Source organism: Flavobacterium sp. CHNK8, assembly GCF_019774515.1.
Lineage (GTDB): Bacteria > Bacteroidota > Bacteroidia > Flavobacteriales > Flavobacteriaceae > Flavobacterium > Flavobacterium tiangeerense.
In genome coordinates this window covers 2,941,243-3,056,585 of the sequence record NZ_CP081492.1, presented here as the reverse complement: position 1 = coordinate 3,056,585, position 115,343 = coordinate 2,941,243, and the positions used below count along the sequence as shown (strand labels likewise).

General features: G+C 33.8%; 99 protein-coding genes and 3 tRNA genes (2 of these 102 only partly in view). 66 read left to right on the top strand and 36 right to left on the bottom strand.

Features of this window, described 5'->3' with window-relative positions:
- The 3 genes from rimP to infB all read left to right on the top strand — a co-directional run.
- A protein-coding gene (rimP, locus tag K5V07_RS13285) for a ribosome assembly cofactor RimP (protein ID WP_086454356.1) crosses the window boundary here: on the top strand, positions 1 to 84 show its 3' portion. Its footprint begins 381 nt before the window's first position; 84 of the gene's 465 nt are visible here — the last part of the coding sequence; its start codon lies off the left edge, out of view; its stop codon occupies positions 82 to 84.
- A 13-nt stretch (positions 85 to 97) separates the two neighbouring features.
- Positions 98 to 1,351, top strand: a complete 1,254-nt coding sequence (gene nusA / locus K5V07_RS13280) for a transcription termination factor NusA (protein ID WP_144889586.1) — start codon at positions 98 to 100, stop codon at positions 1,349 to 1,351.
- Between the two features lie 110 nt (positions 1,352 to 1,461).
- Positions 1,462 to 4,344 (top strand): translation initiation factor IF-2, encoded by a 2,883-nt coding sequence (gene infB, locus K5V07_RS13275; protein WP_221917848.1) that lies wholly within the window; start codon positions 1,462 to 1,464, stop codon positions 4,342 to 4,344.
- Positions 4,345 to 4,597: 253 nt separating this feature from the next.
- On the opposite strand, the gene K5V07_RS13270 is transcribed toward infB, so the two are convergent.
- Complete coding sequence (locus tag K5V07_RS13270) at positions 4,598 to 4,987, bottom strand: SPOR domain-containing protein (RefSeq protein ID WP_221917847.1); 390 nt, start codon at positions 4,985 to 4,987, stop codon at positions 4,598 to 4,600.
- A gap of 215 nt (positions 4,988 to 5,202) precedes the next feature.
- Between K5V07_RS13270 and K5V07_RS13265 the strand changes: the two genes are divergently transcribed.
- From K5V07_RS13265 to queG, 10 genes are all read left to right on the top strand, one after another.
- A complete protein-coding gene (locus K5V07_RS13265) occupies positions 5,203 to 6,540 on the top strand; it encodes a c-type cytochrome (protein WP_221917846.1) in 1,338 nt (445 codons plus the stop codon).
- Positions 6,541 to 6,569: 29 nt separating this feature from the next.
- Positions 6,570 to 9,626, top strand: coding sequence for a TAT-variant-translocated molybdopterin oxidoreductase (locus tag K5V07_RS13260; RefSeq protein ID WP_221917845.1), 3,057 nt, complete (start codon positions 6,570 to 6,572; stop codon positions 9,624 to 9,626).
- Positions 9,627 to 9,663: 37 nt separating this feature from the next.
- Positions 9,664 to 11,067 (top strand): NrfD/PsrC family molybdoenzyme membrane anchor subunit, encoded by a 1,404-nt coding sequence (gene nrfD, locus K5V07_RS13255; protein WP_144889577.1) that lies wholly within the window; start codon positions 9,664 to 9,666, stop codon positions 11,065 to 11,067.
- A complete protein-coding gene (locus K5V07_RS13250) occupies positions 11,060 to 11,584 on the top strand; it encodes a DUF3341 domain-containing protein (RefSeq protein ID WP_221917844.1) in 525 nt (174 codons plus the stop codon). The genes nrfD and K5V07_RS13250 overlap by 8 nt, the downstream gene beginning before the upstream one ends.
- A gap of 8 nt (positions 11,585 to 11,592) precedes the next feature.
- Entirely contained in the window at positions 11,593 to 12,138 is a 546-nt protein-coding gene (locus tag K5V07_RS13245; protein ID WP_144889573.1) for a cytochrome c, read from the top strand.
- A 27-nt stretch (positions 12,139 to 12,165) separates the two neighbouring features.
- Positions 12,166 to 13,548 (top strand): quinol:cytochrome C oxidoreductase, encoded by a 1,383-nt coding sequence (locus K5V07_RS13240; RefSeq protein WP_221917843.1) that lies wholly within the window; start codon positions 12,166 to 12,168, stop codon positions 13,546 to 13,548.
- Between the two features lie 19 nt (positions 13,549 to 13,567).
- Positions 13,568 to 14,722, top strand: coding sequence for a cytochrome c oxidase subunit II (locus tag K5V07_RS13235; protein WP_221917842.1), 1,155 nt, complete (start codon positions 13,568 to 13,570; stop codon positions 14,720 to 14,722).
- Between the two features lie 28 nt (positions 14,723 to 14,750).
- A complete protein-coding gene (locus tag K5V07_RS13230) occupies positions 14,751 to 16,547 on the top strand; it encodes a cbb3-type cytochrome c oxidase subunit I (protein ID WP_182650639.1) in 1,797 nt (598 codons plus the stop codon).
- A 90-nt stretch (positions 16,548 to 16,637) separates the two neighbouring features.
- Positions 16,638 to 17,660, top strand: coding sequence for a Holliday junction branch migration DNA helicase RuvB (gene ruvB / locus K5V07_RS13225; protein ID WP_221917841.1), 1,023 nt, complete (start codon positions 16,638 to 16,640; stop codon positions 17,658 to 17,660).
- 20 nt (positions 17,661 to 17,680) lie between these two features.
- On the top strand, positions 17,681 to 18,601 hold the full coding sequence (gene queG / locus K5V07_RS13220) for a tRNA epoxyqueuosine(34) reductase QueG (RefSeq protein ID WP_167496924.1): 921 nt from the start codon (positions 17,681 to 17,683) through the stop codon (positions 18,599 to 18,601).
- Here the strand turns inward: queG and K5V07_RS13215 are convergent.
- Positions 18,598 to 19,632 carry a LacI family DNA-binding transcriptional regulator gene (locus tag K5V07_RS13215; protein ID WP_144889561.1) on the bottom strand — a complete coding sequence of 345 codons (1,035 nt, stop codon included), beginning with the start codon at positions 19,630 to 19,632 and terminating at the stop codon, positions 18,598 to 18,600. The genes queG and K5V07_RS13215 overlap by 4 nt on opposite strands.
- A gap of 158 nt (positions 19,633 to 19,790) precedes the next feature.
- On the opposite strand from K5V07_RS13215, the gene K5V07_RS13210 reads away from it, so the two are divergent.
- The 20 genes from K5V07_RS13210 (at position 19,791) to K5V07_RS13115 (ending at position 45,943) form a co-directional block, all read left to right on the top strand.
- The gene (locus K5V07_RS13210; protein ID WP_221917840.1) at positions 19,791 to 22,415 is read left to right on the top strand and encodes a TonB-dependent receptor domain-containing protein; all 2,625 of its coding nucleotides are present in this window, start codon (positions 19,791 to 19,793) and stop codon (positions 22,413 to 22,415) included.
- Between the two features lie 103 nt (positions 22,416 to 22,518).
- Positions 22,519 to 23,883 carry an MFS transporter gene (locus K5V07_RS13205; protein WP_255577972.1) on the top strand — a complete coding sequence of 455 codons (1,365 nt, stop codon included), beginning with the start codon at positions 22,519 to 22,521 and terminating at the stop codon, positions 23,881 to 23,883.
- Positions 23,883 to 25,058 (top strand): glycoside hydrolase 100 family protein, encoded by a 1,176-nt coding sequence (locus K5V07_RS13200; RefSeq protein ID WP_221917838.1) that lies wholly within the window; start codon positions 23,883 to 23,885, stop codon positions 25,056 to 25,058. The genes K5V07_RS13205 and K5V07_RS13200 overlap by 1 nt, the downstream gene beginning before the upstream one ends.
- Positions 25,059 to 25,062: 4 nt before the next feature.
- Positions 25,063 to 25,998 (top strand): carbohydrate kinase family protein, encoded by a 936-nt coding sequence (locus K5V07_RS13195; RefSeq protein WP_221917837.1) that lies wholly within the window; start codon positions 25,063 to 25,065, stop codon positions 25,996 to 25,998.
- Positions 25,999 to 26,084: 86 nt separating this feature from the next.
- A complete protein-coding gene (locus tag K5V07_RS13190) occupies positions 26,085 to 26,510 on the top strand; it encodes a CBS domain-containing protein (protein ID WP_144889552.1) in 426 nt (141 codons plus the stop codon).
- 154 nt (positions 26,511 to 26,664) lie between these two features.
- The gene (locus K5V07_RS13185) at positions 26,665 to 28,953 is read left to right on the top strand and encodes an NADP-dependent malic enzyme (RefSeq protein ID WP_221917836.1); all 2,289 of its coding nucleotides are present in this window, start codon (positions 26,665 to 26,667) and stop codon (positions 28,951 to 28,953) included.
- A gap of 94 nt (positions 28,954 to 29,047) precedes the next feature.
- On the top strand, positions 29,048 to 29,629 hold the full coding sequence (gene ruvA, locus K5V07_RS13180) for a Holliday junction branch migration protein RuvA (protein ID WP_182650654.1): 582 nt from the start codon (positions 29,048 to 29,050) through the stop codon (positions 29,627 to 29,629).
- Positions 29,630 to 29,654: 25 nt separating this feature from the next.
- Positions 29,655 to 36,800 (top strand): cell surface protein SprA, encoded by a 7,146-nt coding sequence (gene sprA / locus K5V07_RS13175; protein WP_221917835.1) that lies wholly within the window; start codon positions 29,655 to 29,657, stop codon positions 36,798 to 36,800.
- Positions 36,801 to 36,892: 92 nt separating this feature from the next.
- A complete protein-coding gene (gcvH, locus tag K5V07_RS13170; protein WP_221917834.1) occupies positions 36,893 to 37,273 on the top strand; it encodes a glycine cleavage system protein GcvH in 381 nt (126 codons plus the stop codon).
- Positions 37,266 to 37,661 (top strand): VanZ family protein, encoded by a 396-nt coding sequence (locus tag K5V07_RS13165; protein ID WP_370632501.1) that lies wholly within the window; start codon positions 37,266 to 37,268, stop codon positions 37,659 to 37,661. The genes gcvH and K5V07_RS13165 overlap by 8 nt, the downstream gene beginning before the upstream one ends.
- A 160-nt stretch (positions 37,662 to 37,821) precedes the next feature.
- The gene (gene deoC / locus K5V07_RS13160) at positions 37,822 to 38,565 is read left to right on the top strand and encodes a deoxyribose-phosphate aldolase (protein WP_221917832.1); all 744 of its coding nucleotides are present in this window, start codon (positions 37,822 to 37,824) and stop codon (positions 38,563 to 38,565) included.
- An 18-nt stretch (positions 38,566 to 38,583) separates the two neighbouring features.
- Positions 38,584 to 40,707: a gliding motility protein RemB gene (locus K5V07_RS13155; protein WP_221917831.1), complete on the top strand. Its 2,124-nt coding sequence runs from the start codon at positions 38,584 to 38,586 to the stop codon at positions 40,705 to 40,707.
- Between the two features lie 105 nt (positions 40,708 to 40,812).
- A complete protein-coding gene (gene cyoE / locus K5V07_RS13150; protein WP_221917830.1) occupies positions 40,813 to 41,715 on the top strand; it encodes a heme o synthase in 903 nt (300 codons plus the stop codon).
- 2 nt (positions 41,716 to 41,717) lie between these two features.
- On the top strand, positions 41,718 to 42,305 hold the full coding sequence (locus K5V07_RS13145) for a cytochrome c oxidase subunit 3 (protein WP_221917829.1): 588 nt from the start codon (positions 41,718 to 41,720) through the stop codon (positions 42,303 to 42,305).
- A 42-nt stretch (positions 42,306 to 42,347) separates the two neighbouring features.
- Positions 42,348 to 43,325 carry a cytochrome c oxidase subunit 3 gene (locus tag K5V07_RS13140; protein WP_221917828.1) on the top strand — a complete coding sequence of 326 codons (978 nt, stop codon included), beginning with the start codon at positions 42,348 to 42,350 and terminating at the stop codon, positions 43,323 to 43,325.
- 21 nt (positions 43,326 to 43,346) lie between these two features.
- Positions 43,347 to 43,697: a cytochrome C oxidase subunit IV family protein gene (locus K5V07_RS13135; protein WP_086452901.1), complete on the top strand. Its 351-nt coding sequence runs from the start codon at positions 43,347 to 43,349 to the stop codon at positions 43,695 to 43,697.
- Positions 43,698 to 43,770: 73 nt separating this feature from the next.
- Positions 43,771 to 44,412 carry a hypothetical protein gene (locus K5V07_RS13130; protein ID WP_221917827.1) on the top strand — a complete coding sequence of 214 codons (642 nt, stop codon included), beginning with the start codon at positions 43,771 to 43,773 and terminating at the stop codon, positions 44,410 to 44,412.
- Positions 44,413 to 44,417: 5 nt separating this feature from the next.
- A complete protein-coding gene (locus K5V07_RS13125; RefSeq protein ID WP_221917826.1) occupies positions 44,418 to 45,104 on the top strand; it encodes an SCO family protein in 687 nt (228 codons plus the stop codon).
- Positions 45,105 to 45,106: 2 nt separating this feature from the next.
- Positions 45,107 to 45,691 carry a DUF420 domain-containing protein gene (locus K5V07_RS13120; protein ID WP_086452904.1) on the top strand — a complete coding sequence of 195 codons (585 nt, stop codon included), beginning with the start codon at positions 45,107 to 45,109 and terminating at the stop codon, positions 45,689 to 45,691.
- 39 nt (positions 45,692 to 45,730) lie between these two features.
- A complete protein-coding gene (locus tag K5V07_RS13115) occupies positions 45,731 to 45,943 on the top strand; it encodes a hypothetical protein (RefSeq protein ID WP_255577971.1) in 213 nt (70 codons plus the stop codon).
- 22 nt (positions 45,944 to 45,965) lie between these two features.
- Here the strand turns inward: K5V07_RS13115 and K5V07_RS13110 are convergent, their stop codons facing one another.
- A complete protein-coding gene (locus K5V07_RS13110; protein WP_221917825.1) occupies positions 45,966 to 47,366 on the bottom strand; it encodes a DUF4403 family protein in 1,401 nt (466 codons plus the stop codon).
- 188 nt (positions 47,367 to 47,554) lie between these two features.
- Here K5V07_RS13110 and K5V07_RS13105 point away from each other — a divergent pair, with 188 nt between their 5' ends.
- The 3 genes from K5V07_RS13105 (at position 47,555) to tsaB (ending at position 51,053) form a co-directional block, all read left to right on the top strand.
- Entirely contained in the window at positions 47,555 to 48,988 is a 1,434-nt protein-coding gene (locus K5V07_RS13105; protein WP_086452907.1) for a TolC family protein, read from the top strand.
- Between the two features lie 5 nt (positions 48,989 to 48,993).
- Positions 48,994 to 50,301: an efflux RND transporter periplasmic adaptor subunit gene (locus K5V07_RS13100; RefSeq protein ID WP_221917824.1), complete on the top strand. Its 1,308-nt coding sequence runs from the start codon at positions 48,994 to 48,996 to the stop codon at positions 50,299 to 50,301.
- An 80-nt stretch (positions 50,302 to 50,381) separates the two neighbouring features.
- Positions 50,382 to 51,053 carry a tRNA (adenosine(37)-N6)-threonylcarbamoyltransferase complex dimerization subunit type 1 TsaB gene (gene tsaB, locus K5V07_RS13095; RefSeq protein ID WP_221917823.1) on the top strand — a complete coding sequence of 224 codons (672 nt, stop codon included), beginning with the start codon at positions 50,382 to 50,384 and terminating at the stop codon, positions 51,051 to 51,053.
- Between the two features lie 10 nt (positions 51,054 to 51,063).
- On the opposite strand, the gene K5V07_RS13090 is transcribed toward tsaB, so the two are convergent.
- The 3 genes from K5V07_RS13090 to K5V07_RS13080 all read right to left on the bottom strand — a co-directional run bounded on the left by K5V07_RS13090 (position 51,064) and on the right by K5V07_RS13080 (position 53,725).
- Entirely contained in the window at positions 51,064 to 51,906 is an 843-nt protein-coding gene (locus K5V07_RS13090; protein WP_221917822.1) for a mechanosensitive ion channel family protein, read from the bottom strand.
- An 81-nt stretch (positions 51,907 to 51,987) separates the two neighbouring features.
- The gene (locus K5V07_RS13085; RefSeq protein WP_221917821.1) at positions 51,988 to 52,506 is read right to left on the bottom strand and encodes an apolipoprotein A1/A4/E family protein; all 519 of its coding nucleotides are present in this window, start codon (positions 52,504 to 52,506) and stop codon (positions 51,988 to 51,990) included.
- Positions 52,507 to 52,825: 319 nt separating this feature from the next.
- Complete coding sequence (locus K5V07_RS13080; protein ID WP_221917820.1) at positions 52,826 to 53,725, bottom strand: NifU family protein; 900 nt, start codon at positions 53,723 to 53,725, stop codon at positions 52,826 to 52,828.
- A 163-nt stretch (positions 53,726 to 53,888) separates the two neighbouring features.
- Between K5V07_RS13080 and K5V07_RS13075 the strand changes: the two genes are divergently transcribed.
- Both K5V07_RS13075 and K5V07_RS13070 read left to right on the top strand, forming a co-directional pair.
- Complete coding sequence (locus tag K5V07_RS13075) at positions 53,889 to 54,884, top strand: type IX secretion system membrane protein PorP/SprF (protein WP_221917819.1); 996 nt, start codon at positions 53,889 to 53,891, stop codon at positions 54,882 to 54,884.
- A gap of 7 nt (positions 54,885 to 54,891) precedes the next feature.
- On the top strand, positions 54,892 to 55,407 hold the full coding sequence (locus K5V07_RS13070; RefSeq protein WP_221917818.1) for a gamma carbonic anhydrase family protein: 516 nt from the start codon (positions 54,892 to 54,894) through the stop codon (positions 55,405 to 55,407).
- 6 nt (positions 55,408 to 55,413) lie between these two features.
- On the opposite strand, the gene murI is transcribed toward K5V07_RS13070, so the two are convergent.
- From murI to K5V07_RS13030, 8 genes are all read right to left on the bottom strand, one after another.
- On the bottom strand, positions 55,414 to 56,193 hold the full coding sequence (gene murI / locus K5V07_RS13065; RefSeq protein WP_221917817.1) for a glutamate racemase: 780 nt from the start codon (positions 56,191 to 56,193) through the stop codon (positions 55,414 to 55,416).
- A 109-nt stretch (positions 56,194 to 56,302) separates the two neighbouring features.
- Positions 56,303 to 56,803, bottom strand: a complete 501-nt coding sequence (locus tag K5V07_RS13060) for an OmpH family outer membrane protein (RefSeq protein ID WP_144889506.1) — start codon at positions 56,801 to 56,803, stop codon at positions 56,303 to 56,305.
- A 21-nt stretch (positions 56,804 to 56,824) separates the two neighbouring features.
- Complete coding sequence (locus K5V07_RS13055) at positions 56,825 to 57,820, bottom strand: OmpH family outer membrane protein (protein WP_221917816.1); 996 nt, start codon at positions 57,818 to 57,820, stop codon at positions 56,825 to 56,827.
- Between the two features lie 32 nt (positions 57,821 to 57,852).
- Positions 57,853 to 60,582 carry an outer membrane protein assembly factor BamA gene (gene bamA / locus K5V07_RS13050; protein WP_221917815.1) on the bottom strand — a complete coding sequence of 910 codons (2,730 nt, stop codon included), beginning with the start codon at positions 60,580 to 60,582 and terminating at the stop codon, positions 57,853 to 57,855.
- Complete coding sequence (locus K5V07_RS13045) at positions 60,515 to 61,255, bottom strand: isoprenyl transferase (protein ID WP_144889500.1); 741 nt, start codon at positions 61,253 to 61,255, stop codon at positions 60,515 to 60,517. Before K5V07_RS13045 ends, bamA begins: the two co-directional genes overlap by 68 nt.
- Positions 61,256 to 61,257: 2 nt before the next feature.
- Complete coding sequence (locus K5V07_RS13040) at positions 61,258 to 61,932, bottom strand: DUF6089 family protein (RefSeq protein WP_221917814.1); 675 nt, start codon at positions 61,930 to 61,932, stop codon at positions 61,258 to 61,260.
- A 170-nt stretch (positions 61,933 to 62,102) separates the two neighbouring features.
- Positions 62,103 to 62,987: an NAD kinase gene (locus tag K5V07_RS13035; protein WP_182650702.1), complete on the bottom strand. Its 885-nt coding sequence runs from the start codon at positions 62,985 to 62,987 to the stop codon at positions 62,103 to 62,105.
- A 63-nt stretch (positions 62,988 to 63,050) separates the two neighbouring features.
- Positions 63,051 to 63,710 carry a CBS domain-containing protein gene (locus K5V07_RS13030; protein ID WP_221917813.1) on the bottom strand — a complete coding sequence of 220 codons (660 nt, stop codon included), beginning with the start codon at positions 63,708 to 63,710 and terminating at the stop codon, positions 63,051 to 63,053.
- A gap of 112 nt (positions 63,711 to 63,822) precedes the next feature.
- On the opposite strand from K5V07_RS13030, the gene K5V07_RS13025 reads away from it, so the two are divergent.
- The 14 genes from K5V07_RS13025 to serB all read left to right on the top strand — a co-directional run bounded on the left by K5V07_RS13025 (position 63,823) and on the right by serB (position 74,997).
- A complete protein-coding gene (locus K5V07_RS13025; RefSeq protein ID WP_221917812.1) occupies positions 63,823 to 64,536 on the top strand; it encodes a pyridoxine 5'-phosphate synthase in 714 nt (237 codons plus the stop codon).
- Positions 64,537 to 64,570: 34 nt separating this feature from the next.
- Complete coding sequence (locus tag K5V07_RS13020) at positions 64,571 to 65,329, top strand: alpha/beta fold hydrolase (RefSeq protein WP_221917811.1); 759 nt, start codon at positions 64,571 to 64,573, stop codon at positions 65,327 to 65,329.
- A 57-nt stretch (positions 65,330 to 65,386) separates the two neighbouring features.
- Positions 65,387 to 65,731, top strand: a complete 345-nt coding sequence (locus K5V07_RS13015; RefSeq protein WP_144889487.1) for a phage holin family protein — start codon at positions 65,387 to 65,389, stop codon at positions 65,729 to 65,731.
- A gap of 86 nt (positions 65,732 to 65,817) precedes the next feature.
- Positions 65,818 to 66,189, top strand: coding sequence for a hypothetical protein (locus tag K5V07_RS13010; RefSeq protein ID WP_221917810.1), 372 nt, complete (start codon positions 65,818 to 65,820; stop codon positions 66,187 to 66,189).
- Between the two features lie 145 nt (positions 66,190 to 66,334).
- Complete coding sequence (locus tag K5V07_RS13005) at positions 66,335 to 66,688, top strand: heavy-metal-associated domain-containing protein (RefSeq protein ID WP_221917809.1); 354 nt, start codon at positions 66,335 to 66,337, stop codon at positions 66,686 to 66,688.
- A gap of 80 nt (positions 66,689 to 66,768) precedes the next feature.
- Positions 66,769 to 67,239, top strand: coding sequence for a TlpA disulfide reductase family protein (locus tag K5V07_RS13000; protein WP_221917808.1), 471 nt, complete (start codon positions 66,769 to 66,771; stop codon positions 67,237 to 67,239).
- A gap of 4 nt (positions 67,240 to 67,243) precedes the next feature.
- The gene (locus K5V07_RS12995; protein WP_221917807.1) at positions 67,244 to 67,750 is read left to right on the top strand and encodes a heavy-metal-associated domain-containing protein; all 507 of its coding nucleotides are present in this window, start codon (positions 67,244 to 67,246) and stop codon (positions 67,748 to 67,750) included.
- Positions 67,750 to 68,556 carry a hypothetical protein gene (locus K5V07_RS12990; RefSeq protein WP_221917806.1) on the top strand — a complete coding sequence of 269 codons (807 nt, stop codon included), beginning with the start codon at positions 67,750 to 67,752 and terminating at the stop codon, positions 68,554 to 68,556. Before K5V07_RS12995 ends, K5V07_RS12990 begins: the two co-directional genes overlap by 1 nt.
- Before the next feature lie 278 nt (positions 68,557 to 68,834).
- Positions 68,835 to 68,906, top strand: a tRNA-Glu gene (locus K5V07_RS12985).
- A 319-nt stretch (positions 68,907 to 69,225) separates the two neighbouring features.
- The gene (locus tag K5V07_RS12980; RefSeq protein ID WP_221917805.1) at positions 69,226 to 70,551 is read left to right on the top strand and encodes a trigger factor; all 1,326 of its coding nucleotides are present in this window, start codon (positions 69,226 to 69,228) and stop codon (positions 70,549 to 70,551) included.
- A gap of 412 nt (positions 70,552 to 70,963) precedes the next feature.
- A complete protein-coding gene (gene clpP, locus K5V07_RS12975; protein ID WP_026707631.1) occupies positions 70,964 to 71,638 on the top strand; it encodes an ATP-dependent Clp endopeptidase proteolytic subunit ClpP in 675 nt (224 codons plus the stop codon).
- Positions 71,639 to 71,724: 86 nt separating this feature from the next.
- The gene (clpX, locus tag K5V07_RS12970) at positions 71,725 to 72,957 is read left to right on the top strand and encodes an ATP-dependent Clp protease ATP-binding subunit ClpX (RefSeq protein WP_221917804.1); all 1,233 of its coding nucleotides are present in this window, start codon (positions 71,725 to 71,727) and stop codon (positions 72,955 to 72,957) included.
- 152 nt (positions 72,958 to 73,109) lie between these two features.
- The gene (locus tag K5V07_RS12965; RefSeq protein ID WP_221917803.1) at positions 73,110 to 73,520 is read left to right on the top strand and encodes an SRPBCC family protein; all 411 of its coding nucleotides are present in this window, start codon (positions 73,110 to 73,112) and stop codon (positions 73,518 to 73,520) included.
- Positions 73,521 to 73,761: 241 nt separating this feature from the next.
- Positions 73,762 to 74,997, top strand: a complete 1,236-nt coding sequence (serB, locus tag K5V07_RS12960) for a phosphoserine phosphatase SerB (RefSeq protein WP_144889462.1) — start codon at positions 73,762 to 73,764, stop codon at positions 74,995 to 74,997.
- A 459-nt stretch (positions 74,998 to 75,456) separates the two neighbouring features.
- Here the strand turns inward: serB and K5V07_RS12955 are convergent, their stop codons facing one another.
- Together K5V07_RS12955 and K5V07_RS12950 are read right to left on the bottom strand one after the other, a co-directional pair.
- Positions 75,457 to 76,128 (bottom strand): response regulator transcription factor, encoded by a 672-nt coding sequence (locus K5V07_RS12955; RefSeq protein ID WP_221917802.1) that lies wholly within the window; start codon positions 76,126 to 76,128, stop codon positions 75,457 to 75,459.
- A 213-nt stretch (positions 76,129 to 76,341) separates the two neighbouring features.
- Complete coding sequence (locus K5V07_RS12950; protein WP_221917801.1) at positions 76,342 to 77,853, bottom strand: GH3 auxin-responsive promoter family protein; 1,512 nt, start codon at positions 77,851 to 77,853, stop codon at positions 76,342 to 76,344.
- A 95-nt stretch (positions 77,854 to 77,948) separates the two neighbouring features.
- Between K5V07_RS12950 and K5V07_RS12945 the strand changes: the two genes are divergently transcribed.
- Complete coding sequence (locus K5V07_RS12945; RefSeq protein WP_221917800.1) at positions 77,949 to 78,743, top strand: DUF2797 domain-containing protein; 795 nt, start codon at positions 77,949 to 77,951, stop codon at positions 78,741 to 78,743.
- 232 nt (positions 78,744 to 78,975) lie between these two features.
- On the opposite strand, the gene K5V07_RS12940 is transcribed toward K5V07_RS12945, so the two are convergent.
- Together K5V07_RS12940 and sppA are read right to left on the bottom strand one after the other, a co-directional pair.
- Positions 78,976 to 81,597 carry an AsmA-like C-terminal region-containing protein gene (locus K5V07_RS12940; RefSeq protein ID WP_221917799.1) on the bottom strand — a complete coding sequence of 874 codons (2,622 nt, stop codon included), beginning with the start codon at positions 81,595 to 81,597 and terminating at the stop codon, positions 78,976 to 78,978.
- Between the two features lie 188 nt (positions 81,598 to 81,785).
- The gene (gene sppA, locus K5V07_RS12935) at positions 81,786 to 83,546 is read right to left on the bottom strand and encodes a signal peptide peptidase SppA (protein WP_221917798.1); all 1,761 of its coding nucleotides are present in this window, start codon (positions 83,544 to 83,546) and stop codon (positions 81,786 to 81,788) included.
- A gap of 134 nt (positions 83,547 to 83,680) precedes the next feature.
- On the opposite strand from sppA, the gene folK reads away from it, so the two are divergent.
- Positions 83,681 to 84,817, top strand: a complete 1,137-nt coding sequence (gene folK / locus K5V07_RS12930) for a 2-amino-4-hydroxy-6-hydroxymethyldihydropteridine diphosphokinase (protein WP_221917797.1) — start codon at positions 83,681 to 83,683, stop codon at positions 84,815 to 84,817.
- A gap of 148 nt (positions 84,818 to 84,965) precedes the next feature.
- Here folK and K5V07_RS12925 read toward each other — a convergent pair whose 3' ends face one another.
- From K5V07_RS12925 to K5V07_RS12890, 8 genes are all read right to left on the bottom strand, one after another.
- A complete protein-coding gene (locus tag K5V07_RS12925; RefSeq protein ID WP_221917796.1) occupies positions 84,966 to 86,291 on the bottom strand; it encodes an HlyD family efflux transporter periplasmic adaptor subunit in 1,326 nt (441 codons plus the stop codon).
- Positions 86,284 to 88,470, bottom strand: coding sequence for a peptidase domain-containing ABC transporter (locus K5V07_RS12920; protein ID WP_221917795.1), 2,187 nt, complete (start codon positions 88,468 to 88,470; stop codon positions 86,284 to 86,286). Before K5V07_RS12920 ends, K5V07_RS12925 begins: the two co-directional genes overlap by 8 nt.
- A 205-nt stretch (positions 88,471 to 88,675) precedes the next feature.
- On the bottom strand, positions 88,676 to 89,068 hold the full coding sequence (locus K5V07_RS12915; protein WP_221917794.1) for a hypothetical protein: 393 nt from the start codon (positions 89,066 to 89,068) through the stop codon (positions 88,676 to 88,678).
- Between the two features lie 47 nt (positions 89,069 to 89,115).
- A complete protein-coding gene (locus tag K5V07_RS12910; protein ID WP_221917793.1) occupies positions 89,116 to 89,712 on the bottom strand; it encodes a hypothetical protein in 597 nt (198 codons plus the stop codon).
- A 34-nt stretch (positions 89,713 to 89,746) separates the two neighbouring features.
- On the bottom strand, positions 89,747 to 90,385 hold the full coding sequence (locus K5V07_RS12905) for a hypothetical protein (protein WP_221917792.1): 639 nt from the start codon (positions 90,383 to 90,385) through the stop codon (positions 89,747 to 89,749).
- Between the two features lie 204 nt (positions 90,386 to 90,589).
- Positions 90,590 to 91,207, bottom strand: a complete 618-nt coding sequence (locus K5V07_RS12900) for a hypothetical protein (RefSeq protein WP_221917791.1) — start codon at positions 91,205 to 91,207, stop codon at positions 90,590 to 90,592.
- Between the two features lie 234 nt (positions 91,208 to 91,441).
- Positions 91,442 to 92,062 (bottom strand): hypothetical protein, encoded by a 621-nt coding sequence (locus K5V07_RS12895; protein WP_221917790.1) that lies wholly within the window; start codon positions 92,060 to 92,062, stop codon positions 91,442 to 91,444.
- A 20-nt stretch (positions 92,063 to 92,082) separates the two neighbouring features.
- On the bottom strand, positions 92,083 to 92,868 hold the full coding sequence (locus tag K5V07_RS12890) for a hypothetical protein (protein ID WP_221917789.1): 786 nt from the start codon (positions 92,866 to 92,868) through the stop codon (positions 92,083 to 92,085).
- Positions 92,869 to 93,011: 143 nt separating this feature from the next.
- Between K5V07_RS12890 and K5V07_RS12885 the strand changes: the two genes are divergently transcribed.
- Entirely contained in the window at positions 93,012 to 93,365 is a 354-nt protein-coding gene (locus K5V07_RS12885; protein WP_221917788.1) for a helix-turn-helix domain-containing protein, read from the top strand.
- A gap of 552 nt (positions 93,366 to 93,917) precedes the next feature.
- Here K5V07_RS12885 and K5V07_RS12880 read toward each other — a convergent pair.
- On the bottom strand, positions 93,918 to 94,448 hold the full coding sequence (locus K5V07_RS12880; RefSeq protein ID WP_221917787.1) for an RNA methyltransferase: 531 nt from the start codon (positions 94,446 to 94,448) through the stop codon (positions 93,918 to 93,920).
- Positions 94,449 to 94,518: 70 nt separating this feature from the next.
- Positions 94,519 to 94,968, bottom strand: a complete 450-nt coding sequence (locus K5V07_RS12875; RefSeq protein ID WP_221917786.1) for a DUF1573 domain-containing protein — start codon at positions 94,966 to 94,968, stop codon at positions 94,519 to 94,521.
- 160 nt (positions 94,969 to 95,128) lie between these two features.
- Here K5V07_RS12875 and mutS point away from each other — a divergent pair, with 160 nt between their 5' ends.
- The 4 genes from mutS to K5V07_RS12855 all read left to right on the top strand — a co-directional run bounded on the left by mutS (position 95,129) and on the right by K5V07_RS12855 (position 98,542).
- Positions 95,129 to 97,765, top strand: coding sequence for a DNA mismatch repair protein MutS (mutS, locus tag K5V07_RS12870; protein WP_221917785.1), 2,637 nt, complete (start codon positions 95,129 to 95,131; stop codon positions 97,763 to 97,765).
- A 142-nt stretch (positions 97,766 to 97,907) separates the two neighbouring features.
- Positions 97,908 to 97,980: transfer RNA gene (locus tag K5V07_RS12865), tRNA-Gly, on the top strand.
- A 15-nt stretch (positions 97,981 to 97,995) separates the two neighbouring features.
- Positions 97,996 to 98,081 (top strand) — tRNA-Leu (locus tag K5V07_RS12860).
- 110 nt (positions 98,082 to 98,191) lie between these two features.
- Positions 98,192 to 98,542: a DUF1508 domain-containing protein gene (locus K5V07_RS12855; RefSeq protein ID WP_221917784.1), complete on the top strand. Its 351-nt coding sequence runs from the start codon at positions 98,192 to 98,194 to the stop codon at positions 98,540 to 98,542.
- 131 nt (positions 98,543 to 98,673) lie between these two features.
- Here the strand turns inward: K5V07_RS12855 and K5V07_RS12850 are convergent, their stop codons facing one another.
- The 3 genes from K5V07_RS12850 to K5V07_RS12840 all read right to left on the bottom strand — a co-directional run bounded on the left by K5V07_RS12850 (position 98,674) and on the right by K5V07_RS12840 (position 102,083).
- Entirely contained in the window at positions 98,674 to 98,898 is a 225-nt protein-coding gene (locus K5V07_RS12850) for a hypothetical protein (protein ID WP_086455137.1), read from the bottom strand.
- Positions 98,899 to 99,093: 195 nt separating this feature from the next.
- A complete protein-coding gene (locus tag K5V07_RS12845) occupies positions 99,094 to 101,268 on the bottom strand; it encodes a S46 family peptidase (protein WP_221917783.1) in 2,175 nt (724 codons plus the stop codon).
- 368 nt (positions 101,269 to 101,636) lie between these two features.
- A complete protein-coding gene (locus tag K5V07_RS12840) occupies positions 101,637 to 102,083 on the bottom strand; it encodes a GNAT family N-acetyltransferase (protein ID WP_144889437.1) in 447 nt (148 codons plus the stop codon).
- A 343-nt stretch (positions 102,084 to 102,426) separates the two neighbouring features.
- On the opposite strand from K5V07_RS12840, the gene K5V07_RS12835 reads away from it, so the two are divergent.
- From K5V07_RS12835 to K5V07_RS12820, 4 genes are all read left to right on the top strand, one after another.
- Positions 102,427 to 102,921, top strand: coding sequence for a hypothetical protein (locus tag K5V07_RS12835; protein ID WP_221917782.1), 495 nt, complete (start codon positions 102,427 to 102,429; stop codon positions 102,919 to 102,921).
- A 431-nt stretch (positions 102,922 to 103,352) separates the two neighbouring features.
- A complete protein-coding gene (locus K5V07_RS12830) occupies positions 103,353 to 105,353 on the top strand; it encodes a S9 family peptidase (protein ID WP_221917781.1) in 2,001 nt (666 codons plus the stop codon).
- A 165-nt stretch (positions 105,354 to 105,518) separates the two neighbouring features.
- Entirely contained in the window at positions 105,519 to 106,613 is a 1,095-nt protein-coding gene (locus K5V07_RS12825) for a sensor histidine kinase (protein ID WP_221917780.1), read from the top strand.
- 6 nt (positions 106,614 to 106,619) lie between these two features.
- Positions 106,620 to 107,342, top strand: a complete 723-nt coding sequence (locus K5V07_RS12820; RefSeq protein ID WP_086453683.1) for a LytTR family DNA-binding domain-containing protein — start codon at positions 106,620 to 106,622, stop codon at positions 107,340 to 107,342.
- A 54-nt stretch (positions 107,343 to 107,396) separates the two neighbouring features.
- Here K5V07_RS12820 and K5V07_RS12815 read toward each other — a convergent pair whose 3' ends face one another.
- Entirely contained in the window at positions 107,397 to 108,623 is a 1,227-nt protein-coding gene (locus tag K5V07_RS12815) for a 3-deoxy-D-manno-octulosonic acid transferase (protein ID WP_221917779.1), read from the bottom strand.
- Positions 108,624 to 108,846: 223 nt separating this feature from the next.
- On the opposite strand from K5V07_RS12815, the gene K5V07_RS12810 reads away from it, so the two are divergent.
- Positions 108,847 to 109,977 carry a DegT/DnrJ/EryC1/StrS aminotransferase family protein gene (locus tag K5V07_RS12810; RefSeq protein WP_221917778.1) on the top strand — a complete coding sequence of 377 codons (1,131 nt, stop codon included), beginning with the start codon at positions 108,847 to 108,849 and terminating at the stop codon, positions 109,975 to 109,977.
- Positions 109,978 to 110,059: 82 nt separating this feature from the next.
- On the top strand, positions 110,060 to 111,070 hold the full coding sequence (gene galE, locus K5V07_RS12805; protein WP_221917777.1) for a UDP-glucose 4-epimerase GalE: 1,011 nt from the start codon (positions 110,060 to 110,062) through the stop codon (positions 111,068 to 111,070).
- A gap of 45 nt (positions 111,071 to 111,115) precedes the next feature.
- On the opposite strand, the gene K5V07_RS12800 is transcribed toward galE, so the two are convergent.
- The 4 genes from K5V07_RS12800 to fabD form a co-directional block, all read right to left on the bottom strand.
- Positions 111,116 to 111,982, bottom strand: a complete 867-nt coding sequence (locus K5V07_RS12800) for an IS3 family transposase (protein WP_221917776.1) — start codon at positions 111,980 to 111,982, stop codon at positions 111,116 to 111,118.
- Positions 111,982 to 112,416, bottom strand: a complete 435-nt coding sequence (locus K5V07_RS12795; RefSeq protein WP_221917775.1) for a helix-turn-helix domain-containing protein — start codon at positions 112,414 to 112,416, stop codon at positions 111,982 to 111,984. Before K5V07_RS12795 ends, K5V07_RS12800 begins: the two co-directional genes overlap by 1 nt.
- Positions 112,417 to 112,505: 89 nt before the next feature.
- Complete coding sequence (locus K5V07_RS12790; RefSeq protein ID WP_221917774.1) at positions 112,506 to 112,757, bottom strand: hypothetical protein; 252 nt, start codon at positions 112,755 to 112,757, stop codon at positions 112,506 to 112,508.
- A 94-nt stretch (positions 112,758 to 112,851) separates the two neighbouring features.
- The gene (fabD, locus tag K5V07_RS12785) at positions 112,852 to 113,724 is read right to left on the bottom strand and encodes an ACP S-malonyltransferase (protein ID WP_221917773.1); all 873 of its coding nucleotides are present in this window, start codon (positions 113,722 to 113,724) and stop codon (positions 112,852 to 112,854) included.
- A 165-nt stretch (positions 113,725 to 113,889) separates the two neighbouring features.
- Between fabD and K5V07_RS12780 the strand changes: the two genes are divergently transcribed.
- On the top strand, positions 113,890 to 115,343 hold the 5' portion of the coding sequence (locus K5V07_RS12780; RefSeq protein ID WP_221917772.1) for a hypothetical protein. It continues 178 nt past the right edge of the window; only the first 1,454 of its 1,632 coding nucleotides appear in the window; its start codon is at positions 113,890 to 113,892; the stop codon falls past the right edge of the window.

Sequence of the window (115,343 nt, the reverse complement as noted above, 5' to 3'; positions counted from 1 at the left end):
GGTAAGGGGAAAGAGACAATTCAAAAGGAATTACAACTTCCTTATGGAGATATTAAAGAAGCAATTGTTACAGTAACATTTTAATTAAAGAATTCGCATGGAAAATTTAGCATTAATCGATTCATTTTCAGAGTTTAAAGATGATAAACTCATTGATCGTGTAACGCTTATGGCAATTTTAGAAGATGTATTTAGAAATGCATTGAAGAAAAAGTACGGTTCAGATGATAATTTTGACATCATCATAAATCCTGATAAGGGTGATATGGAGATATGGCAAAGAAGAGTAATCGTTGCGGATGAAGATTTAGACTTTGATCACCTTGAAATAACTTTAACAGAAGCTAGAAAAATTGAACCAGATTTTGAAATTGGTGAAGAAGTATCTGAAGAGGTAAAACTTATTGATTTGGGGCGTAGAGCTATTCTTGCTTTACGTCAAAACTTGATTTCAAAAATACATGAGCACGACAATACGAATCTTTACAAGCAATTCAAGGATTTAATTGGAGATATTTATACTGCCGAAGTACATCATGTGCGCCCTAGAGTTGTTATTTTAGTAGATGATGAGGGGAATGAGATTGTATTACCTAAAGAAAAGCAAATTCCATCTGACTTTTTCCGTAAAGGTGATAACGTTAGAGGTATTATAGAAAGTGTTGAATTGAAAGGGAATAAACCGCAAATAATTATGTCTAGAACTTCTGAGAAGTTTTTAGAGAAATTATTTGAACAAGAAATTCCTGAAGTTTTTGACGGTTTAATAATGGTTAAAAAAGTGGTAAGAATACCTGGTGAAAAAGCAAAAGTAGCCGTAGATTCTTATGACGATAGAATTGATCCTGTAGGTGCTTGTGTTGGAATGAAAGGTTCTAGAATTCATGGTATTGTTCGTGAATTAGGAAATGAGAATATTGATGTTATCAATTATACTAGTAATATTCAGTTATTAATAACACGTGCTTTAAGTCCAGCAAAAGTTTCTTCAATTAAAATCAATGAGGAAACTAAAAGAGCTGAAGTTTTCTTGAAATTAGAGGAAGTTTCTAAGGCTATTGGTCGTGGAGGACACAATATTAAATTAGCTGGATTATTGACAGGATATGAATTAGACGTGATTCGTGAGGGTGATGTAGCTGGTGCTACTGCTGATGAGGATGACGTTGAGTTAACTGAATTTTCAGATGAAATTGAGGATTGGGTTATTGAGGAATTTGCTAAAATTGGTTTGGATACTGCAAAAAGTATCTTGAGCCAAGATGTAGATGACTTAGTTAGAAGAACAGATCTAGAAGAGGAAACAATCTTAGATGTAATGAGAATATTAAAAGAGGAATTTGACAGTTAGTCAACGGGTCTTCAACTATAAACATGCCATTTTACAATAAATCTAGTTCGGTAGGTATCGAATAGGAGTAAAGTGAGGAATAACAAAAAAGGTAAATATAAAAAGGTTTTATGTCTGAAGAGAGAATTATTAGAATAAACAAAGTTTTAAGGGAATTGAATATTTCTTTGGAAAGAGCTGTGGATTATCTAAAAGATAAGGGAATTGCAATCGATGCAAATCCAAACGCAAAAATTTCTGACGATATATACAATGTTTTGTGCGGTCAATTTGCTGGTGACAAAGGGAATAAAGAAGCTTCTAAAGAAGTGGGAGAAGAGAAAAGAAAAGAGAAGGAAGCATTACGTTTAGAGCGAGAAAAAGAAATCGAGGATAAACGTAAACTTGATGAAGAACGAGCAAAACAACAGGAAGTTATCAAAGCAAGAGCGGTGATATCTGGACCTGTTCAAGTAGGTAAGATTGATTTAAATCCAAAAAAAGCTGCAATTGTCCCTCCTGTAAAAGAAGTGCCAAAAGTAGAGTCTGCACCTAAAAGTGTAGAGGTTCCTGCTGTAAAGATTACGCCAGCAGAAAATAAAATTGTTCCGAAACCTTTGGATACTAAAATTACTTCAGATGTGAAAGAATCAAAACCTGTAATTGCTCCAAAAGAAGTAGTGAAGGAACCTGTAGCTGAAACACCTGAAGCTCCTAAGGTTGTTGAAAAAGTTGAACCGGTAAAATCTGAAGAGGTTGCTGCTGACGAAACTATTACCACTCAATACCAAAAATTATCTGGTACTACTCTAACAGGGCAGATTATTGATTTATCACAATTCAATAAACCTAAAAAGAAAAAAGAAGAACCAAAGATTACACCTAATAAGCCAGGTGCTCCAGGTTCTGCGGCAGCTAATGCCAATAAGAATAAACGTAAAAGGATAGCTCCTAAGCCAGGTGCGCCAAGGCCTCCTGCTGTTCCAGGTGCTCCAAATCCTAATAAAATTACGCCTAACACTGGTGGTGGTGGATTTAATGCAAATAGAAGTGCAAGACCTGGTTTCGTAAAAGGAAACAGACCTGCAATTGTTGCAAAAGTTGAGCCAACAGAAGAAGAAGTTAAAAATCAAATTAGAGAGACTTTAGAGAAACTACAAGGTAAAGGTGGTAAATCTAAAGCTGCTAAATACAGAAGAGATAAAAGAGATACGCACCGTCAGAAATCTGATGATGAGCAAAGAGCTTTAGACGAAGGAAGTAAAACTATTAAGGTTACTGAATTTGTTACTGTAGGTGAAATTGCAATCATGATGGATGTGCCAATTACTAAAGTTATTGGTACGTGTATGTCACTTGGAATCATGGTTACCATGAACCAACGTCTTGATGCAGAAACGTTGACTATTGTTGCTGATGAGTTTGGTTATGAAGTTGAATTTATCACTGTTGATATCGAAGAAGCAATTCAGGTTGTTGAAGATAGAGAAGAAGATTTAGTTTTTAGAGCGCCAATTGTAACGGTAATGGGTCACGTCGATCACGGTAAGACATCGTTACTGGATTACATTCGTAAAGAAAACGTAATTGCAGGTGAATCTGGAGGAATTACACAACATATTGGTGCCTACGGAGTAACTTTGGATAACGGACAAAAAATAGCATTCTTAGATACACCGGGTCACGAAGCGTTTACTGCGATGCGTGCGCGTGGAGCTCAAGTTACCGATATTGCTATTATTGTGATTGCTGCTGATGATGACATCATGCCACAAACTAAAGAAGCAATTAGCCATGCTCAAGCAGCAGGTGTTCCTATCATATTTGCTATCAATAAAATTGATAAGCCAAATGCTAATCCTGAAAAAGTAAAAGAAAGATTAGCCGGTATGAATTTACTTGTTGAAGATTGGGGTGGAAAAATTCAATCACATGATATTTCTGCTAAAGTAGGAACAGGTGTAAAAGAATTGTTAGAAAAAGTATTGCTTGAAGCTGAACTTTTAGATCTAAAATCAAACCCAAACAAAGCGGCACAAGGAACTGTTGTTGAGGCATTCTTGGACAAAGGAAAAGGATATGTTTCTACGATTTTAGTTCAAAATGGAACTTTGAAAATTGGAGATTATATGTTGGCTGGTAAGCATCATGGTAAAATTAAAGCTATGCATGACGAAAGAGGGAACATTGTAACTGTTGCGGGTCCTTCGACTCCGGTTTCAGTTCTTGGTCTTGATGGAGCAGCAACAGCGGGTGATAAGTTCAATATTTTTGAAGACGAAAAAGAAGCGAAACAAATTGCTTCAAAACGTTCTCAATTGATGCGTGAGCAGTCAGTACGTACTCAGCGTCATATTACATTAGACGAAATTGGACGTAGAATAGCATTGGGTCAATTTAAAGAATTGAACATTATCCTTAAGGGAGATGTTGATGGATCTGTTGAAGCATTGTCTGATTCGTTCTCTAAATTATCTACTGAAGAAATACAAATTAATATTATCCATAAAGGTGTTGGAGCAATTACAGAAACTGATGTAATGTTGGCTTCTGCTTCAGATGCAATTATTATTGGATTTAATGTTCGTCCAGCTGGAAATGCAAGACAATTAGCAGACAAAGAAGAAATAGATATCCGTTATTACTCTATTATCTATGCAGCTATCGATGACTTGAAAGATGCAATGGAAGGAATGTTAGCTCCTGAAATGAAAGAAGAAATCCTTGGTACAGCTGAGATTAGAGAGATTTTCAAAATTTCTAAAGTTGGTTCTATTGCCGGAAGTATGGTTATGGATGGTAAAATTGTTAAGAATGCCAAGATGCGTGTTATTCGTGATGGTGTAGTTGTATTCACTGGAGAGTTATTAGCTCTTAAACGTTTTAAAGATGACGTTAGAGACGTAGCCAAAGGATACGATTGTGGTATTCAAATTAAAGGATATAATGACATTGAAGAACGTGATGTTATTGAATCTTACCATGAAGTTGCTGTTAAAAAGAAATTGAAATAATTTTTTGTATTATAGTTTTAAAATCCCGATTCGTCGGGATTTTTTTATTTTAGTACTTTTTGTAAAATGGTATTTTGTAATTGAAGAGGTTTAAATTTATTAATGATATTCAGTAATACCTATCATTTTATGCGTTTTGTAATTTTTCAATCCTATGCTCTTTTAATTAAATTTTTTTACTTCTTTGTGTATAAAAAAAAGCCATTCAAAAAGAACGGCTTTAGTGGATGTGTTTAAGAGTTTTATACAATCTTTATTTGTTGGGACGAATCAAATTGAGATTTGGATACTTTTTTTTGATAGCTACTATATGTCTTTCAGCTTCTATTCTAGATTTGAAATTCCCTATCCAAACTTTATAATTTGGCGCAAAGAATACGATGGTTCCCTCAATGTCATTAAACTCTTGTCTAAATTCATTTAATGTCGATTTTGCTTTCTCACTATCGCCACTGTAAATTTGAATTTTAAAACGGTCATTTACAGTGTTTGATTGATTTGTTTTTCTTTTTTCTGTAAGCAATTGCTCAAATTTTGAGTCTTGTTTTATGGAAATATTTTGCTGTTGTGCAGTTGATTTCGAATGAAAAAATGCTGTTGAAATAATGGCGATAAGTGAAGCTTTCAGGCTTAAAATTCTCATAATGTGTATGTTTTTATGCAAAATTAATATTTAGTGTTTAATACCAAATCAAATACGTTATTTAGAATAAATATAAATTGAAATTAAGACTATTTTAGGGTTTTGAGAATAGTTCTTATATCGTATTTTTGTCCAATATTTTAAACAAAGGAGCAGTCCTTCTAAGTCTATTAGTAAAGACTGTGCCAATTTTTAGTAGATAATCATTATACTATATGAAAAAGGTGGGTAACCATAATTCGATCACAAGAAAATTATTTTTAGGCGTAGCCTTATCGTTAATTTTCTCTTTCACTTCATTTGCTCAAGAAGCTGCCGCTGTTGCTGCTCCTGATGCGGCCGCGGCTCCTGCTGCTGCTTCTGGTGGAGATGCTGCTAAAGGTAAAGAATTGTTTAATGCAAATTGTGCTGCATGTCACAAGTTAGATGCTAAAGCTACAGGGCCTGCACTTAGAGGTATTGCTGGTAAGTACGAAATGGCATGGCTTTATAAGTGGGTAAAAAACAGTTCAGACTTGATTAAATCAGGTGATGCTCAAGCCGTTAAGGTTTTTGAAGAAAACAACAAGTCAGTAATGTCTTCTTTTCCTCAATTATCAAATGCTGATATTGATAACATTATAGCTTACACTTCTGAGCCAAAAGCGGATAAAGTTGTTCCGCCAACGGATGGTACTACTGCAGTTCCTGGTGGTCCAGTTGCTGATAGCGGTATTTCAAACAATCTTATATTAGTTGCTCTTGCACTAGTATTAGTAGTGTTGGTAGTAATGTTAGTTTTAGTAAACAAAGTTCTGTCTAAAGTTGCAAAAGCAAACGGGATAGTAGTTGAGCCAAAAGCTAAAACAACTCCAATTTGGCAAGCGTTTGCTAAAAATCAATTTTTGATTTTGGTAACTGTTATTTTCTTACTTCTTACAAGTGCTTATTATGTGTATGGTTTCTTTATGCAGGTAGGTGTTGATCAAGGGTATGAGCCAATACAGCCAATACATTACTCACACAGAATTCATGCTGGGGATAATGAAATAAACTGTAAATACTGTCACTCAGCTGCACGTGTAAGTAAAAACGGAGGTATTCCATCACTTAATATATGTATGAACTGCCATAAAAACATTGCTGAAGTTGCTGAGACAACTGCCACTCCAGAGTACAGTAAGGCTTTTTATGATGAGCAAATTCAAAAGTTATACACGGCTGTTGGTTGGGATCAAGCAACTCAAACATATACAGGGAAAACGCAGCCAGTAAAATGGGTTCGTATTCACAATCTTCCAGATTTTGTTTACTTTAATCACTCACAACACGTAACTGTTGCTGGAATTGAATGTCAAACATGTCACGGTCCAGTTCAAGAATATGAAATTCAAAAACAGTTTGCTCCGTTAACAATGGGATGGTGTATTGATTGTCATAGAAAAACTGAGGTTAAAATGGAGGGTAATGAATATTACACTAAAATCCATGATGAGCTTTCTAAAAAATATGGTGTAGATAAGTTGACTGCTGCACAAATGGGTGGTTTAGAGTGTGGTAAATGCCACTATTAATCAAATTATTAAGATTTTAATATTTATATATGTCATCAAACAAAAAATACTGGAAAAGTGTTGAGGAACTAGACCAAAATAGTTCTATTGTTGAGGCGCTAAGAAATAACGAATTTGTTGAAGAAATTCCTAATGATGAATTTTTAGGAAATAGTGATGCATTATCATCTTCTTCAACATCACGTCGTGATTTCTTAAAGTACGTTGGTTTTAGTACTGCTGCTGCTACTTTGGCAGCATGTGAGGGTCCTGTTAATAAATCAATACCATACGTTCTTCAACCTGAGCAAATTATTCCTGGAGTTGCGGATTATTACGCTACTTCAGTTTTTGACGGATTTGATTTTGCAAATCTTTTGGTGAAAACCAGAGAAGGACGTCCTATTAAGATTGATAATAATACTATTGCTGGAGCTAAATTTACAGCAAATGCAAGGATTCATGCATCTATCTTATCGTTGTATGATAGTATGCGTCTTAAAGAGCCAAAGATTGAGGGGAAAGATTCAACTTGGTCTGCTGTTGATGCTAAGATTAAATCAAGTATTGCAGATGCAAAAGCTAAAGGAGGACAGGTTGTTCTTTTAACAAATACATTAGCTAGTCCATCTACTGAAAGATTGATTTCTGAATTTGTATCAAAAAATCCTAATTCTAAACATATAGTTTATGATGCTGTATCAGAGTCTGAAGCTCTTGATGCTTTTGAATTGGTTTATGGTGAAAGAGCATTAGTAGATTATGATTTTTCTAAAGCTTCTTTGATTGTTTCTGTAGGAGCTGATTTCCTTGGAGACTGGCAAGGAGGAAGTTTTGATACTGGTTATGCTAAAGGTAGAATACCAAAAGCTGGAAAAATGTCACGTCATTTCCAATTAGAGTCTAATATGACTTTATCTGGAGCTGCTGCTGACAAGCGTTTGCCAATGTCTGTTTCAGCCCAAAAGCAAGCTTTAGTTCACATATACAATATTGTAACAGGTTCTTCTGTTTCGGTTAAACTTGAAGATAAATTTAAATCAGAAGTTACCAAAGCTGCACAACAGTTAAGAGCAGCTGGAAGTAAAGGTGTTTTAGTTTCTGGAATTCAAGATAAAAATGCTCAATTACTAGTTTTGGCGATTAATCAAGCTCTTGCTAGTGAGTCATTTGTTACTGCAGGTTTAAGACAAATTAGAAAAGGTTCAGCATCTAATGTATCTCAATTAATAGCTGATATGAAAGCTGGGAAAGTTCATACTCTTATCATGAGTGGTGTGAATCCTGTATATACTTTAGCAGATAGCGTAAGTTTTCAAGAAGGTTTAAAGAAAGTTAAAACATCAGTTGCATTTTCATTGAAAGAAGATGAAACGGCTTTGTTGTCTACAGTAGCTGCTGCTGTTCCTCATTATTTAGAATCTTGGAATGACTTAAGTCTGGTTAAAGGAACTTATTCTTTGACTCAGCCAACTATTCGTCCGCTTTTCAATACAAAACAATTTCAAGATGTTTTGTTATCATTAAACGGAACTGCAGGTTCTTTTTATGATTATATTAAAAATACTAGTTCTTCAATTATTTCAGGATCATCTTGGAATAAAGTATTACATGATGGTGTTTTTGTTTCTACTGTTCCAACTGTAGGTACGGGAAGTGCTGATTATTCTGCTGCTGCAAATGCGTTAGCTGCTACTAAGGCGTCTCAAGGTCTTGAGTTAGTATTGTATACCAAAACAGGTTTAGGTGATGGTCAGCAGGCAAATAACCCATGGTTACAAGAGTTTCCAGATCCTATTACAAGAGTGTCTTGGGATAATTATGTAACTGTATCTAATGCTGATGCAATTAAATATGAATTGTCTAATGAGATTGTTGCTAACGGAGGTTTAAACGGAAGTTATGCTACAATTACGACTGCAGATGGTTTAAAACTTGAAAATGTACCTGTAATTGTACAACCTGGTCAAGCTGTTGGAACTGTAGGTTTAGCTTTAGGTTATGGTCGCAAAGCTGCTTTGAAAGAAGAAATGATGGTAGGTTTAAACGCTTACTCTTTATATAAAGGTTTCAATAATGTTCAATCTATTACATTAGCTAAAGCTGATGGAGAACATGAGTTTGCTTGTGTTCAAGGTCAAAAGACATTAATGGGTAGAGGTGATATTATTAAAGAAACTTCTCTTGAAATATTCAATACAAAAGATGCTCACATATGGAATGAACAACCGATGGTTTCTTTAGATCATAAAGAAGTTGAGGCAACTAAAGTAGATTTATGGGATTCATTTGATCGTTCAACAGGTCATCATTTTAATCTTTCAATTGATTTAAATGCTTGTACTGGTTGTGGAGCTTGTGTTATCGCTTGTCATGCTGAAAATAATGTTCCTGTTGTAGGTAAATCTGAGGTTAGAAGAAGTCGTGATATGCACTGGTTGCGTATTGACAGATACTATTCATCAGAAAGTACTTTTGAGGGAGATAATGAGAGAAAAGAAAATATTGCTGGTTTAACAAGTTCTTTGTCTACATTTAATGAAATGGAAAAAGCAGGAGATAATCCTCAAGTTTCTTTCCAGCCAGTTATGTGTCAGCACTGTAACCATGCGCCTTGTGAAACTGTTTGTCCAGTTGCTGCAACTTCACACTCTCGTCAAGGTCAAAACCACATGGCTTACAACAGATGTGTTGGTACACGTTATTGCGCTAACAACTGTCCTTATAAAGTACGTCGTTTTAACTGGTTCTTGTATAACAAAAACAGTGAATTTGATTATCATATGAATGATGATTTAGGACGTATGGTTTTAAACCCTGATGTTAATGTTCGTTCAAGAGGTGTTATGGAGAAATGTTCTATGTGTATTCAAATGACACAAGCAACTATACTTAAAGCCAAAAGAGAAGGAAGAACAATTGTTGATGGCGAATTCCAAACTGCATGTTCAAATGCATGTTCTACAGGAGCTATGATTTTTGGAGATGTAAATGATAAAGATGCTGAAGTTGCAAAACTTGCTGCTGATGATAGAATGTATCATTTATTAGAACATGTTGGAACTAAACCTAATGTGATTTATCATGTTAAAGTTAGAAATACTTAGTACAAAAAAAATTAATTAAGAATCAATATAAAGGATTATGTCGTCTCACTACGAAGCAACCATTAGAAAACCCTTAGTTATAGGTGATAAAACTTATCATGATGTAACTGTAGACGTAGCCGCACCTGTTGAAGGTAAGGCAAATAAACATTGGTGGATTGTATTTTCAATTGCATTAATAGCCTTCCTTTGGGGACTTGGGTGTATCGTATACACTGTATCTACAGGTATTGGTACATGGGGTTTAAACAAGACAGTAGGTTGGGCTTGGGATATTACTAACTTCGTTTGGTGGGTTGGTATTGGTCACGCTGGTACACTTATTTCAGCTGTACTTTTACTTTTCCGTCAAAGATGGAGAATGGCAATTAACCGTTCTGCTGAAGCAATGACTATTTTTTCGGTTATTCAGGCAGGTTTATTTCCAATCATTCACATGGGTCGTCCTTGGTTGGCTTACTGGGTTTTACCAATACCAAATCAATTTGGATCATTATGGGTAAATTTTAATTCACCATTACTTTGGGATGTATTTGCAATCTCTACTTATTTATCTGTATCATTAGTTTTCTGGTGGACAGGTTTATTACCAGATTTTGCAATGCTTAGAGATCGTGCTGTAACTCCTTTTAATAAAAGAGTTTATTCAATTTTGAGTTTCGGTTGGAGTGGTAGAGCAAAAGATTGGCAACGTTTTGAGGAAGTTTCTCTTGTTCTTGCTGGTTTAGCTACTCCTCTAGTATTGTCAGTACACACTATTGTATCGATGGACTTTGCTACCTCGGTTATTCCAGGTTGGCATACCACTATATTTCCTCCATATTTCGTTGCTGGGGCTGTATTTTCAGGTTTCGCTATGGTTAACACGTTGTTGATCATTATGAGAAAAGTTTCAAATTTAGAAGCATACATTACAGTACAGCACATCGAGTTAATGAATATAGTAATCATGATTACGGGTTCTATCGTGGGTGTTGCTTATATAACTGAGCTTTTTGTAGCATGGTATTCAGGAGTAGAGTACGAACAATATGCTTTCTTAAACAGAGCTACTGGACCTTACTGGTGGGCCTATTGGGCAATGATGACTTGTAATGTGTTTTCACCTCAGTTTATGTGGTTCAAAAAATTACGTACAAGTATTATGTTTTCATTCATAATATCAATTGTTGTAAATATTGGAATGTGGTTTGAAAGATTTGTAATTATTGTTACCTCTTTACATAGAGATTATTTACCATCTTCATGGACTATGTTTTCACCTACCTTTGTTGATATTGGTATATTCATTGGTACAATTGGTTTTTTCTTTGTGTTGTTCCTTCTTTATTCAAGAACTTTCCCGGTTATTGCACAAGCTGAAGTTAAAACAATTTTAAAAGCAACTGGAGATAATTACAAACGCGCAAGAGAAGCAAATAAAGATTCACATCATGAGTAATAAAGTAATATACGCCATTTATAATGACGATGATATTTTGATGGACGCAGTAAAGAAGACTAGAGCAGCTCATCATCATATTGAAGAAGTTTTTTGTCCATTTCCTGTTCACGGTTTGGATAAAGCTATGGGGATAGCCCCTACAAGATTAGCTATTTGTGCTTTCTTGTATGGATGTGTTGGAATTTCGGTAGCAACTGCTATGATGAATTATATTATGATTCAAGATTGGCCTCAAGATATTGGAGGTAAGCCTAGCTTCAGTTACATTGAAAACATGCCTGCATTTGTGCCAATTATGTTTGAGCTTACTGTATTTTTTGCAGCGCACTTGATGGTTATTACTTTTTATATGAGAAGTAAATTATGGCCTTTTAAAGAAGCTGAGAATCCAGATGTAAGAACTACAGATGACCATTTTTTAATGGAAGTTGCTGTAAATGATAATGAAGAAGAATTAGTTTCTTTCTTTCAAAATACAGGTGCGGTTGAAGTTAAAGTAATAGATAAGCATTAATTATAGTTATGAAAAGCATATATAAAATAGCACTATTATTTGGTATCGTAATTTTAGTTTCATCTTGCCATGATAATAAGGCACCGAACTATCAGTATTTTCCAAATATGTATGAGTCTTTAGGTTATGAGACCTATTCAGAGTCTGATGCGTTTAAAAATGGTCAAGAAGCACAATTACCTGCAAAAGGTTCATTGAATAGAGGTTTTGTACCTTATGAGTATGAAAATACTACAGCTGGTTATGAATTGGCTAAAGCAAATTTGAAATCTCCTCTTGATTCTTTAGGTAGAGATCTTGAGAAAGGTAAAGCACTATTTGAAATTTATTGTATTAGTTGCCATGGTGCATCTGGTAACGGTAAGGGTAAATTAGTTGAGCGTGAAAAATTCCTAGGTGTACCTAGTTATAAAGACAGAGTTATTACTGAGGGTAGTATATTTCATGTTATAACTTATGGTTTGAATTCAATGGGTTCACATGCAAATCAGTTGAGTCCCCAAGAGCGTTGGTTAGTTACTGACTATGTTCTGAAATTAAAAAGTGAATTATAATTGTTGAACAAACTGATCGTAATAGATATGTATACATTTTCAAGTAAATTAAAAACTATTTCTTTTGTCTTAATGGCCATTGGTTTATTAGGTATAGGTTATGGTTTTTACACTGCACCAAAAGATATTAAAGAAGTTGAAGAAATTCTTGCTGCTGATAGTCATGGTACACACGCTGTTCAAAAAGAACATGGAAGTTCAAGTGAATCAAATTCTCATGAAGCGCATGGTTCAACAGAGGAAAATCATGCTGAAGCGAAGTCTTCTTCACCAAAACATGAAGTTTCATCTGATGATGAACACACTGAACATTTAAATCATGTATTGCATCAATTGCAAAATAAACCATGGTCTGCTTTGTATGTTGCCTGTATATTTTTTATGCTTGTGTCATTAGGTGTTTTAGTTTTTTATGCAATCCAACAAGTGGCACAAGCGGGTTGGTCTCCTGTTCTCTTCAGAGTTATGCAAGGTATTACATCTTATTTACCTGTGGGAGCTGCTATTTTCTTTGTTTTGCTAATCTTATGTGGTTTACATTTTAATCATATGTTTATATGGTTAGACCCTGAAGTCGTTGCTACGGACAAATTAATTGCTAATAAAACAAGTTTTTTAAATTTCCCTTTTTGGATTGTTAGAGCAGCTATCTTTTTGACAGGTTGGTGTCTATATCAATTTTATTCTAGAAAAAATTGTCTTGCACAAGATGAGGCTTCAGATGATTTGTTGTACAAGAAAAACTTTAAGCTTTCAGCAATGTTTCTTGTTTTCTTCATTGTTTCTGAATCTATTATGTCTTGGGACTGGATTATGTCAATAGATCCACACTGGTTTAGTACTTTGTTTGGTTGGTATGTTTTTGCAAGTTTCTTTGTTAGTGGTGTTACTACAATAGCTTTAGTGACTTTATATTTAAAGTCAAGAGGTTATTTAGAATTTGTTAATAATAGCCATATACACGATTTAGCTAAATTTATGTTCGGTCTAAGTGTTTTTTGGACATACTTGTGGTTCTCACAGTTTATGTTAATCTGGTATGCTAACATTCCTGAGGAGGTAACTTATTTTATAACTAGAATTCAATTATACAATTTGCCATTCTTTGGAGCGGTAGTTATGAATTTCTTGTTCCCATTGTTAATACTTATCAATACAGATTTCAAGAGAATTTCTTGGGTAATTGTTATGGCTGGTGTTATTATATTAATGGGTCATTATTTAGATTTTTTCAATATGATTATGCCAGGTACGGTTGGTGACAGTTGGTTTATAGGTGTATCTGAAATAGCTTCAATCCTTTTCTTCCTTGGTTTGTTTATTTATGTAGTGTTCACTGCTTTATCTAAATCCCCTCTGCTAGCAAAAAGAAATCCGTTTATTGAGGAAAGTAAACATTTTCATTATTAATTTTTAAAGAAAAAAACAGATGACAAGTTTGTTAGTAATTATAGTTTTAGTTTTATTAGCTATTGCTTTATGGCAATTGACTAAAATCTTCGACCTAACGCAAGTTGGATCTAATTCAGATAATTCAGAAATCGCAACTGATAAAGATAACAATATTCAAGGTTATTTAATGTTTGGTTTCTTGGCTTTTATCTATATTTTCACCATTTACGGTTTAATAAAATGGGGTCCTTTAGTACTGCATACTCCTGCTTCAGCACATGGTGGTCAAGTTGATAATTTAATGAACATTACTTGGATACTTATATTTATTGTTCAAGCTATTACACAGGTTTTAGTTCATTATTTTGCTTTTAAATATAGAGGTAAAGAAGGTCAAAAAGCTTTGTTTTTTGCTGATAATAATAAGTTAGAGGCTGTATGGAGTATCATTCCTGCCGTAGTTCTTGCTGGTTTAATTTTGTATGGATTGTATGCGTGGACAAATATAATGTTTGTTGATGAGGACGAAGATACAGTTGTTATTGAGCTTTATGCACAGCAATTTAACTGGAAAGCAAGATATTCAGGTGAAGATAACGTTCTTGGGAAAGCTAATGTTCGATATATAGAGGGTGTAAATGCTGTAGGAATTGACTTAGCAGATCCTTATTCACAAGATGATATCGTAGTTACTGAATTGCATATTCCTAAGGGGAAAAAGATTCTTTTTAAAATGAGATCTCAAGATGTATTACACTCTGCTTACATGCCACATTTTAGAGCTCAAATGAATTGCGTTCCTGGTATGGTTACACAATTTGCTTTTGAGCCTATTTATACGACTGCAGAGTACAGAGAATTACCTTTTATGGTAGAAAAAGTTGCTAATATTAATGCTTTGAGAGCTAAGAAAAGTGAGGCATTAGTTGCCAAAGGTGAACCAGCGCTTGATCCATACACTTTTGATTATCTTCTATTATGTAATAAAATTTGTGGTGCATCACATTACAATATGCAAATGAAGATTATTGTTGATACTCCAGAGGATTATCAAGCGTGGTTAAAAGGTAAAGCAACAGTAGTAAATGAAGTTAAAGCTTCATTAGCTGCTCCAGCTGCAACTGGTGATGCAAAATCAATTGACAGTAGTAGTGCAAAAAAAGATGATGTTGCTGTAATGGCAGCTAAATAATTATTAAGAAAATTTAAAGTATAAATATATGTCAGCAGAAGGTCACGATCACGCTATAGATCACGAACACGAACACCACCACAAAGACACTTTTATTACTAAATATATTTTTAGTATAGATCACAAAATGATTGCCAAGCAGTACTTGATAACAGGTATTATTATGGGTATCATTGGTGTTGGTATGTCGATGTTATTTAGAATGCAACTAGCATGGCCAGAAGAATCTTTTAAAATATTTAATATTTTATTAGGTGATAAATTTGCTCCTAATGGAGTTATGGCAAATGATATTTACCTAGCTCTTGTTACCATACACGGAACCATAATGGTTTTCTTTGTATTAACCGCCGCGCTAAGTGGAACTTTTAGTAACCTTCTTATACCACTTCAAATTGGTGCAAGAGATATGGCATCTGGTTTCATGAACATGGTTTCTTACTGGCTGTTTTTTGTTTCTAGTATTGTAATGATTTCTTCTTTGTTTGTTGAAGCTGGTCCAGCATCATCTGGATGGACAATTTATCCGCCATTAAGTGCTTTACCACAAGCTATTCCTGGTTCTGGTATGGGTATGACACTTTGGTTAGTTTCTATGGCATTGTTTATTGCTTCGTCTTTGATGGGGTCTTTAAATTATGTTGTTACGGTTATTAACTTAAGAACTAAAGGTATGACTATGACAAGGTTGCCTTTGACTATCTGGGCATTCTTTGTTACCGCTATTATTGGTATTGTTTCCTTTCCAGTACTTTTGTCAGCTGCTTTGTTGTTAATTTTTGATAGAAGTTTCGGTACTTCTTTCTTCTTATCTGATATATACATTGCTGGTGAAGTATTGCATTACCAAGGAGGTTCTCCAGTTTTATTTGAGCACTTGTTTTGGTTTTTAGGACATCCTGAAGTTTATATCGTTTTATTACCTGCTTTAGGTATTACATCTGAAGTTATTGCAACAAATTCACGTAAACCAATTTTTGGTTACAGAGCGATGATTATGTCAATTCTTGCAATTGCTTTCTTATCGACAATAGTTTGGGGTCACCACATGTTTATCTCAGGGATGAATCCTTTCCTAGGTTCTGTGTTTACTTTTACAACTCTTTTGATTGCAATTCCATCTGCTGTTAAGGCATTTAATTATATTACTACCTTGTGGAAAGGTAACTTACAGCTTAATCCTGCTATGTTATTTTCAATAGGGTTGGTGTCAACTTTTATTACTGGTGGTTTAACTGGTATTATTTTAGGAGATAGTACGCTAGATATTAACGTTCACGATACTTACTTTGTAGTAGCTCACTTTCACTTAGTAATGGGTATTAGTGCTCTTTACGGAATGTTTGCTGGTATTTATCATTGGTTTCCAAGAATGTTTGGAAGAATGTTGAATAAGAACTTAGGTTATATTCACTTCTGGGTTACTGCTATTTGTGCTTATGGTGTATTTTTCCCTATGCATTTTATCGGTTTAGCTGGTTTACCAAGACGTTATTATACTAATACTAACTTCCCTTTATTTGATGACTTACAAAACGTGAATGTTTTAATTACAACGTTTGCTCTTATAGGTGGTGCTTTTCAATTGATTTTCTTATACAATTTCTTCAGTAGTATATTTTACGGTAAAAAATCTGTAATGAATCCATGGAAATCTAATACATTAGAATGGACTGCTCCAGTTGAACATATCCACGGTAACTGGCCAGGTGAGATTCCTGAAGTTCACCGTTGGCCATATGACTACAGTAATCCTAATCATGAAGAGGATTTCGTACCACAAAATGTACCAATGAAACCTGGAGAACAGGTTCTTCATCACTAAAATTTAAGCCTCTACTCTGTAGGGGCTTTTTTTTGTTCATTTTATTTGGTGAAGTGTATTCTCAATGGTCCTCTTTATTATCTTTGTATTATGAATGAGAATCTAGATCCTACTGCAAATAATTATAATCTTGAAGATTTCGATATAGAAAGAAAGCTTCGTCCTCTATCTTTTGATGATTTTGCTGGACAAGATCAAGTTTTAGAAAATCTAAAGGTTTTTGTTCAGGCAGCCAACCAAAGAAATGAAGCTCTTGATCACACTCTTTTTCACGGTCCTCCGGGACTTGGAAAAACGACTCTTGCCAATATACTTGCTAATGAACTACAAGTTGGTATAAAAATAACTTCTGGACCTGTACTTGATAAGCCAGGAGACCTTGCTGGTTTGCTTACAAATCTAGAGGAACGTGATGTACTTTTTATCGACGAAATTCACAGGCTTTCTCCAATTGTTGAAGAGTATTTATACTCTGCAATGGAAGATTTTAAAATTGATATTATGATTGAATCTGGGCCCAATGCGCGCACGGTACAGATCAATTTGAATCCTTTTACCCTTATTGGTGCAACTACCCGTTCTGGGCTGCTTACGGCACCTATGAGGGCTAGATTTGGAATATCCTCTCGTTTGCAATATTACACTACAGAATTGCTTACTACTATTGTTGAAAGAAGTGCTGCAATTTTTAAAATGCCAATTTCTATGGAAGCGGCTATTGAAATTGCAGGTAGGAGTAGAGGTACACCCCGTATAGCCAATGCTTTGCTTAGACGTGTACGTGATTTTGCTCAGATAAAAGGAAATGGTTCAATTGATATTGAAATCGCGCGTTATGCTTTACAAGCATTGAATGTAGATGCTTTTGGACTAGATGAAATGGATAATAAAATTTTGAATACCATTATTGATAAATTTAAAGGAGGTCCTGTTGGTTTGAGTACTCTGGCAACTGCAGTTTCAGAGAGTAGTGAAACTATAGAGGAGGTTTATGAACCTTTTTTAATTCAAGAAGGTTTCATTATGAGGACTCCAAGAGGTAGAGAGGTTACTGATAAAGCGTATAGACATTTGGGTAAAATTAAAACGAATATTCAGGGTGGTTTATTTTAGAATTCTTCAAAATTACAATTATTCAAACTAGATCGAATTATACAAATTTTATTAAGGACGAGGCTTCTAGGCTTGGTTTCATGTCCTGCGGTATTTCTAAAGCTGAGTTTCTAGAGACAGAAGCTCCACGTCTAGAAAAATGGCTAAATTTAAACCATCATGGAAAGATGGCTTACATGGAAAATAATTTTGATAAAAGATTAGATCCTACTCTTCTTGTTGAAGATTCAAAAAGTGTTGTCTCATTATTACTTAACTATTATCCGAGTGAATTTCAAAACCAAGAGAGTTTTAAAATTTCGAAATATGCCTATGGTATTGATTACCATGACGTCATAAAAGGAAAATTGAGAGAGCTTATTCATTCGATTCAAACTAATATTGGTGCCGTTTCTGGACGTGCTTTTGTAGATTCAGCTCCTGTTTTAGATAAGGCTTGGGCAGCTAAAAGTGGCTTAGGTTGGATAGGAAAAAACAGTAACCTATTGACTAAAAAAGTAGGTTCCTTTTATTTCATTGCCGAGTTAATAATAGATTTAGAATTAGAGTATGATTCGCCCACTACAGATCATTGTGGTGCCTGCACTGCATGTATTGATAGTTGTCCCACTAATGCTATTGTAGCTCCTTATGTAGTTGATGGAAGTAAATGTATATCCTATTTTACAATTGAATTAAAAGAGAATATCCCGACGGAGTTTAAAGGAATGTTTAATGACTGGGCTTTTGGTTGTGATGTGTGTCAAGACGTTTGTCCTTGGAATAAATTTTCAAAGCCACATAGTGAACCTCTTTTTAATCCAAATCCAGATGTATTGGCGATGTCTAAAAAAGATTGGATAGAAATTACAGAAGAAACATTTAAAGTTGTTTTCAAAAATTCTCCTATTAAACGTACAAAGTTTGAAGGAATAAAAAGAAATATTGATTTTTTATATTAGATATTATTTTTTTTAAAAGTAGACTCTCTTGCAATAACTTTTGTTTCGAGTTCAATAGTTCTAGGCGAAAAAGGAATTTCTTTTTTGTGGCAATTCATTTCTTCTAATAATAATTTAAAAGATGTTACTCCCATTTCATGGCTAGGTTGATCAACAGTACTAAGTTTAGGAGTTAGTACCTGAGACATAAACCAATTACTAAACCCAATTACGGCAACTTGTTCTGGAATTTTTATTCCTATATCATTAAAATAAGAAAGTACTCCTACAGCTACAAGATCTGTAATGGCAAATATTCCATCAACATCAGGATGGTCAGCCATAATTTGTTTTGCGAAATCTATTCCTTCTTGAAAAGTTACTTTTTCACAAGTATACACTAAAGAAGGATCAAAGGGGATGTTGTTTATTTCTAATGCTTTTTTATAACCAATAAAACGGTCAATGGCATTTTGAGGATTTAAAGGCCCTCTTATATGTGCAATTTTTCGGTATCCGTTGTCTATTAAATGTTGAACCGCATTTCTGGCTGCAATTTGATCATTAATAACAACCTTTGAACTGTGAATCAACTTTGCAATTTTATCAAATTGTACAAATGGTATCTTACGTGCTATAATTTCCATAAGATGGCTGTCATCGTTTGATTCATTTGAGAGTGAAATAATTATTCCATCAACTCTTTTATTGATAAGCAAAGCAACTTGTTTTTTTTCTAATTCTAAAGATTCATTTGACTGCAGAATGATGACTAGATAGCCATTTTTTTCAGCCTCAGCAACAATCCCGTTTATTACATTTGAAAAAAAATGATGAACAATTTCCGGAATTATTAAACCAATGGTTTTTGATTCTTTTGTTCTTAGATTGACAGCAAAAGAATTTGGACTGTAGTTGAGTTCTTTTGCTAATGAAATAACTGCTTCTTTTGTCTTTAAACTAACGTCTGGATAGTCTTTTAATGCTTTAGAAACAGTTGTGATGGATATGCCCAATTTTTCTGCAATTTCTTTAAGAGTAGCTTCTTTCATTAAACAAATATGGTGAAATATTTGTTTATATCAAATCGAAAACGTTTTCGGTAATTCGAAAACGTTTTCGTTTGTGTGATTCGTTATTTTGTTTCTTTATAATTATACATTTGATAATTAAACCAACTAAAATTTATTAACTAATTTATTTTAAAACCATGAAAAAGTCTATTTCATTCATCAGGCAAATAGGGGTTATTGTAGCATTGCTACTATTTAATCTTTCTTTTGCACAAAATTCGACCGTTACAGGAGTTGTTTCGGATGTTAATGGAGCACCAATACCAGGTGTTAATATTTTAATTAAAGATTCCTCAAAGTCAGTTGTTACAGATATCGATGGAAAATATAATTTTTCAAATCTTAAAAATGGAACTTTTGATTTTATTGCTTCATACATTGGATATAAAAATGTTATGTTTAAAATAGAAGTAAATGGTAATGTGATTAAGAATATAACTTTAACCGAAGATAATAATGTGCTTGATGATGTTATTATTACAGGTGTAGTTAATCCTAGAACAAAAATTAAATCTAGTGTTTCTATTACTTCGATAAATACAAAAGAAATAGAGCAGTCTGCACCAAGATCTACTGCTGAGATTTTTAGAACAATTCCAGGAATACGTTCAGAGTCATCCGGAGGAGAAGGAAATTCTAATATATCAGTTCGTGGTGTGCCAATATCATCTGGAGGTTCTAAATATTTGCAAATTCAAGAAGATGGCCTTCCGGTATTATTATTTGGAGATATTGCTTTTGCAACGGCTGATATCTTTACAAGATTTGATGGTAATGTAGCCAGAATTGAGGCTATTCGTGGAGGTTCAGCTTCAACATTATCTTCCAATTCTCCTGGAGGAATTATCAATTTCATTAGTAAAACTGGGAAAACTGAAGGAGGAACTATGAGTACTACTTTTGGACTAGATTATGAAAATTTCAGAACAGATATTGATTACGGGGCTAAAATAGGTGATGGATTGTATTTTCATGTAGGTGGTTTTTATAGAACAGGTGAAGGCGTTAGAAAAACGGGTTTTAATAGCAATAATGGTGGCCAAGTAAAATTCAATATTACAAAAGAGTTTGAAAAAGGATCAGTAACGGTTTATGCTAAATTTTTAAATGATAGAGCAGTAGCATATATGCCAATGCCTGTTCAGGTTACTGGAACAAATGCTAATCCAAAGTGGACGAGCGTAGATGGCTATGATGCTACAAGAGGTGCCATGCAATCTATTTATTTAAATCATAATGTAGGACTTGGGACAGAAGGAAATGTAAGAAGAGAAAAAGTTGCTAATGGAATGCACCCTATTTCAAAATCCATAGGTGCAAATGCTACTTTTGATTTAGATAATAATTGGAAAGTTTCGGACAATTTACGTTACTCTGCTAACAGTGGTGGCTTTATATCTCCTTTTCCTGCTGAATTAGGAACGGCCGCAGCTATTGCAAATTCTTTTGGTGCAGGTTCTACGCTAAGTTATGCAAATGATGGGACAGCTTTTAATACTCCAAATGGATTAGTTGCTAGAGTTCATATGTTTGACACACAGTTGAACGACATGAGTAATTTTATGAATGATTTGAGATTGACAAAGAAAATAGATAACTTAGGTGTCACTTTTGGATTTTTCAAATCGATGCAAAATGTTTCAATGTCTTGGTTATGGAACTCTTACTTACAAGAAGTATCAGACAATAATCCGCGTTTAATTAATGTAAAGGATGTTAACGGAAATCTATTATCTGAAAACGGACTCTATGCTTATGGAACTCCTGCTTGGGGTAATTTAGCTAGAAATTACGATACACAGTATAACGTATCTGCACCTTACGTAAATGTTTCATTTGATTTATCTAAAAACTTATCTTTTGAAGGTGGGGTACGATATGATAACGGAAAAGTTACTGGTTCTTTTACAGGCGGGACAGCAACAAGTTACGATATCAATAATGACGGAATATTATCAGCACCGGAGAACAATGTCTTTGCTGTGAATACTGCAAATGATACTCCAGTTAATTATACTTACGACTATTTTTCATACACGTTAGGAGGGAACTATTTGTTAAATGCGAAACAATCAATATTTGCTAGAGTTAGTAGAGGTGCATCTGCAAAGGCTGATAGAATTTTATTTAATGGCTTGGATTATTTAGATGGAGATAAAATCAACGCTTTGGATTTTTTAATGCAATCAGAAATTGGATACAAACAAAAATTTAATAAAGGATATGTTTATGCAACAGCTTTTAGTTCTAAAACTGATGAGCAAGCAGGTTATGAGGCTGGTGCAAATGTGATTAGACAAAATAATTACAAATCTTTAGGTTTAGAGCTTGAGTCAGCATATGATTTATCAGATAATTTAAACCTTAGAGGTTCAATGACGTATACTAAAGCGGAAATAACATCAGGTGCAGATAAAGGAAATGAGCCAAGAAGACAGCCTAAATTGATGTATGGTGTAATGCCAACGTTTAAATTTATGGATAAGAAAAATACTTTAGGTCTAAGTTTTATTGGTCAGACTAAAGCTTTTGCTCAAGATTCGAATCAACTTGTAATGAATGGTTTTGTAATTGTAAATGGTTTTGTAGAAGTTGGTTTGACAAAAGGTTTATCAGTGAATCTATCGGGTAATAACATTTTCAACTCATTAGCAATTACAGAGGCAGAAGAAGGAAGTATAACTGAGAATACAGTAAACTATTTAAGAGCCAGGTCATTGACTGGAAGATCAATTTCTATGGCTTTGTCATATAGATTTTAATGAAATGTTTCATGATTAATTAGTGATTAGACAATTCCTATATTTTTCAATGTAGGAGTTGTTTTTTTTAATTTAAAACAAGAATAGGAGCATGTTTAAAAAGGTGAAACTTAATTTTTGGCAAATATGGAACATGAATTTTGGGTTCTTTGGAATTCAATTCAGTTTCGGGTTGCAACAAAGTAACATGAGTGCAATTTATAAATATCTAGGAGCTGATGAAGGTAGCTTACCGATGTTATGGCTTGCTGGTCCTATTACCGGTTTGATAATTCAGCCTATTGTTGGAGCGATTAGTGACGGCACTTGGTCACCAAAATTTGGTCGCCGAAAACCATTTTTCCTTATTGGAGCTTTAATCTCAAGTTTTGCATTGCTGGTAATGCCTTTTTCTAATTCTATTTTTATGGCAGCAAGTTTGCTGTGGATTTTAGATGCTGCAAATAATTTGGCCATGGAGCCATATCGTGCCTTTGTAGCCGACAAATTAGATCAAAAACAACAATCATTAGGTTTTTTGATGCAAAGTTTCTTTACGGGATTAGGCATAACATTGGCTAATTTTACCCCTGCTATTTTAGTGGCATTAGGGATTTTAGCAATTACGGATAAATTATCAAATGGAATTCCAACCTATACTTATTGGGCTTTTTTCATTGGAGCATTTGCTTCTATTGTTTCGGTTTTGATTTCAGTTTTTACAACAAAAGAATATCCACCCACTGAAGATGAGTTAGCAGTAATTAATGAAAAGAAGAATCAAAATATTTTCAAAACGGTTTTTGTTGACATTGTAATGGCTTTCCAAACAATGCCCTTAACAATGAAACAATTAATACCGGTTAAATTCTTTACTTGGTACGCCATGTTTTGTTACTGGCAATACATCACATCCACACTTTCAATTTCTATTTTTAAGACTACAGACCAAGCATCACAAGGGTTTTCTCAAGCTCAATTGTTGACTGGCAGTTTAAATGGAACTTATAATATCATTTGTTTTATGGTTGCTTTTTTATTGGTTCCATTAGCACTTAAAATCGGGGCAAAAGGAGTTCATTTTTTCGCTTTATTATTGGGCGGAATAGGTTTATTGAGTATTCCATTTTTAAACAATGTAGATGTTCTATTTGTAATGCACAATCCGTTTGGAGAAAACGTAGCCGTAACAACCATCTTTTTATACTCATTTGGTTTAGGGATTTCTTGGGCTTCTATGATGGCTATGCCTTATCAGCTTTTGGCTGGTTCTATTCCAAAAGATAAAACGGGCATCTATATGGGGATTTTTAACATGTTTATTGTTATACCAATGGCGATTCAAGTCTTGACCATGCAATACTTTGTGTATGATTTATTAGGAAGGAATCCATTAAATGTGATTAAACTAGCAGGTGTTTTTTTAATTTTAGGAGCAATTTTCACTCTTTTTATAACTGTTAAAAACCGAAAAGAAGCTATAGTATAATGGAAAATATAGATTATAAAAAAGCAATTGAACTATTACATAATGCTTCGTCTAAAGAAGGATTTTTAGCAAGTGCTCAAAACATTTCAAATTACAAAAGAGTTTGGGCTAGAGATGGAGTTATTTGTGGTTTAGCAGCATTAGCCTCTGCCGATGAAAAATTGATTGAGACTTTTGCTAATACATTAGAAACGTTAGCAAAAAATCAGCATCATAACGGTACAATTCCTTCAAATGTAATGATAGATGGAGATGTTGTAGAAGTGAGTTATGGAGGTTTAGCAGGTAGAGTTGATGCAGTGACATGGTTTGTTATTGGTGTTTGTCAATTCGCTTTTTATAAAAAGGACCACGCATTCATTCAAAAATATGAGAGTAATATTCAAAAGTGTTTACAGCTTTTAGAAGCTTGGGAGTTTAATAATAAACATTTGCTTTACGTCCCTCTTTCTGGTAATTGGGCTGATGAATACATAACAGATGGGTATGTGCTGTATGATCAATTATTGAGAGTATGGGCTCTAAGAAGTTATAATTATTTTTGCAAAAGTGATTTGATATCAAGTAAAATTGAACAAATAACGCAACAGTTAGTAATTAATTTTTGTCCAAACTCAGTTGGAGAGAAATACCATGAAAGGGCATACAAGGAAGCTAATATTCAAAATTTCATGCCTTGTTCGTTTTCGCCAGCAGGTTATAAGATGCAGTTTGATGCTTTTGCAAATTCCTTAGTACTACTCTTAAAGATTGGAACACCTGCACTTCAAGAAGATGTAGTGTCTTATTCATTAGGCTTGAAAAATAAAATGCCATTGAAGTTGCTACCTGCTTTCTGGCCACCAATAAAAGAGAATGATGCGGACTGGAACTTGCTGAAAAATAATTATAAATACGAATTTAGGAACTTTCCAAACGAATTTCATAATGGGGGAAGTTGGTCTATGGTTAATGGTTTTTATGGACTCGCCTTGATATCTTCAGCAAAAAAAGAAGAAGCTATTGAAATACTTCAAGCTATAAATGCTATTAATAAAATTGATAATTATAGTTTTTACGAAAATTTCAATAGTAAAACCCAATTGGCTAATGGGGTTTTGTATTGCACATGGAGCGCAGCTGCAACCGTAATGTTGCATCAAAGTATTTACAGTGATTTTAAATATTTAGTTTAAAAAAATGAAAAAATCTATTGATATAATTTGTATTGGAGAAGTTGTTATTGATTTTATAGGTCATCAAATTGACACTTCAATAAATAGAACTAAAGATTTTCATCGATTTTTAGGTGGATCCCCTACAAATGTTGCTGTTAATGCAACAAGATTAGGTTTGAAATCAGCTTTAGTAGCCACTTGTGGTCAAGATGGATTAGGAGAGTATATCGTTCGTAAATTGAAGGCTAATAATGTCATTACTTCCTACGTTAAAAAAATTGATGATAAGCCAACTTCGGTAATATTTGTATCTAAATCTACGGGAACCCCTGATTTTATTCCTTTTAGAGAAGCTGATTCTCAAATTGACCCGAGCCAGATTACAGATGATTTACTTGAAAGTGCTAAAATTTTTCATACAACTTGTTTCGCATTAAGTAAAGAACCTGCTCGTACCACCATTCTTGAAAGTGCTAAAAGAGCGAAGCAATTGGGGCTAAAGACAAGTATCGATATTAATTTTTCGGAACGAATTTGGAAGGATAGAGAGGAAGCTAAATCGGTGTTGAAAGAGTATTTAGCTACGGATCCATTAGTAAAACTAAGTGAAGACGACTGCTACAGGTTGTTTTCAGAAGCAAAAACCGAAGATTTTATTTTTGAATATTTTCATAACCTAGGTGCTTCAACAATTTGCTTGACAAAAGGAAAAGAAGGAGTGGTTTTATCAGACAAAGAGTTTGGACTTTTTCATCAAGAATCAATTCCAGTTATAGAGATAAAAGATGCCACGGGTGCTGGTGATGCATTTTGGACAGGCTTTTTATATGCGCAACTTTTGAATAAAAATTTTAATGATACTATTACGATAGCTCAAAAACTTGCAGTTCTGAAATTGCAAAATGTCGGTAGACTTCCTACTAATGTTGATATTGGTTCATTTATAGAATTAGATTAGCTAATTGCGCAAAGATATTCTTATTGCAATTTATATCCTTTTATGTTTATTTTTTATAACTTTATCATTCACTAAATGAATTGATTATGACAGTAAACCAAATTTTAAGCACAAAGGGGAAAGAGGTATTCTCTATACTATCAACCCATACAGTCTACGAAGCTCTGACCATTATGAGTGAAAAAAACATTGGAGCCATCCTCATTATTGAAGATACAGAACTAAAAGGAGTTTTATCAGAGCGGGATTATGCAAGGAAAATTGTTTTAAAAGCTAAATCCTCAAAGAAAACATTGGTTCATGAAATTATGGAGACGAATGTGGTGACCGTAAAACCAACAGATAATTTGGATTTTTGTATGGAATTAATGAGTACAAAAAGAGTGCGTCACCTGCCCGTTTTAGAGAATGATATTGTAATAGGAATTATATCCATAAGTGATGTTGTAAAAGCAATAATAGAGTTGCAAAAAGATACCATACAGCATTTAAACACTTATATTACACAGTAAATTAATATTTTATAATAAAGAAATAGCTGCATTTATATGCGGCTATTTTTGTTTCTAAGTTAATAAATTAGCCCAAAATTGGAAAAGAATAGTATAAAAGCTGACTTTTTAAACCAAGTCTTCTATCTTTGTGATCTAGAATAAAAGCAAAAAAATGGATAAAAATAACAAAAGAAGAGAAGCATTATTATACCACGCAAAGCCTACTCCAGGGAAAATTCAAGTTGTTCCAACTAAAAAATATGCTACACAAAGAGATTTGTCATTAGCGTATTCTCCAGGAGTTGCTGAGCCATGTTTAGAAATTGCAAAAGATATCAATAACGTTTACAAATATACTGCCAAAGGAAATCTAGTAGCCGTAATTACAAACGGTACCGCTGTTTTGGGTCTAGGGGATATAGGTCCCGAAGCCTCAAAACCAGTAATGGAAGGAAAAGGTTTGTTGTTTAAAATTTTTGCAGATATTGATGTTTTTGACATTGAAATAGGAACTAAAGATATAGAAGAGTTTATCCAAACGGTTAAGAATATTGCTCCTACTTTTGGAGGGATCAATCTTGAGGATATCAAAGCACCAGAGTCTTTTGAAATAGAAAGACGTTTGGTAGAGGAGTTAAATATTCCTGTAATGCATGATGATCAACACGGTACGGCTATCATCTCATCAGCTGCATTGTTGAACGCGCTTGAACTTGCTGACAAGAAAGCCGAAGAGGTTAAAATGGTGGTTTCAGGAGCAGGATCGGCGGCACTTGCTTGTGCTGATTTATATGTTTTATTGGGTGTAAAAGTTGAGAATATTTTCATGTTCAACAGCAAAGGTTTGTTAACAAGTGACAACCCAAGTTTGTCTGAACTGCAATTAAAATATGCAAAAAATATCCCTTCAATGTCTCTTGCCGAGGCTTTAGTAGATGCTGATATTTTTCTAGGATTGTCTACAGGAGGATTAATGTCTCCAGAGATGCTTCTTACAATGGCTGATAATCCTATCGTTTTTGCTATGGCAAATCCGGATCCAGAAATTGATTATAATGTAGCTATTGCAACACGTAAAGATGTTATTATGGCAACAGGAAGATCAGATTTTCCTAACCAAGTTAATAACGTTTTAGGTTTTCCTTACATTTTTAGAGGTGCTTTAGATGTACGTGCTACCAAAATTAATGAGGCTATGAAAATGGCTGCTGTCAAAGCACTTGCTTTATTGACTAAGGAGTCTGTTCCGGAACAAGTGAATGTGGCTTATGGAGCTACAAAACTTAATTTTGGTAGAGATTACATCATTCCAAAACCTTTTGATCCAAGATTGATATCTATTGTTGCACCGGCTGTAGCCAAAGCAGCTATGGAGTCTGGCGTAGCATTAAACCCAATTACAGATTGGAAAAAATACGAAGAAGAATTGAATGATCGTTTGGGTAACGATAACAAAATGGTTCGTTTGATTACCAATAGAGCCAAGATGGATCCGAAACGAATCGTTTTTGCCGAAGCAGATCATCTTGATGTTTTAAAAGCAGCTCAAATAGTACACGAAGAAGGTATTGGTTTCCCAATTTTACTAGGAAACAAAGAAATTATATTGGAACTCAAAGAAGAAATAGGCTTTGATGCTGATGTGCCTATTATTGATCCAAAAATTAAAGAAGAAGAGGCGAGAAGAAATAAATTTGCTTCAACATACTGGTCTTCAAGACAACGTCGTGGGATTTCACTTTTTGATGCACAAAAGCTCATGCGTGAAAGAAATTATTTTGCTGCCATGATGGTCAATGAAAATGAAGCCGATGCACTGGTAACAGGACATTCTAGAAGTTATCCATCAGTAGTGAAACCCATGTTACAACTGATTGATAAAGCAGCTGGAGCTTCAATAATTGCTACAACAAATATGATGATGACGGCTCGTGGGCCAATGTTTTTATCAGATACAGCAATAAACATCAACCCATCAGCGGATGATTTAGCTAAAATAGCAATCATGACTGCTAAAACAGCTAAAATGTTTGGAGTAGAGCCCGTAATAGCTATGGTGTCGTTTTCTAATTTTGGATCTTCATCAAGTGAAAACGCCTCAAAAGTGCGCGAAGCAGTAGCTTTCTTGCATAAAAATTATCCGGATATGATCATTGACGGAGAAATTCAAGCCGACTTTGCTTTAAACCCTGAAATGTTAAAAGAGAAGTTTCCATTTTCTAAACTAGCTGGAAAAAAAGTAAATACTTTGGTTTTCCCAAATCTAGAATCAGCAAATATTACGTATAAACTATTGAAAGAACTTAACAAAGTAGATTCCATAGGGCCTATCATGTTAGGAATGGGTAAGCCAGTACACATCTTTCAATTAGGCGCAAGTGTTGAGGAAATGGTAAATATGGCAGCAATTGCAGTGATTGATGCACAAGAAAAAGCTATCAAGAAAGCCAAACAAGTTTAATTTAATGCATTGTAAACAAATTGTATCGTAATTTTTTATCAGAAATTTATGCGTGTACAAATTTTGTTATATTTGGAACTATTTTATATACATCATGATAGCACACTTACAAGGGAAACTCGTAGAAAAATCGCCAACACATATTGTTATTGATTGTGGGGGCGTAGGCTACCATATAAATATTTCCTTACATACATATTCATTATTACCCAATACCGATTTTATAAAAGTATATACGCATCTTCAAATTAAAGAAGATGCGCATACACTTTTTGGGTTTATTGAAAAATCTGAAAGAGAAATTTTCAGACTCTTATTGTCTGTTTCAGGTATTGGCGCAAGCATTGCTAGAACAATGTTGTCCTCACTTGATCCCAAACAAATTACAAATGCAATAGGATCTGCAGATGTAGTAACTATTCAATCCATCAAGGGGATTGGTAGTAAAACAGCGCAGAGGGTGATACTTGACCTCAAAGAAAAAGTATTGAAACTTTATGATTTAGATGAAGTTTCTATGTCTCAAAGCAATACAAATAGAGATGAAGCGTTATCAGCATTGGAAGTATTAGGTTTTGTACGAAAAAGTTCAGAAAAGATTATTGAAAAAATTGTCAAAGAAAATCCAGATGCAACCGTTGAAACTATTATCAAACAAGCTTTAAAAAACCTCTAAAAGGGATTTAAGAAACAGGAGTTATATGCATAAAAATTGTATTTTTTGGCTTGTTCTATTGTGTGGTTACATATTGCATGCTCAAGTTAAAACGGGAACTCAAGATACGGTAAGTAAGGGTTTCTCTGTGGGGAAATTACAACTTAAAAATCCACCAAGTATACTCTCGTCATATACGTATGATCCCGCTATTGATAGGTATGTGTACACAAGTTCCTTTGATGGACTATCTATAAATTACCCCATAATATTGACTCCAAAAGAATACGAAAAATTAGTTTTGAAAGAGTCTATGCGCAACTATTTCAAGACAAAAGTAGATGCAATTGACGGTAAAAAAGAGGGGAGTGAACTAGCAAAAAAAGATTTATTACCGAGATATGTAATTAAATCAGGTTTGTTTGAATCTATTTTTGGTAGTAATACAATTGATGTAAAGCCTACAGGATCTATTGAAATGGATTTAGGTTTGCGTTTTACAAAACAAGATAATCCTTCATTTTCTCCTAGAAACAGGTCTAATCTTTCCTTTGATTTTGACCAAAGAATCAGCATGAGTTTGATGGGGAAAGTAGGAACAAGACTTAATGTAAATGCTAATTATGATACTCAATCTACATTTGCATTTCAAAACTTAATAAAACTAGATTACGCACCCACTGAGGACGATATCATTCAAAAAATTGAAGTCGGAAATGTGAGCATGCCACTAAATAGTTCTCTTATTCGTGGTGCTCAAAGTTTATTTGGTTTCAAAACACAATTGCAATTTGGTAAAACAACTTTCACAGGGGTATTCTCAGAACAAAAATCACAAACAAAAAGCGTAGTAGCACAAGGCGGAGGAACCATTGAAAACTTTGAAATGTTTGCTTTGGATTACGACAGTGACCGTCACTTTTTCTTATCGCAATATTTTAGAGACAGGTATGATAAATCTCTAGCAAACTATCCTTTTATTGATAGTAGAGTTCAAATCTCTAGAATCGAAATTTGGGTTACCAATAGACAAAATAGGGTAACTACAACCAATAATAATTTAAGGAATATTATTGCACTTCAAGATCTTGGTGAAGCTCAGATCACAGGTATTCCAGATAATGAAGTTGTTGTGCTAGACCCATCTACAGGAATCTTTAATGCTCCAGCTAACACTCCCTCAAATAATGCTAATAACGATTATGATCCAGCTCAAATTGCTGCTGGGACAGGATTATTAAATGCTAATATTAGAGAAATTGCAACTTCTAATTCGGGTTTTAATACTACCGTAAGTGAAGGTCAAGATTATTCTAAACTGGAAAATGCTCGAAAATTAAACCCAAATGAGTATACTTTTAACCCACAACTAGGATTTATTTCTTTGCAACAACGTTTGGCAAATGATGAGGTTTTAGCAGTGGCTTATCAATACACCATTGGGGACCAAGTGTATCAAGTAGGGGAGTTTGGTAATGACGGTGTTGATGCTACTGTGGTTACAGGTAACACGCCCGCTACACAAGCCATCATTTCTCAAAGTTTGATTTTGAAAATGCTGAAAAGCAATTTGACCAATGTTAAAAATCCCATTTGGAACTTGATGATGAAAAACATCTATCAAATTCAAGGAGGATATCAATTGAAACAAGAGGATTTTAGATTTAATATTTTGTACACAGATCCTTCTCCGCTAAATTATATTACGGAAGTTTCAGGAACTCCATTCCCGGCAAATCCTGATCCCGATTCAAAAGTGGCAGAAACGCCTTTATTAAAAGTTTTTAATTTAGATAAATTAAATTTCAACAATGATCCTCAAGCAGGAGGAGATGGTTTTTTTGACTTTATTCCTAGTTTGACTATTGATGCGCAAAACGGTCGTATCATGTTTACCACTAAGGAGCCTTTTGGGGAATTATTATTTTCTAAATTGTCTAATACTGCTATTGAAGATTACAGGAATCCATCTACTTATAATGACAACCAGCGTAAATATGTGTTTCAAAGTATGTACCGCAATACACAAGCAGGCGCATTACAAGACAGTGATAAAAATAAGTTTTTGTTGAGAGGAAAGTACAAGTCTAGCGGAAGTGATGGAATTCCTATTGGAGCTTTCAATGTTCCACAGGGATCAGTAGTAGTTACAGCCGCAGGTAGACGCTTGGTTGAAGGGGTAGATTACAGTGTTAATTATCAATTTGGGCGTGTGCAAATTCTAGATCCATCGCTTCAAGCTTCAAATACACCTATAGAAGTGTCTTTAGAAAACAATTCTGTTTTTGGTCAACAAACCAGACGTTTCATAGGCTTAAACGTTGAGCATAAAATATCAGATAATTTTGTTGTAGGGGGAACATTTTTAAAGATGACCGAGAGACCTTTTACACAGAAATCAAGTTTTGGTCAAGAGTCTGTAAATAATACTGTTTTTGGATTGAATACAAATTACTCTACTCAGGTTCCTTTCTTGACACGTCTTGTTAACAAATTACCAAATTTAGATACTGATGTACCCTCTAATTTATCCATAAGAGGTGAAGTTGCATTTTTAAGACCGGATACTCCAAAAGCGGATCAATTTCAAGGTGAATCAACTATTTATGTAGATGACTTTGAAGGGTCTCAATCAACAATTGACATGCGTTCTCCAATGGCTTGGAGTTTGTCATCAACACCAGAAAGAACAGCAGCAAGTACTTATAATTTTAATGGTAGCGCAACTGATTTAAGCTATGGGTTCAAACGGGCAAAACTGGCTTGGTATGCTATTGACCCTATATTTTATACCCAAAAACCACCCGGAGTTTCTGATGCTGATTTGTCATTCAATAAAACAAGAAGGGTTTTTAGTAGGGAATTGTATCCCTTAACTGATATTGCACAAGGGCAAACACAGGTAATAAGCACACTGGATTTAACCTATTTCCCATCGGAGCGAGGACCGTACAATAACAATAGCGCTGTGGGAGCTAATCCTACTGAAAATTTTGGCGGAATTATGCGTTCTTTGAATTCAACAAATTTTGAGCAAGGAAATGTTGAGTACATTCAGTTTTGGGTTTTAGATCCGTATGTGGGGAATGGTCCAGCCCCACAATCAAATACAGGAAAGATCTATTTTAACCTAGGTGAAATTTCCGAAGACATTTTAAAAGATGGAAGGAAACAATATGAAAATGGTCTTGGGCCGGATCAAATTGTAGTGAATCCAAGACCAATTTGGGGAGATGTTCCTGCCTCACAATCCTTGATCTATGCATTTGATACGAATGTAAATAACAGGCAAAATCAGGATATTGGTCTTGATGGTTTGTCAAATTCTAATGAAGGGTCTGTTTATACTAATTTTGCATCAGAGCTTGATCCAGCAGCCGATGATTATGCTTTTTATTTGAATGCCAATGGTTCAATAATAGACCGATATAAAAATTATAATGGTGTAGAGAATAATTCTCCAGTAGATATTAATACAGCAAATAGAGGTTCTAGTACTGTACCTGATGTTGAAGATATCAATAGAGATAATACCATGAATACTATCAATGCCTACTATGAGTACAGTGTTGAAATGCGTCCAGGGATGGATATTGGACAAAATTATATTACTGATATTCGCAACACACAAGTTACCTTACCAAATGGTTCAACTACTGAGGCTAGATGGTTGCAGTTTAAAATACCGGTTTCTCAGCCTGAAAATGTTATAGGTTCCATCTCTGATTTTAGATCTATTCGATTTATGAGAATGTTTATGACAGGTTTTAATGATGAGGTTACAGTACGTTTTGGTGCACTTGACCTTGTGCGCGGAGAATGGAGACGTTACACTAATGCACTTGATTTTAATGATACTAATCCTGATGATGACGGTACTAATCTGGATGTTCTTGCTGTTAATATTCAAGAAAACAACGAGCGATGCCCCGTAAATTATGTAACACCACCAGCGGTTCAAAGGGAACAATTATTCAATAACAACACGGTAATCAATCAAAACGAGCAATCACTTGCTTTACGTGCTTCGGGAGACGGGTTAGAGGCACAAGATTCTAGAGCAGTTTTTAAAAATGTAAGTATAGACATGAGACAATTTAATAAATTGAAAATGTTTTTACATGCTGAATCACTACCTAATGAGATTGCACTAAGCGACAATCAAATGGTAGGTTTTATCCGTTTTGGAAACGATTTTAATCAAAATTTTTATCAAATAGAGATTCCATTAAAAGTCACATTACCCTCTGGTGGTAACACTTCAGATTGTGGTCCTTTGAGTCCAGAACTAGTTTGGCCATCCGAAAACGAAATAGACTTACCTCTTGAATTATTGACTAGAATGAAAATTTTAGCCATGAAAGTAAATCCAAATACACTTCCGCTAGACGGGATTTATTATCCGGATACTGATGCGTCACTTCCTGATGGAGATAAATCAATTACGCTTAAGTTAGGGATTAAAGGAAATCCTAACTTTGGTTTGATACGAACACTTATGGTAGGTATAAAAAACAATGATCCTCTAAATGATATAAAAGGTGAGGTTTGGTTTAATGAATTACGTTTGGCTGATATGGATAACAAAGGCGGAATGGCTGCCGTTTTAAATATTGACACTAATCTAGCTGATTTTGCTACCGTTTCTGCATCGGGTAGAAAAACCACTATAGGTTTTGGTTCCCTTGAACAAGGACCAAATGAGAGAAGTAGAGAAGATACGCAACAATACAATATTGTAACCAATGTAAATCTAGGTAAACTATTGCCTCAGAAATGGGGTGTGAATTTACCATTCAACTATTCTGTAGGGGAAGAAACTATCACTCCAGAATATGATCCGTTCAACCAAGACATTAAGTTGAAACAATTGTTAGAGAACACCACAAATCAAAAAGAGAAAGATAATATTGCAAACAGAGCAATTGATTATACAAAAAGAACAAGCATCAATTTTATTGGAGTAAAAAAAGAACGTCAACCAGAGCAAAAACAAAGAGTGTACGACCCTGAGAATTTCACTTTTTCTCAGTCTTTTAATCAAGTAGAACGTCATGATTTTGAGATAGAGGATTATGTAGATCAACATGCTAATTCTGCGGTAGATTATGCCTACACTTTTAAACCAAAACCTGTTGAACCCTTTAAAAAATCAAAGTTTTTAAAGAAAAGTAATTATTGGAAAATGTTGAGCGATTTTAATTTTAATTATTTGCCGTCTTCTATTTCTTTTAATACTAACATTAACAGGCAATACAACCGTCAACAATTTCGTCAAGTTGAGGTAGAAGGCATTGGACTTGATCCTTTGTATAGAAGAAATTTTGCATTCAATTATCAATATGGTTTTAATTACAACCTTACAAAATCATTAAAGCTAAATTATACAGCTTCTTCCAGTAATATTGTGAAGAGTTATCTTAATGAGGATAATGAACCTATTGACAGTTTTACAATATGGGACAGTTATTGGGATATGGGTGACCCTAACCAGCACATGCAACAATTGGTTGTAAATTATGAATTGCCTATTAACAAGATTCCGTTGTTTAGTTTTATAAAAGCAACCTATTCTTATACGGGTGATTACAGCTGGCAGCGTACTTCCAATGCTTTATCACAAATTTCAATAGGAGGACAAGATTATAATTTAGGAAATACAATTCAAAATGCAAGTTCAAGTAATTTGAATGCAAGTTTGACCATGGAAACGCTTTATAAATATTTAGGTATTTCAAAAACCATTACGAAAGCTGCTCCTAAGCCAAAAACAGGTCCGCCAAAACCGGGTGAGAAAATAGTAAATACAAATGTTGCTGCAGCCCCAGCAAAAAAAGGTCCTTTTGTAGATGGATTATTAGGAGTACTTACTAGTGTCAAAAATATACAGGTAAACTACACGCACAATAGTGGTACTGTTTTACCAGGTTATACTCCGGGTTTAGGTTTTCTAGGTTCTTCTAGACCTTCACTAGGGTTTATCTTTGGAAGCCAAGATGATATTCGTTTTGAAGCAGCAAAAAAGGGATGGTTGACAAACTACCCAGACTTTAACCAAAATTATACGCAAGTAGACAATAAAATTTTGAAGGCTACGGCCAATGTGGATTTGTTTCCTGATATGAAAATAGATTTAACCTTTGATAGAGCATTGTCTCAAAATGATTCAGAGCAATATGATGTCACTAACGGGATGTATAATGCTAGATCACCATTTAGCACAGGAATTTTTTCAATCTCTACCGTATTAATTAAAACTTCCTTTTCAACAAGCGATCAAAATTCGGCAGAAGCATTTGATGATTTTAGAGAAAACAGACTTGTGATTGCAAATAGATTAGCTACTGCGAGAGGAATAAATATCAATAATCCTGCAAATCTTGACGATGAAGGTTTTCCTAAAGGTTTTGGAAAAAACAATCAAGCGGTTTTGCTACCCGCTTTTCTTGCTGCTTATTCTGGGAATGATGCAGGTGGTGCTTCATTGGGTATTTTTAGGAGTTTTCCGTTGCCAAATTGGTCTGTAAAATACAACGGATTAATGCGTTATGCTCCGTTCAAGAAGAACTTTAAACGTTTTTCATTATTACACAATTATAGGGCTTCCTATACTATTAATGCGTTTCGTTCTAATTTTGAATATGATAAAGATCCAAACGGTATTGATGCTAGTGGCAATTTTTTTAATAAAACCATTATGTCTAACATCAATTTAGTGGAACAATTCAATCCTTTGGTTCGAATGGATTTTGAGCTTAAAAGTTCGCTAAAAGTACTTACTGAAATTAAGAAAGATAGAGCACTATCAATGAGTTTTGATAACAATTTATTGACAGAGGTTAAGGGACTTGAATATGTTGTTGGGCTTGGATACAGGTTTAAAGATGTAATTTTTTCATCAAGATTGGCTGATAATCCAACGGGAGTAATAAAAAGTGATATCAATCTCTCTGCAGATGTTACGTATAGAAATAATGAAACGATAGTGCGTTATTTGGATTACAATAACAATCAGTTGGCAGGTGGACAAAACATTTGGACCGTAAAAGTTAAGGCTGACTATGCATTTAGTAAAAACTTGACGGCCATTTTTTATTACGATCACTCTTTCTCTAAGGCTGTTATATCAACTGCTTTTCCACTTACCAATATCCGATCTGGATTTACATTGCGTTATAATTTTGGAAATTAATTTTTAAATTCTAATCGGTAATTGAAAAGAAGATTGTTACATTTGTCATTAAATAGAAAAAAAATAAAAACTAATAAATAATTACAATTTAAATGAACATACCTGCAAATTTAAAGTATACAAAAGACCACGAGTGGGTTATTATAGAAGGCGATATCGCAACAATAGGAATCACTGATTTTGCTCAAAAAGAATTAGGTGATATTGTTTATGTAGAAGTTGAAACTTTAGATCAAACACTTGATAAAGATGAAGTTTTTGGTACTGTAGAGGCAGTTAAAACAGTTTCGGATTTGTTTCTTCCTCTTGCTGGCGAAATCATCGCTTTTAATGATGACTTAGAGAGCAATCCTGAAAGTGTAAACTCAGATCCTTATGGAGCTGGATGGATGATCAAAGTAAAAGTGGCGAATGTTGCTGATTTTGACTCTTTACTATCAGAAGAAGCGTATAAAGAATTAATTGGTGCTTAAAAAAATATATCCATGGGCGCTAGTACTCTGGATAGGAACTATAACTTTTTTTTGTTTGGCAACCTTTAAAAGTGTGCCCTTAGGAAGCGTTTCTAATTTAGATAAAATCGTACATGCATTTTTTTATTTGGTATTTACAATTCTGTTTTACCTTTCTGTTAAAAATAGCTTCTCAAATACGAGTAGTTTTAAAGCAATGGCATTATCGTTTTTTTGTGCGGTTTTGTACGGCATATTAATAGAAATTATCCAAGATAAATTTACAGCTACACGCCATGCTGATATTTATGACGTTTTAGCAAATACTACTGGAGCTACTATTGCGGTACTACTAATTTACTTTTCAAATAAAATACTATCATCAGAATCAAAAAAAATCTCACACTAGTGGGATTTTTTTTTGAAGTGAAGTCATTCGATTTTTTTTAAAATAGAGTTCTGGAGCATTTATAGCACCCCTTTCAAATTGTAACTTTTAAGTGTCCTTAGTGTGGAGATAAAATGTATTTTTGTAAACAAGTTTAGTAAAATCAATAATCAAGACGACTATGGATATTAAGCAATATTTAGATGCAACCTATTTAAAAACTGCGGAACAAGCTGGCCTTACTCCAGAAGAAAATACAGTTGTTGTTAAAAAAAATGTTCAGGAAGCAATAGAGGAGGGTTTTAAACTAGTGATGATAAGGCCAGATATGGTTTCACTAGCAAAAAAAATGATTATTGATGCTAATGCGGTTTTGCAAGTAGGAACTGTTATTGATTTTCCTAATGGCGAATCCTCAGTTGAAGATAAATTAGAAGAAGCCCAAATAGCCATTCAAAATGGAGCTGATGATTTGGATTTTGTGTGCAATTATAAAGCGTTTAAAAATGGTGAAATAGATCTTGTCAAGCAAGAAATATTTGAATGTACACAACTTAGTTTAGATCATAATAAAGTGGTTAAGTGGATAATTGAAGTGGCAGCTTTAACAGATAAAGAGATTATTCAGATTTCTAGTTTGATTAAAAATGTAGTGGTGACTGCTTTTAGTCAAGAACAATTTTCACGTGTTTTTGTAAAATCATCTACAGGTTTTTATGAGACTGAGATAGGTGTGCCAAATGGTGCAACTTTACACACCATAAAAATAATGTTAGATAACGCTTCACCTTTGCCTGTAAAAGCTGCTGGTGGCGTGCGTACTCATGAAGAGGCGGTAACAATGATAAATCTTGGTGTGAAAAGAATAGGGACTTCAGGAGCTAAAATAATTTCCGACGGTCAAAAGGCCACGAAAGGATACTAAATTGTACAAATATTAAGGATGAACAAAGTATTAATAACACTGCTATTTTTATTTTCTATTGTAAGTGCAACTGCACAAGACAACTCTAATAATGGAAACCGTCCAGTCAATACATCTGAACGTTTTCCTGTGTTTGCGGAGTGTAATTCTAAACAATTCAAGGAACTAGAAAATTGTTTTTACAACCAAGTTCAAACCTATATTACTTCTAATTTTAATGTGCCTCAAGAATTAGTTTCTTCTAATTTCAAAGGGAATATAAAAGTGCTTTTTGAAGTAGACTCAAACGGAATCTTTAAAGTGATTCATGTAGATGCAAATGATGAGAATCTTATTTTAGAAACCAAGCGTGTTTTTAGTAAAATACCTAAAATTCAGCCTGCAACATATAATGGGAATGCCACTTATTCTAGATTTACCTACACAATTGCGATTCCTTTGGTAAACAATGTTGTGACTGACAATGTTTCTTTGGCGAAAGCCAAATCCAGCATTACAAAAGATAAAACTTTGACAGAACTTGATAGCATCGTATATAAAAAATTCGATAATCCGGAGTTAGAAAGTCAATTGAATATTCCATTTTCACATGGTTATTATGCACAATTTGATGCAGCACTAAATCAAATGGGGAGTAATAATCATACAGCTTCAAAGCCATTTACATATGCCGAAGTATCTAAATATTACAATCTCAAAGCAGTGCAAGCATCTCTAATGAAGAAAACTTCAAGCTGGTGGTCTCGAAAATTATGGAATGAGAACATGGTTGTCATTCAAGGAGAAGGATATTGGTTTACACTTAATCCTGTTGTAGATTTACAGTTAGGAAAGGCTAGTAAAAGTTCTGATTCATACACCTTTGTAAATACTAGAGGTCTTAATTTTAGAGGAGCTCTAGGAAAAAATCTTCATTTTACAACAACTGTTTTTGAAAGTCAAGGGCGTTTTGCTCCTTATTATAATGCTTATGCGGCTTCTATAAAGCCGGCAGGTGGTAATCCCGCCATAATTCCTGGAATAGGAATTGCTAAGGATTTTAAAACAACAGGTTTTGATTTTCCTTCGGCAGATGCTAATTTGACTTTTACCCCAAGCAAACATATTGATATGCAATTGGGCTATGGCCGAAATTTCATTGGAGATGGATATAGATCGTTACTAGAAAGTGATGGCGCCAGTCCATACCCATATTTTAAATTGAATACAAATTTCTGGAAGATCAAGTATACCAATACCTACATGTGGCTTAAAGACGTACGTCCTGAGGTGACTCTTGAACGTACCTATGCAACTAAGTTTATGGCAAATCATTATTTGAGTTGGAACGTGTCAAACAAGTTGAATTTAGGTTTCTTTGAATCGGTGGTATGGACAAATACAAATGATAGAGGGTTTGATGTAAATTTTGTTAATCCATTAATTTTTTACAGATCAGTCGAGTTTACGTCTTCGGCAAGAAGTGGGAATGCAGTTTTGGGTCTAACTTTTAAATACAAATGGAACAACCAAATCAATTTTTATGGGCAGTTTATCCTAGATGAATTTTCATTGAATGACGTAAAAGAGCGAAATAACAGTTGGAAAAACAAGTATGGTTATCAGTTAGGAGCAAAGTATTACAATGCTTTCGATGTAGAAAACTTAGTGGTACAATTGGAATACAATCATGTGAGGCCATATGTCTATTCTCATAGTATGCCAATTACAAACTATGCACACAATAATCAAAGTTTAGGGCATCAATGGGGAGCAAATTTTAGCGAGTTAATCCTTTTGGCCCGTTATCGTAAAGAACGATATTACGCTGACGCAAAATTTACAATGGGAACCAGAGGTTTTGATTTTGACACTGCCACAAATGAATTTAATTATGGAGGCAATATCTATAAAGATTACGACGAGAAAAGGCCTTTTGATTCAGATGTAAAAGTAGGTCAAGGTAATAAAACAGCAGTTTTTATTGCAGATCTTCAAGCTGGTTACATAGTTAATCCTTTGACAAACTTAAAGATATTTGCAAGTTATATCTACAGATCATTTGATCCAACAGCAGCTTCTACAGTTGCACAAAATCAAAATACAAGTTGGTTTAGTTTAGGTGTTAGAACCGATATTTTTAATTGGTATTTTGACTATTAATAGAAGGTCATTTATTTTTATACTTTTTTGTGAATTGTTTTTTGTCAAATCCCTTTTGATAGCCTACTTTTGCATAAGTTTTTAGAAATAAAATAAATAGTAGCATTGAGCGCATCACAAAGTACACTTTCATTAAAATCAGTTTACATAGACTTCAGGGAAATCACAAAAGCACGATTAGCGGTTAGTGTCGTTTTTTCGTCTGTTGCGGGTTTTATGTTGGGTATTTATGATTTTCAGTCTTTAGATTGGATGGTTTTGTTAAAACTGGCAATTGGCGGATATTGTATGGTAGGTGCTTCAAATGCTTTCAATCAAATAATAGAGAAAGATCTTGATGCTTTAATGGATCGTACCAAAGGTAGGCCTGTTCCAGATGGAAGAATGACTCAAACTACCGCGCTTTTAATTGCAATTTTGTTAACTATCATAGGTCTTGTGCTTTTATATACTATAAATGGAAAGTCGGCCATGTTTGGTGCAATTTCCATATTTTTATACACAAGTGTTTATACACCATTAAAAACCATGACTTCATTGTCTGTTTTTGTAGGTGCTTTTCCAGGAGCAATTCCTTTTATGTTGGGTTGGGTTGCTGCAACTGGTGAATTTGGTATCGAAGCAGGAACCTTGTTTTTAATTCAGTTTTTTTGGCAATTTCCTCATTTTTGGGCTATTGGTTGGTTCTTGTATGAAGATTATGAAAAAGCAGGTTTTTTTATGTTACCAACGGGAAAAAAAGATAAAGGAACAGCGTTACAAGTGATTTTATATACCGTTTGGCTCATATTAGCTTCATTGTTGCCAGCTTTTGGATATACGGGTAGGTTGTATATAACGCCTATTGCAGCAGGAATTGTTCTCGTATTAGGATTATGGATGTTGTTTTATGGTGTTAAGCTTTATCAATTAAGAACTGCAAAAGCAGCTAGAACACTTATGCTTGTAAGTGTTACCTACATTACATTATTACAATTAGTATACATATTTGATAAATTTTTAAGATAGTTATGGAAATGACAATGACGGCCGAAGAGCAAAAATCCAGAACAAATAGATCCTATAAATTGATCCTTTTGTTCGCAATGGCAAGTATGACCATGATGTTTGCGGGACTCACAAGTGCTTTTGTAGTGAGTAAATCAAGAGCAGATTGGTTGAAAGATTTTCAATTACCACCAGCGTTTTATTATAGTACTGCTGCCATTATAGGTTGTAGTGTAACATTTCATTTGGCAAAAAAAGCAATACAAAAGAACAATACTAGCACCACAACAATGTATTTATTAGCTACATTGGGACTTGGTATTTTATTTGTAATTTTACAATTTGTAGGTTTTGGACAAATAGTAGAAAGTGGTTATTATTTTACTGGTAGCGGGAGTTCAATTACAACTACATTTCTATATGTAGTAACGGTTGTGCACCTTATTCACCTTGCTGGAGGTGTGATTTCGCTTTTAATTATAATTTATAATCATTTTAAACAAAAATACAATTCATCTCAAACCCTTGGTATAGAACTTGGTGCAATGTACTGGCACTTTCTGGACTTATTGTGGGTTTATTTGTTTTTGTTTTTATATTTCTTTAAATAAGAAAAAAACGTAAATTTGGGAACTTTTTAACGAATAACTTTTATGGAAGCGACAGTTACTACTGCAAATAGTGAAGAAAAAACTTGGGGAGGCGGCAATGAGCCAATGGGAGCAAGTTACGGCAAATTAATGATGTGGTTTTTTATCGTGTCAGATGCTTTAACGTTCTCTGGATTTCTGGCGGCGTATGGTTTTTCTAGATTTAAATTTATTGAAACATGGCCATTGGCTGATGAAGTGTTTACTCACTTTCCGTTTTTACACGGAGTTCCGGCGCCAATGTATTATGTGGCATTAATGACTTTTATTTTGATTTTTTCGTCGGTAACTATGGTTTTAGCCGTAGATGCTGGTCATCAAATGAAAAAAGATAAAGTTGTTTTGTACATGTTCTTGACCATCATTGGAGGTCTTATCTTTGTTGGTTCTCAAGCTTGGGAATGGAAAAACTTTATCAAAGGAGAGTACGGAGCAATTGAAACAAAAGGAGGTAGTTTACTTCAGTTTGTTGATAAAGACGGAAAACGTGTTGCACTTGCTGATTTTGCAGTGACTTTACCTGAAGAGCGTGAACAGCTTAAAAGAAACAAAGCTAAATGGTTCATGGAAGAAGGAGAATTGCCATCTTACTCTGTTGCCGAGGTGCAAGCTGGTTTCAAAGCTCACCCAGATTTATTGATTAGAACTGAGGTTATTAATGCAAACAAACAAAAAACTATTCTTTCTAGAAAAGATTCTGAATCTAGGTTATCTCAAGCACATTATGTTGTAGAGGGTGCTAACTTAATTAGAAATGAATACGGAAGTAAACTTTTTGCTGATTTCTTTTTCTTTATTACTGGTTTTCACGGATTTCACGTGTTCTCTGGAGTAGTTATCAATATTATTATCTTTTTTAATGTACTTTTAGGTACTTATGATAAGAGAAAAAGTTATGAAATGGTAGAAAAAGTAGGTCTATATTGGCACTTTGTTGATTTAGTTTGGGTATTTGTATTTACAGTTTTCTATCTAGTTTAATTTCTAAAAAAAATTATTATCATGTCACACGAACACGCATCAAACGTAGGTAGAATCTGGAAAGTATTCGGAATATTATCTGCTGTAACTATAGTAGAAGTTGTTTTAGGTATTTTTAAGCCAGAAGCACTTCATATGAATAATCTAATGGGTATGAACCTGCTTAACTGGATATTTTATTTGCTTACAATTTACAAAGCATATTATATCGTTTGGGCTTTCATGCACATGGAAGGCGAAAAAAGCTCATTGAGAAATGCAGTAGTTTTTCCACTTATTTTTCTGGTATTATACATTCTTTTTATCTTTTTGACCGAAGGGGATTATATTTATGAGGTTTTTAAAAACTCCACTATTAAATGGAATTTTTAACAAGATATTAATTCAATTAAAGGGTACGCATTGCGTACCTTTTTTTATTTTTGTACTATATATTTAAAATGTGATGAAAAAAAATATTGTCCTGTTTGTACTTTTTATTTTGCCTATAGTTGCTTATTTGTTTTTTGCTTCTGGAGTTAATGGGTATACTAAATTACCTATTATTACTCCTAATACTGCTGATTTTGGTCCTTGGAAAACTTTAGACAGCAAACCTATAACATTAAATGGTAAAGTCACCATTTTAGGTTTTTCAGGTTCTGAGTTATTAAAAAATAGAGGTAACCTTTTTAATTTAAATCAAAAAATTTACCAGCGTTATCATGAATTTAAAGATGTTCAGTTTGTAATGATATGCCCTTCTGGAACAGAAACGGATGCTAAAAAAGTAGTTGATGCTTTAGGTGCTTTTACAGATGTTGCTCAATGGAGATTTGTCTTTGCTTCGCCAGAAGATATTACGGCGTACTATTCTCAATTAAAATTAAAAGATCAATTAGATGATAAATTAGGTACGCCAAAGGTTTATATCGTTGATAAAAAAAGAAATTTACGAGGACGAAAGTTAGTCAAAGATGAGATGGAAGGTTATAATACTTTTCATCCAGCTGAACTAAGTAATGAAATGCTCGATGATTTTAAAGTTATCTTGTATGAATACAGAGCTGCTCTTAAAAAGAATAACAATGCAACAAGAAAAATTTAATTGTTATGTTTAAAAACAAATCATACATCGGAATTTCATTTGTTATTTTAGTATTTGGTATTTATGCCATTCCTAAAATTGTAGAGCGTATTAAGAACGATAAAGTCGTACAAGGCGACCGCCTTGATTTTGTAAATCCAGAAGTTATAGAGGAAGGAAAGCTTTTGAAAATAGGTGCTGCACCTAAGTTTGAATTAACAAATCAAGATAATGTTAAAATCACTAATGAGACATACAAAGGTAAGGTATATGTCCTAGAGTTTTTTTTTACAACTTGCCCTACCATTTGTCCTAAAATGAATGAAAGTATGTTGCTTATTGAGAAAAAATTCTTTGGTAATCCTAATTTTGGTATTGCTTCAATAACTATTGATCCTTTGACGGATACTCCTACAGTATTAAAAGCACATTATGATTTGTTAGGAATTAGATCTAAAAATTGGAATTTTTTGACTGGTGAGAAAGATTATATTTTTAAGTTGGCTAATAAAGGTTTTAACTTGTATGCTGGCGAGAATAAAAAAGTGGCTGGAGGATTTGAACATTCGGGTTTATTTGCATTGATTGATAAAAACGGAAACATTCGTTGTCGTAATGATGAATTTGGTAATCCTATTTTATATTATGATGGACTCGATAAAAAAGGAGTTAGAAACCTACAACAAGATATTAATATTTTATTAGAAGAATAGATATGAAAAACAATTCCTTAGAACAAAAATTCAATAAATACATCATTGCCGTATCTATAGTTATACCTGTTGTGGTAGCTATTTTATTTAAAATTAAACTAAAAGATTTTGGAATTGATGTAGCACCTTTATCTTTTTTACCGCCTATTTATGCAACTACAAATGGTATTACAGCGGTTTTACTTGTAGCTGCTGTTGTAGCTATTAAAAATGGGAATAGAAAATGGCATCAGTATTTTATGACTACAGCAATTGCTTTATCGCTTGCTTTTTTAGTGATGTATGTTGCTTACCACATGACCAGCGACTCTACTGTTTTTGGTGATATTAACCATAATGGCATATTAGAGGATTCAGAAAAAGGGAGTGTAGGATCTTTACGTATTGTGTACTTATTGATTTTGGTAACGCATATCATTTTATCTATTGCTATTATTCCTATGGTTTTGATTACTTATGTACGAGCAATAGGTCAAGATTTTGTGGCCCACAAGAAGATTTCGAAAATTACTTTTCCTATATGGTTATATGTTGCGGTTACAGGAGTGGTAGTTTATTTGATGATTTCGCCGTATTACGTTTCTTAATTTATAAGTAGAAAGATGAAATTACATAACAATAGTTATATGAAATTTTTGGGTTTTTTACTGGTATTTTTCATGACTGCCAGTATGAGTGCGCAGTGTGCCATGTGTAGAGCTGCGCTTACTAGTGGTGATAACACTACTCAAGCTGCAGCGGTAAATGACGGTATAGTTTACCTAATGGTTATTCCTTATTTACTGGTTGCCATCATTGGTTTTTTGATTTATAAAATGAAGAAAAATAAAGCTTCATAGTTTATAATGTATCTATCAATGTTTATTTCAAACCATTGATAGATACATTAATTTTACCTTTTACTTTTATAAATGCTATTATGGCTTGATTTGTTAGTTGGATTTTTTGAAACTCAATGTTCTCCATTTTTCCATTTACAAATACGCCTTGCATAGGAGAGTAATTCTTTAAATACGTTTGCATACTTTTTTGACCTTCGTCAAGGTTTGGTTGAATAGAATACCTGCAACTTTGTTTTATTTTTTTTAGGATCAATGATTGAGCCAGCCAGTTTGCGGTTCGCATTAATTTGTTTTTTGTGTCCAAGGCATAGTCAAGATCTTCAAAATAAACTTCTTTGGTTTTGTCATTATATTGTGGTAAGCCAGATAGGTACAACGTGCCATTCACACTGCCCAAAACATCTAATGCAATAATCATTTTTCCTTTTTTGTGCCAAATTTCCACGTTTTGAACTTGAATTTTTTTGGACCCCGATCCAAATTCTTGCCCTTTAAAATTTTTAGTCATTATTTTAGACGCTTCTTGATAGGAGGAGATGGCAATAATATTGGCATTAATATCATTAGGTATTTTAGTAACTGGTTTTAATGATATCTTAGAGGCATTAAACTTTGATTCGGGTTGTTTTCCTATAAAAGTTTCCATATTGCATTTCATGCCCATTTCAATAAGGAATGCGTCATTTTTTAAGCTTGCTGTAGTGGTGTAAATCTCTTGAGGAACGATGCGTAACCAACTTTCGTATGTATCATTCATTAAAAACGGAGTAGTTATTTTTTCTAATGCGCTTAAAACGTTTGGTTTAAAATCCATTGATTTGCTTATGGATTCATCTATTTTACGTTCTATTTTTGATTTAAATAACTTAATTCCGGGATTGATTAAGTAGGTTACTGGTACGTTTTTACCAAAGACAACCATGGTTGGGCTTTCGTTCCAGTCAAGGGATTTTAATTCGGTTTTAGTATTAAGAATCCAGTTTGTCAGTGTGACTTCGCTTGAAAGTGTGACAATGCCGTTTAAATTAAATTCTCTGGTGTCATATAATTCAACCCCCATTTTTTTGGTGCCAATCCTATATTTAATGATTGCTTTTAAAGGCAAAACAGTTTTTATTTTCCCCCCTGCTTCTGATGTGATTGTTATTGGGGCTTGTTTCCAAACTTTCATTTCAATATCATCATCCTCAATGGCACTGTCTTCATAAATAAGACCAGTCAACACTTGATTAGTTTGATTCTCGATATCTTTTAATTTTACCGATATAGGTAGATTGATAAAGGATGGAAGATTTTCATAAACCAATGGCACAGCATCATCTGGTTCTGGTTTTAAAGCGTTTATTTTATTTGTTGTGGCGCAGGATTCACACAAAATTACAGCTACAAAAACGAAAATGATTCGAGAGAATGCGTACATTTAATTAATTTTAGAAAACAAAATTAGTAAAACAATTCTTTTTTCATGATTTTTTGTAACAAATGGTACAATCGAAAGTCTTATTGTTTAATTATTGAATTTCAGATTGTAAAATTTATGATTTTGAAGACCATAATTAAGCTAAGTTAAATGTGTGTGACTTTAAGTTATACAATTATTTAAAATATATGAAAAAAAAGAGTTTCTTTAGTTTATTCATTGTTCTTGTAGGATTGTCTGTAAATGGACAAACTAAAAAATGGACCTTGCAAGAATGTGTGAACTACGCCATTCAAAACAACATCTCTATTAAGCAATCTGCTCTTGATACTAAAACGGCATTGATTGATAAAAGAGGTGCTATTGGTAATTTTTTACCTTCATTGAATGCCAGTACTTCCCACTCTTGGAACATTGGTTTAAACCAGGATATTACAACTGGTTTATTACAAAATCAAACTACTCAATTTACTTCGGCTGGGGCAAATGTAGGAATTGACATTTACAAGGGTTTGCAAAATCAAAATACCTTACGTAGGTCTAATTTATCGCTAGTTGCAGCCAAGTATCAGTTGCTAAAAATGCAAGAAGATGTTGCCTTAAACGTAGCGAATGCCTTTTTACAAGTACTTTTTAATAAAGAAAACTTAAAAGTACAAAAGCAACAGCTTGACATTAATGAAAAACAGTATGTACGTTCAGAAGAGTTAGTAAATGCAGGCTCTATACCAAGAGGTGATTTATTAGATATTAAAGCTACTATAGCAACTAATAATCAAAATATAATTGCTGCCGAGAATGCTTTGCTAATTTCTAAATTGAGTTTATCACAATTGTTACAGCTTAAGGAGTTTGAAAATTTTGATGTAGCAGACGATACTGATGTAAAGGATGAAAACAATATCATGATGCAAAATCCTAATGCCATTTATAACAAAGCATTAGAAGGAAGAACAGAATTGAAAATTGCTAAAACTAATTTAGAAATTGCTGAAAAAGATGTTGCTATTGCAAGAGGTGCTTATCAACCTACTATTCAAGGTTTTTATAGTTTTAATTCTAGGGTAGCCTATAGTGATAGAGTAGTAGGAGTAACACAAAACACTGCCAATCCTACCTCACAAATAGGTTTTGTAGAGGGTACAAATCAAAATGTTTTGGCTCCAAATTTTTCACGAGTTTTAGGGAAACCGGCTCCATTTTTCGATCAGTTTAATGATAATAAAGGACACTCTTTTGGAGTGCAACTCTCAATACCAATATTTAATGGATTCTCAGTTAGAAACAATGTAGAGCGTTCAAGAGTAAATCTAGAGCGATCAAAAATTGCAGTAGAACAGCAAGACTTAGATTTACAAAGAAATGTTTACACGGCATTTGCTGATGCTAAAGGAGCTTTAAAATCATACGAATCGGCTGTAATTGCTGTTGAGGCAAGACAAAATGCTGTTGATTTTGCAAAGGAGCGTTTTAATGTGGGGCTAATGAACTCATTCGATTACAATCAAGCCCAAACATTGCTTACTAATGCGCAATCTGAAGTATTGAGAACCAAATACGATTATATCTTTAAAATTAAAATATTAGAATTCTATTTTGGAATTCCTCTTATCAAAAACTAATTATTATGTCAAAAAAAACAGTTTATATCCTAATAGGTGGTGCAGTAGTAATTATTGCGGGTTTAATTGCTCTTTCTAAATCTGGGGTTATAGGTAAAAAAGATGTAGGTACGGAGGTAGAAACCGCACAAGTAATTCCATCTACAATAATTGAAACGGTATCTGCTACCGGAAAAATACAGCCTGAAATTGAAGTTAAAATATCCTCTGAAGTTTCGGGAGAAATCATAGCCTTAAATGTAAAAGAAGGCCAAGTAGTGAAAAAAGGGGACTTATTAGTAAAAATAAATCCAGATTTATACACGTCTGGTTACAACAGATCAGTATCTAACTTATCCGGAACTAAAGCAAGTTTGAGTCAAGCAGATGCTTCTTTTAAAGAATCAAAAGCAAACTACGATAGAAACAAAACATTGTTTGACAAAGGAATCATTTCAAAGTCGGATTGGGACAAGGCTATTGCTTCGTTTGAAGTTGCAAAAGCTTCAAAACAATCAGCTTATTACAACGTTCAAAGCGCCTCTGCAACAGTAAATGAAGCCAAAGATAATCTAGGACGTACAACTATTTATGCGCCTGCTGACGGAACTATTTCTATGTTGAATGTAGAATTAGGAGAGCGTGTTTTAGGTACACAACAAATGACAGGAACCGAAATTTTGAGAGTGGCCAACTTGAATAATATGGAGGTTGAAGTAGATGTTAATGAGAATGACATTGTAAAAATTAAAGTTGGAGATGAAGCTAATGTTGAAGTAGATGCATATCTAAAAAAACAATTCAAAGGTGTTGTTACAAGTATCTCAAATTCTGCTAGCTCTGCATTAACTGCTGATCAAGTAACTAATTTTAAAGTTAAAGTAAGAATATTGAAAGAATCTTACGAAGATTTATTAGAAGGGAAGCCAAATACGTACTCTCCTTTTAGACCAGGTATGACGGCTACCGTAGATATTATTACTGAAACTAGAAGCAATGTACTTGCGGTTCCTATTAGTGCAGTTGTAGTAAAATCAGATACTGCTGCCGTAAAGGAAATAAAAGTTGAAGATACAAGTGAGGATCAAAAAGATGCTGCCCCAAAAAGCGACAAGAAATTTGAGTGTGTTTTTGTTAAAGTAGGAGATAAAGCAAAAATTAGAATCATAAAAACTGGAATTCAAGATGATACTAATATTGAAATTCTGACTGGCTTGAAAAAAGGAGACGTAATTATTACAGGACCTTATGCCACAGTTACAAAAGAACTAAACTCAGGAGATAAAGTGGCAATTGCTACTGATAAAGATAAAAAGGACAAGGATAAGAAGTAATCATTATCCTTACCATTTTGAAATCACAATCATAAAATCTAATTTTGTGATTGTGATTTTTAATTTAAACAAAAACCAAATTGAGTTATATACTAAACATTGAAACCGCTACTAAGAATTGCTCTGTTTCATTAGCTAAAGATGGAGTAACAATCCTTTGTAAAGAAATTGCAGAAGAAGGATATTCACATGCAGAGCGACTACATGTTTTTATAGAAGAAATTTTTAAAGAGTCAGGTTATAATCTAAAAGATTTATCTGCCGTTGCTGTTAGCCAAGGCCCAGGTTCTTATACGGGTTTGCGTATAGGCGTATCAGCTGCAAAAGGATTGTGTTTTGCATTAGATATTCCACTAATAGCTATAGATACGCTAGAAACTCTTGCATCACAAGTCAAAATTAATGAGGGTTTAATTATTCCGATGATTGATGCCCGAAGAATGGAAGTATACAGTGCAATTTTTGATTCAAAACTTGAAAAAAAGCGGGAAGTTCAAGCTCAAATAATAGATGAGAATTCATTTAATGAGCTTCAAGATGATTTGTATTTTGTGGGAGACTGTACTGTAAAATGCAAAAACGTACTTAATAAAAGCAATCATTTTTTTCTAGAGACTTTAGTTTTTCCTTCGGCTAATGAAATGAGTTTTCTTAGTTTTGAAAAATTCAAAATAAACGACATTGTTGATGTCGCTTATTTTGAACCCTATTATTTGAAAGACTTTATGGTAACTACTCCTAAAAAAAAGTAAATTTTGCTTACTAGTTTTTGGTTGCAGTGTTTGATGTATACGATGACTCTTTAACAAAAGGTTGCATAGTAATTCCGGCAATATCAAAGGCTTCTTTGCATCCTTGAAGCGTTTCTGCACATACATTGCCAAAATCTTCATTTGTTGCCCATGGTCTAACAGCAAGTTGAATTGCATTGTCTGTTAGTATTTTGACAGCAACTTCGGCTTCTGGTGTTTTTAAAACCTTAGGGTTGTTTTCCAAAACTTTAGTTATGATGTCTTTCGCAATTTTAATATTGGTGTCGTAGGATATTGCAATAGTCAAGTCAGCTCTTCTAATTTTTTCCATAGAATAGTTAATGATATTCCCATTTGATAAGGCACCGTTAGGAACAAAAATAGTTTGATTGTTACCTGTAATTAATTTGGTTACAAAAATTTGTATTTCACTTACAGTTCCTGTTACACCTTGTGCTTCTATTGTGTCGTTTACACGGAAGGGCTTGAATAGAATAATTAACATTCCGCCAGCAAAATTTGAAAGAGATCCTTGTAATGACAACCCCACCGCAAGTCCCATGGCTCCTAAAATTGCAACAAAAGAGGATGTTTCAATCCCTAATTTAGAGATAAAGGAGACAAACAAAATTACTCGTAAAACCCAAAGTAAAATATCAGCTAAAAACCGAGTTAGGGTAGGGTCTAGGTCTCTCTTGACCATTAAGGTCCTAATAAATCGATTGATTAATCGGATGATGTACAATCCAGCGATTAGGATGATAAATGCCGAAATTAATTTTGGAGAATAATCAATTAATACTTGCGCAAAAGTGTTAGCGTAGCTAGTGATTTGATTTGGGTCTAGATTCATAATTGTAAAATAAAAAACCTTCTCAATAGGAGAAGGTTGGATTTGTGGGTCAAAAATACAATTATTTTATTTTTTATTAAATTAATCTGCGTCTTCTTCGATTTTATTTACAACTTCTTTTATTTCTGTTGTAGCAATTTCTTTTCCGTCGTCAGCTAAAGCTACAGTTTTCTCAGCAGTATTTTCAATTGCCTTTTTTGCATCTTCGGTGCCGTCAGCAATTGCATCGCTAGTGTGATTCAATTTTTCTTTTACAGTATCCGTAAGGTTTTCTAAAGTTTCTTCGGCTTTATCAGCAAATTCAGCTACTTTTTCTTTTGCTTGTCCAGCAAACTCTTCTGCCTTATCCATAATAGGCGCTGCGTGTACTTTAACTTTATCAATGGTTTCTTCGGCAAAGTTTTCTGCTTTTTCAAGGTAAGGAGCTGCAGCTTCTTTGGCTTGCTCCAGTTTATCTTCAATAAAATCTTCGGCTTTGTCTAGATAAGGTGCGGCATTTGCTTTTGCTTGTTCTAGTGTTGCTTCGGCTTTATTGGCCAATTCAGTCGTTGTTTCTTTGGCAGAGCCAAATAAATTTTTAAAAAAAGAGGTTAGTCCCATGGTATTTTTTATTTGATTAGTCCTACAATGTTAGTGATTTTTTTTCAATTATAGTTTAACCTATTATTAATAATTTATTGAAAATCAGTTGTGAAATGTATGTTATTTGTCAAAAGTATTGATTTTACTCGTTTTGTGGGATGTTGATTTTGGGAATAACCAGCCCTTTATATTTTAATTGGAATGTAAATTTGAAGCGTGCTATTACTTTCTATTCTATACTAAACACAAAAAAGCGCTTCGATAGAAACGCTTTTTAAAATAAATAAAGTATATAATACTTTAGGATTTAATCAATGCCAAACAAAAGTAAAAGCACTTATGCATTAACGGCTTCTACTTTGATACTTTCATCGTTTAGCATACTTTTTAACATGTTTTCGATACCGCTTTTTAAAGTAAAAGTTGATGATGGACAACCACTACAAGCTCCTTGTAAAATAACTTTTACCAGTTTTTCCTCCTCATTGTAGGAGTCAAAAGCTATATTACCTCCATCAGCCTGAACAGCAGGTTTTACATATTCTTCTAGAATATTAATAATTTGTTGAGACGTGGTGTCTAAATTATCAAACTCTTGCGCCTTGATAGTTTCGGTTTCAGTAGTGCTTGCAATGTAGCTTTCATCTAGTACAATACCCCCGTTTTCAATATATTGTTTGATAAAACTTCTCAATTCTAATGTGATTTCTTGCCATTCATTGATATCATATTTTGTAATTGAAATATAATTTTCATCAATAAAAATCTCTTTTACGTAAGGAAATTTAAATAATTCCTTTGCTAAAGGTGAAGCACTAGTTTGATCTATATTTTTAAATTCTACAGCATTTTTGGTCAACATTTTACTAACTACAAATTTTAATGCAGCTGGATTTGGAGTAGTTTCTCCATAAACATTAACAGGTTGCTTTTTTGTAGTAGTTTCACTTTTAGTTACAATTACGCCTCCGTCTATTATAAATTGTTCAATCTGCTCTGCAACTGCGTCCTTGACATCATCCCATTCTACAATGCTAAATCTTTCGATTGCAATAAAGTTACCAGATATATACACGGTTTTTACAAAGGGTAAATAAAATAATTTTTGAGCCAATGGCGATTCTTTTGCTTCGTCGATATTCTTAAACTCAAAATTTTCATTTTGTGTAATAAAATCTTCAAATTCAAATTTTAATATAGTTGGATTTTGCGTTTCTTTTATGGTGATTTTGCTCATGATTTTTGAAATTTTTACAAATTTACTAAAGTTATTTTCTATGAATACCTATATTTGATTTTTTAAAGAAGAAATTAACTTTTGTTATCAAGTTTATGGTTTCAAGATTTGATTTTACGCAATTATAGCCAGTGAATTCATTTGGTGAATTAAATTATTTTCGATGTATCAAAAACTTACTGTTTTACTTGTTTTTTTCTTTTGCCAATATTCTTTTGCTCAAGAGGGAATTCCCGTTTATTCCGATTATCTATCTGATAATTATTACCTTCTACATCCTTCTATGGCAGGAGCTGCAAATTGTTCCAAAATAAGACTTACTGCCCGTAAACAATGGTTTGATCAAGAAGATGCTCCAGCTTTACAAACACTCAGTTTTAATGGTAGAATAAGTGATAATGCTGGTGCTGGTATTATTGTTTTTAATGATAAAAATGGATTTCATTCTCAAAAGGGTGTGAAACTTACTTATGCTTATCATTTGATGTTTTCAAGAGATGAAGTAGATCTTAATCAACTTTCATTTGGATTGAGTGCGGGTTTTATTCAAAGTCAACTAGACCAAACTTCTTTTTTAGAGCCAGGACAAAGTGATCCTTCTGTTGATGGCTCTGTAATCATTAAAGAGGCTTATTTTAATACTGACATTGGTTTGTCATATAATTTTCTCGATTTTTATGCACACGCGACTGTTAAAAATGCTTTAGAAACCAGAAGAACTGTTTACAGTGAGTATGAAAGTGATAATCTTAGAAAATATTTAATCAGTGCAGGATATAATTTTGGTAATCCAAAAGCGTTGCTTTGGGAGCCCTCTGTTTTGTTTCAAATGGTAGAAACAACAAAAGAAAAATCAATGGACTTTAATTTGAAAGTTTATAAAAACATTGATTTTGGACGTGTGTGGGGTGGTCTTTCGTACAGACGTAGTTTAGAGGGTGCACAGTTTAATAATAACGGTGTTATTGGTACCCAAAAATTACAATATATTACCCCAATTGTAGGGGTGAATGTTAATAAGTTTATGTTTGCTTATACCTATTCTCAACTTTCGGGAGCTGTGCAATTTGATAACGGTGGTTATCATCAAATTACCTTAGGGATTGATTTATTTTGTAAGCCAGCTAAATATTCATGTAATTGTCCAGCCATAAACTAATTTTTTTATGATCATAAAATCGGTTCTAGGAAAAACTCCTGCCATACCTGAAGATTGCTACATTGCAGAAAATGCAACCATTATAGGCGATGTAAAATTTGGAAAAAATTGTAGTGTTTGGTTTAATGCTGTAATTAGGGGTGATGTGAATTTTATTACTATAGGAGATAAGGTAAATATTCAAGATGGTGCCGTTATTCATTGTACCTATAAAAAGCACCCCACAATTATAGGGAATAATGTTTCTATAGGGCATAATGCTATTGTTCACGGTTGTACCTTACACGACAACGTTTTAATAGGTATGGGAGCAATAGTTATGGATAATTGTATTGTAGAAAGTAACTCTATTGTAGCTGCAGGTGCTGTAATTACTCAAAACACAGTTGTGACTTCAGGTTCAATTTGGGCTGGAGTACCCGCAAAGAAAGTTAAGGATATTGATCAGTCTGATTTTGCTGGCGAAATTGAACGTATCTCTAATAATTATGTGATGTATTCGAGCTGGTTCAAAGAAGAGTAACTTACTTTAAAAGTCTTTGCTAATGGCGATAAATTCGTTGCCAATAATTTCTTGAAGCACTTTTGGATCTGTGTTCGTATAAAATATATTTTCAGACTCCGAACTATTTGTGAAACCTACTTTTTCTCTTAGTATATTTTGTGTTTGTTTGGCTACAGCCTGGCCTGAATCAATAATTTGAATGTGATCAGGGAGTATTTTCTTTATTTGCGGAATCAAATAGGGGTAATGGCTGCAACCTAGTACAAGATAATCAATGTTTTCACGAATCATTGGTGTAAGATAAGATTCTAGTAAAAGAGTCATTTCTGGGGAGTTTATCTGCCCGTTTTCTATCAATTGAACCAAACCGTGTCCTACTTGTTCAATTATTTTTGTATCCTGATATTTTTCAGTTGTTTTATTAAAGAGTTCGCTATTGAGTGTACCTTGTGTAGCTAAAATGCCAATTACTTGTGTTTTTGAATGCGTAACAGCAGGTTTTATAGCTGGTTCTATACCAATGAACGGAATACTATATTTGGCTCTTAATTCTTGAATGGCATTTGTGGTAGCTGTATTGCAGGCAACTACTATTAATTTACAACCCATATCTAATAAAAAATCAGTGTTTTTCATGCTCAAGGCAATAATCTCTGATTTTGATTTTTGACCGTAGGGAGCATTTTTGCTATCGGCAAGATATATTGTTTTTTCATTTGGAAGCAATGCATGTATAGCACTCCATATAGAGGTGCCACCTATTCCTGAGTCAAAAATTCCTATCGGCTGATTGTTGTAGTCCATAGTAACAAAGTTATGTGCTTAAATTTAATATTGCAATACTGTATTGAAACAAAAAACTGCTCAAACTTTAATAGTAGGAGCAGTTTTTATAATTTAAAGCTTGATTTTTTTAGAAACCTAAATCTTTTTTAACATCAGCTGTCAAGTTTGGTCCGTCAGCAAGTAATAAAGAAGATCCATCAACGATATATTGAAAACCTTTTGCTTTACCAATTTTTTGGATTGAAGCTCTTACTTTTTCCATAAGTGGTTTCATGATATCTGATTCTTTTTGTTGCAATTCTTTTTGAGCATTGTCTCTGTAATCAACAATTCTTTTTTGCATGTCTTGTACTTCTTTTGAACGTTCACCGTTTATAGCTTCAGTTACTGTAGCAGCTTCTGCTTCGTACTTTTTTAATTTCCCTTGGTATTCCTCTACCATTTTTTTGTATTCAGCATCGTATGTACCACTCAATTTATCTAATTGTTTTTGACCATCTAATACTGCTGGCATTTTTGTCATAATTTCACTTACATCAACATGAGCTGTCTTTGCTTGTGCATTAACGGTTTGGTTTGCTCCTAACATTAATAGTGCAGCAATTAATAGAGTTTTGATTTGTTTCATCGGTTTTAAAATATTAAGTAATTAATTGTTATTTGTGTTCTTCTTTTGTAAATCTTCTTTTGCTTTTCTTTGAGCTTCGCGATCTTCAAGGATTTTTTTCTTTTTATCCTCTAAAGCTTTCTTGCGCTCTTCAAAAATTTTCTTTTTCTCTTCGGCTGAATTTAATTTTACTTCTTCCGTTTTTTGGGTCGTTTTACTTGCTTCATTTGTTGCGGTTTTAGTTGCGTCATCTGAAGTTGGTTTTGCTAAAACCGTGCCATTTTTTTTAGCCAATCTTTCCTCTTGAATTCTTTTTTTGTTGTCCTCGAACTCTTTCTTCTTTTGCTCTTGCAATGCTTTGCGCTCCTCAAAAGCTTTGTCTCGAGCCGTCTTTTTCTCCTCTAGAACTTTTTGTCTCTCTTGAACAAGTTCGTTATTTGCATCGGCATCTTCTTTACTTTCCCTTGCCTCAGCATCTTTAAGCTGTTTTTTTGTGAGTTGCTCTCTTTTTTCAGCACGTGTAAGAACTCTTAAAACTTGATCGCTAATATCGAATTTTTTTGCGGCAAAAAGCATGGTTAGGTCCGAAGATTTATCAAAAATAAAATCATACTTCAATCGGTCTGCAATATCTTGGACTGCTGTGAAAACTTGATCTTGAATTGGTTTTATCAGTGTTTCTTTTTGAGCTATTAAATCTCCGTTGGGACCAAATCTCTTTTGCTGATACTCTAAATTTTCATTTTCAAGAAACCGAATTTCTGTTTCTCTTTCTTCAATCAGCTCTTTTGTTAATAAAGTTTTTTCTGCTTTCAGCGCTTCCTTTAGAGAATTAATTTCATTTCTTTTGGTATCAATCTCAATTTTCCATTTTTGAGTTCTTTGTTCCAATTGATTTTTTGCCTCAATATAATCGGGTACATTTTGTAAAATATACTCCATATCTATGTACCCAAGTTTTGTTCCTTTGACTTGTGCATTCAATCCGTGGATAACAAATGCAAATACTACAAAAACGACTATAAATTGTTTTTTCATAATGGTACTATTTTAAGTTGCAAAAATGATGCTTAGAACTGTTGGCCTATAATGAAATGCGTTTCCCATCCATTTGCTTTGGCTTGTCCTGGAAGTGCATCAAATCCATGACCAAAATCAATTCCTAATAATCCAAATGCTGGCATGAAAACACGCAATCCAACACCCGCTGATCTGTTTAAAGAAAATGGGTTATAAGCTTTAAAATCTTTGTATGCTGAACCCGCCTCTAAAAATCCAAGTGCATATATAGATGCTGATTGTTTTAATGTTATAGGGTAACGTAGTTCCATAGAAAACTTGTTAAATACTGTTCCACCTATTTGTTCTCCTCTTTCATTTGTAGGTGTAAGAGAGTTGTTAGGATAACCGCGCAATTGAATGTTTTCACGTCCATCCATTGCAAAGTTTGCTAATCCGTCTCCACCTAAATAATATCTTTCAAACGGAACTGCTCCACGTTCTTGATTGTAGCTTCCTAAAAATCCAAACTCTGTTAATAAACGCAATACTAATTTACCATAAATTTTGGTATACGTATCAGCTTTGAATTTTACTTTATAGTATTCTAACCAGTTGAATCTTTTTTGGTCAACTTTACTTGCATCGGCTGCAGCCAAATTAAAATCAGTTACTTTATTACCATTAGTATCAACATAATCTCCAATGTTTACTATGTTTCCATTAGCATCGGGTACATTTTGTCTGTCTACTGTATTCTTTAATTTGTATTCTTCTTGATTGCCAAGGTTAGCATAATCTACTCCATTAAACAAAGAATAAGGAGGTGTCAATTTTGCCGAAAGGCTGACCTCTGATCCGTATGTTGGGAAAATAGGGTTTACACCTTTACTGTTTCTTGTAAGTCCTATTGTATATGATAAGTTTCTTGAAGTTCCGTTACCAAAGGTAAACAAACCAGTGTTGTAGTTGTTTAACGAATAGTGCTGGTAACTTACAGATTGGGATAATACAAAGAAATCATCTGGCACAGTAAGTCTTTTTGCAAGACCTACAGACAAGGTTAGGATATCAAAACTTCTTGTTTTGTCTGCTCTTTGTGTAATAAAATTGTTCAAAAATTGTTTACTGTATGATAGTGATGAACTAAAAGATACTGGTTTTTTACCTCCGAACCAAGGCTCTGAAAATGATACACTATACGTTTGAAAAAAAGTACTAGCTTGCAAACGCAATGAAACTTTTTGTCCGTCTCCCATAGGTAATGGCTTGTATGCTTCTTTTTTAAACATATTTCGAGCAGAAAAATTATTAAATGATAGTCCAAGTGTACCTATGAAACCACCACCACCATAACCACCTTGAAGTTCAATTTGGCTAGATCCTTTCTCTACAAGATTGTATTCAATATCTACCGTTCCAGCTCCTGAGTCTACATTTTTAAATTTCGGATCAATTGCTTCAGGATCAAAAAATCCTAATTGTCCAATTTCACGAACCGTACGTACTAATTCGTCTTTACTGTATTTTTCCCCTGGCTTAGTTCTTAATTCACGGTAAATTACTCTATCATTAGTTTTGTCATTTCCTACTACCGTAATTTTGTTAAAATAAGCGATAGGTCCTTCGGTAATTCTAATCTCAAAATCAATGGTATCGTTTGCCGTTTTAACTTCAACAGCATTTACATTCGAAAATAAATAACCATTATTTTGATATAAGTTTGTTAAGTCTTCAGCATCTGGTTTAGATTTGTCAGCAATTCTTTTTTCAAGTAAAACGCCGTTGTATGTATCTCCTTTTTTAACTCCTAAAACTCTAGCTAAACCTTGATCAGTATAGACCGTATTTCCAAGAAATTTTATGTTTCCAAAGTAATATTTATTTCCTTCTTCAACATTAATTTTTATGTTTAAGAGGTTTTTGTCTTTATTGTACACTATAGAATCAGATACTATTCTAGCATCTCTAAAACCTTTTTCTTTGTAAGAAGCTATTACTTTTTCAAGATCTGTTTTGTATTTGTCTTTAATGTATTTAGATGGTTTTAAAAGACGAGTCAATTTCTTTTGTTTTGTATCTTTCATTGCATTTCGTAGTTTTTTGTCACTTATTTTAGTGTTTCCTACAAAATCAATACTTTCTATTTTTACCTTGTCACCTTTATCAATGTTTACAAGCATATTCACTTGATTGATAGTAGTGGTGTCTTTTATGGTGTTGATGTTAACTTTAGTGTTGTAAAAACCATCTTTCTTATATTTATTTTCAATATAATTTTTAGTGGTTGTTATTAAATTCTCATTAACAACTTTCCCTTTAGTAAGAGAGTTGTCTTTGATCAGTTCTTCCACTTTAGCTTTTTTAACACCTACAATTTTTACTTCACCTAGTTTTGGTAATTCAACAATGTTTAAATCTAGATAAATACTATCGTTTTGAATTTTATTTATATAAAAAGAGATTTCATCAAATAAGCCAAGCTTGCCTAGTTTTTTTATAGCAGTACTTACTTCTTCTCCAGGAATTGTAATTTCTTGACCTTTTTGTAGTCCTGTAAAAGTAACTACAGTCTGACTGTTAAAACTAATATCGCCTACAACGGTAACATCAGCTAATATGTATTTTTTTCCTTGATCAAAAGGAACTCTTTCCTGCGCTTTTACTTGTGTAAAACACCCGAAAATTAATACGCTAAGGGCTAATTGTATGCTTTTTTTTAACACTAAAAAATTATTTAATTTGTTCACTTGTTTTTCCAAATCTGCGTTCTCTTTTTTGATAACTAATGATAGCCTCATATAAATCTTGTTCTTTAAAGTCTGGCCACAATATATCAGTAAAATATAATTCTGCATAGGCTATTTGCCACAACAAAAAATTACTTATCCTATGTTCTCCACTTGTTCGTATTAATAAATCTACCTCTGGTAAATTTTGCGTGTAAAGATGCTCATTAATAATGGAATCGTCAATATTGTCTATTGAAATTATATTATTTTTAACTTTACTACAGATGTTTTTTACGGCCGAAACGAGTTCTTCTCTTGAACCATAGCTTAGCGCCAAAGTCAAAGTCATTTGAGTATTGTTTTTGGTCTTTTCAATAACGTCAAGTAATTCTTTTTGAGCTGTTTTAGGGAGTTTTTCTAAGTTGCCTATTGCGTTAAGCTTAATGTTGTTTTTTTGCAGTGTGTTCAACTCTTTCTTTAGGGAATTTATAAGAACCTTCATTAAGGTTTCTACTTCAAGCTTAGGTCTATTCCAGTTTTCGGTAGAGAATGCGTATAATGTTAGGCACTCAATGCCTAATTTTGCTGTAGCTTCAATAATAACTTTTACTGATTTAGTACCGCTTTCGTGACCAAAAGCGCGTAAAAATCCTTGTTGTTTTGCCCAGCGTCCGTTACCATCCATTATGATGGCTAGGTGTTTGGGTAATCTAGTGGTGTCTATATTCTCTAATAAATTCATTTTTATTCTGTGCAATAACACGGTTTTTGTCCAAAAGTGTATGTAAGACTTACTCCTGTAAAAACATACCAATCGTTATTATTTATATTCCCAAAATTTTGATTAAAACTACCGTCTATATTATCGGTAAAGGTGTATCGGGCACCTGTTTCTAATGCTAATATTAGTCTGCGTGTAATATTAGACTTAATTCCAATTATCATTGGTATTGCAACAGACTTTTTTCTTTCTGTTCTTCCATTTACAGTTAAGCTGGTCTTGCTGTTGTTTAAGTTATAATCAGCAAAGATATAATTAATACCTGATGCCACATACGGAGTAATTTTAGTAGATGATTCATGAAGATTAAAGTCAAAAAAATTGAATTCCAGACCTAATGATACTTCTTGAATATTTGTTTTAAAATCATAACCTCTATTAGTTCTACTTCCTTCTTTAGAATCTTGGTCTCTAGCAGTAAGATGAGATTGATTGTATGAAAACCTGTAGGAATGCCTCGGGCTTTTATTCCATTTGTATAAAAAACCAAAAGCAGTTTCATTTGGTGCAATATAAGTTGTTGTTCCTACATCACCTATGTAATTGCTACCGCCCATAAAAACACCAACCTCATGTATTTGAGATTGTACTTCAGTAAAGGGAATAATAGATAATAATAAATAAAAGATCTTCTTCATTAACTCAAAAATTGCGTGCAAATATAATAATTATCAATTCGATACAATGCCCAATCTGTTAAATGTGTATTTTTTTAATAATTCACATAGTAACGTTCTTTAAACAAGGCGTTTGTTTCTTTTAAACGTAAAAAACTGATAAAATCGTATAGCCTTTTAAGTAAAATGATTTAATTGCGCTTGTCTTGACCCCAAAGTAATTTGTTACGAAGTGTTTTTAGGAAAGTTTCTTCGGGTATTTCAACCATATTAATTTGAAATGGTGTTTTATTTAAGGTTAATATCGATTCATTTTTTATTGAGGTAACTCTTGAATCTAATGAAACCAAATAATTTTCTTCTCTTCCAGATACTTTTAGTCTGATTTCTGTTTCGTCTGGAACTACAAGTGGTCGTGCCGTGAGGTTGTGTGGTGCAATTGGTGTAATGACAAGACTTTTTACATCAGGAGTTAATATTGGTCCACCACAACTTAATGAATATCCAGTTGATCCTGTTGGGGTTGATATAATGAGGCCGTCTGCCCAATATGAATTTAAAAACTCTCCATTTAGATATGTGTCAATAGTGATCATAGAAGTAGTATCTTTTCTGCTCACTGTTATTTCATTCATTGCAAAATTAATTTCTTCAATAGCCTCATTTGAGGGTGTGCAGGTTAAACTCAGGAGAGTTCTTTTTGAAATGGTATATTTTTTATCAATTACAAATTGCATAAATGCTGCAATATTTTCCTTTTGTACTGTGGCTAAAAAGCCTAGTCTGCCTGCATTTATACCTAATATTGGAATACCTGAGTCTCTCACTAACGTAGCAGCTCTTAATATAGTGCCATCTCCACCTATGCTTATCAACATATCAAAACTACTGTCTAATTCAGTGTGTTTACTAAAGGTATTGTATGTCTTTTCTACAATTTTCTTGTCGTTTAATATTTTCAAAAATTGAACTTCAATAACCATTTCAACCTTTTTTTTATTGAAAAAATCAAAGATATCATTGATAATTGGTTCTGTGCTGTTTTGATAATATTGACCGTAGATAGCAACTTTCATATTTTTTGGATAATCGTTTTATGGAATAATTGGTATAACACTTTTTGAATGTGAAATTTTGCTCTAGATATTTAGGTATTTGTCTAAATAATCAGAGCGTTCTTTTAAATTGTTGATGTAATTGTCTTCTTGGTGCTCTGTCAGGATAATGTAATTGTATCTTCTGAATGTTTGAATAATTTCATTCATGGCTCCAAGAGTTATTTTTAAAGTTACCACTACATTGTCAACCTCAACCTCAGAAACGAATAATCCTAGAAGTTTACCGTTATTACTCTCTACAATTTGCGCTATCTGACTCATGGAGTATTCTAGCACGGGTTTTTTTACTACAATGATTCCTCCTGGTTCTTTTAAAAATGGGGTGTCGTGAAAATAACGCATAACATCCTCCATTTCATAATACCCAACATAAGTATTGTTTTCATCTAGAACAGGAACTAAATTCGTTTTGTTTCTAGCAAAAACTTCAAGTACGTCGAGCCACACCATATTAGTTCTTGTAAAAAAACCTTCAAGGGTGAAGCGATAATCGGCTACTTTTTTAGTGCTATCAAATGTTTCTATATCCTCTGATGGAATGCTACCTATATATACACCCTCATCTACAACAGGAAAGTGAGAGTAGTGGAGCTCACTAAAAAAATCCTGAACCGTAGCTATAGATTCTTGTTTGTCAATAGCCTTAAAATCGTTGGTTATAAACTCTGTAATTTCTGTCATAAATCAATCCGCAATATTTCTTGCAAAATAATCAAAAATTAGCAAAATCTCCTAAGTTTTACTTTGTATTTTTGTAATCATAAATATAACTATCAAAATAAAAGCGATATAAATGACAAAGTTAAGTGTAAATATTAATAAAATAGCTACGTTACGTAATGCTCGTGGTGGCAATGTTCCTAATCTTTTACAGGTAGCCATAGATCTACAAAATTTTGGTGCACAAGGAATAACAATCCATCCTAGACCTGACGAACGCCATATTAGGTATCAAGATGCACGTGACTTAAAAGCAGTTGTTCATACAGAGTATAATATAGAAGGAAATCCACAGCACAACTTTATCGATTTGGTATTAGAGTGCAAGCCTACGCAAGTAACCTTGGTTCCAGATGCCATAGGAGCTATTACTTCCTCTGCGGGTTGGGATACGATTGCAAACCAATCCTATTTAACAGAAGTAATTAAGGAGTTTCAGCGTCACGGCATTCGAACATCTATTTTTGTAGATCCCATTGCCGCCATGATTGAAGGAGCTCAAAAAACAGGAACCGAAAGAATAGAATTATACACAGAGGAATTTGCACACCAATACAGTTTAGGGAACAAAAAAGGAATTGACCCTTACATTAAAGCGGCTGAAATTGCTAATCAACTGGGATTAGGGATTAACGCGGGTCATGATTTAAGTTTAGATAATATTCAGTTTTTTAAAGAGAATATTCCGGGTTTACTGGAAGTTTCCATTGGTCACGCCTTAATTTCGGAATCTCTTTATTTAGGATTTGATAATGTGGTGAACATGTATTTAAGAAAGTTGAAGTAAATAAGAGTCAATTAAGTTTAAAAAATAATAGCATATGCTTTTTTCAAAAATAGAAGGTTCAGGGCAACCGCTTTTAATTCTGCATGGATTCTTGGGCATGTCAGACAATTGGAAATCATTGGCAACGCAATTTGCAGCTCATTTTCAAGTTCACACGCTAGATCTTCGCAATCACGGTAGAAGCTTACATTCTAGTGAATTTAGTTATGCAATCATGGCACAAGATGTTTTTGAATATTGTCAAGCGCATGAGTTGTCCTCTATTTTTATTATTGGGCACAGTATGGGTGGCAAAGTAGCTATGACACTGGCTACAACACAACCGCAATTGATTAGTAAGCTAATCGTTGCAGACATAGGTCCAAAACTGTATCCTCAGCATCATCAACTTATTTTAGCGGGCTTAAACGCTGTTGATTTTTCTAAGAAACCAACTCGTAATGATGCCGAGACGATTCTTGAAAAATTCATTCCGGATTTTGGTACAAGACAGTTCTTGTTGAAAAACTTGTATTGGAAAGAGCCTGGTCAATTGGCTTTTAGATTTAATTTGGAAGCATTTAATCAAAATTTAGACCAAATAGGCCAGCCGTTGCCAGAAAACGCAATATTTACGCAGCCTACTTTGTTTATAAGAGGAGGTGATTCCAATTATATTTTGGACACTGATTTTAGTACCATAGAACATCATTTTCCTATGGCAACGATTGAAACAATACCTAAAGTAGGGCACTGGCTGCATGCCGAAAACCCTGCAATGTTTTATGACAAAGTAATTTCTTTCTTGGAATAATGTCAAAAATCTGTAAAAAATTATTACTTTTAATTTAATTTCAAAACCATTTATCCCATGAATTTACTTCTAAAAATTATCATCACATCAGTAATAGTTTTAATTCTTGCAAACTTTTTACCTGGCGTTTACGTAAATGGATTTACAACAGCTTTGATTGTAGCGGTGGTTTTAGGATTGTTAAATATTTTTATCAAACCTATTCTTGTTCTTCTAACATTACCGGTTACAGTGCTTACATTAGGATTGTTCTTGTTGATTATTAATGCGCTTATGATTGTATTGTGTTCACAAATTGTGGACGGGTTTAAGGTAGAGACCTTTCTTACGGCAATAATTTTTAGTGTGTTATTATCAGTTTCTCAGTCAATAATGAATGGATTGTTAGGGATTAGCAAGTAAAAATTAAAATTTAACACTCATTTAGCAATAATATGCTCTATTGTAATTGGTTAATAAAATATCTTTGTATTCGATAATAAATAAAAATGTCAAAAAACCTATACATATTACTTTTAGTTGTTTTTGGATTCTTTTTGAGTCCAACAACAACTATGGCTTGTAATAAAAAAGGGGAGATGGCGTGCTGTGCTAAAAAAAGCATAGTCAAAAAAGAAAAAACAGATTGTTGTTCTAAAAAACAATCCTCTAAAAAAGAATCTCACGAAGGTTGTAATGGCGCTTGTAAAAGCATTACATGCGGAGGTTCTTTCGTTTATCTAGGAATGACAAATAGTATTCAATTGGAATTTAATAATCCGTTATTTGATTTTTCAACAAAAAAGCAGGACTTTTATTATTCTAAGATCTTCATATCCTCAGGATATAAATCCATCTGGCTTCCGCCAAAAATAGCATAATTGTATTGGTGACAGCCAAAAATCTGTCTTGTCAAAAAAAAATTAGCTTAAAAAAATCAAAAATTTGTCGTGTCATTTATTCAACAATACATTTTATGTAGTGATGGTGTATTTGTCGGCATTATATCTCAAAAAATAAATCAAGATGAAAACAATTCATAAAATTATAGTAGCCTTAGTAATAATGTTATCAGTAACAGTAAGTGCACAAAGCAATAATAAAGTAACCAAAACAGTAAAAATTTACGGAAACTGTGGTATGTGTAAAAAAAATATAGAAACGGCTGGTGGTCAAAAAAACGTAGCAAAGGTGCAGTGGGATACTGAGACTAAAATGGCAACATTAGTGTTCAATCCTGCCAAAACAAACCAAGAAGAAATCTTAAAAAGAATTGCTGCAGCTGGTTATGATAGTGATAATCACAAAGCTCCAGATGCAGCTTATGATGGTCTTCACGGATGTTGTCAGTACGATCGAGTTGCTAAAAAGCAAGAATAAAACATAATAATTCAAACAAGTACCTACTTGTTAAGCCATGTTTTGCTCAATAAGTAGGTCTGTTTTAAACCGTAAACAAGATGAAAAAAATAGTAATAATACTCAGTATAGTTTTTAATTTGGCTTTAGCCAATGCTCAAATTAAAACCGGCGATGCGTTGCCAAATGTTCAGTTAAACAACGATAAGGACGTTGCAGTAACTCTTGAATCATTTAAGGGTAAGGTAGTTTTAGTTGATTTTTGGGCGTCTTGGTGTGGACCATGTAGACAAGCCAATAAAAAATTAGTACCTTTTTATAATGCTCATAAAAATGAAAATTTTGAAATAGTAGGGATTTCATTGGATACCAATAAGGCAAAATGGATTGCTGCTATTGAAAAAGATAAATTGGCCTATCCGCAATTGATAGATGCAAATGGTTTTGACGCAAAAACAGCATTGCTTTTTGGAGTAGAGGGATTGCCAAGTTCATATTTGTTTGATGCTTCTGGAAAGTTAGTAGCGACAAACCCTACTGAAGAGGTAATTTTAACGTATTTAAAAAAATAATAAGATGGCAAAAAATCATATTAAAACAATCATGTCTATTGGCTTCGTTTTGTTATTTGGATTAACAGGATTTGCGCAAATGCAAAAAGCCGAAATTAAAGCGACAGGTTTAACCTGCTCAATGTGTTCGAATGCTATAAATAAGCAATTAAAAGCGATGAATGGAGTAGTGAATGTAAGTACGGATTTAAATACCAATTCGTTTTTTGTAGCCTTTGAAAACAACAATGCCATTACGCCAAAAATGTTGAAAGATGCAGTTGAAAAAGCAGGGTTTTTTATAGGTTCGCTAGAGGTGGTACTCTCGCCAGATGATCTCAAAAAGAAAGAGTCGAATTATGTTATTCTTGATGAGAATTGGAAAAGTAGTACAGAAGACACGAAGATAAAAGTCTATGATAAAGGGTATTTAACGCATAAGGAATTTAAAAAAATGCAAAAAACATTTTCAAAATTCCCTACTTATGCACTTGATAATGAAGAAGATTATCATATTAAAAGAGTTTTATAATGAAGTTATTTAGTGCGGTATTACTACTGTTTGTAACGAGTATTAATGCTCAAGAACTTTTTGTTGTCACGGATCCTGCAAGTAATGTACCTGCTGGATCTTTGGGAATTCGTTTGGGGCAATCTATTTTTAAAAAACAAATGGAGTCAGGATACAACTACCACATGATGCCCGAGGCTACCTTAGGAATTAATAAAAATGTGATGGTTCGTACAACGCTTTTTGTGAGCAGTAGAGAAAATCAATTAAACACAGAAGGAGCCAGTATTTATGCTAAGTACAGGTTTCTTTCAACTGATGATGTGCAAAGTCATTTTAGGATGGCAGTTTACGGACGCTATAGTTTTAATAAGGCTGATATTCATCAAGAGCAAATTGAAATTCAAGGACAAAACACAGGTTTTGAAACCGGATTGGTAGCCACGCAGCTCATCAAAAAAGTAGCCATTAGTTCAAGTTTAAGTTTTGAAAAAGTGTACGATAACAAACCCAATTTTAACTTTCCAGAGAATTTAAGTGACAATGCTACTAATTACACATTTTCTATTGGTAAATTGATGTACCCTAAGAAATACACTAATTTTAAGCAGACCAACATTAATACAATGATTGAGTTTTTAGGACAAACATTGAATAAAAATGGAAAATCTTTTTTAGATATAGTGCCGTCTGTTCAATTTATAGTAAACAGTCAAGCAAGGATTGACCTTGCTTACAGATATGAATTGTATAGTTCTATGATGAGAACAGCTCCTAATGGTGTTTACCTTAATTTAGAGTATAATTTTTTTAATATTTTAAAGTAAAATAAAGAAGCACAATTCAGTTGATTCTTTAGTGAACTGGATTGTGCTTTTACTTGAATACTGTTTTTTTAATGTGTCTTTTTAAAGAAAGGATCAAGTCTAAGAGGTGTTATTGGTTTCAAACCCTATTTTTTAAATAAATTGCTTAAATTTTTAGTGATTATAAATCAAACAGTTGCGAGTTTTGTTCCATGTAATTCTTATTTTTTTATAAAAAGCAGCAATTTTTTTTTGGATTTTAAAAAATAGTTTCTATTTTTGCACCCGAAATAAAAGCAGGCCCGTTCGTCTATCGGTTAGGACGCATGGTTTTCATCCATGTAAGAGCGGTTCGATTCCGCTACGGGCTACAAACTTTCAATTTTGATGTATTAGGTCAATAATTCACGCACAAACTAAAAGCCTCGATTTTATCGAGGCTTTTTTTGTTTAAGAAAATCTATACGTTTCCTGACTTGGGTAGAGTCTGAAATCTATAGATGGATTCCTTAAGCTTGTAGCAAAAAGGCAAAGAACAATCACTTCAAGAATTTATATTTAGGAAATGGTCTTTTTATAAGATTTTGAAAGAAGAAATTGGGTAAAAAGGGTCTCGATAAAAAGCTTGGTTGGCTTATAAAAATTTTATAATTTTGCATTCCGAATTTATAATGTAAATTAAAGAAGAAGATGGATATTAAAAGAGTAGCAATAGACGCTGTAAATGAAACAATTGTAATGACAGTTGTTCATATGGATTATAAAGGTCAAGTAGCAAAAAGAATAAACGAAAAAATGCCTTTGGCAACTGTTAAAGGTTTTAGAAAAGGTGCTGTGCCAAAAGACCTTGTTGAAAAACAATACGGTAAAGCTATTAAACAAGAAGAAGTTCAGAAAGTTGTAGATTTAGCACTTGAGCGTTTCGTTCAGTCTGAGAGATTGAATCTTCTTGGAACTCCACTTCCTAAAGTGAATGAAAACTTTGATTGGAGTGCTGAAGAATTGACTTTCGAATATGAAATCGGTTTGGTTCCTAATTTCGAATTGGATTTAGAAGCTAAAAATGACATTGTAAAATATGTGGTTACTGCTGATGATAAATTAATCGACGGTCAAGTAGAAAGAATCCAAAAACAATTTGGAACTGCAATTCCTCAAGAAGTTGTTGCTGCTGATTCAGATGTTACGGGAACATTCTCTAACGAAGAAAAAGGAATTAATAATGCCACTACTATTGCTGCTGATCTTTTTAAAGACAAAGCGACTTTTGATTTATTCATTGGTAAAAAAGTAGGTGATGTGGTAACTGTAAATACTAAAGGTTTATTTGAAGACGATCACCAGTTAATGGATGTCATGAAAGTGGCTCACGACGATGTTCACGGTTTAGACGTTGATGTAAACTTCACTATCGAAGCTATCAACACTGCTGAATTAGCTGAATTGAACCAAGAATTGTTTGATAAATTGTTTGGTGCTGGAACAATCTCTTCACTTGAAGAATTGAAAGGAAAAATCAAAGAGGATGCTGAAAGTCAATTTGCTGCTCAAGCAGATCAAAAATTATTGGGTGATGTAACTGAGTTCTTAATCGAAAACACAAAATTTGATTTACCAGCTGAGTTCTTGAAAAAATGGTTACAAACGGTAGGTGAGAAAAAATTAACTCCAGAAGAAGCTGAGGTTGAGTATGCACGTTCTGAAAAAGGATTGCGTTTTCAATTGATCGAAGGTAGAGCTATGGCGCAATCTGACATCAAAATCACTTTTGAAGACTTAAAAACATTCACTACGAAAAATATCCGTCAGCAAATGGCACAATTCGGACAAACAAATCCTACTGAGGAAGAAGTTCAAGGAATTGTAGCACGCGTTTTGTCTAACCAAGACGAAGTAAAAAGACTTTCGGATCAAGTAGTTGCTGAAAAATTATTAGAAGTGTTCAAAGAAAAAGCAAATCCTACTACTAAAGAAGTGACTTACGAAGAATTTATTGCTGCATCTTACGGAGAATAAATTCTAGTCGTAAAGTCAAATGTCATAAAGTCAAAAGTTGAAAAAACGAAAAACAATTTCGTTAGTTGTTTCAAATTTTAAGATTTTATTACAAATGCAAAACAATAAAAATTACCTATATTTGAGCGTCAGAAATTTATTTTTTTGACGCTCTTTTGTTATTTTAGCAAGTAGGAGCTAATCCAGCTTTTCGTTGCAAGTTTTTTTATCTGTTTAGATTTTATACAATTATTGCAAGTGCTTCCTTTGGTCGCTTTGCCCTAATTATAAAATCAAAAAACAGCTTTCAAAAAGCTTTCCACTACTATCTGGGCTAAAAAGCAAGACATATTGACACGATCTGTAAAGCGGAACGACCTTTGCAATACCGATTATAGAACTAGAGATAAAGTACAACTTAGAACACATACACATGAACTACGGTAAAGAATTTAAAAAGTTTGCTACAAAGCACCAAGGAGTAAATGCCATGTATTACGATAAAATCGTTGCGGCAATGAATCCTACCAATATGACTCCATATATCATTGAAGAACGCCAGTTAAACATTTCGCAACTTGACGTTTTCTCTAGATTAATGATGGATAGAATTATCTTTCTAGGAACAGGAATCGATGATCAAATTGCAAACATAGTACAAGCGCAATTGTTATTTTTAGAAAGTGCAGATGCTTCTAAGGATATTCAAATTTACTTGAACTCTCCAGGAGGAAGTGTATATGCAGGTTTAGGGATTTATGACACCATGCAATACATCAAGCCTGACGTTGCTACAATTTGTACCGGTATGGCTGCCTCAATGGGAGCAGTGTTGTTATGCGCTGGTGCTGAAGGAAAACGTTCGGCATTGCCACATTCAAGAGTAATGATTCACCAACCATCAGGAGGAGCACAAGGTGTAGCTACTGATATGGAAATCAACTTGAGAGAGATGTTGAAATTAAAAGACGAATTATACAACATCATTTCACACCACTCTGGACAAACTTTTGATAAAGTGCATGCAGATAGTGAGCGTGATTACTGGATGAAAGCAGACGAAGCTAAGGAATACGGAATGATTGATGAAGTATTGAGAAGAGGATAAAAATTTGTCGAAAGTCAAAAGTACTAAAGTCGAATGCATTATGCAGACTTTGAGACTTTTGACTTTATGACATTAGACTAAAAAGAATGGCGAAAGAAAAATTAGAATGTTCGTTTTGTGGAAGGAAAAAGCCAGAAACTAATTTATTAATAGCAGGTATTGATGCGCACATTTGTGATAAATGTATCGAGCAAGCGCACGGAATTGTTCTTGAAGAATTAAAAACAACTGGTAGTTCTAAACTAGTAGGAGATTTAGTTTTGCAAAAACCAAAAGATATTAGAGCTTTCCTAGATCAATACGTTATTGGGCAGGACCAGACTAAAAAGGTGATGTCTGTAGCAGTTTACAATCATTACAAACGTTTGATGCAACAGCAACAAGACGATGAGGTAGAGATTGAAAAAAGTAACATCATCATGGTAGGTCAAACTGGAACAGGAAAAACATTAGTAGCTAAAACCATTGCGAAAATGCTTGACGTTCCTTTGGCTATTGTAGATGCTACGGTATTGACAGAGGCAGGTTATGTAGGTGAAGATGTAGAGAGTATTTTAACACGTTTGTTACAAGCTGCTGATTATGATGTAGCCAAAGCAGAACGCGGAATTGTATTTATTGATGAGATTGATAAAATTGCTCGTAAAAGTGATAATCCATCTATTACGCGTGATGTGTCTGGTGAAGGAGTACAACAAGCCTTACTTAAATTACTTGAAGGAACCGTTGTGAATGTCCCACCAAAAGGAGGACGCAAGCACCCCGACCAAAAATTTGTGGAGGTAAATACCCAAAATATCTTGTTTATTGCCGGTGGTGCTTTTGATGGAATTGAAAGAATTATTTCGAAACGATTGAACCGTCAAGCCGTGGGGTATTCAACGTCAAAAAATGTAGACAATATTGACAAAGACAATTTGTTGCAATACATTATCCCAAAGGATATCAAAGATTTTGGATTGATTCCAGAGATTATTGGTCGTTTACCAGTATTGACACACATGGATCCTTTGGATAGAGCGACATTACGTTCTATTTTGACAGAGCCTAAAAATGCCTTAATCAAGCAGTATCAGAAACTATTCTTAATGGATGAGGTGGAGTTCTCTATCACTGATGCAGCATTAGACTTTATTGTAGACAAAGCTTTAGAATACAAGTTAGGTGCTCGTGGATTACGTTCTTTATGTGAAGCTATCTTAACAGATGCGATGTACGAATTACCAAGTTCAGAAGACAAGACCTTAGTGATTGATGAAGAATACGCGCAAGAAACTTTGAATAGAAATCTATTGAAACGATTGGAGATAGCATCTTAATATTGCGATTTTCTCAAAGAAAACACTAACCTGTTCATTGATTTTGAACAGGTTTTTTTTATGGAAATTTTAAAAAGATATTGGCATATAAAAAAGAAAATCTACTTTTAAATATTTTGTAATTTTATATTTAAATTAAAAAGAACTTTAAAATGATAACAGTAAAAAGCACCATAAATGCTTCAATTGAGAAAGTGTGGAAGATATGGACTACTCCGGAGCATATTATGAAATGGAATAACGCCTCAGATGATTGGCATACTCCTTTTGCTGAAAACGACTTAAAAGTGGGAGGGAAATTCAAATATTCGATGGCTTCAAAAGATGGTACAATGCAATTTGAATTTGAAGGAGTTTATACTAAAGTTGTGAACCATTCTTTAATAGAGTACCTACTAGCTGATGGGAGAAAAGTGATAATTGTTTTTGAGAAGGAAGCAGATAACATAAAAATAATAGAAAGTTTTGACCCAGAAACAGAGAATACAGAAGAATTACAAAAAAATGGATGGCAGGCAATTTTAGATAATTTTAAAAAACATGTCGAAAATTCAACTCTATAAAAGTTTTAAAAATAGCAACGTTGAAGTTTAGTGCTATAAGATAAATAGTAAGTAGGATTTAATCAAATCCGAGAATCTCTTAGATTGCAGTTTTCTTAAAATTGTAAACCTGTTTATTGATATAAACAGGTTTTTTTATGCAGTTTTTACAGTATTTGTTATTGTTTCAAAAAATCACGTCTATTTATTTAATATCAACTTTAGAATATCGATTTTTGTTAGTACAATTTAATTATGTCACATGAAAGTAGAGGACAAAGAGGTTATATTATTGAAAGTTTCAGGACAAGATAAGCCTGGAGTAACTGCTGGTTTAACATCAATTTTAGCCAATTACAATGCTATTATTTTAGATATTGGTCAAGCTGATATTCATGATACGCTATCCTTGGGTATTTTATTTGAAATTCAGGCTGGATCAACATCAGGACCAGTTTTAAAAGATTTGTTATTCAAAGCCTATGAATTGGGGGTTAAAGTCAAATTTATTCCTATATCTATTGCCGAATATGAGATTTGGGTCAAAGGGCAACGAAAACAACGGTATACAATCAATATTTTAGGGGAAACATTAACAGCGGTCCAGATTGCTGCTGTGACCCAGATTTTATCCAATCAAAACTTGAATATTGATGCCATTAAGAGATTGACAGGACGTGTTTCCATTATTGAAAAAGAAGAATTCCCTCGTGCTTGCATTCAGCTTTCGGTAACGGGAACAATCGTTGATAAGTCTTTTATAACCGCCAGTTTTATGGAAATTTCGAGAACTTTAGATGTAGATATTTCGTTTCAAGAGGACAATATGTATCGCAGAAATAGGCGTCTAGTGTGTTTTGATATGGACTCGACCTTAATTCAAACTGAAGTTATTGATGAGCTTGCAGAACTTGCAGGAGTAGGCGAGCAAGTTAAAGCAATTACAGAGGCTGCAATGAATGGAGAAATTGATTTTAGCGAAAGCTTTAAGCAACGAATGGCTTTGTTAGAGGGTTTGAGTGAAGAAGTACTGCAAACTGTGGCTGAGAATTTGCCTATCACAAAAGGCGCGCATCGCTTGATGAAGGCCTTAAAATATTACGGATACAAAACAGCTATTTTGTCTGGAGGTTTTACCTTTTTTGGGAACTATTTGCAAAAAGAATTGGGAATTGATTATGTACATGCAAACGAACTAGAAATAAAAAACGGTAAATTAACAGGCAATTACATAGGTGAGATTGTTGACGGTAAAAAGAAAGCCGAATACTTACAAGCCATTGCTGATAAAGAGGGTATTCATATCAATCAAACCATTGCGGTAGGTGATGGTGCGAATGATTTACCAATGCTAAATCTTGCTGGACTTGGAATTGCTTTTCACGCGAAACCCACTGTTAAGGAAAAGGCAGAAAGTGCTATTTCTAGTTTGGGTCTGGATGGTGTTTTATACCTGTTAGGATACCATGACAGGCATATTGATATGATGGAGCATTAATCTTCTAGAAAATCTCAAAAAAAAAAAGCACTCGTTATTCACGAGTGCTTAACTCAAAAAAAATCTATGATGTATTTTGTGATGGCTATAAATCAAAAAATAGTATCAATAGATTTGTGAAACAGCTAACTGACAACAGTTTTCTTATTTCAAGTTGAGATGGATAAATCATCTCAACAAATTGTTTGATAGCACTAGAATGCTGATTTTTTAGTTTATAATTTCTTAAAAAAAATAACTATATACTTCTAAAATTAATCTTAAAAGAAGTAGTAGGTCCTTCGTCAGATTAGTATGATTAGCGTAAAATCAATCTAGTGCTTTCAATTTTTAACAAACGCTTAATAGAACAGAAAATTGGGGGCACTCTGTTTTTTTTAAACTTCTACGTTACAAATTTAATACAAGGGTTTGGATTAATTTTACGGTTTTTATGTTAAAATTTTACGGTTTTTTGGATTAGAGGATGCCAACTTTTCTTGCCTCTTCAATGATATTTTTATCGGTACCTTTGTCAATTAAAAGCTGGGTTTTGATGTTTGACTTCCTTTTTTCAATGGTACTTAAGGATAGTTCTAGAAGCTCTGTCATGTCTTTGGTCCTTATACCACGGGATAGTAAGGTTATAATTTCACAATCTATAACATCAAATTTCAATTTTTTAATGATGGATTGATTTAAAACGTCATTGATAGTTGAGCTGTAGAATTTTTGTCCAAGCATAATATATTGATATGCTGTCATCAAAGACTGTGCATTGATATCATTTTTTAATATAAAACCTTCAGGATTTATTTTTTGAATTGCGTTATGAAGCAGTATAGGTTCACTATGCATGGTTAATAAAATGATTTTACATTCTGGAAAATACTCCCTAATAATATTCCCTAAATCAATACCGTTTTGAATGTTTTTATCCTCGTAAGGAGGTAAACTAATGTCTAAAAAAGCTACGTCTAATGTTTCTTGTAATTCATACCTCTCCATTATTTTAATGTAAGCGTCCTGACAAGAATATGCTGTAGTAAAATGTTTTGGAATAGTAGGGTTTTCAAGTCGGGATAATATATTGATATAGGCATCAATAGTAATAGGATGATCGTCTACAAGAAGGAGGTTATGTGTTTTCATTTCAGGGAATAGCATTTTAAAACGCTAATATAGAATAATGTATTTTGCGTTCAAATAGATATTTCAAATACTTTTACATTCTTAATGGATTATAGCTTGTAGGAATCTGTTGCTTTAAAATAAATGCATTATTGTTGCTTTTTATTTTTTAATTCGGCTTCACTTTAGGTTTAAAGTAAGTTTTTATTTATGTGGATCACGTATATTTATTCCTCACTTTAACTCCTTCAATTGCTCCAAGTAATCCCTTTGGTTGGATAATCTTGGTATTTTGTGTTGCCCGCCTAGTTTGTCTCGGTCTTTTAACCAGTCGTAAAATAAATTTTTACGAGCTACATTGATCACCAATGGGTTTAAGGTCATGTTGTTGTAGCGTTTGGCTTCGTAGTCAGAGTTGAGAGCTTGTATGGATTCATCTAATACTTTCTGGAATTCCGCTACATCTGTAGGGTTGTCTTTAAACTCAATCATCCATTCGTGAGCGCCTTTTTCTTTGCCCTCCATGAAAATGGGTGCTACGGTATAGTCAACCACTTCGGTTTGGGTGATTTTGCAGGCTTTGGCAATAGCCTGATCCGTATTTTCAACCATTAATTCTTCGCCAAAAACATTGATATGATGTTTGGTTCTGCCTGTAACTCTTATTCTATAGGGGTTTAAGGAAGTAAAACGCACCGTGTCACCTATCATGTAGCGCCACAAACCAGAGTTGGTAGTAATGACAATAGCATAGTTTTTAAACAATACTACATCTGCCAGTCGAACTACTTTTTGATTTGGCGTGCCAAAGGTATCCATCGGAATGAACTCATAAAAAATCCCGTAGTCCAACATTAACAACAAATCACTGGAATAATTCAAGTCTTGAATTGCAAAAAAACCTTCGGAGGCATTGTATATTTCGTAGTATTTAAAATCCTTTTTAGGAAGTATTTTTTGGTACTGCTCTCGGTACGGTTCAAAATTAACACCGCCATGAAAATAGACTTCTAAGTTGGGCCAAAGCTCTAGTAAATTGCCTTTGCCAGTTTCCTCTAGCATTTTATTCATTAATACCAGCATCCAGGAAGGAACACCTGCAAAACTAGTTACATTTTCGTTTTTTGTTTCGTTGATAATGGCTGCAATCTTGGTTTCCCATTCGCTCATCAAGGAGGTTTTGCTGCTTGGTGTACTGCTAAACTCCGCCCAAATAGGCATGTTCTCTATTAAAATTGCCGACAAGTCACCAAAAAACGTATTCTTGTCTTCGTAAATTTGGGAACTGCCACCTAAACGCAAACTTTTGCCCACAAACAGTTCTGAGTCTTCATTGTTATTTAAATACAAGCATAACAAATCTTTGCTGCCTTTGTAATGACAATCTTCTAATGCTTCGTTACTTACTGGGATAAATTTACTCTTAGCGTTCGTGGTACCGCTTGATTTAGCAAACCACTTGATGGGTGTTTCCCAAAAAACGTTTTGTTCTCCCTGGCGAGTTCGTTCAATAAGGGGTTGCAATTCTTCGTAGCTAGATATAGGAACTCGTTCTGCAAAGGTGGCGTAGGTTTGTATAGATGCAAACTCATATTCCTTGCCAACAACTGTATTCTTTGAGGATTGTATCAAGTGCATAAGCAATTCTTCCTGAACTTCATTAGGGTATTTCAAGAAAAGTTCGATTTGATGAATCCTTTGTTTAAGAACCCAAGAAGCAAACGAATTGATTATGGTTAGCGGCATTTTTAAATTATGAATTATGAATTACGAATGATAACTTTACCAAAAATAACAAAATTTGTTTAACAACTTGTGTTAAACCCGAAACTTTAAAGCGCATGACTTACGAAGGTGTACTTGCAAAAATGCAAACCGAATTGGGTAATCCCATTCAATATTACTTGGTTTTTGAAGATAGTTTTTTGAACGTGAATCAGTTACTAAATAAAGAGCTAGAGATCAATTTTGTAGGCTATCAATGTTTAAATTGTGGCAAAAAGAAAAAAATATTCCGTCAAGGTTTTTGCTACGATTGTTTTTATTCTAGCCCAGCCGTGGGCGATTGGATTATGAAACCCGAGTTAAGTACAGCGCATCTTGGGATTCAAGACCGGGATTTAGCCTATGAACAAAAAGTGCAATTGCAACCGCATATTGTTTACCTAGCCTTATCTAGCGAAGTAAAAGTAGGAGTGACTCGTAAAACACAAGTCCCAACCCGATGGATTGATCAAGGTGCTAACCAAGCCATTTCAATTGTTGAAGTGCCTAATAGATATCTAGCTGGAATTACCGAAGTAGCGCTCAAGAACCATTATGCTGATAAAACAAATTGGCGAAAAATGTTAACCAATAATATAGAGCAAATTGACTTAGTTGCAGAACGTTTAAAAGTTGAGAATTTAATTCCACAAGAGGTTCAGGAATATTTTCATGCTCAAAAAAATGATTTGTATGAAATGCATTACCCCGTTCTGGACTATCCTGCTAAAGTAAACAGTTTAAGCTTGGACAAAACGCCACAATTTAAAGGCAAACTTACCGGGATAAAAGGGCAATATTTGCTTTTTGAAAACGGAACCGTCTTTAACATCCGTGGTTCAGAGGGGTATGTAGTATCTCTTGCAGTATAAAAAGTTCTAGGGCGTATCCTTTTTTTAAAATTGAAAAAATTTTAAAAAAAGGTCAGGCTGTTCGCTATATCTTTTATTCCGCTGCGCTGCATAAAAGGATGCCGCTTCCATCCTTTACGCACGCAAACCCGTTGCAGCAGCACGCCTACACTAGGAACTATACTAAAATTACAAACAAAAAAAAGAGGAATTTCACTTAGTGAATTCCTCTTTCCTATTTTATAAAACGTTCTTAATTTACTTTAGTAGTATCTACAACTTTCTTTTTCTTTTTAAACAGTCCGTTGAGCAAATCGGCTGCTTTTGCTTTAACTTCTTCTTTTGTAGCAGGTGTAGTTGGCTTAGCTGTTTTTGTAGTATCACCTGGCTTTTTATTTTTGTTAATATAATCTGTAATTGCCGAGGTTCCTTTTTTAACCAATCGGTCTTTTTGTTGGTTTACCAGTTGCGTTGTAAGCTTAGTGACTGCCGTCTTTACATCAGTTGTAATTCTCGGATTTGTAAAATTACCAACTAAAGATGCATTTATAGGTAAATTCTCAAGTTTGGCAGCATCAGCAGGTGTTAGTTTGGCTAGTAACGCATTGGCCTCCGAGCCTAAATATTTTGCGGGTACATCAAATTTTAAAGTATAATTCATGCTTTGGTCAAAGCCATGAGTTCCACCCACAGTAGCTTTGATGTCTTTGTATTTAATATCAAATGGCTTTACATTTACCTTACCATCCTTGAAGGTTATGGCTGCTTTAATGTCATTTAAATTAATTTTGTTGACATCAATAAATTTGATGTTAGACCCAATTGCTTTCAACAAAGTAGAATTATTTGCATTTACAGTAGATGACAACAATTGACCCAATAAATCGCCGGTAAGTGTTTTTAAATCGGGTGTAAATTCAGTTGCATCTAGATTTCCGTTCAGTTTAATGCTAGAGTTTAGCTTCCCGTTGATGATGCCTGCAATAGGCGCAATTTTTTTCAGCATGTCTAGTTGCGTAAACGATTGAGCAATATCAACTTGATTTAATTTCAAATCCATGTTGAAAACTGGAGTCTTTCCTTTAGTAGAAACAGCTCCGTTTACGCCAATTGTTCCTCCAAAAATAGATGTTTTTACGTTTTGTAAACTTACCTTTTGGTCTCTTACGGTCAATTTTCCAGATACGTCTCTTAGTGTAAGGTTGTCATATAAAACCGTAGTAGCTTTTGCGGTAAGCGTACAGTTTAAGAACGCAGGAATCTTCATGGCATCAGCTTTTTTAGCTGTACCAGCTTCGGTTTTTGCAGGTTCGCCGGTCGTCATAAAATCATCAACAGCTAATTGTTTAGAGGTCATGTTAAAATTTCCTTTTAGTTCTTGATTTCTAAAGATAAAACCATAAAAATTCTCTAAAATTCCACTTACACTAATATCGCTTTTTCCTGTTGTAGCATTCAATTGTTTTAAATTCACTTGGCTAGGATTGAACTGAACCACTGCCGTGCTTATGTTCATTGTTTTTCCGTTTTCGTCAGCGTATTTAAAACCAGATAAACTCATGTTACCGGCATTCTTTATTTTTTCATAGTCGCTTTTCTCTACAGATTGCATGTCAAATTTAGTAGTGACATCAGCTTTTAAAATACCTGATAAAGGTTTGTCAAGTTTGATAGGATAGGCCTTAGAGAGATTCGCTAAATTAATAGTTCCTTTTAATGCGGCATCAACTAGTGCGTTTTGCGTCACGTTTCTAATATTGGCTTTGGCATTAAATACATCTTGGTCAATTTGAAATGAGAGTTGGTCTATGTTTACATAGGTGTCATTAAGAATCCCCGTTTCGTTGATAATTTTGGTATCTATTACAATTTTATCAACTGATTTAGGCAAGTTCGGATATTGAAACGAAGCATTGTTTGAGGCAATGGCAATGTTAAACTTTGGTACAGTAGCATCTGTGTATAATCCTTTTGCAAAACCAACTATGGTGAAATCTCCCGTAGTTTTTACATTGTCTAAACTAGCGGCGTAGGCTTCAGGAATAATCCCCAAGAAGTTTTTGAATGAGGAGGTAGGTGTTTTAAACGTTAAGTCATATTGTTGTCCGTTTGGCATTATTTGTATAAAACCATCAAATTCTAACGGCAATTGGTTGATTAAGGCTTTGTTTTCCTTAAACGTATATTTGCTTTGCGCCAAATCAATACCTAAAACGGCATCTAGTGTTAAGGCAACCTTATTCATGTAGTTGACCTTGTCTAGGTTGAGTGAAACTTTGGCTGTAGTTTTAGTGTCTAAGTCTAATTTTTTTGCGGCAAAATCTCCGGTTCCTTCATGGTTAAGACTATCAATAACCATTTTAATTTTTGAACTTTCATCAAAATAGCGAAATTGAAAGTTCTCAATTTTATAATCTTTGATTTTTAAAAGCAATGGACTACTTGGACCTTCTTCTTTTGCTTTTTGATCTTTAAGAGCAATATCAAAGTTGCCAATTCCATTTTTATTGAAAATGATATTAATTAAACCATTTTTAGAGTAAATACCATCAATTGCAATGGCTTCTTTTTTATCCTTAAAAAGTTCTTTGATAGACATTTTCAAGTCTACTTCTCCCAGCGAAACAAGAGTGTCACCTTCAAACGGAGCTTTATTGATTATGACAAATTTTTCTAAGGTTACATTTGCATTTGGAAAATTTTTAAAAAGACTTAAATCTGCTTCTGCAAAGGTTACTTTGGCATCTACATTGGCGTTTATAGCCTCAGATATTTTTGCTTTTATCTGGTCTTTGAATAAAAACGGTGCTGCAAATAGCGTTACTACCAAAAGTAATACTAGGATTCCGATGATTTTTAAAATTTTCTTTACCATAATGTTTTAGTTTTTAATGGGGTAAGACCAAGGAGAATTTTGGTCAACTCCATACAAAAATAATAGTTTCTTGGGGAAATTGTATGTAATGTTTTCATAAAACCCAAAAATCTTTATTATTTGAAAACAAAAAAATCCGCTAGAGTATCATACTCAAGCGGATTTTGTAAGCTTTTGATTTTTATTAATTACCTAATGTTGATTTCATAAGGCAATATAGCTTGTATACCTTTGCGGTTTTGAAGCTTTTTTATCTCCTGTATCACACGGTAATTTTCTTCTCCAATTTCTTCTTTGATAAATGTTGCCTTTGAACTAGCAAATGGGAATCCAGCAAATAATTCTTCAAAGTTTTTTTCGTATTCAGGATAATTTTGAGTGCTGTATGACTCTATTTTAGCCAGCTTAGCAGCATTTGCAATAGCATCATTTAGACCACCTATTTTATCTACAAGTCCTATTTTTAGTGCTTCAGATCCTGTCCAAACTCTTCCTTGGGCAATGGCGTCTACTTGAGCAAATGTCATTTTACGACCTGTTGCTACATGTGTTACAAATGTTTTGTAGATATGCTCTACCCCTTCAAGAGTAACGGCTTTAAAGTTTTCGTCTAATGGTACAAATGGACTATAATCAGCTGCATTAGTATGCGTTTTAACTTGCTCGGTATAAATACCCATCTTTGTTGCCAGTGGCGTAAAATTTGGTAAAACTCCAAAAACTCCTATAGATCCCGTAATTGTGTTTTCTTCAGCAAAAATGGTATTGGCGTTACAAGCAATGTAATATCCTCCAGATGCTGCATAATTCCCCATGGACACTACAATAGGTTTTACTTTTTTGGTCAATTCAATTTCTCTCCAAATCAAGTCAGACGTTAATGCACTTCCACCTGGACTGTCTATTCGTAAAACAATTGCTTTTACGTCTTTATTATTTCTGGCTTCTTCCAATGAGCGACGCATAGATCCTTCACCTATTACTGTTACATCTCCTTCACCACCCATAATTTCTCCTTGAGCATAAATAATTGCAATTTCATTTGAGCTATCTTTTGATAGGGAGGTTGTGGCTACTTTTTGTGCATAATCTACAACAGAGATGGTGTTGTAATCTTTGTCTTTATCTACTTTTAAAATTTTCTTAATGGCGTCATGATATATATCTTCGTAGGCAATAATATCTACCAGTTTTTGTGCTTTTGCCATTTCTGGTGTTCTAGCTTGCAGGCCATTGGCAATTTCATTTAGTTTTGCCACTGGGATATTTCTGCTTTTTGAAATGTCATTTACAACAGAATTCCAAACAGAGGTTAACAAAGCTGTAGTTTGCTCTCTATTGGCGTCACTCATCTTGTTTTCAAGAAAAGGTTCTACGGCACTCTTGTATTTTCCGTGGCGGATTACTTCCATTTTTAATCCTGATTTTTCTTGGAAATCTTTGAAAAACATAATTTCGGATGAAAGACCTTTAAAGTCCATTTCTCCAACAGGATTGATGTAAATAGGACTCGCAACAGAGTTGATGTAGTACTCTTTTTGAGAATACGAATTGGCGTAAGCCATAACAAATTTCCCTGATTTTTTAAAACTTTCTAGTGCATCGCGCAAGGCTTTGCTTTGTGCCATACCTAATCCAGAATTGCTATTCAGAATAGATATTCCCTTTATATCGTCATCATTTTTTGCTTCTTCAATAGCATTTAATATGTCAATCAAGCCTATGGTTTTATTTTCTGAGAAAACGGTAACCCAAGGGTCTTTGTATTTCCCTGCATAATCATTTTGTATATTTCCTAGATCCAACTCGATAACTGAATTATTTTCAACTACAACTCCTTCAGATTCACCACCAAAAATGGCTCCAATCAGAACAATACCAAAGAAAAACAACATGAAAAACACAAAAATACCAATGATGGTAGCTAATACATTTCCTAAAAATTTCATACTTATATTTTTTTAATAAGTCTCTGAAACCATCGAATTGTTACACAAATGGGAGATTTTTTTATGTTTATTATTTTATGCATAGCTCAATTTGATATAATTCTAAAATTCTTTTAGTTAATTTGCACCCCATTATGAAATCACAACATCAAGTCATATTATCCATAGGAAGTAATCAAGGAAATCGAAAGGAGAACATCCTGCAATGCCTGCACTTAATACATCAAGAGGTTGGTACAATTATCAAAACCTCTAAGTTATATGAATCATCCGCTTGGGGTTTTGAGAGTGAAGCCTTTTATAATTGTGCTGTACTAATTCATACGTATCAAGCGGCGCATAAAGTTTTAAATCAGGTTTTAAAAATTGAAAAACGTTTGGGACGTGTTCCAAATCTATCATACGAATACCAATCTAGAGTAATTGATATTGATATTGTTGCTTTTGATGACGATGTTATTGCTACTGAAAAATTACAGGTGCCACATCCTTTAATGCAAAACAGGAATTTTGTTTTGGTTCCCGTTTTGGATCTGAATCTAGATTGGAAACACCCTGTTTTACATAAAAATGTTTCGGAGTTGTTGGCGTGTACTCCAGACACAAGCGCTTGTGTATACGTACAAGATCTTGATGAACCGTTGCGTAACATTCCGCTAGAGCGCTATAATTATGTAGCTTTTGAAGGGAATATAGGCGCAGGAAAAACAACCTTAGCATCAAAAATAGCGGAAGATTTTAATGCTAAAACAGTTTTAGAGCGATTTGCTGATAATCCTTTTTTACCCAAATTTTATAAAGATCAAAACCGTTATGCTTTTCCGCTGGAAATGTCTTTCCTTGCTGATAGGTATCAACAATTATCTGATGACTTGGCGCAATTTGATTTGTTTAAAGATTTTTTAGTAGCGGATTATCATATTTTTAAATCGTTGATTTTTGCTAAGATTACACTCGCTGAAGATGAATACCGCTTGTATCGCAACTTGTTTGATATCATTTACAAAGAAATGCCTAAGCCCGATTTATACGTTTATTTATATCAAAATTCAGAGCGCCTGCTGCAAAACATCAAGAAAAGAGGACGCAGTTATGAGCAAAAAATCCCAGCCGATTATCTAGATAAAATAAATAGTGGTTATTTAGAATACATTAAATCTCAAACAGATCTCAATGTTTTGATCATTGATGTGTCTGATAGAGATTTTGTTAAAAATCAAGAAGACTACTTGTTTATCTTGAACGAAATTCAAAAGAAGATCAAAAACTAAAGTGCAAACGACCTCGTTATAGTGCAATTACAATTGGTCAATCCATAATTCTTTATATATTGATTTGCAATACAAAACTACATCTGGATAAAATTACCGCAACTGCAACAACTAAAAGCCCAAGACATAACGTTGCATAATTCTCATATTATTTTATCTTATATTTCAAATTGTCAAAAAAGCGTTCTATCAATCGGCGGTCTTCGGTAATGATTTCTGCTGTACCATTTGCCTCGGCATGAAAGTTCAAAACTGTGCCGTAGTTAGTTTTCAATCCATCAGTTAAATGCACTTGTACCAAATATGCGTTTACTTTATTTTCCTTGTTCGATAAAGTTTGTTCATTAGTAGCCAGTGATATACGGCTGACTTTTCCTTTAACTGAACCATATTCATTATAAGGATAATTATCTAGTTTTATGATTACGTTTTGCCCTACTTTCAATTTGCCTGAGCCTTGTTCGGGTAAATTTACTTGCCCGATAATTTCATTCTTGTCAGGAATAATTTTGAATATTTCTTGTCCTGATTGAATAAAATCGTCATTTTTTAAGAAACTTAAAAAATCGATTCTCCCTGAAATTGGGGCAATAAAAACGTAGGTGTGTTCCCATTTTTTGATGGCATCTAATAAGTCATAATAACTATTGTATAATTTGATAATCAGCTCGGTTTCTTTGTTGGATTTTTCGATGGCTAATAATTCCAACTTATTTTCGGCATCCTGTATTTGATAATCGGTGTTTGTAATTTGCTTGTCAATGGCTTTAAAATCAAGTATCGTATTGGCTTTGGCAATTACGGATTTATCAAAATCAGCTGAAGCCGTCACTTTTTTGCTAAACAAAACAGAATCTCGTTTAAATAATTCCATCGAGTGATTGTATTTGATTTGCTGGTTTTCAAAATCATTTTGCAAAGCGGCAAGAGTTGTCTTTTGCATTTTTAGCAACTTTTGGGTAATTTTTTTTTGAGCCACAAAAGGTTGCTGTTCTTTATAATCCAAAAACTGATACAAGGCACTCAAAAACCCGAAATACGGATTGTTGACATCGCCTAAAGACAAGTTTTCTGGAAAGAAATGACGATGAGCAGCCGAGTTCAAGTTGTAAATTGCAACTTGGTGTAATAAACGGTCCAGTGTTTGAACATCTTTAAGTCTAGCAGAGTTCTTGATATACCCTAAATATGTTCCAGCTTGTACAGTGGCTCCTCCTTCTTTTTGCAATAAAACAAGGTTTCCTGTAGTTGCCGAAACTATTTTTACGGGAGCTTGCCTTGTGTTTAGTGTAATTTGACCATGCAGCACCTCAGGATATTTGATCAACCAACCAAAAATAAGCAATAGCAAAACCAATCCTATGGCGATACCACTCACGGCGATACCGAAACGAACAGGCATTTTTTCTATCAAATGCGCAACTTCTTCTGTTCTGTTTTCGTGTAGGCTTTTGTGAAATTCTTGTTTATCCATTGATACTGTCTCCCATTTGTGTTTTTACTAATTGATAATAATGTCCATTTTCTCTTGTCATCAATGAGTCATGATTTCCTATTTCAGTAATAGACCCATTTTTGAGCACAATAATCTGATCGGCTTTTCTAATAGTGCTTAATCTGTGGGCAACAACAATTACAGTTTTGTTTTTAAAAATGTCCTCCAAAGCGGTTACTATTTTCTGCTCATTTATAGAATCAAGAGAGTTTGTAGCTTCGTCAAAAAACAAATAATCAGGATTTTTATACAATGCTCTAGCAATAAGTATTCTTTGTTTTTGTCCACCACTTAAACCTCTGCCACTTTCTCCCATCATGGTTTGATAGCCTTTTGGCATAGCTTCAATTTCGCTTGCAATGTTGGCTACGGTAACGGCTTTTTTTAAGCGTTCATAATCCACATTTTCATCGTCAAGCACAATGTTGTTTTGAATCGTATCGCTAAAAATTTTACCGTCCTGCATTACGGCACCGCAGCTTTCTCTCCATTGTTTTAGGCTGATGTTCTGTATGTTTAAATTCCCCATGGTCAATTCCCCAAAAGAGGGTTTGTACAATCTAAGGATCAATTTAAGTAAAGTGGTTTTTCCGCTGCCGCTATCCCCCACAATGGCAGTTACTTTTCCTTGTGGAATAATCATCGAAATATTCTTCAAAATATAGTCACCATTGCGGTTGTATTGAAAAGATACATTTCTCAAAAGTAAGCTTTTGTCTTCGGGTAGTTGTATGCTGTTATTGATCTCGTTTTCTTCCTCTTCTTCTAATTCGTGAATTTCATTTAGGCGCAAGAAGCTAATTTTGGCATATTGAGCTGATTGGATAAACGAGATGAACTGCATAATCGGGCCGTTGAGCATCCCGATGATGAACTGTGTCGAAATCATTACCCCAAAGGTAATCTCACCCCGAATAACCGCCTTGGCACAATAAAATGTAATGAACAAATTAGTTAATTGGTTGATGAATTGTGCTCCTAAGTTTTGAGCATTAGTAATGCGTAAAATCTTTTGGTCTATTTTGAACATACGCACCTGAAGGGCTTCCCATTTCCAGCGTTTTTGTTTTTCGTAATTGTTGATTTTTATGTCTTGGATACTCCCAATGGTTTCTATCCAATAGCTTTGATTTTGGCTATGAACGTCAAAATATTCCCAATCTAATTTTTTTCTAAATTGAAGAAAAAACACCACCCAAAGCATAAAAAGTGTACTACCCACCAAATAGATCAAGCATAAAACTGGGCTGTAAATCAATAGGATAATGCCAAAAATGAAGAAGGAAAGAATAGAAAAAACAAAATTGAGCGAATTGTTCATGATAAAATCACGAATACGTTCATGATCTTGCGCGCGTTGAAGAATATCGCCCACCAATTTGTTTTCAAAAAAAGTAATAGGCAACTTCATCAATTTTATGAGGTAGTCCGAGATTAACGAAATATTAACCCTTGAGGTGACGTGGAGCAAAATCCAGTCTCTAACCATGTTGCTCAACAAAATGCTAATGATAATCACTATATTGGCAATCAAGACCAAATCGATAAAATCGACATCGCTGGTTTGAATCCCCACATCGATAACTGATTTTGATACAAAAGGCAAAAATGCCTGTAAGACTGTAACGATGAGCATCACAAAAAACAAGTTCAAAAAACTCTTTTTGTAAGGCGTAAAATAGTCTAAAAAATTCTCTAGCGTTTTGCGGCGTTCCAGTTTATCTTGAACCGAGCGTTGCTTGAAATCAGCCATGGGTTCTATAGCTAAAACAGCTCCCACTTTTTCATTGGTCAACCAGCCATTCTGGAAATCAGCTACAGAATATTTTATACGAGCCTTGGCAGGATCAGAAACCCAAACGTATTGAGAATTGATTTTGTAAACCACTACAAAGTGGCTGTTTTTCCAATGTACAATACAAGGCAAAGGGATACTTTGTAAAGTGTCAAAATCAATTTTAACACACTTTGTTCTCAAACCGATTTTTTCGCATGCATCACTAATGTCCAAAAAACTAACGCCTTCGCGGCTAATACCGCAGAGATCCCGCAAATAGGGCAAGCTATAGAACCTGCCATAATATTTTGCTATGATTTTGACACAAGTAGGACCGCAATCCTTAGCATCGAGCTGAAACTCGTGTGGAAAGTTGAGCATAGAATTTGGGTTTGATTTTTTTGGATGATAAGCCCGCTAGGGTTTAGCTGGCATTAATGTTAATGATTTTTGAGATATTTAAATGACTGATTTAAAATTCACAATACCTCAGATTTTTTTATCCCCTGTTTTACCGCATCATCTTGACCAGATTGATAAAAATAACAAAAAATAAAATTATACATATTCAACTTTTAATTCGGGTTTAAACACCATAAATTTTTTGTCTTATCGCTACAGCTACAATCGCTAAAATAAATGGTACAACGATATATAAAATAATTCTATTTGTATCTCCGCGTTGAATGTCTTCATCTCTTTCTTCAAAATGTTTCATTAAAATCAACATTCTTTTACTGCTATAAAAAAAAAAGAGAGTAGATATCATCAATCCAGGAAATAGAAACTTATTGTCTTGTCTTATGGCTGTAAAAAAAGCAAAGATCTTTTTATTAGTCATGATCATTATTACTTCATCTAACAAAAAAAAATGCATCATAATTGTAAAAAACAACATTCCACTTCCAAATATTCTTCCTCCGATATCGGTACCATTTTTTTGATAAAAATAACAAAAAATAAAATTATAGATATTCATTTTAATTTGGGTTTAAATGTTAGTATAGTCCTCCTCATAGGTAGATTTTATTTAAATCTTAAAGCATGAAATGGGGCTTGCATATTTTTAGTAATATCCTCTTTTGTATTGGACAAATAAAAAAAATACGCATCTGCTACATCATCCTTGTGAATGGTAATTAATAAGCAATATTTATAGTCTGTTCCAAATTCTTTTCCAACTTCAACCATTGTTAATGCTCCCCAATCAGCATTGAATTCTTTCTTCACTGATTCAGGTTCAAACTCGCCAATTTTTGGAAATTTGCCACCCGAAACATTAAAAACGACTGCTTGAAAAGTTGCAGTATGTAATTTATTGGGGTGAATATTTATATCGCCTGGTTTTTTATTCTTTTCTCGCTCGTTATGATTTTTGATCCTCTCGTCCAATGGTCTAATGGCATAGCGAATTTCAAAGTCTTTGGCATTGTTTATAATGGCATATTCATAATTCATTTGTGGGTTCTCAATTACCGGTGTTTCGGAATATTGATCTGGTTGATCAAAAGTCATTTTCGTAATGTTGAGTAAGTCGGTAAATTGTTTCGGTAAATTGTCCGAGGAAAAAGAAGTTAAAACAACAAAACAAAAGCCCGTTATTAAATATTTAATTTTATTCATTGTCATATATTTTTTTTATTGAAAAAAACAGCATTTAAGACTTAAACCTCAATATACCCCATGATTTTTCTATTTCTTCTTTGACCTGATTTTCTTGATTTTCCTTATAAAAAAACAACAATTCAACTCTAGCAATGTTATCTTTATAGACTTCAATTTTCTTACATCTAGGGTATATTCCTAAATACTTTCCATCAACTTTTATGTTGTAAATAATCCCTCGATCCGCATTCATTTTTTTTAAATAGAGTGCTTCTATATCCATCATTTTTGACAAAGTAGTGTCGATTTGTGCAGCAACTGCTTTTGGTGAAAAATTATTCATTTCGCCCTTGGCTATTAAATACTTAGTGATTTTATTAATAGGTTTTGGGTATGCAATCATGGTAATTGTAATCATAGTTTCATTTTCTTCATTAATCAAAGAAAAGTTAGAATCTCCCTGGTCAAAATCTGCATGTATAGAAAAATAACCTGAGGGGGATTTAATTCTAAAATAATTTTCCGGTTTACTAAATGTTAATTGGCATTTATTTAATTCGTATTCGATGCTTTCATCAGCAAAAGATTGTGAATACACGGTGTTAAAGCACAAAAAAAAGTTGAAGCAAAGACCCAGTATATAAATATTTTTTAAAATGATATTATTTTTAATCCCCATAGTTTTATTCATTATTCTTAATCAAGACATTGCTCACTTACTCCATAATACTGTTTCATTCGAGAATTTTGTATTGGTTGAGATACATTTTTTTGAGGATCGTAAATGTTGTTGTAATTTCCATTGATATCTTGAACGGTTGCTGAATGTAAGTCTTCAGGCGCTATACCTGTTAAATCGACTCTTTATGATTTGTAAAACTTGGTTTAGTAATCCTTACTTAAACCTCAACATACCCCATGATTTTTCTATTTCTTCTTTGACCTGATTTTCTTGATTTTCCTTATAAAAAAACAACAATTCAACTCTAGCAATGTTATCTTTATAGACTTCAATTTTCTTACATCTAGGGTATATTCCTAAATACTTTCCATCAACTTTTATGTTGTAAATAATCCCTCGATCCGCATTCATTTTTTTTAAATGAAGCGCTTCTACATCCATCATTTTTGACAAAGTAGTGTCGATTTGTGCAGCAACTGCTTTTGGTGAAAAATTATTCATTTCGCCCTTGGCTATTAAATACTTAGTGATTTTATTAATAGGTTTTGGGTATGCAATCATGGTAATTGAAGTCATGGTCTCACTTTCTTTATTAATCAAAGAAAAATTAGCGCCACCTTGATTGAAATCTGGATGTATAGAAAAATAACCTGAGGGTGCTTCAATTCTAAAATAATTTTCTGGTTTACTAAATGTTAATTGGCATTTATTCAATTCAAATTCGATGCTCTGATCGGCAAAGGATTGTGAATAAACTGTGTTAAAGCACAAAAAAAAGTTCAAGCAAAGACCCAGTATATAAATATTTTTTAAAATGATATTATTTTTCATCCCCATGGTTTTATTCATTATTCTTAATCAAGACATTGCTCACTTACTCCATAATACTGTTTCATTCGAGAATTTTCTATTTGTGGAGAATTATTTTGAGGATTATAGTTTTGAGGATCGTAAATGTTGTTGTAATTTCCATTAATACCTTGAACGGTTACTGAATGTAAGCCTTCAGGCGCTATACCTGTTAAATCGACTCTTTATGATTTGTAAAACTTGGTTTAGTAATCCTTACTTAAACCTCAACATCCCCCATGTCTTTTCTATTTCATCTCTGACCTGATTTTCTTGATTTTCCTTATAAAAAAACAACAATTCAACTCTAGCGGTATTGTCTTTGTAGACTTCTATTTTCTTACATCTGGGGTATATTCCTAAATACTTTCCATCAACTTTTATGTTGTAAATAATCCCTCGATCCGCATTCATTTTTTTTAAATGAAGCGCTTCTATATCCATCATTTTTGACAAAGTAGTGTCGATTTGTGCAGCAACTGCTTTCTCTGAAAAATGATTCATATCTACATTAGCTATTAAATATTTATTGATTTTATTTGTAGGTTTTGGGTAGTCAATCATGCTAATTGCAATCCTAATTTGGTTTTCTTTATTTATCAAAGTAATGAAAAAAGCTCCTTGGTGAAAATCTGGGTGGATAGACGAACAATCACCGACTGATTTAATTGAGTAATAATTTTTAGGTTCAAAGTAGCTTAACATGCATTTATTCAAGTACAATTCGGCATCTTCATCAACATTCGATTGAGCATGTGTATAATTAAAGCAGAAAAAGCAGCTCAAAAACATCCCTAGTAGATAAATATTTTTTCGAAAGATATCATTCTTCATCATTGTAGTTTTATTAATTATTCTTATTCAAGGCACTGCCCACTTACTCCATAGTACTGTTCCATGCAAGAATTTTGTATTGGTTGAGATACATTATTCTGAGGATCGTAAATGTTATAATAATTTCCATTACTATCTTGAACCGTTACTGCATGTAAGCCACCAGATGGTGTTCTATAAACCCCCATTAATTGGTTATCACCTGTAGGATTTCCACATAGATTAATCCAGTCAGCTATATTATTTGGTACGGTTTCATTTAAATTATTAGTACCAAAAAATCTACCCATAAAGTCCACCATGTTTTCAGGAAGAACACCATTTGCCGCAGGTGTACTGTTGTCAGCAGTACCATACAACTTATTATAAGCATCTTCATAAAATTTGCTATCACGAGACGGAGTACCGTACATTGCACTCATGAATCCCATAGTTTGAAAAACACAGTCTGATTTTGGTTGTTGAGAAGAAGACATTAATGTAAAGAATTGTTTTATCGCTTCTGGATCACTAGTTGCCATACCATTTGAAGTAGCTTGCCAAGCACTACTAGAAGAATTAGAATTTGCTTGAGCACCAAATTGAGTCCATGCAAAACCATGTCCCAAACCTACAAAATGATTTGCAAATGGGTTACTATAATTGCCCGTACCTCCACCTTCATAAACTACAGGTAAAGGCCCTAAGCCTGAATAAAAAGAACTATTGTTGTTATAAATGGTAAGCTCACCTGCACCACCCATAAACTCTTTCATTTCGTTACGATCGATAGCATTTGGAATGTCGTTGAATGTAATTTTTGTCTTCATAATATATATGTAGTATTTTAATGCTTATAGTCTTACAAATAAAAAGAAAATACTTTAACCTGTTTACTATAATGCGGCATAAATTATTATATTGCATTATATTTTATCAAGCAATTAAAACTAAATTTGTTCAAAACTAAATAATGGAAATAGGAAAAAAATTAAGAACCTTACGTGCAGAGAGAGGAATCACGCAGGAAAAAATAGCCGACTTACTAACTATTCCACAAGCATCATACTCAAATTTAGAAAATAACAAGGGAAAAATTGACCTCAAAATCATACAAAAAGTCGCCGAAATTTATGAAATGGAGGTAATAGACCTTTTAAAAGAAGAAGGATTTTCATTTCATCAAAAAAACAAAAAAGGAGATAACAATGGTTTGGTTATCAATCAACTTTCGGATAAACTTATAGAACAATACGAAATTAGGTTAAAGGAAAAGGATGAAATAATAGCTGATTTGAAACAATTGATAAAGGAGTTGAAAGATTAGTGGGGTGATTTTTTCTTTTTAAGATATTTAACTTATAATTTCTTTGGATATTATATAAAACAGATTGCCATTATTAAAACGTAATATAAAATTTTAAAAGTACTACCCTTAACTATGTAGGTAATCACACAAGCAAAAAAACAACCCTACAAGGTATGCTAGGTCTTAAAATAAAAGAAAATAATTGTAAAAATTAAATCTATTATTTAGTTCTTTTAGAGATAGTAAAAGGCATGTGATAAATTAAGACCTCTATTTTATCTAACTTATATGAACGTAAATGCCTTAAATGGTTCTAAATAAGGGTTGTTTGTTATTGAATAACACTATTCAAAATAGTAAAACTCAAACAATTCAGTGCATCCCCCTTTTTATTTTAAAGAATTGTTGAACGGGTACACCCAAATCGTAATTAAGAAAAGATAAAAAAAGAAAAGTAGTAGCGGGGGATATTTCAGTTATTAAAAATAGACTTAATTACAAATAGTTGCTAATTATAAAAAAAATCCAGTGCTACAGTTTACAGCATTTGAGAAATCTAACTATAAAAAATCAATACTGGAACTGTTTAAATAAATCCCAAACTACAATTCCAGCACTTACAGATATGTTTAAGGAATGTTTTGTTCCTAACTGAGGAATTTCAATACAACCAGTACATAATGCCACAGCTTCTTGTGAAACGCCATGAACTTCGTTACCAAAGACTAAAGCGTATTTTTTATCTTTTTCAACTTTAAAATTTTGAAGAAAAACAGCATGCTCTACTTGTTCAATAGCTAGAGTAATCACATTTTCAATGTTTAATTTCTCTATAACTTCTAAGACACTATCATAATGTTCCCACGCAACAGTGTCTGTAGCGCCAAGTGCTGTTTTATGAATTTCTTTGTTAGGAGGAGTGGCTGTAATGCCGCACAAATAAATTTTTTCAATTAAAAAAGCATCTGCGGTACGAAACACAGATCCTATATTGTGCAAACTTCTAATATCATCTAACACCAATATCAGGGGTGTTTTTGTAGATTTTTTAAAGGTTTCAATTGATTTACGTTCGAGTTCACTGTTTTCTAACTTTCTCATGGTGTGGAATTATTCAAAAAAAAAGCTTCCAATTTTAAAGGAAGCTTAAGAGTATTTGTTGTAAAAAGAATTAACTTTTTGATGTTTCAGCTGCTAAAACGTTTCCTTTGATAGTAAGTGTTTTAGTAGGAACAACTGCGTTTGATGTTAACGTAATTGTTTTTGTAAACGGCTGTCCTCCTCTTGAAGTGTCATATTTCACTCCAATAACTCCTTTTGCTCCAGGAGCAATAGGCTCTTTAGGGTAAGTAGGAACCGTACAACCACATGATCCTTGAGCATTTGTAATGATCAATGGTTTGTTTCCGTTATTTGTAAATACAAATTCTCTTCTTCCATCAGAGTTGTGAGCAACAGTACCATAATCAATGGTTTCACTTGCAAAAAGCATTCCTGCTCCATTTACTTTCGTAGTAGCAATTTTAGCTTTTACAGCTTTCAATTTTTTTGTAGTTTCTTGTGCGTTCATACCTGTTATCCCAAAGGTAACTAGCATAGCTAAAGCAATTATTTTTTTCATGTCAGTATAATGTTTAATTGTAAGTACAAATTTAAATAAAAAATTATATGTTACATCTAAAAATTATATTAAAATGAATACTTTAGTTTGAATTGCGTTCAATTTTGTTTAAAAATCTATAAATTCGCCTAAATTTTAATTACCAAATACCTCAAGAAAAGTGGCGTCAAAAGATAAAATAGTCAAGGAAACACCATTGATGAAACAATACAACGAGATAAAAAGAAAGTACCCTGATGCTTGCTTGCTATTTCGTGTGGGTGATTTTTATGAAACCTTTGGCGAAGATGCGGTTCGAGCCTCAAAAATTCTTGGAATTGTTTTGACCAAGCGTGGCGCAGGATCCGAAGGAGAAACTGCCTTGGCAGGTTTCCCGCATCATTCCTTGAATACCTATTTGCCTAAGCTTGTCAAAGCAGGTTTGCGTGTAGCAATTTGCGATCAGCTCGAAGATCCTAAAATGACCAAAACCATTGTAAAACGTGGTGTTACGGAACTCGTCACGCCTGGAGTTTCAATGAACGATGAGGTTTTGCAATCTAAAACAAACAATTTTCTTGCGGCAATTTATTTTGCCAATAAAATCATAGGGATCTCTTTTCTGGATGTTTCAACAGGAGAGTTTTTAACCGCTCAAGGCAACGCCGAATATATAGATAAGTTGCTTCAAAATTTTAGTCCAAGTGAAGTTTTGATTCCAAAAAATAAAAAAGGGGAATTTAAAGAAGCTTTTGGCGAAGACTTTCATAATTTTTATCTGGAAGATTGGGTTTTCAAGGAAGATTATGCCTTTGAAACGCTTACAAAACATTTTCAAACCGTTTCTTTAAAAGGTTTTGGTATTGAAGATTTGAACGAAGGTATCATTGCATCTGGAGCCATATTGTATTATTTGTCCGAAACGCAACACAATAAGGTGCAACACATAACTTCCATACAGCGTATTGCTGAGGATGCTTATGTATGGATGGATCGTTTTACGATTCGCAACTTAGAGCTGTATCATAGTTACAATCCAAATGCGGTGACCTTGCTTGATGTGATTGATAATACGCTTTCGCCAATGGGTGGAAGGCTACTAAAAAGATGGCTAGCTTTACCTCTAAAAGACAGTCATAAAATAAAAGGCAGGCATCAAGTGGTTTCTTATCTAAAAGAGAATCAGAGTGTTTTGAAGAACATTCAAAACCAAATCAAACAAATATCCGACTTAGAACGGTTAATTTCTAAAATTGCTGCTGGTAAAGTTTCGCCACGAGAAGTGATTTACTTGAAAGAATCTCTAGATGCCATAATTCCCATAAAAACACTTGCTTTACAAAGTCAGCAAGAAGCAGTAAAAGTAATAGGGGATAGCTTACATAGTTGCGATTTGCTTCGCGAAAAAATTAAATCCGTTTTAAATCAAGATGCTCCTGTGGCTATTGCTAAAGGAAATGCTATTGCGCCAGGAGTTCATGCTGAGCTAGACGAGTTGAGAGCCATTTCAACTTCTGGCAAAGAATTTCTAGAGGGTATTGAAAAACGCGAATCACAGGCAACGGGGATTTCATCGTTGAAAATCTCATTCAATAACGTTTTTGGCTACTATATTGAAGTGCGTAATATGCACAAAGACAAAGTGCCTGTGGAATGGATCAGGAAACAAACATTAGTCAATGCAGAACGGTATATTACGGAAGAACTAAAAGAGTACGAAACAAAAATCTTAGGCGCCGAAGAAAAAATTCATAAAATAGAAGTCGAATTATTTGAACAATTGGTCAGCTGGATTGCAACTTACATCAAACCAGTTCAAATGAATGCTAATTTAATTGCACAACTTGATTGCTTGTGCTCATTTACTCAGTTAGCTGTTGAGAATAAGTATGTTTGTCCTGAACTTGATGATAGTTTTGAATTGGATATCAAAAACGGAAGACATCCAGTGATAGAAAAACAATTGCCTGTAGGTACGCCTTATATTGCAAATGATGTTTTTTTGGATAGAGAGACACAGCAATTAATAATGATCACAGGGCCTAACATGTCTGGTAAATCAGCAATATTAAGACAAACCGCCTTAATTGTACTTTTGGCGCAAATGGGAAGTTTTGTCCCTGCCGAAAGTTTACGAATGGGAATTGTAGATAAAATTTTTACAAGAGTAGGGGCAAGTGATAACATCTCTATGGGTGAGTCTACTTTTATGGTTGAAATGAATGAAACGGCATCTATCTTGAATAATATTTCAGATCGAAGTTTAGTTCTATTAGATGAAATTGGTCGAGGAACCAGCACCTATGACGGAATTTCGATTGCTTGGGCCATAGCCGAATTTTTACACGAACACCCATCTCAGCCCAAAACTTTATTTGCTACGCATTACCATGAATTGAATGAAATGAGTGAGTCATTAACACGCATACAAAATTACAATGTGGCTGTCAAAGAATTAAAAGACAATGTTCTTTTTATTCGAAAATTAGTAAAAGGAGGAAGTGCACACAGTTTTGGGATTCATGTAGCCAAAATGGCTGGAATGCCTCAAATAGTGATTTTAAAAGCCCAAAAACTACTCAAGAAATTAGAGCGTAACCATTCTAGTGATGCCTTAAATGGTACTAAAACCTCAAAGCAGGGATCAATACTAAAAGGAGAACCGGAGGAGCCAATGCAAATGAGTTTCTTTAACCTTGACGATCCTTTACTTGAAGAAATAAAAGAAGAGATCATTAGTCTTGATATTAATACCATAACGCCTATGGAGGCGTTAATGAAACTCAATGAAATTAAAAGAATGTTGACTCGGAAATAATTTAATTTTTTAGTAGCACATTATCAGATTGTTATCTTTTTTGTTTGATTTTTTTGTAAAAAAGACTTGTTTAATCCAATAAATGTCTTAAATTTGCATCCGCAATACAGAACAAGTGTTGTGGTTCTTTTAAATGCAAAATGCGAAAATAGCTCAGTTGGTAGAGCGCGACCTTGCCAAGGTCGAGGTCGCGGGTTCGAGCCCCGTTTTTCGCTCAAACACCTCTTAATGCTCGGATGGTGAAATTGGTAGACACGCTGGACTTAAAATCCAGTGAACAGCAATGTTCGTGCGGGTTCAAGTCCCGCTCTGAGTACAAAGCTCCTTCGTTTGAAGGGGCTTTTTTTATGACCTTTTTTTATTGCTGATTATCTGTGGTTTTAGTTGTTAGTGGGTTAATTGTTTTTTATCTTTTTAATAATATGTATGGGTGCTTTTGTAATTAGTAAGCGGTATAATGAGGAGTATAAATTTGTTTTTACTTCTAGAAAAGGGAAGGTAGTTTTTACAAGTTTGAGTTATGAGTTGAAGTTTGAATGTGAGGAAGCCATTGAGCAATTTAAACTTAAAAGTGATACTGCTGATTTTTTAAAGTTCAAATCTACGTCTGGTAAATTTTATTTTAAGCTCATGCTTGAGGGGAGTCATTTTGCAACAAGTAGAAAGTATACCACGTCCTTGCGTCTTCAGAAAGGTATTGATGAAATTGTACGCTACGCATCGGTATCTGAGACGTTAGATTTTACGTCGAATGATTTGATATTTTTAGAAGATTAAACTAAATATTGTAAACTAAAAAAGAGCGCTTGGAATCAAATCAAGCGCTCTTTTTAATTATGACTGTACTCCAATAAAAAAGCCATCTCGCAAGGCGGATGGCTCTTAAAATTTTTAGAATTGAGTTCTAATTATTTTTTTGCAGCTTCAGTAGCAACTTCAGCAGCTTCAGTAGCAGTAGCAGCAGCAGAATCAACAACAGTTGCAGCAGAATCAACTACAGCAGCAGCAGAATCAACAACAGCAGCAGCAGAATCAACTACAGCAGCAGCATCCTCAGCAGGAGCATCAGCTTTTTTACAAGAAACAACAGTTAATACAGCAACAGCAGCTAAACTTAAAAATACTTTTTTCATCTTAATTTAATATAAAGGTTAATTATTAATTCGTGGCAAAGATATAAATTTTTTAATATGTAAAATATTTTTTTATTTTTTTTTTGAAAAATAATATACTTTTTACCAACACTGTATTTGATTACAATTTTTGTGCCAATTTTAATAAAACAAACGGTGTTTTTCTTGTTATTAATTTTTGAGCAAAATTTGACTTTATTTTGTGTTTAACTTTTTTGTTGTCAATTTTTTACTTTTTTTTGGGTGTACCAGTTTCAACTCATTGATTAGATTTTTCGCCCCAGCGTATTTATCCATAATGAAGAGCACATAGCGGATGTCTACCATGATGTTTCTACAGATACTTGGGTCGTAATAGATATCACTCATTGTACCTTCCCAAACACGGTCAAAGTTCAAACCTATCAAGTTACCACTAGCGTCTAGAGCAGGGCTTCCTGAGTTGCCTCCAGTAGTATGGTTTGTACCTATGAAACATACTGGTATTTTTCCGTTTTCAGCATACTCACCATAGTCTTTCTTTTGATACAAATCGATCAGTTTTTTTGGAACATCAAACTCGTAGTCACCAGGAATGTATTTTTCCATTACACCATCTAAATACGTTATTGGGGTGTACAGTGTAGCATCTTTGGGTTCGTAGCCTTTTACTTTTCCATAAGTAACACGTAAGGTACTGTTTGCATCTGGGAAAATTCTACTATCGGTATTAAGTTCTAATTGCGCCTTCATATACATGCGTTGCAATGCCGTAATCGTTTGGTTGATTTCGTCATACTTAGGAGCTACAAGTGTGTTGTAGCTATCTGCAAGTTCTTTTGCTAAAAGATATCCAGGATCTTTATTTAAATTCGCTAAAACGGTTGGCGCGTCTCCAGTTAATACTTCTTTTAAGCCGTTGAAGCTAGTTAATCTTGAATCGGTGTATATTGATGTAGCTAGACTTTTGGCGTCAATATTTTCTACACTTTTCGGTAAAAATTGTTTTGGGGATTTTGTAGCGTACAATGCTATCAATTGTTCAAAAACTTTTTCGTCAACGGTAGCATTGAAGTTTTTATAAAAATCAGTCAAGCCTATAACTAAATTGTTTTTTCGATCTGTAAAGGCTTGTTCACCTTTTGATTTGTATACTTGTTCTAATTGATACAATCTGAAGGCGGTACTCAATAGTTCAGTATTGCGTTGTACGGTTTCCATAAAGTAATCTCTAGCTAGAGCGTAAGGAGCAATTGCTTTATAGTTTTTATCAAAATCAGCTAAAAGTGTACCGTATTCTTTTTCTTTACCTGCTTTAGTAACTTTTTGCTGAAAAGCTTTTTCGGCCTCTCTTTTTACTGCTACAGCATTCGATTTTTGAAGTCCTTGGGTTTCGCCAATCCATTTTTTCCAATAGTTAGCAATACTAGCATATTTAGAGGCATACTGAATCTTGATAGCATTGTCTTTACGCATGAATCCGTCGGCTACTTTTAAGGCTTTATCGCGAATTTCAATCTTTGCAGGATTAAGTTCGTTGACAATTTGTTCGATGGCTATAGATGGTAGGTATTCGTTTGTTTTTCCCGGATAACCAAAAACAAGTGTAAAATCATCTTCGGCTACACCGTCAAGAGAAATAGGTAAGAAGTGTTTTGGAGTATAAGGCACATTGTCTTTGGAGTATTTTGCGGGACGATTATTTTTATCGGCATAAATTCGGAACAATGAAAAATCCCCTGTATGACGTGGCCAAACCCAATTGTCTGTGTCAGACCCAAATTTCCCTATTGATGTAGGCGGAGCTCCAACCAAACGAACATCAGAAAAAGTCTCTGTTACAAAAAGTAAGTATTGATTGCCTTCATAAAAAGTACGAATTTTGTTTTCTTGCCAAGATTCTTTCGGGAAAGAGGCACTCAATTGAGTAATGTTTTCTTGAATTTTTTTCTGTTTGTCGGCTTCGTTTGCAAGTGTCGCTGTACCGTCAAGTATTTGCGTAGTTACGTCTTCAATTTTTACCATAAAAGTAACAGTCAAATTTTCGTTTGGTAATTCGTCTTCCATTTTATAGGCCCAAAATCCATCAGCTAAATAATCTTTTTCAACTGATGAGTGCGATTGAATTTGAGAATAACCGCAGTGGTGATTGGTAAGTAATAAGCCTTTTGGGGAAATCACTTCAGAAGTACAGCCACCATTAAAATGCGGCACTGCGTCTTTCATACTAGACTGATTTACATCATAAATGTCTTTGATTGACATTTTCATGCCAAGATTCTTCATTTCGGTTTCATTCATTCCTTTCAATAAAGAGGGAATCCACATGCCGCCTTGTTGTGCTTGTGTTTGAATGACAAATAGTAATAAGAATAATTTTAAAAATTTCATTAGTATATAATTTAGTTTGAAAAAAGTGTGATACAAATTGATTATTAATAGGAACGATAATGTAATTAAAAAGTGTTTTAGTGGCGTTTTCCTTTCCACGTGCCACCATATCTGTAAGTGGGCAATGATTTTGATTTTTCGCAGCAAGATTGACAAACGAAAATCCAATTTTTTCCTGCTTTAATTTGAACCCGAAACATAGTATCGGCTGCTATAGAGCAAATTTCACATATTTTGGTTCTCATTTTATTAGCTCAATAGATTCGCTTCATTTTTAAAAGTAAAACTAACTTTGAAAAGGTTTCTAAAAACGAATCGGCTTAGTAAAACTTTTAAAAAGTCCGTGTTTGATTATTTTATTAGCAATTTCAATCGGTTTTAAGACGCATTAATTTTCGATTATGCATTTCGAAACCGCTGGCAAGATACAATTTTTGTGCTTTTGTATTGTGTGGTTCTACCTCAAGATAGATCAGTTTTAACGATAATTTAGGGCTTTCGGCTTTTATAAAATCTATGGCTTTGCTGCCAATGCCTTTGCCTCGAGCTGTTTCTGTGACGAATAATTCATCTAAAAAAGCAATTTTTCCTTTGTATTCAAAACTAAACACAAAGGTTAGAATAAGGTAACCTACCACTTGCTCTTGGCTATAGATCAACCAAGCTTTTCCTAACTCTGGATTGTCTATAAATTGATCTAGTAATTCTTTTGTCTTTTCTGTAGCAATAGGATAACCGTCAATGGCGTAAAAATCAACCATCAAAGCACTCACAGTATCTACATCTTGTTTATCTATTGGTTTAAAGTGAATCATATTGTTCTATTTAGTAGCGTAAATGTAGTTAATATCGAATTTGGTCTTGCCATAACCGTTCGTCATTTCGTTACAACCGTTCGTCATTTTTCGGCAAAACAACAGCAGAAGCCGTTCTATATTTGTCTAATCAAAACAAATAAAAACAATTTAAAACAAATAAAAATGAGAACAGAAATTTTAAAAAAAGGGTTAGTTGTAGTAAAAGCAGTATTAGGTTTTATAGTAGGCTTTGCACTGTATTATCTAGTTAAAATGTTAATCGGCTAAACTCAAATTGGCGTAGGCAATTCTATCATCAATCAATCAATCAATCAATCAATCAATCAATCAATCAACATCTATGGGACAATACAAGGCAAACTCAATAAATTCTCAAAATTTCAATTTAACATTTGACAATCAGAAAATTGGGGAACTAATTTATGAAAAATGGTATTCTTTCAACGCTGAAATTTTAATGTCTGACGGTGCAAAATATCAACTTGAACCAAAAGGTTTTTGGGACTCTAAAATTGAGTTAAAAGACGGCACAAAAGCTTTATTAGAATTTAAAATGGGTTGGAAAGGAATAATTATCAAAACCTTTTTTGATAACAAAGAAGATACTTTTTTACTAAAACTTAACGGACTTTTGAGTAGTAAGTTTGTTTTAATTGACACAGACAAAAGAGAGTTAATGGCTGCTGAAACTGATTTTAAATGGAATAAACTTAACTATGACTATAATATTGAAACAACCCAAAACTTCGACAAGTTTGACAATAAGGAATTATTAATACTTACAATATTGCACTGCATAAATTACTATATGACAATTTTTGTATCAGCAGGATAAAATGACAAAAGAAGCACAAAAAATGCCCGAACCGCTAACAGCCGTTTGGCGTGATTGGGGTTTTGGGCTGAATTTAAGGATAGATTTGTGTTTGGAAAATTTGTGTTTAACCGAAAAATCCCGCATCTATAATCCCCAACCTCGCCAAGCGCCAGAACCTTAAAATGTTAATTGCCTAAACCAAATTGGCGTAAGCAATTCTATCATCAATCAATCAATCAATCAATCAATCAATCAATCAATCAGGAATAAAAAAGTATGAAAACAGAAATTTCAAAAAAAGGGTTAATTATAATAAAAGCAGTTTTTGGTTTTATAATAGTTGTTTTGCTGGTTTATTTAATGAAATTAATAATAGTCTAGAAAATAGATCATCAATCAAAATCAATCAAAATCAATCAAAATCAATCAAAATCAAATCAATTGAAATCATGAAAAAAAACATCATAGCACTTGCGCTAGCAATAATGGGATTATCAAATGTCAATGCACAAACAGCTCAACCAGAAACAAAGAAACCTGGCGATATTTCATTGCCTTCGTCTAAAGGAGCGCTAGAAAAATTAGCCTCTTTTGACGATGGAAATTACAAATATTCCGTTGAAGATTTCTACACAAAACCAAAAGCAAGAACGTTTAGATTATCACCTGACGGATTACGCATGTCTTATTTTCAAAAAATGGATAACGGCAAAACCAATGTGTACGTAAAGGAGATTAAAACAGGCAAAGTTTCGCTAACAATAGAGGAAAAAGAAGAACTCATCAAAACGTATTTTTGGTTGAATAATGAGCGATTAATTTATGCAATGGATAAAGGAGGAAATGAAAACATACATGTTTATTCTGCCGGTATTGACGGTTCTGCTCCAATTGATTTGACGCCTTTTGACGGTGTACAGGCAGAAATTAATACGGTACTAAAAAATCAAAGAGATTTTATTATCGTTTCTATGAATAAGGAAAACAAGCAACTTAAGGAACCTTATAAAATCAATACCAAAACGGGAGCTATAGAAAGATTATATGCCAATACGGATCTTAAAAACCCAATACTGGTCTATAATTTTGATCAAGATGGTAATCTAATAGGCTTTGTAAGAGTGGCTAATGGAATAAGTATGCAGTATTACTATAAGCCTTCAGGTGCTAACGATTTTAAATTGTTAAAAGAATTTGAATCTACAGAAACCTTCACATTTGTTTCTTTAAATTACCAAACGCCCAATCCAGATGATGCTTATGTAATATCAAATTTAGAATCTGATAAAACACAAATTGTTTTGTATGATTTGAAGCAGAATAAGATGATTAAAGAAATTTATTCTAACCCGACCTTTGATTCTAATATTCTAGGGCTTTCTGAAAAAAGAAATTTTGAAGTGGACTACGTTGGTTTTAACGGAGAAAAAAACACCATCATCCCAATAAGTAAAACTTTTAAAAAGATATACGACAACATACAAAAGGAATTTAAGGATGCGCAATTTACAATTGTTTCCCAAAGTGATGATGAAGAAAAAATGTTGATCATTGTTTCTAGTGATAAATTTTACGGGAAATATTATCAGTACGATTCAAAGTTAAATAAATTAACTTATATGTTCGATTTGATGCCAAAACTAGAACAAAAAGATATGGCTGTAATGAAGCCGATTTCTTTTAAAAGTCGTGACGGAATTTTAATTTACGGGTATATCACCTTGCCTAAAGAGGCTTTAGAAGGAAAAAAGGTACCTTTAATTGTTAATCCGCACGGTGGCCCACAAACGTTAAGAGACAGTTGGGGATTTAGTCCAGAAGGACAATTATTTGCGAGTCGTGGCTATGCTACTTTACATGTAAACTTCCGAATTTCAGGAGGATACGGAAAAGAATTTTTGAAAGCAGGATATGGTCAAATTGGACGTAAAGTGATGGATGATCTTGAAGATGGGGTGCAATATGTATTGACACAGGGATGGATAAATAAAGATAAAATTGCTATTTATGGTGCAAGTCACGGAGGATATGCTACTTTGATGGGATTAGTAAAAACACCTGATTTATATGCGTGTGGAGTGGATTATGTGGGAATTTCAAACATTGAAACTTTTTTTAGTTCTTTTCCTGAATATTGGAAACCTTATACAGAAGCGACAAAGAAAATTTGGTATGATTTAGACAATCCTGCACAGGCTAAAATTGCCAAAGAGGTATCGCCTTTTTATCAAGTCGATAAAATCAAAAAGCCTTTGTTTGTAGTTCAAGGTGCAAATGATCCAAGGGTTAACATTGGAGAATCAGATCAAATTGTGACTGCTTTACGCAAAAAAGGATTTGAAGTTCCTTATATGGTCAAGTACAATGAAGGTCATGGTTTTCTTAGAGAAGAAAATCAAATTGAGCTTTATAAATCAATGCTTGGCTTTTTTGCACAACACTTGAAGTAGTAAAAATTAATTTGAAAAAGTTTACTTTTGGCGGAGTAGTTGTACTTCGCCAAAAGTTTTAAAAGGAATATTTTAATTTAAAACCCAAAATGATGGTAAAACTAATTTTGATTACAGTAATAAAGATTGCTGAGTACTTCACAGCACTAATTTCATAATAAAGCAATGAAAACGAATTCAATAGAAAAAATATCAAAAAGAAAATATACGTTTTGGATCATTCAAATTGTGATCTGGACCATTATATTTGGATTTATATTTCTGCCTTCAATACTAAATCCCAAAAGCAATGTATTAGGATACGAAACATGGCAACTCCTTTTAGATTATTTTTCTCATACGGTTGCAATACTTTCGATAACCTATGCAGTTCGTTACTTTTTTAAAAAGTACATTGATTTTGAAAGTTTTTCTAAGAAAGATTTTTTTAAGTTATTGCTTGTTTTTTTAGTATCAAGCATTCTGTTTTTTGTGTTCGTTAATGGATATAATTACTTGATGGCCACTTTTGTTTACGACAAAGCCGAGATTATCGATCATCCTAGCCAAAATCTAAAAGCTGGTGCGCTTGTTATGTTGACAGTTGCATTTTTGTTTTTTATATGGATGATTGCTTACACCGTAATTAAAACAATTTTCTTACTAAAAGACAATAAAATGAATCGGTTAGAATTAGAGTCTACCCTCAAAGAGTCACAGATTAATGCTTTAAAAGGACAAATTAACCCGCATTTTATGTTTAACAGTCTAAACAATATTCGCGGTTTGATTCTGGAAAACCCAATGAAATCAAGGGAAATGATCACACGATTGTCTGAAATGCTGCGATATTCTTTGACAAAAAGCGAGGTGAATACCATTGCACTTGAGGAAGAAATTGAAATGGTTGAAAATTTTATCGCCATTTCAAAAATTCAACTCGAAGATCGATTGCAATTTATTTCAGAAATTGAAGAGGAGACTTTAAAATTGCCAATTCCGCCCATGATCATTCAAATGTTGATTGAAAATGCTATAAAACATGGAATTTCGCAACTAAAAAACGGTGGCATTTTACTATTGAATATCAAAAAAGAAAATACCGATTTACATATTCAAGTTAAGAATACAGGTAATTTATCGCAACAAACAGGAACTACACAATTAGGTCTTAAAAACATTCAAAGAAGACTGCAATTGATTTATGGCGACAGCGCTACTTTCTCACTAAATGAAGTTGAAAATGAAGTCATTGCTAAAATAACATTACCTATTTCTTAGTAACCGATGAAAAAAATAAAAGCTGTCATAGTCGAAGATTCTCGTTTGGCCCGCAATGAGCTAAAAGAATTAATTAAAAATCACCCTGAAATTCAAATAATTGGTGAAGCCGAAAACGTAGATTTGGGTTTTGAACTGATCAACAACACGCAGCCTGACTTGCTTTTTCTGGACATCAACATGCCTGAAAAAGATGGTTTTGCCTTGCTTGAAATGCTCGATAATGTACCTATTACGGTTTTTACAACCGCCTTTGATGAGTATGCCATCAAGTCTTTTGAATACAATGCGCTCGATTATTTGTTAAAACCAATCAATCCAAAAAGGTTTGCACAAGCAATAGAAAAAGTAAATACCAATTTGATTGAAAGAGCCGAAAAAAATGAGAAGAAACTAGCTTTAGACAATCAGATTTTTATCAGAGATGGCGAAAAATGCTGGTTGGTTAAAATCTCAGATATTTACTTATTTGAAGTTGATGGCAATTACACCAAAGTATTTTTTCAAAATGAAAAAGCTACGATCAATAAATCATTAAACCAAATTGAGGAAAAACTTCCCGAGAAATATTTTTTTAGAGCCAATAGGAACCAAATTGTAAATGTGCAATACATTGGTAAAATTGAAACATGGTTTAGCGGAAATCTTTTGGCAGAACTTCCAAAAGATATCAAAGTGGAAATTTCCCGAAGACAAGCCAGTAATTTTAAAGACAAGCTCAGTTTGTAGTCGCAACAAGTTCAGGTGAATTAAAAAACGATTTTTTTTGGTTTTAATTCGGTTTTAAATTCGACTCACAATCATTTGCGTTGCGCCTTTGTTCATTTGTACAAAAGTGCTGCTCATATGTCCTTTTTCGTGGCGGATGTCCTCATTTCGAATCAAATTTTCAAAAGCCTCATTCAGTTCTTGTTGGTTGTTTATGGCAGTACACGCTTCCATGTTAACCAATGCGATTGCTTCTGCAAAATGCGAATAATTGGAGCCAATAACAATTGGAACACCAAAAGTAGCTGGTTCTAAAACATTGTGCACGCCAGGATTTCCAAAGCCTCCACCCACATAAGCAATATCGGCATAATCGTAGATTTTGGTCAAAATCCCAATGGTGTCAATGATAAAAACGTCATAATCCGCTAGGTTTTTATTTTCTTTTTCAGAGAATAAAACAGTTTTTCGGCTGATGCTGTTTTTGAGTTTTTGAATTTGATAGTCTTTAATATTGTGTGGAGCAATAATAAATTTCACATTCAAAGCAGTCGAGTTAAGGAAGTTTACAATGAAATCTTCATCTTTTGGCCATGAACTTCCCACAACAATTGTAACCGAGTTATCCTTAAATTGAGCAATAAAATCCAGAGTATTATCTTTTTCTAAAATGGTAGCCACACGATCAAAACGAGTGTCACCAGATACGATAACATTGCTTTTACCTAATTGTTGCAAGAGTTTTTTAGAACTTTCATTTTGAACAAAAAAGTAAGTAAAAGCATCGAGCGCTTTTCTATAAAAACCTCCGTACCATTTAAAAAAGGCTTGATTTTCTCTTAAAATTCCAGAAATCAAATACGTTTTTATGTCGCGTTTTTTGAGTTCATTTAAGTAATTCGGCCAATATTCGTACTTGATAAAAAATACCATTTCAGGATGAACTAGTTCAAGAAATTGTTGTGCATTATCCTTCGTGTCCATTGGTAAATAAACCGTAACATCAGCTACAGCATTGTTTTTTCGGACTTCGTAACCTGATGGGGAAAAAAAAGTAAGTACTATTTTATGACCAGGAAACTGTTGCTTGATTTTTTCAATCACGGGCAAGCCTTGCTCATATTCGCCTAGTGATGCTGCATGAAACCAAATGGTTTTGTCGTTTAGTTTTATTTGCTGTTCAAGTTGCGTAGAAACACCTTTTCTGCCGTCTACAAAAAGTTTCATTTTTGGACTAAAAAGTGCCACAATCTTCAAAAGAAAACTCGCAAATAAAACTAATAAATTGTAGATAAAAAGCATGGTTAAAAATTTTGGGCTAAAATACGTTTTCTTTAAATGAATTTCTAACGCATCATTTTTTTTAATTTTAAAGTTAGCGCAGTTTATTTTATTGTATTCCCTGTTTTTTAAGAAACGTTGTATTGGTATCAAGACATAAATAGCTATTTTTGTTCTTCGTTTTAAGAAAGGAACAAGAATGCAATGGCAAGCTTATCTTTCGAACATTAAACTGAAAATCGAAATGAAAAAAATCCAAATGGTTGACTTGAAAAGTCAATATGAAAAAATAAAAGATGTTGTAGATGCTTCTATTCAAGAAGTTTTAGACACTAATACGTATATCAACGGACCTAAAGTACACGAATTTCAAAAATCACTAGAGGAATATTTAGATGTAAAGCACGTAATTCCTTGTGCCAATGGTACTGATGCCTTGCAAATTGCAATGATGGGATTGGATTTAAAGCCTGGTGATGAGGTTATTACTGCCGATTTTACTTTTGCAGCTACTGTTGAGGTAATCGCTTTGTTGCAACTAACTCCCGTATTAGTAGATGTAGACATGTACAACATGAACATCTCTATTGATGGGATTCGTAAAGCCATAACTCCAAAAACAAAAGCGATTGTACCGGTTCATTTATTTGGACGTGCAGCCAATATGGAAGCGATTATGGCTATTGCCAAAGAACATAATTTGTATGTGATAGAGGATAATGCGCAAGCGATTGGCGCTAATTGCAAATTCTCTGACGGTACAAAAAAGAAAGCAGGAACTATTGGTCACGTAGGAGCGACATCATTTTTTCCTTCTAAAAATTTAGGATGTTATGGTGATGGTGGAGCTATTTTTACCAATGATGATGCTTTGGCTCACAAACTACGCGGAATAGTAAATCATGGTATGTACGAGCGATACCACCACGATGTTGTGGGCGTAAACTCAAGACTAGACAGCATACAAGCAGCAGTTTTGAATGCTAAATTGCCTTTATTAGATCAATACGGAAAAGCCAGACAAGATGCAGCACGTAAATATTCTGCGGCTTTTGAAGGGCACAAAAATATAATTGCACCTAGCATTTGTGATATTTGCGACTGTCACGTTTTTCATCAGTATACATTACGAATTATCGATGCAGATAGAAATGGCTTGATGCAACATTTGTTAGACAAAGGGATTCCTTGTGCCATTTATTATCCTATTCCGTTGCATTCGCAAAAAGCATACGCTGATGCTAGGTATAAAGAAGAAGATTTTCCGGCAACCAATCAATTGGTTAAAGAAGTGCTTTCTTTACCAATGCACACAGAATTGGACGATGAACAAATAGAATTCATTACATCGAGTGTTTTAGAATTTTTAAAATAAAGTAAAAAAGACGCTTTGATTAGCGTCTTTTTTATGAAACAAAACGAGCCAGTAAGATATTTTTTATAAAAATTAATAACACATGAAAATACTAGTAACAGGAGGTTTAGGATTTATAGGATCACATACCGTTGTTGAATTACAAAATGAAGGTTTTGAAGTAGTGGTTGTTGATAATTTATCTAACACTTCTTTGGATGTATTAGATGGAATTCAAAACATTACAGGAGTAAAGCCTGCATTTGAAAAAATTGATTTAAGAGAGAAAGATAAAGTTCAAGATTTTTTTAAAAGACATCAGGATATTGCAGGAGTAATACATTTTGCGGCCTCAAAAGCGGTGGGTGAAAGTGTTGAGAATCCGTTGTTGTATTATGAAAACAACATCAGTGCTTTGATTTATCTGTTGCAGGAATTACAACAAAAACCAGAAGCCAATTTTATTTTTAGTTCCTCTTGCACGGTTTACGGTCAAGCCGAAACGATGCCGATTACTGAGAGCGCGTCTATTCAAACAGCGATGTCTCCATATGGAAATACCAAACAAATAGGGGAAGAGATTATTACTGATACAGCCAAAGTAACCAATATCAACGCTATTTTATTGCGTTATTTTAATCCAATTGGGTCCCATCCTTCAGCTGAAATTGGAGAATTGCCATTGGGAGTACCGCAAAACTTAGTGCCTTTTATTACGCAAACAGGAATGGGATTGCGTGCAGAATTATCAGTTTACGGAAACGATTATCCTACGCCCGATGGCACTGCCATTCGCGATTATATTCACGTAGTTGATTTGGCGAAAGCCCATGTGATTGCATTGCAGCGCTTATTGAATAAAAAAAATGAAACCAAAGTAGAGACATTCAATTTAGGTACCGGTACGGGAAGTTCGGTTCTGGAAGTAATTGAAACTTTCGAGAAAGTAAGTGGGAAGCAGTTGCCTTATAAAATTGTAGGTCGACGTGAAGGAGACATCACATCAGCTTACGCAAGTACTGAAAAAGCTAATGAGGTTTTAGGTTGGAAAGCGCAATCAACACTTGAAGAGGCCATGGCAAGTGCCTGGAAATGGGAACAGAAAGTAAGATGACTAGTCCTAAATAATCGATACAGATTATTAAACAAAAATAATTAATTAAACACTTGCTGGATCGTTCTTGCAAGTGTTTTTTCTTTTATAGGTTCTCATCTTAATTTTACTTTGCTGATGCATTTGATTTGGTGTTAGCATATAATTGGAGTAATGAGGTCTTTTTTGATTATAGATTTCAATAGCATCTTTAACCAACAACTTCATAATTGGAAGGTCTTTGTTGAATTTATCAATATCAAATTCTTGTTTTAAAATACCATTTATTCTTTCTGCTACTGCATTTTCATAAGGATCTGAGTTTTGTGTCATGCTACACTTTATAAGGCTTTTCTTGAGTAGTTTTTGATAATCATTTGCACAATATTGCACTCCTCTGTCGGAATGATGTATTAATGATAAATTCTTGTCCTTTCTTAGTTTTATTGCGTTTTCCAATGCTATTAAGCTACTTTCTGTATTCATATTATCAGCTACATTAAACCCCATTATTTTTTTAGAATAAGCATCAGTTACCAAACTTAAGTAACACGGATTTTCTCTTTTTCCAATATAGGTTATGTCTGAAACCCAAACTTGTTCCGGACGTTTTATTTCTAGTTCCAGAATCTGATTTTGATGTTTTCTAAAGCGATGATGCGAGTTGGTTGTAATATGATACGAACGCTTTGGAACAATCAATAAATGATTAGCTCTTAGGATACTGATAAATTTATCTCTTGCGACTTTTAGTTGCTTTAATTCGTTATTTAAAAGAAAATAGAGTTTTTTTGCTCCAATCCTGGGCATCGTATGCCTGATTGTTATAACCATAGCAACTATCTTAGAAGCATTGGATTGTCTTGCTTCTCTTCTTTTTATTTTTCGATAATAAACCTGTCTGTCTATCCCGAACAAAGTACAGGTAAACATTACTGTTTCTTGTTGCTCTTGTTTGAATTGGTCGATTGTTCGGGTGATGAGTTTTTTCTGATGTCAATTTGATATTCTTTTTCTGCAATATCAATCATCATATCAAAGATGATAGCTTTCTTATCCGATACATAAGCTTCTCTCTCTAGCAATGCTTTCTGCTTTTCTAACAACATGACTTGTGCTTCAAGTTCCATTATTTTTTGTTCAGGTGATTTTGGCATATTTGATGGTGTTTGATTATCCCAATCAAAGTTACCAAATTTCCGGAGCCATTGCACAATTGTCGAGCGTGACTGAATACCGTAAACTTTTTTGACTTGCGAAATAGACATCTTTCCCTGCTCTATGTCTTGTACAATCTGTAATTTAAAAGACATCGTGTAGTCTTTTTGGGTACGCTTTAAGTAGCGTGATTCTTGAGGATTTTCCATAAGGATACTTTTTGTGTATCGCTATTTTAGGACGGGACAAGAGCATAATTGAAAAAAGGCAGTCTATGTAGACTGCCTTTTTTATTGATTTATTTTTTTGCTGCTTCTTTCATTTTAGCAGCTGCTTCATCTAATTTTGCTGCACCTTTTTCAAGTGCTTTTCCAGTTTTTGATTGTAAGGTATCTACAGCCTTGTCCATTTTTACAGTGGCAGTATCTATTTTCGCTTCTAATTCAGTACCTACGGCTTCTTTTGCCTCGTCTAATTTAGCTTTCGTTTCTTCTTTACAAGATACTGTTACTAGTGCTAAAAATGCTATTCCTAAAATTACTTTTTTCATATTCAATTTATTTATGTGTTTGTACTTTTAAAGATATAAAAAAATCCTCATAAACACAGGTCTATGAGGAATTTTTATTAGTTTGAAAACGAGCTTAGGCGTTGGCTGTAACTGCTTCTTTATTGATTTTTCCAATTAATCCAGCAAGTACTTTTCCAGGACCAACTTCGGTAAATAAGGTTGCCCCATCAGCAATCATTTGCTGTACAGACTGAGTCCATTTTACAGGAGCAGTCAATTGTATGATTAAATTTTTCTTGATTTCGTTCGGGTCCGAAACGGCACTTGCAGTTACGTTTTGATACACTGGACATATTGGTGTTGAAAAAGTCGTAGCCTCAATAGCTGCTGCAAGTTCTTCACGAGCTGGCTCCATCATTGGGGAGTGAAAAGCACCACCTACTGGTAATATCAAAGCTCTTTTGGCACCCGCTTCTTTCATTTTTTCGCACGCTAATTCAACAGCTTTGTATTCACCAGAAATCACCAATTGTCCCGGACAGTTATAATTAGCAGCAACCACAACTCCATCGATAGAAGCACAAATGTCTTCAACAATTTTGTCGTCTAAGTTTAAAACAGCGGCCATAGTTGAAGGAGTAATTTCGCAAGCTTTTTGCATGGCCAAAGCTCTTTGAGAAACTAGTCTTAAACCGTCTTCAAAAGACAAAGCTCCATTAGCAACAAGTGCAGAGAATTCGCCAAGAGAATGACCCGCTACCATTTCTGGAGTAAAATTTTCTAGAGTTTTAGCCAATATTACAGAGTGTAAAAAAACAGCTGGTTGTGTTACTTTGGTTTCTTTTAATTCTTCGGCAGTTCCTTCAAACATGATATCGGTGATGCGAAATCCTAAAATTTCGTTCGCTTTTTCAAATAATTCTTTTGCAAGTGGATTACTCTCGTATAAATCTTTACCCATACCTGTAAACTGTGCGCCTTGACCGGGAAATACGTATGCTTTCATGTGTTTCTTTTAAAATTTAAAAAAATATGGATAGAATTTACGAATCTATCTCGCTGCAAAAATACTATTTTTTTACAAGCGACAATAGTTTCCTTTTTTTCGGAATAGTACTGTAACGCTTTTTGATGTACGAAGACTAATCTGGTACACAAATAACTTTTCAAAATGAAAAAGACATTTACTTTTATTTTTTTATTTATTTTAGGTTTTTTATTGTTTTATAGCAATTTACCTGTTCTCAATTACGGCTTTACTGGTTTTGCTTTTATTTTGTTGATTCTAGCCGTTTTGGCCTTGCTGTTTTCGACGGGATTTGCTGTTTCAGGTTCTAATAATCAGTTAAAAGTGGTCTCGAAACCCAGTCGTTTTTTAGTATATATAGTTCTTGTAGTTTTGGGGTATTGTACGATTTTGCCCTTTGTAACTAGTTTGAAAATGTTTCGCTCTGACTCGTACCAAAAGTTGCTTGGAGAAGTTAAAAATGGAGACAAAATAACCAATCACATTGCTCCAATTGCAATTGACAAAATTCGTGTTGTTGATGAAGAATTGGCACATCTGCTCGGTGAGAAAATCTTAGGTTCGCAACCGGCTTTGGGTAGCCAAGTAGAATTAGGAGATTTTTGTATTCAAAAAGTAAACAATAGTTTGTATTGGGTTGCGCCTTTATTACACTCTGGTTTTTTTAAATGGTTCAACAATCAAGAAGGAACAGCAGGATATGTTATGGTTTCAGCAACCAATGAGCGTGATGTAAAATTGGTACAAAACGTAGCGGGTAAAGCAATTAAAATTAAGTACCAGCAAGGAGCTTTTTTTCAAAGTAATATTCACAGGCATATCTATTTTAACGGAAATGCCACAGTAGGTTTGACTGATTTTAGTTTTGAAATTGACGATGCTGGAAATCCGTTTTGGATTGTAACTAAATATGCTAAAAAAATAGGTTTCTCAGGTAAAGAAGCTATTGGTGTAGCTGTTGTTAATGCACAAACTGGAGCTATTGTAGAATACTCAATTGGTAAAACACCAAAATGGGTGGACAGAATTCAGCCTTTATCATTTATCGAAGATCAATTGAATGATTGGGGCGAATACGTGCATGGATATTGGAATTTTTCGAATGCGAACAAACTTCAAATTACCGAAGGTTTGACATTGGTTTACGGTAACGACAACAAGTCATATTGGTATACGGGTTTGACATCAGTAGGAAAGGACGAATCCGCTGTGGGTTTTGTATTGGTTGATACCAGAACAAAAGAAACTACTTTTTACAAACAAGGAGGTGCAACTGAATTTGCTGCCCAGAGTTCTGCCCAAGGAAAAGTTCAGGAAAAAGGATATGAGGCATCTTTGCCTATTCCTTACAACATTAATAACATTCCAACGTATGTGATGACTTTGAAAGATAAAGGCGGATTAGTTAAAATGTTTGCTATGGTCGCTATTTCGGATTATACCATTGTAGGTGTTGGAAATACGATGCGTGAAGCATTAACCTCATTTAAGAATGCGTACAACATGTCAGATAATAAGATTAATCCGGGCAATGTGTCAAATAAAAAAATGTTGAAGACCGTCGTTACTAGAATTCAGAATGATGTAAAAAACGGCAA

What these genes read in the sequence shown, in the direction of transcription:
- fabD (WP_221917773.1), bottom strand. Translation starts at nt 113,724, where the DNA reads ATGAAAGCATACGTATTTCCCGGTCAAGGCGCACAGTTTACAGGTATG.
- K5V07_RS13140 (WP_221917828.1), top strand. Translation starts at nt 42,348, where the DNA reads ATGGAAGCGACAGTTACTACTGCAAATAGTGAAGAAAAAACTTGGGGA.
- folK (WP_221917797.1), top strand. Translation starts at nt 83,681, where the DNA reads ATGAAATCACAACATCAAGTCATATTATCCATAGGAAGTAATCAAGGA.
- K5V07_RS12790 (WP_221917774.1), bottom strand. Translation starts at nt 112,757, where the DNA reads ATGAAAAAAGTAATTTTAGGAATAGCATTTTTAGCACTAGTAACAGTA.
- K5V07_RS12810 (WP_221917778.1), top strand. Translation starts at nt 108,847, where the DNA reads ATGAAAAAAATCCAAATGGTTGACTTGAAAAGTCAATATGAAAAAATA.
- galE (WP_221917777.1), top strand. Translation starts at nt 110,060, where the DNA reads ATGAAAATACTAGTAACAGGAGGTTTAGGATTTATAGGATCACATACC.
- K5V07_RS12920 (WP_221917795.1), bottom strand. Translation starts at nt 88,470, where the DNA reads ATGCTCAACTTTCCACACGAGTTTCAGCTCGATGCTAAGGATTGCGGT.
- K5V07_RS12950 (WP_221917801.1), bottom strand. Translation starts at nt 77,853, where the DNA reads ATGCCGCTAACCATAATCAATTCGTTTGCTTCTTGGGTTCTTAAACAA.
- K5V07_RS12835 (WP_221917782.1), top strand. Translation starts at nt 102,427, where the DNA reads ATGGGACAATACAAGGCAAACTCAATAAATTCTCAAAATTTCAATTTA.
- K5V07_RS13060 (WP_144889506.1), bottom strand. Translation starts at nt 56,803, where the DNA reads ATGAAACAAATCAAAACTCTATTAATTGCTGCACTATTAATGTTAGGA.
- K5V07_RS12895 (WP_221917790.1), bottom strand. Translation starts at nt 92,062, where the DNA reads ATGATGAAGAATGATATCTTTCGAAAAAATATTTATCTACTAGGGATG.
- K5V07_RS12900 (WP_221917791.1), bottom strand. Translation starts at nt 91,207, where the DNA reads ATGAAAAATAATATCATTTTAAAAAATATTTATATACTGGGTCTTTGC.
- K5V07_RS12910 (WP_221917793.1), bottom strand. Translation starts at nt 89,712, where the DNA reads ATGAATAAAATTAAATATTTAATAACGGGCTTTTGTTTTGTTGTTTTA.
- K5V07_RS13110 (WP_221917825.1), bottom strand. Translation starts at nt 47,366, where the DNA reads ATGTACGCATTCTCTCGAATCATTTTCGTTTTTGTAGCTGTAATTTTG.
- ruvA (WP_182650654.1), top strand. Translation starts at nt 29,048, where the DNA reads ATGATAGCACACTTACAAGGGAAACTCGTAGAAAAATCGCCAACACAT.
- K5V07_RS12890 (WP_221917789.1), bottom strand. Translation starts at nt 92,868, where the DNA reads ATGAAGACAAAAATTACATTCAACGACATTCCAAATGCTATCGATCGT.
- K5V07_RS13250 (WP_221917844.1), top strand. Translation starts at nt 11,060, where the DNA reads ATGAGTAATAAAGTAATATACGCCATTTATAATGACGATGATATTTTG.
- K5V07_RS12965 (WP_221917803.1), top strand. Translation starts at nt 73,110, where the DNA reads ATGATAACAGTAAAAAGCACCATAAATGCTTCAATTGAGAAAGTGTGG.
- K5V07_RS12795 (WP_221917775.1), bottom strand. Translation starts at nt 112,416, where the DNA reads ATGGAAAATCCTCAAGAATCACGCTACTTAAAGCGTACCCAAAAAGAC.
- K5V07_RS13235 (WP_221917842.1), top strand. Translation starts at nt 13,568, where the DNA reads ATGACAAGTTTGTTAGTAATTATAGTTTTAGTTTTATTAGCTATTGCT.
- K5V07_RS13020 (WP_221917811.1), top strand. Translation starts at nt 64,571, where the DNA reads ATGCTTTTTTCAAAAATAGAAGGTTCAGGGCAACCGCTTTTAATTCTG.
- K5V07_RS12915 (WP_221917794.1), bottom strand. Translation starts at nt 89,068, where the DNA reads ATGAATATCTATAATTTTATTTTTTGTTATTTTTATCAAAAAAATGGT.
- K5V07_RS13115 (WP_255577971.1), top strand. Translation starts at nt 45,731, where the DNA reads ATGAAATTTTTGGGTTTTTTACTGGTATTTTTCATGACTGCCAGTATG.
- infB (WP_221917848.1), top strand. Translation starts at nt 1,462, where the DNA reads ATGTCTGAAGAGAGAATTATTAGAATAAACAAAGTTTTAAGGGAATTG.
- K5V07_RS13075 (WP_221917819.1), top strand. Translation starts at nt 53,889, where the DNA reads ATGTATCAAAAACTTACTGTTTTACTTGTTTTTTTCTTTTGCCAATAT.
- K5V07_RS13040 (WP_221917814.1), bottom strand. Translation starts at nt 61,932, where the DNA reads ATGAAGAAGATCTTTTATTTATTATTATCTATTATTCCCTTTACTGAA.
- K5V07_RS13185 (WP_221917836.1), top strand. Translation starts at nt 26,665, where the DNA reads ATGGATAAAAATAACAAAAGAAGAGAAGCATTATTATACCACGCAAAG.
- K5V07_RS13135 (WP_086452901.1), top strand. Translation starts at nt 43,347, where the DNA reads ATGTCACACGAACACGCATCAAACGTAGGTAGAATCTGGAAAGTATTC.
- K5V07_RS13120 (WP_086452904.1), top strand. Translation starts at nt 45,107, where the DNA reads ATGAAAAACAATTCCTTAGAACAAAAATTCAATAAATACATCATTGCC.
- sprA (WP_221917835.1), top strand. Translation starts at nt 29,655, where the DNA reads ATGCATAAAAATTGTATTTTTTGGCTTGTTCTATTGTGTGGTTACATA.
- K5V07_RS12800 (WP_221917776.1), bottom strand. Translation starts at nt 111,982, where the DNA reads ATGTTTACCTGTACTTTGTTCGGGATAGACAGACAGGTTTATTATCGA.
- K5V07_RS12990 (WP_221917806.1), top strand. Translation starts at nt 67,750, where the DNA reads ATGAAGTTATTTAGTGCGGTATTACTACTGTTTGTAACGAGTATTAAT.
- K5V07_RS13010 (WP_221917810.1), top strand. Translation starts at nt 65,818, where the DNA reads ATGTCAAAAAACCTATACATATTACTTTTAGTTGTTTTTGGATTCTTT.
- K5V07_RS13270 (WP_221917847.1), bottom strand. Translation starts at nt 4,987, where the DNA reads ATGAGAATTTTAAGCCTGAAAGCTTCACTTATCGCCATTATTTCAACA.
- serB (WP_144889462.1), top strand. Translation starts at nt 73,762, where the DNA reads ATGAAAGTAGAGGACAAAGAGGTTATATTATTGAAAGTTTCAGGACAA.
- K5V07_RS12825 (WP_221917780.1), top strand. Translation starts at nt 105,519, where the DNA reads ATGAAAACGAATTCAATAGAAAAAATATCAAAAAGAAAATATACGTTT.
- K5V07_RS13015 (WP_144889487.1), top strand. Translation starts at nt 65,387, where the DNA reads ATGAATTTACTTCTAAAAATTATCATCACATCAGTAATAGTTTTAATT.
- K5V07_RS12845 (WP_221917783.1), bottom strand. Translation starts at nt 101,268, where the DNA reads ATGAAATTTTTAAAATTATTCTTATTACTATTTGTCATTCAAACACAA.
- K5V07_RS13005 (WP_221917809.1), top strand. Translation starts at nt 66,335, where the DNA reads ATGAAAACAATTCATAAAATTATAGTAGCCTTAGTAATAATGTTATCA.
- K5V07_RS13130 (WP_221917827.1), top strand. Translation starts at nt 43,771, where the DNA reads ATGAAAAAAAATATTGTCCTGTTTGTACTTTTTATTTTGCCTATAGTT.
- K5V07_RS13210 (WP_221917840.1), top strand. Translation starts at nt 19,791, where the DNA reads ATGAAAAAGTCTATTTCATTCATCAGGCAAATAGGGGTTATTGTAGCA.
- K5V07_RS12955 (WP_221917802.1), bottom strand. Translation starts at nt 76,128, where the DNA reads ATGAAAACACATAACCTCCTTCTTGTAGACGATCATCCTATTACTATT.
- K5V07_RS13195 (WP_221917837.1), top strand. Translation starts at nt 25,063, where the DNA reads ATGAAAAAATCTATTGATATAATTTGTATTGGAGAAGTTGTTATTGAT.
- K5V07_RS13265 (WP_221917846.1), top strand. Translation starts at nt 5,203, where the DNA reads ATGAAAAAGGTGGGTAACCATAATTCGATCACAAGAAAATTATTTTTA.
- K5V07_RS12995 (WP_221917807.1), top strand. Translation starts at nt 67,244, where the DNA reads ATGGCAAAAAATCATATTAAAACAATCATGTCTATTGGCTTCGTTTTG.
- nrfD (WP_144889577.1), top strand. Translation starts at nt 9,664, where the DNA reads ATGTCGTCTCACTACGAAGCAACCATTAGAAAACCCTTAGTTATAGGT.
- sppA (WP_221917798.1), bottom strand. Translation starts at nt 83,546, where the DNA reads ATGAAATTTTTAGGAAATGTATTAGCTACCATCATTGGTATTTTTGTG.
- K5V07_RS13245 (WP_144889573.1), top strand. Translation starts at nt 11,593, where the DNA reads ATGAAAAGCATATATAAAATAGCACTATTATTTGGTATCGTAATTTTA.
- deoC (WP_221917832.1), top strand. Translation starts at nt 37,822, where the DNA reads ATGGATATTAAGCAATATTTAGATGCAACCTATTTAAAAACTGCGGAA.
- K5V07_RS13105 (WP_086452907.1), top strand. Translation starts at nt 47,555, where the DNA reads ATGAAAAAAAAGAGTTTCTTTAGTTTATTCATTGTTCTTGTAGGATTG.
- K5V07_RS12880 (WP_221917787.1), bottom strand. Translation starts at nt 94,448, where the DNA reads ATGAGAAAGTTAGAAAACAGTGAACTCGAACGTAAATCAATTGAAACC.
- murI (WP_221917817.1), bottom strand. Translation starts at nt 56,193, where the DNA reads ATGGACTACAACAATCAGCCGATAGGAATTTTTGACTCAGGAATAGGT.
- K5V07_RS12925 (WP_221917796.1), bottom strand. Translation starts at nt 86,291, where the DNA reads ATGGATAAACAAGAATTTCACAAAAGCCTACACGAAAACAGAACAGAA.
- K5V07_RS13070 (WP_221917818.1), top strand. Translation starts at nt 54,892, where the DNA reads ATGATCATAAAATCGGTTCTAGGAAAAACTCCTGCCATACCTGAAGAT.
- K5V07_RS12840 (WP_144889437.1), bottom strand. Translation starts at nt 102,083, where the DNA reads ATGATTCACTTTAAACCAATAGATAAACAAGATGTAGATACTGTGAGT.
- K5V07_RS12885 (WP_221917788.1), top strand. Translation starts at nt 93,012, where the DNA reads ATGGAAATAGGAAAAAAATTAAGAACCTTACGTGCAGAGAGAGGAATC.
- K5V07_RS13260 (WP_221917845.1), top strand. Translation starts at nt 6,570, where the DNA reads ATGTCATCAAACAAAAAATACTGGAAAAGTGTTGAGGAACTAGACCAA.
- K5V07_RS13240 (WP_221917843.1), top strand. Translation starts at nt 12,166, where the DNA reads ATGTATACATTTTCAAGTAAATTAAAAACTATTTCTTTTGTCTTAATG.
- K5V07_RS13085 (WP_221917821.1), bottom strand. Translation starts at nt 52,506, where the DNA reads ATGGGACTAACCTCTTTTTTTAAAAATTTATTTGGCTCTGCCAAAGAA.
- K5V07_RS13215 (WP_144889561.1), bottom strand. Translation starts at nt 19,632, where the DNA reads ATGAAAGAAGCTACTCTTAAAGAAATTGCAGAAAAATTGGGCATATCC.
- K5V07_RS13190 (WP_144889552.1), top strand. Translation starts at nt 26,085, where the DNA reads ATGACAGTAAACCAAATTTTAAGCACAAAGGGGAAAGAGGTATTCTCT.
- K5V07_RS13045 (WP_144889500.1), bottom strand. Translation starts at nt 61,255, where the DNA reads ATGAATTTATTAGAGAATATAGACACCACTAGATTACCCAAACACCTA.
- clpX (WP_221917804.1), top strand. Translation starts at nt 71,725, where the DNA reads ATGGCGAAAGAAAAATTAGAATGTTCGTTTTGTGGAAGGAAAAAGCCA.
- clpP (WP_026707631.1), top strand. Translation starts at nt 70,964, where the DNA reads ATGAACTACGGTAAAGAATTTAAAAAGTTTGCTACAAAGCACCAAGGA.
- K5V07_RS13000 (WP_221917808.1), top strand. Translation starts at nt 66,769, where the DNA reads ATGAAAAAAATAGTAATAATACTCAGTATAGTTTTTAATTTGGCTTTA.
- K5V07_RS13030 (WP_221917813.1), bottom strand. Translation starts at nt 63,710, where the DNA reads ATGACAGAAATTACAGAGTTTATAACCAACGATTTTAAGGCTATTGAC.
- K5V07_RS13055 (WP_221917816.1), bottom strand. Translation starts at nt 57,820, where the DNA reads ATGAAAAAACAATTTATAGTCGTTTTTGTAGTATTTGCATTTGTTATC.
- K5V07_RS12875 (WP_221917786.1), bottom strand. Translation starts at nt 94,968, where the DNA reads ATGAAAAAAATAATTGCTTTAGCTATGCTAGTTACCTTTGGGATAACA.
- ruvB (WP_221917841.1), top strand. Translation starts at nt 16,638, where the DNA reads ATGAATGAGAATCTAGATCCTACTGCAAATAATTATAATCTTGAAGAT.
- gcvH (WP_221917834.1), top strand. Translation starts at nt 36,893, where the DNA reads ATGAACATACCTGCAAATTTAAAGTATACAAAAGACCACGAGTGGGTT.
- K5V07_RS13025 (WP_221917812.1), top strand. Translation starts at nt 63,823, where the DNA reads ATGACAAAGTTAAGTGTAAATATTAATAAAATAGCTACGTTACGTAAT.
- K5V07_RS12980 (WP_221917805.1), top strand. Translation starts at nt 69,226, where the DNA reads ATGGATATTAAAAGAGTAGCAATAGACGCTGTAAATGAAACAATTGTA.
- K5V07_RS12850 (WP_086455137.1), bottom strand. Translation starts at nt 98,898, where the DNA reads ATGAAAAAAGTATTTTTAAGTTTAGCTGCTGTTGCTGTATTAACTGTT.
- K5V07_RS13080 (WP_221917820.1), bottom strand. Translation starts at nt 53,725, where the DNA reads ATGAGCAAAATCACCATAAAAGAAACGCAAAATCCAACTATATTAAAA.
- nusA (WP_144889586.1), top strand. Translation starts at nt 98, where the DNA reads ATGGAAAATTTAGCATTAATCGATTCATTTTCAGAGTTTAAAGATGAT.
- K5V07_RS12940 (WP_221917799.1), bottom strand. Translation starts at nt 81,597, where the DNA reads ATGGTAAAGAAAATTTTAAAAATCATCGGAATCCTAGTATTACTTTTG.
- K5V07_RS12820 (WP_086453683.1), top strand. Translation starts at nt 106,620, where the DNA reads ATGAAAAAAATAAAAGCTGTCATAGTCGAAGATTCTCGTTTGGCCCGC.
- K5V07_RS13090 (WP_221917822.1), bottom strand. Translation starts at nt 51,906, where the DNA reads ATGAATCTAGACCCAAATCAAATCACTAGCTACGCTAACACTTTTGCG.
- K5V07_RS13145 (WP_221917829.1), top strand. Translation starts at nt 41,718, where the DNA reads ATGGAAATGACAATGACGGCCGAAGAGCAAAAATCCAGAACAAATAGA.
- K5V07_RS12815 (WP_221917779.1), bottom strand. Translation starts at nt 108,623, where the DNA reads ATGCTTTTTATCTACAATTTATTAGTTTTATTTGCGAGTTTTCTTTTG.
- K5V07_RS12855 (WP_221917784.1), top strand. Translation starts at nt 98,192, where the DNA reads ATGGGTGCTTTTGTAATTAGTAAGCGGTATAATGAGGAGTATAAATTT.
- bamA (WP_221917815.1), bottom strand. Translation starts at nt 60,582, where the DNA reads ATGAGGCTATCATTAGTTATCAAAAAAGAGAACGCAGATTTGGAAAAA.
- K5V07_RS13035 (WP_182650702.1), bottom strand. Translation starts at nt 62,987, where the DNA reads ATGAAAGTTGCTATCTACGGTCAATATTATCAAAACAGCACAGAACCA.
- K5V07_RS12830 (WP_221917781.1), top strand. Translation starts at nt 103,353, where the DNA reads ATGAAAAAAAACATCATAGCACTTGCGCTAGCAATAATGGGATTATCA.
- K5V07_RS13100 (WP_221917824.1), top strand. Translation starts at nt 48,994, where the DNA reads ATGTCAAAAAAAACAGTTTATATCCTAATAGGTGGTGCAGTAGTAATT.
- K5V07_RS13155 (WP_221917831.1), top strand. Translation starts at nt 38,584, where the DNA reads ATGAACAAAGTATTAATAACACTGCTATTTTTATTTTCTATTGTAAGT.
- K5V07_RS13230 (WP_182650639.1), top strand. Translation starts at nt 14,751, where the DNA reads ATGTCAGCAGAAGGTCACGATCACGCTATAGATCACGAACACGAACAC.
- K5V07_RS13200 (WP_221917838.1), top strand. Translation starts at nt 23,883, where the DNA reads ATGGAAAATATAGATTATAAAAAAGCAATTGAACTATTACATAATGCT.
- K5V07_RS12905 (WP_221917792.1), bottom strand. Translation starts at nt 90,385, where the DNA reads ATGAATAAAACTATGGGGATTAAAAATAATATCATTTTAAAAAATATT.
- K5V07_RS12945 (WP_221917800.1), top strand. Translation starts at nt 77,949, where the DNA reads ATGACTTACGAAGGTGTACTTGCAAAAATGCAAACCGAATTGGGTAAT.
- K5V07_RS13125 (WP_221917826.1), top strand. Translation starts at nt 44,418, where the DNA reads ATGTTTAAAAACAAATCATACATCGGAATTTCATTTGTTATTTTAGTA.